Below are 114347 nucleotides of genomic sequence, written 5' to 3'. Positions count from 1 at the left end.
TCGCCGTCCTGGCCCTGGTCGTCCTCGCCTACGGCATCGCGGTGGTCTCGCACGGGTCCGGGTTCCTGGCGGTGTACCTGTCCGCCCTGGTGCTGGGCAACGTCCGGCTGCCGCACCGGGCCGCCGTCCGGGGGTTTGCCGAGGGTTTGGGCTGGGTCTCGCAGATCGGGCTCTTCGTTCTGCTCGGGCTGCTCGCCTCGCCGTCCCGGCTGCCGTTGGCCATCCTGCCCGGGATCGGCGTCGGGCTGGCGCTGTTGCTGATCGCCCGGCCGCTGTCCGTGCTGGCGAGCGTGACCTGGTTCAAGGTGCCGCTCCGCGAGCAGGTGTTCCTGTCCTGGGCAGGGCTGCGCGGGGCGGTGCCGGTCGTGCTGGCCACCGTGCCCTGGAGTCGAGGACTGCCCGGCAGCATCGAGATGTTCGACACGGTGTTCGTGCTGGTCGTGGTGTTCACGCTGGTCCAGGGGCCGGCCCTGCCGTGGGTGGCCCGCCGGCTCGGGCTGGCCGCCGAGCTCGAGGCCACCGATCTGGACGTCGAGTCCAGCCCGCTGGGCACCCTCGACGCCGACGTGATCCAGGTGCATGTCGGTCCGACCTCCCGGCTGCACGGCGTGGAGCTGTTCGAGCTGCGGTTGCCGCCGCGTGCCAACGTGACCCTGGTGGTGCGAGGCGACCAGCCGTTCGTGCCGGGCCCGACCACCTCGTTGCGCCACGGGGACGACCTGATCGTGGTCTCGGCCGCCGAGGTGCGTGCGGCGGCGGTGCAACGACTGGTGGACGTCAGTCGGGACGGCAAGCTCGCCGGATGGCTCCGCAGCGCCCCACGAGTCCGGAGGCGCGGATCCGGCGGCCGGGTGGCACCGGATCGTTAGGGCATACTGTTGGCACTCGAGGCGTTAGAGTGCCAATTAGAGTGCCAACAGGTCAGAGCGAGTACCCCGTGCCCCCAGGAGGACCCTCGTGCCGACGTACGCCTACGCGTGCACCGCGTGCGATCACCGTTTCGAGGCTCAGCAGGCGTTCACCGATGACGCCTTGAGCGAGTGCCCCGAGTGCCAGGGACGGCTGCGCAAGCTGTTCAACGCCGTCGGCATCGTGTTCAAGGGCTCCGGGTTCTACCGCACCGACTCCCGGGGGTCCTCGACAGCCAGCTCGCCCGGGTCGGGCAGCACGAACGGCACGAACGGCAAGGCGTCCGAGTCCTCCGGTGGCAACGGGTCGTCCGGCTCGTCGTCGTCGGGCTCATCGGAGTCGTCGGGGTCGTCGAGTTCCTCCGGCTCGTCGGGGTCAGGTTCGAGCGGCGGCAACGGCTCGTCGGGATCGTCCGGGGCGTCGTCCTCGTCGTCGGGCAGTGGTTCGTCGGGCGGGTCCTCCACCAGCGCTGCCTGAGGGACCCGCCGTCCCGCGCGCACGGCACTCACCGATCACGCAGTCCTCGGTCACGTGATCCACTCGAGTGCGGTCACTTCGGACCAGATGACAGCGTTGTCGAGTGATGGAAGTGACCGCAGCTCGGTCAGAAGTGACCGCACACGTCCCGAAGCGACCGCACACGTCTCGAAGTGACCGCACCCGTCTCGAACCGACCGCACCCGTCCGAGACCTCGTGACGACGCCGTCCTTGCGTGCACAGTGCGGGCTGGTCGTCCCACTGTCCACAGGCTGCTGCCGCGCCCTGACCGCCGCAGGCCGGGCCGAGTAGCGTCGCCCGGGTGACTGATGCCTCGACCGACTCCTCGATCACCCCCGCCCCGCGCGCCGAGATCGGCGTGATCGGTGGCTCCGGCTTCTACTCCTGGCTGGACGACGCCACCCCGGTGGCGGTCGACACCCCGTTCGGCGAGCCCAGCGAGACCCCCGTCGTGGGGCAGGTCGGCGGTCGCACCGTGGCGTTCATTCCCCGCCACGGCCGCGACCATCGCTTCGCGCCTCACCGGGTGAACTACCGCGCCAACCTGTGGGCCCTGCGCCACCTGGGGGTGCGACAGGTGATCGGCCCGTGCGCGGTCGGCTCGCTGCGCGCCGACCTTGGGCCGGGCACCCTGGTGGTGCCCGACCAGGTCATCGACCGCACCTGGGGGCGAGCCCACACCATCTACGACGCCGACGGCACCCTCGAGCCCGACGGCTCGCGGGGCTGGGGTTCATCGCTGGCCCATGTCGCCTTCGCCGATCCCTACTGCGCCCGGGGACGGCGGGTCATCCTGTCGGCCGCGGCCGAGACGGACTGGGCACCCGTGGACGGCGGCACCCTGGTCGTGGTCAACGGACCCCGGTTCTCCAGCCGGGCCGAGTCGCGCTGGCACGCGGCGGCCGGCGGGGACCTGGTCGGCATGACCGGGATGCCCGAGGCATCGATCGCCCGCGAACTGGCGCTGTGCTACACCTCCATGGCGGTGGTCACCGACCTGGACGCCGGCGTCGAGCACGGCGACGGCGTCACGCACGCCGAGGTGATGGCGACCTTCGCGCGCTCGGTGACCCGACTGCAGGCGGTGCTGTCCCACGCCGTCGCCGCCCTGGACGACGACCGCACCTGCCCCTGCCGACGTGCCCTGGACGGCTTGCCCGTCCCCTTCACGGTCGACTGATCATGCGGTCCGGGCGGATCACCCAGGGGGCCGAGCGCAACTCATGGTCACCACAGCGGCAGCGGCTGTCGCGGCGGTTGCGGCAGTGGCGGTTGCGGCTGGCCCGACATCACCGACTGATCGCCGCCGCCTCGGTGGCCGCGTCGGTGGCCTTCGGGCTGCAGTCGCTGGCCCCCTCACCGGCCCCGACCGCCGCCGTGATGACCGCGCGGCACGACCTGGCAGCGGGTCTCACCGTCACCCAGAGCGACGTCATCCTGGTCCGCTGGCCGAGCGACCGGGTGCCCACGGGCACGGTGGCCGACCCGGTCGGGCGAGTGCTCGCCTCCCCGGCACGGCGTGGTGAGCCGATCACCGATGCCCGCCTCCGCGGCCCCGGGTTGTTGCTCAACCAGCCCGGCACGCTGCGGGCGGCGATCATCCGGCTCGGCTCGCCCACCGGTGGGCTGGTGCGCACCGGTGATCGGGTCGACGTCCTGGCCGCCTCCGGGACCGGTTCGGTGGCAACGACTTCGACATCAGCCAGTGTCATCGCTGACGATGTCCTGGTGCTCGCCGGACCGCCCAGCAGCGGCGTGGATCCGGCGGGCGAAGCCTCCGGGCTCGACCTCACGGGGGCGATGTCGGCCAGCACCGGCGACACCGGCTCGATGACACAGTCCCTGATCGTCGCGGTCGATGGCTCGACGGCGCTGCGACTGGCCGCCGCCGCAAGCTCGGCATCACTCAGCGTGGTTCTGCGCGGTTCGGACTGATTTGCGCGGACAGTTTGCCACTCGGCGTGACGAGCGAGTCGATCACCGACTAGGGTGCCTGCCCGTGGCCGCGCGAGTCACACCCCAGACGAACCGCCCCCGGAGGCGAAAGAAATGATCAAGGGTTTCAAAGAGTTCCTGATGCGAGGCAACGTTGTCGACCTCGCTGTCGCCGTGGTCATCGGCGGCGCGTTCGGCAAGGTGGTGGAGGGCCTGCTCAACGGGTTGATCAACCCGTTGATCGCCGCCGTGTTCGGCTCGCCCAACCTCGACTCGGTCGGCACGTTCAAGATCAACGGAGCCGCGTTCTCGATCGGTGTCCTCCTGACGGCTCTGGTCAACTTCGTGATCATCGCCGGCGCGATCTACTTCTTCGTGGTGACCCCGATGCAGAAGATCATGGAGCGGGCCAACCGCAACAAGGAGGCCGCCGTCGCCGAGACCCCGGCCGACGTCGCCCTGTTGACCGAGATCCGCGACCTGCTGCGCACCAACCGCTGACCAGCCTCGGTCAGGGCGTTTCCTGAGGCGCACGACCCAGCACCATCGAACGGCCGTCTCACTCCCAGTGAGGCGGCCGTTCGTTCTGCAACCAGTCCTCGCGGTCGGCCTCACGCTCTCGCTCGCGCCAGTCACCACCGGACTCGTCGCGGTCGTCGCCGGTCTGATCGGGCAGCACCGGGTCCTCGGGTGTCTCCGGTGCACGTCCCGGTTCGCGCCCGTGGTCAGAAGCCGCCGACATGGCCGCCCCCGTCGAGCACCCGCCGAGCTGCGCCTCCGACGGCGGCCTCGACGTGCATGCCTCGCCGCGGCAGGTGCAGCGCCTCGCGTACCAGGGCAGCCAGCTCCTCGGCACTGCGCTGCACGCCGTCCGAGAGCACCCAGTAGGCAACCGACTCGAGCTCGGCCGCCGTGTACAGCGCCACCGGACGCCCCGGCGCCACCTGAGGGAACGCCTCCCGCACCCGCGGCCGGCCCACGATGATCAAGGTCTCCTTGGTGGCCTGGGCGGCACCCACCAGATCGCGCCATTGCCCGCGGATCCGCTCCACCTCGGTGCCGGGATCGCAGAACAGGTCCATCGCCGCCACCCGCAGATAGGTCCACCCGGCTCGCTCCAACGCCTCCCGGCGCAGCCGATCCCGGGTGTTGACACTGGCACACGCGGCGTATCCCGGCCCGTCGACCTCGATGGCGAGCAGCCGTCGTCCGGGCTGGTCGGGGTCGGCCAGGGCCAGATCCACCGGCCAGTCGGCACACGTCGGACCGTCCACCACGGGCAGCCCCACCGACTCGAGCCGTTCGCGCAGATCGCGCACCAATGCGTCCAACGGCGGCGCGGCGTCCGAACCGGTCGGCAGCGGTGGGTGATCGCCCCGGCGGTCCGGGTCGGCGGCGATCGCCAGGACGTCGCGCAGCATCCGGGCGCCCTCGCTGCGCAACCGCTCGGGGTCGAGATCCTCGGCGGTGAAGCAGCACACCACAGTGGTCCGGCGCCGGGCGCGCGAGAGCGCCGTGGTCAGACAGGCTCGCCCGAATCGTCCGTCCAGCACGCCGAACCGGTGCAGCACCCGACCGTGCGGGGTGCGGGCCAGACCGATGGAGACGATCACCGCGTCCCGCTCGGCGCCGGGGATGCGGTGGATCGGGCGCACCATGAACGGCTCGGAGATGTCGCCGCCCCAGTGCACGTCCAGCCAGCGCGCCAGTTCGGGCCGGTCGGCGACCTCGAGCCGCAACGCCTCTTCGATCCGCTCGGCATGACGGGCACCCAAGGTCACCACGAGCAGGGATTCACCAGGCCGCCGTACGGCGTGCTCGCTCACCAGATCCACGACGCGGGCCACCTCGGCGGCAGCGCTGACCGCCATGTGCTCACCGGGCGCCGGAACCCCGGTGCCCTCGCGGACGTGCTCGAGGTGCAGCGGGGAGGTCGGCGCGGCCCCGGCCGTCAGCCCCCACGGCTGCGGATACCCCGAACGCAACGGCACCAGCAGCCGTCCGTCACGGGTGCGGTGGTCGCGATCGAGCCGGTGCAACGAGAGCAGCGGGTGCGCCCGCACCGTGCGCAGCACGGACGACAACGTCGAGGACGGCGCGAGCTCGGCCAACGCCTCGATCACCGACGGGCCACCGGTCGCCGGCGGCAAGCGACGGCGATCGCCCGCAACCACCACCTGCTGGGCGCGCGCCAGGGCGGCAGCACACTCGGGCATGCCCACCTGGCTGGCGTCGTCCACCGCGACCAGGTCGAGCATCGGTACCCCGGGACGGGCCGGCGGCAGGTTGCGCGCCACGGCGTCCGGGCTCATCACCCAGATCGGACGCAACGCACCGACCAGTTCACCGGCCCGCGACAGGCTGTCCATCGGCCAGCTCGAACGATGCCCACGGTGCACCTCGGCCTGCAACCAACGCACTTGATCGGGGCGGGCTCGAACGACATCGACCACACGCAGCGCGACCCCGGCCACCACCTGGGCCGCCCGGGCCGAGAGCAGCCGGACGTAGCCGTCGCGCAGAGTGTCGACGTGCCGGCGCAACTCGACCGGGTCGTGCCGAGCCAGGCGCGGATCGGAGCGGATGATGGTCTCGAGTACCGAGGTCCACCAGGCCAGGTCCAGTTCGCCGTCGACATCCTCGGGTTCGGGACGCCGCTCGGACAGGTCGGCCAGCAAAGGGGTCAGACCCGCGTCGTGCAGCCGCTTCATGCGCACCCGCCGCTGGGGCTGGGCCAGCAGGCCATCGGCATCGGCACACAGGTCGGCGAGCCGCTGCCGCAGCCGGTCCGGCTCCAGCGAACTCAGCTCGGGGGTGCCGGTGCCGTCGAGCACCCGGGCCAGCACCTCCAGGGCCAGTTCGAGGCGGTGGACTGCTCCGTCGGCGGCATCCAGCCCGGTCGGCACCCGCGGCCACCCGCCGCCGGGCGACAGCTCGAGCCACTGCCGTCGTTGCTCGGCCGCCAGCTGCAGCCGGTCGTGCAGATCGGGCAGATGGGTTCCCGGACGCACCAGCGCCGCCGCCCGGCGTCGCATCGCCCGCCGTGCCAGCCACCCCGACTGCTCCGGCTGGTCGGCGGCCTCCGGCGACAGGGCCGCGACCAGATCGGCGATCGGCTGCTCGAACACGGCCGGGGTCAACACGTCGAGGGTCTCGCGGACGGCGATGAGCAGCTCGAGCTGTGGCCGCCATCCGGCCACGGTGTGGGCCGGCTCGAGACCCGCGGCCAGGGCCAGCTCGGTCATCGCCTCGATCGCCTGCGGCAACACCTCGCGAGCGGCCCGGGCAGCGGCCAGGGCCTGGGTGGCCTCGTCGTCGGTGGCGACCTTGGCATCCAGCCAGCGGGTGTCGACCCGGGTCTGATGGAAGGCGCCCAGCTCGGCGACCTGGCGTAGGTCGACTCGCAGGCTGTCGCGGCGCGCGGTGTCCAATTGCCGGCAGGTGTCCATCGGCAACCGGACCCGGGTGCGCGGCGGGTTCTCCGAGGCCATGAGCTCGGCCAGCGCCACCATGGCGTCATACGCCGAGACCCCCCACGGGTCGCGACGGGTGTGCAGCGCCTGAGCGGCACCGGCCAGGGACTCCGCGGCCTGACGCACCTGCGCGGCGGCCACAGCCTCGGCTCGCGCGGCACGTCGACCCGCCGCAGCAGCAGTACCCGAGGCCTCGTCCGGCGCCGCCGGAGGTGCCGCGGCATCGGCCACCGCCGCCTGCAGCCCCGCTCCCAGCGCGGCCAGGATCTTGGGCCGGTCGCCCACCCCGTCGTGCAGATCGAGCACCAGCTCGCCCAATCCGGCCTCGGTGAACCGGCGGATCAGGGCGTCCGCGGTGCCGCGGTGCGGCGTCACCACCACCGCACGGCGTCCCCGGCTGACCAGGGTGGCCACCGTGGCCGCGAGGGTGTGGGTCAGCCCGGTACCGGGCGGCCCCTCGATCACCACGTGCGAGCCGCCGAGCGCGGCGTCCACCGCGCCCCGCTGGGCGCAGTCGAGGTCGAAGGCGACGTCATCGCTCTCGGGTTCGGGGTCCAGGACGACGAACGGCGTCGCCGCGCGCAAGCGCTCGGCCTCCTCGGGCGAGGGATCGGACCCCGGACTCAGCGTGGCCAGGTTCATCGAGGGCGTGGCATTGGCCAGCCGACCGAGCAGCGGGTGGATCTCGAGCGCCAGGCGCGCGGCGTCCAGATCGGCGACCAGCGCATCGGAGCCGGCGGTGAAGCTGCCCACCACCAGCCGCCGGTCGATGGCGAAGCCCGCGACCGTGTCACACAGGTCTTCGAGCAGGGCGTACACCGGTCGAGGGTCGAAGCCGTCGACGCCGAAGGACAACCCGCCCAGAGCCGAGGCGTCCAGCTCGACACCGTGTCGGCTCGCGAGCCGGCGCACCACCTCGGGGTTGACGATCGCGGTGTCGTCCAGATCGAGTTCGTAATCGTCCTGACCGGCGCCACGTGGGTGCAACGTGCAACTGCGCAGCAGGACGGGCGCACCGCTGGGGCCGCCCCGCCACGAGACCAGACCCGCTGCGAGGTAGCACGACCGGACGCCGCGCTCGGCGGCCAGGGCCTCGGCACTGGCCGCGATCAGCCGCGCCCGCCGACGGGCCACCGCGTGGGCCGCGGGTTCGCGCACCAGGCTCGACAGCCGAGTCGAGCGCCCGGCCATCAGCGTGGCCAGGCCCGACGGATGGGCGTGCGTGAGGTCGAGGACCTCGTTCTCGACGTCACCGATCAGGGTGTCGGGCAGCCGAGCCGAGGCGAGCGTGGCACGCCAGCGATCAACGGCGGCCAGCGGCGGCTCGGGCTCGCCCTCGTCGTCAGCACTCGGCGCGTCCGGCTGAACGTCCTGGGCCACAACGACTACGGTCGGCTCGTCGCCGACGATATGGGACACGGTGGACACAGCGGACACAGTGGACTCGGGATCAGACGAGTCGGTGGGCTCGATGGGCTGGTTGGGCTCGGTCGAGGTCGCGGGCCCTGCGTGGTGGCGCGCCCGTGGGTGTCGCGTCGCGACACGGTCGGGCAGCGCTTCATGAACCACGAATCCACGCTAACCGCCCGTTGCCGCCCGCCGGGTGAGCCAGGACGGCGCGTCGCCGCCCACCTGAAGCGCCCGTCCGGTTCAGGCGGCCAACAACATCGCCAGCACTGCGGTGTCGGGATCACACAACGGATCGACCCCCACCTGGCTGACCAGCCGGGTGACGGTGCCGTCGACCTCGGCCTCGACCCAGGCCGCTCGGTGTTCCAGGCCCAGGTGTGGCAGACCGGGCAGCAACACACAGCCGGACGCCGACCCCGCCGCCTCGGGGGTCGAGGGCCGCGATTCAGCGGGTGGGTGCAACAGGATCAGCGCCGGCGGCGCCTGCCGGCTGAACTGGCCCGGGCGGGGCGCGCCCTCCCCCAGCACAGGTCCGGCCAAGGTGACCAGCCCGACAGTGCCCGGTTGCGGATCGTCGGGGACGTCGTCCACCGCGCGGTAGACGGTGGTGGTCGGGACCAGACCGGGGACGGCGGCCAACCGGACGGCGAGCGCCAGGAACTGCGCCCATTCCCGGGTCGAGGCCGGCCAGCGGCCGGACACCACGAAACCGGACAGCTGCCGGTCGTCGCCGGCGAACGGGGATACTTCGACGGGCGGCATGGCGTCCTCCCGATGGGTCGGAGCGCTGCGGCGCAACGCCTCCCTTGTGGGTGCAGGGTGCGGGCTGATGGCCTTGGCACACAAGGGGTACCGAGTGCCAATCTGCCGTCCCGGCCCCGCGCCGGCCCGTTCTGACCCCGTTCCGGCCCGTTCTGCACACGCAGACACAGCGGGTGAGGCCGCTCGATGTGAACAGCCTCACCCGGTCGGCCCAGGGCCGACATCGGATGGCACGTCGTCATTGACGTGTCACCACGTGCTGCGGTGGCCTCTCGGCTGCCGCCGGAGCGGATCAGCCGAGCCACTCACCCGGCAGGAAGGCCTCGCGCTGACGACCGTGGGCGGTCACCTCCGCCGAGGCTGCCTGCTCGGCCGCCTGACGGGCGTGCTGAGCCCGCCGGTGGACGTGGATCTCCTCCATGCGCGTGCGACAGCGAATCAAGGCATGCGAGGCCGCCATGCGCCAGCTCTGACCGGTGTGCGGTCGGTGCAACGCACCGCTGAGCAGCTCCTCCATCGAGGCGTAGCGCGCCAGGAGGTGGTCGAGCACATTGCCGGTCGGACCGCTGAAGGCCGAGCCGATGGTCGGTGAGGGTCCGACCTCGGACTCCACCAGGGCGCTGGTGAGAACCTGGGCCAGTTCCAGGTCCTCGGTGAGCCAGCGCTGCCACGGCACCTGACCGCCATGGTCGCGAACCGAGGCACCCAGGGCGAGCAACATGGCGTCGACCTGCAGGTCGAGGGCCAGCCGGATGAGGTGGAGCTCGGCGTGCTCGGGATGCGAGGTGTCACGGCGAGCGAAGTCGGGCTCGAGCCCGCTCACCGAGAGCGCATGCATTTGCGAGTGGTCGATCGCCGTCATGTGAAAACACGTCCTTTCGGCGCCCTACTGCCCCGGGGAGCTGGGCGATGCATGTCGGAAAGAACAGGGATCCGTGTCATGCCTGGCGCAGCGGGGAGGCACCGGTGGACGGGCCAGAGAGTCTACAGTGACCCTTGGTCACCGTTTTGTTACTTCTTGTCGCACACCGGACATCTATCCGCCATGTGCTGTGTCACCCATAGTGCCCGTGTGACGGAGGTGACACCCGGGTCCAAGGTCATGGCCTCGCGATCTTGTCGCCGGTGCCTCACCTGAGTATGAACGGTCCTCCAGAGCACGCATGCGGAGCTGGACCCGGTTGGCAATTGCCGGGCGAATGCCGTTGTATCGCAAGCGCTTGCAGCGTCCAGTCCGCCCGTGACGACGATTCCGGACGCCCGTCACTCGCCGTCGCCTCGGGCACCGAGCCGCGAGACCGGCAGATGCCACCCGAGGTCGCGGCTGCCGGGCTGTGACAGACCCGACATGAACACCCTGCGTGACATCTGGTCCGGTCCGATCGTCCGACCGGGTCACCTCGTGCCGCTGGGTCAGGTGGTCACACCCGAGGACGCCGTCCCTGATCCAGCACCCGAACCAGCACCCGAGCCACCGTGGTCGTCACTGTCGTGATCGCCGGATCCGGGACGATCGCCGTCACCGTGACCACCCCGAGGAGGCATTCCCACCGCGATCTGCGCGGCCGTGTAGCTGCCGTCGGCGGCCCGCGTGCCCTGGACGAACACCAGGTCACCGACCTTCAGCGCCGCCACGGTCGTGGCAGTCGAGCCCCGCACCACCGTCTGGGCCGTGGTGACGACCGTGACGGAGGCGTTGTCGCGGGTGCGCACCACGAGCCGTCCGTCCGTCACCGAGGTGATCACACCCGCGGTCATCCGGGCGTCGTCGAACCCGTGGCCTCGCTGCCCACCAGTGCCCGGACCATCGGGTGCGCCACCCGGCACGCCCAGGCCCTGTCCCGGCTGATTCGGATCCATCCCGCCGGGCCATTCGCCCGGCGCGTCACCACGCGACCCGGACGCCGCACGGACGGCCTGCCCGTCTCCGCGCCCGTCGGCGAGCGCGGTGCCGGCCAGAAACCCGCCGAGGCCGAGTGCCGCCACGACAGCGACACCGCCGGCGATCCACCGCGACCGAGGGATCCGTGACGGCGGGACCGGCTCGGGATCGAGGGACGCCTCGACGGTGCCCTCGGGAGAGGGCGTCGCCCCCACCGGCACCGAGGGGAGGGTGCCAGGCGAGGACGACGCGCTCTCGGAGCCGACCGGCCCCTCGTCCTTCCCCGCCGTACTCGGGGAGGGAACTGCCCAGGAAGGGATGTCGGGGTTCTGGTCGCTCATGCCGTCAGCATCGTCGGCCAGCTCGAGGCGGGCCTGCGACACACCTGAGAGCCGGCTGTGAACCCGGTCTACCCAGCAGCCGCCAGGCCGATCACCACGTTCACGGTCGTGGCCAGCACCACCGTGCCGAACACGTAGGACAGCAGGCAGTGCACCAGTGCCGTGCGCCGGATCTCGCCCGAGGAGAGATTGGTGTCCGAGACCTGGTAGGTCATGCCCAGGGTGAAGGCCACGTAGGCGAAGTCGCTGTAGCGGGCCGGCTCGGTGCCGGCGAAGTCGATCCCGCCGTCCGGGCCGGAGTAGTACAGCCGCGCATAGCGCACCGTGTAGACGGTGTGCACCACCACCCACGACAGCACCACCACCAGCACCCCGAGCAGGCCACGGACCAACCGATCGCCCGACCCGCCGCCGAGCAGCAGGTGACCGACCGCGACCAGGCTGGCAACGCAGGCGAGCAGGACGGCGAACTCGGTCCCGAGCATGCCGCTGGCCTCTTCGTGGGCGGCGTGGGCGGCGGTGCGCGTCGCGTCCATGGCGCCGATCACCGACCAGGTGCGGGCCAGGTAGGCCATCGCACCCACCGACCACCCCACCGCCAGCGCGTAGTCGCCGTGCCCGGCCACGGCGTACCAGGCGGCGCCGGCGACCCCGCCCACCAGGGCCGCGGCCAGCAGCCGCAGCCCGGAACGACGCTGCGCCATGGTCTCCCGCAGCTGCATGATCAACCTCTCCCGCACACGGATCCGCCCGTATCGTCGCGCACACCTTCGGGCGTTGTATCGCGCTGCATCCCTCCGCATCCCTCTGCATCCCTCTGCCAGGATCGTCCGATGGCCGACGACTCGCACCGCTGGATCACCATCGACCGCCTCGACGAGGGCGTCTACCTGGCGCGCAATCGCCGAGGCCTCGAACTGCGATTCGGCAGCAAGGACCCCGACGGGTTCACGCCGGTCGAGCTGCTGCTGGCGGCGATCGCGGGCTGCTCGGCGGTCGACGTCGACGTGGTGACCGGGCGACGCAGCCCCGCCACCACGTTCAGCGCCCGCGTGGACGCCCAGGCCGTGCGCGACGAGGGAGGCAACGTGCTGCGCGACATCGAACTCACCTTTCGGGTGCGCTTTCCCGAGGGGCCGGACGGCGACGCGGCGCGGGCCGCGTTGCCGCGCGCCGTCCAGACCTCGCACGACCGCACCTGCACGGTCTCGCGCACCATCGAGGCCGGGGTACCGGTCGGCGTTCGGATCGACTGAGCCGGTCCGGCGCCGGCGGTGGCTCGCTAGCGTGGGGGCGTGCCGCACACCGTCTCGTACCGGGTGTACTACGAGGACACCGACAGTCTCGGCGTCGTCTACTACGCCAACTACTTCAAGTTCATCGAGCGGGGGCGCACCGAATACCTCGCCGCCCACGGCCAGGACGTCGCCACCCTCAACGCCAGCGGCGTGCTGGTGGTCGTCCACTCGGTGACCGCCAACTTCCGCCGCAGCGCGCGCCTGGGCGAGATGCTCGACGTGGTGACCAGCTTCGCGGTGAAGTCGCCGTTCCGCGGTCGCTTCGCCCAGCGGATCGAGCGGGACGGCGAGCTCGTGGTCGAGGCCACGGTCGACGTCGCCTGCCTCAACCCCGAGCAACGGCTGATCGAGTTGCCACCGGCGCTGAGAGCCCTCGCCGACTCCTGACCGTGATCATGCAATCCGTGCACATCGATATATCGATGTGCACGGATTGCATGATCACGGGGAGACGAGGGGCGGGCAACATCACCTGATCGCGCGACGATGCACGAACAACGGCCCACCTTCCGCGCCGGACGTCGTCCTAGACTGAGGCGAGCTAAGGGTAGGCATACCTCAGAAACGGGTCGTCATGATCACCTCGGGAACGCTCGCCGAGCTGCGCAGCGGGCAATGCGGTCACATCGCGCGGATCGACCCGGCGATCCCCGAACTGCTGCGGCTGCGGCTGCGTCATCTGGGGTTTCGCCCCGGCACGCAGGTCGAGGTGATCCGCCGAGCCCCCTTCGGCGGACCGTCCGTGTACCGGCTGTGTGACTACGACCTCTGTCTGCGGCGCGAGCACGCCCGCCACGTGCTGCTCGGGGAGGCGACCGGATGAGCCCCACCACGAGCCCCACTCGGGTTGCCCTGCTCGGCAGCCCGAACGCCGGCAAGACCACGATCTTCAATCACCTCACCGGGCTGCGCGCCCGCACCGCCAACTACCCGGGCGTCACCGTCACCCGCACCGAGGGGCTGACCCAGACCCCACTCGGGCCGGTCGCGATCGAGGATGTGCCCGGCACCTACAGCCTGAGCGCGATGAGCCCGGACGAGCAGGTGGTGGTCGATCTGCTCGACGGCACCCTCGAAGGGTGCCCGGCGCCGGACGCGCTGGTGGTCGTGCTCGACGCCACCACGCTGCGCCGCAGCCTGACCCTGGCAGCGCAGGCGCTGGCGATCGATCGGCCGGTCATCGTCGCCCTGACCATGCTGGACGAACTCACGTCACGTGGCGGTGAACTGGACGTCGCGGCGCTCGGCCGCGCGCTCGGCGTCCGGGTGGTGGGTCTGACCGCGCACAAGGGCGTCGGGATCAGCGACCTGGCCGCCGAGCTGGGCCGGCACCAGACCTGGCCCGCGCCCCCGGTGCTGCCCCCACTGGACGACGACGAGCTGTCGGCCTGGTCTGCCTCGGTCCTGGCGGCGTCCGGGTATCGGGCGCCCGCAGCCGACCGGCGCACCGCGACCATCGATCGGGTGCTGCTGCACCCGATCTGGGGCGGGCTGGTGTTCCTGGCCGTGATGTTCGTGTTCTTCCAGCTCATCTTCACGGTGGCCGCCCCGCTCCAGGACGGCCTGGAGTGGCTGCTCGGGGTGTTCGCCGGCTGGACCGCCTCGACCCTGGGGCACAACGTGCTCGGAGCATTCCTGTCCGAGGCCGTGATCGGCGGCGTCGGGTCGGTGCTGGTCTTCGTGCCGCAGATCGCGCTGCTGTTCCTGATCATCGCGGCGTTGGAGAGCGTCGGGTACATGGCCCGAGCGGCCTACCTGATGGACCGGATCATGGCCGCGACGGGCCTGGACGGACGGGCCTTCGTGGCGATGCTGTCGTCCTTCGCCTGCGCCGTACCGGGGATCATGGCCACCCGCACGATCCCGTCGTCCAAGACCCGGATCGCCACGATCTTGAGCGCCCCGCTGGTGCCCTGTTCGGCTCGACTGCCGGTGTACGTGCTGCTGGTCGGGCTGTTGGTACCGGCCGGCAACCGCTGGGGGCCGGTGCAGCAGCAAGGCATGGCGATGTTCGCGCTGTACCTGGTCGGCGGCTTGTCGGCCATGATCTCGGCCCGGCTGCTGCGGTCGACCGTGTTGCGCGGCGAGCTGGTGCCGTTCTACCTGGAGATGCCGCCCTATCGCCTGCCCGGGCTGCGCTCGGTGCTGGTCACCATGTGGGGCTCGGTGTCGATGTTCCTGCGCAAGGCCGGCACGATCATCTTCGGCACCGCGATCGTGCTCTGGCTGCTGCTGGCCTTCCCCACCCGCGATGCCGAGACCCTCGACATGCCGCCGGCCCAGGCGAGCGCCTACGTCCTGGAACACTCCTACGCCGCCGGGATCGGGTCGGTCATCGAACCGGTCTTCGAGCCCCTCGGGTTCGACTGGAGAATCGATCTGGGCCTGGTCGGGGCGATGTCCGCCCGCGAGGTGTTCGTGGCGACCCTGGGCCAGGTCGCCGCCGCGGCCGATCCGGAGCACCCGGCCACGTCGTTACGCGCGGCGACCTACCTCGACGGCCCGCACCGGGGCGAGCCGCTGTTCTCGGCGCCGACCGTGGTGGCGCTGTTGGCCTGGTTCGTCTATGCCCTGCAGTGCATGTCGACGGTGGCGGTGATGCGCCGCGAGACGGGATCGTGGCGATGGCCGGCGCTCGCGTTCGGCTACCTGTTGGTGCTCGCCTACGGCATGGCCTTCGTGGCCCACGAGGTGACGGTATGGATCACGTGACGTGGTGGCTCGGATGAGCCTGCCGATGCACCCGGTCGCCACCGAGAACCCCGAGGTGGTGCGGTGGGTGGTGCCCGGTTACCCGCTGGCCGCCCTCGCCGATCGGCTCACCCGGGGCGCCGCGCTGCGCGCCCTGCTGGACGACGGCACGCTCGACGCCGTCGAGGTGCGTCCTGCCGGCATCGAGGTGCACCTGACGTCGCGACTCAGTTGGCGCCACGAGGGTGCGGCCGTCCGCACCGCACTGGCCGCCGCCCTGGTCGAGGCCCTGCCGGCGTCCGACTGTCGGACCGGCTCCGGGTGTGCACCCGCCGGCTGCACCGCGTGCCCGGTCACGTCGCTGCCTCGACGCTGATCGACCGAGGTCAGGCCAGCGCACCCGCCACGAACGCTCGAACCCGGGTGCGGACCCGGGCTGCCGACTCGCCCCGCCGCACCTGGCCGGCCGCCGCGACCATCACCCCCATCACCAACCCGGCCACCCCGACGGCGTCCCGCGTCCCGGCGGCACGTAACGCCTCGACCAGGGGACGGACCAGTTCGACGTGCAGTTCGGTCACCCGCGCCCGGCACTGTTCGGGCAACTCCGGGCCGCTGTAGTGCGAGGCCGGCAGGTGACCGGCCAGCGCAGCGTCGAGTGCGGCGTCCACGAAGGCCTCGATCTGCTCGGCCGGCGTCGCCGCCTGCGCGACAGCCGCGGACACCGCGGTGGTGCTGCGCGCGAACAGTTCCTCGACGGCCACGGCGAGCAGGGCGCCGGTCGAGGCGAAGTACTGGTAGACGCTGCTGCGGGCCAATCCCGCGGACGACGCCACCGCCGCCGGGGTCACCGCCGTCGGACCCTCGCCCCCCAACAACCCCGCGGCGGCGTCGATGATCGCCGTCCGGCGCAGGACGTGGTGCTCGGCGACGGTGGCAGCCTCGATTCTCGGCACCGGCCCATTGTGACGCGCGCGCGCCGAGTGGTCCTGCGCTGACACCGCCCGGTGCGCCTCCTAGGATACCGACATGAGTGTCGACAAGAGCCCCACCGGCACGGACTCCCCCCGCTCCCCGGCGCTCGACCGCGCCGGCTGGGCCACGCTGCTCTCGCTGGGCTTCGGGGTCTCGCTGGTCATCATGGACGCCACGATCGTCAACGTGTCGCTGCCCGTGGTGATGGCCGACCTCGGGCTGGACGGCGCAGATGCCCAGTGGCTGAACGCCTCCTACGCCCTGATGTTCGCCGCCCTGCTGCTCACGGTGGGCCGCTTCGGTGACCTGCACGGACGGCGCAAGGTCTTCGCCACCGGCATGGTGGTGTTCATGGCCTCCTCGGTGGTGGCCGGTTCGAGCACCAACGGCACCATGCTGATCACCGCGCGACTGGTGCAGGGCATCGGCGCCGCCATGATCGTGCCGAGCACCCTGTCGACGCTCAACGCCACCTTCACCGGACGCGCCCGCACCATCGCGTTCGCGGTCTGGGGTTCGGCGATCGGTGGCATGGCGGCGATCGGGCCGCTGATCGGCGGCTGGCTGGCCACGGACGTGTCGTGGCGCTGGGCGTTCTGGCTCAACATCCCGGTCGGACTGCTGGTCATGGTCGGCATCGTGCGCGCCGTCCCCGAGACCCGCGACGCCGGCGCCACGCCCGGTTCGGACCCGCTCGGCGTGCTGCTCTCGGCGGTGGGCATGGGCGCGCTGGTGTTCGCCCTGATCGAATCGTCGTGGTTCGGCTGGTGGCGTGGTGAGGACGGCGGGCTGTCACCGGTACCGTTCGCCCTCGTCGCCGGGCTGGTGCTGATGCTGCTGTTCGTGATGCTCGAACGGGTCCGCGCCCGGCGCGGCGTCAACGCACTGGTCGACCTGAATCTGTTCCGGCTGAGGGGATTTCGCTGGGGCGTGATCGCCGCGTTGGTGGTGGCCTTCGGCGAGTTCGGCCTGCTGTTCACCCTGCCGCTGCTGATGCAGGGCACCCTGGGGTACTCGGCGCTGGGTACGGGAGGGGTGATCCTGGTGCTGGCCCTGGGCACCTTCTTCGCCTCGGGCGTCCTGCCGCAGCTGTCCGGCAAGATCAGCCAGCGCGCCATCGTGCAGGTCGGGCTGCTCCTCGAGGCCGTGGCCGTCGGCGGATTGGCGCTGACCTTGTCCATGACGGTGGCGACGGCGACACTGTGCGGCTGGCTGTTCCTCTACGGCGCGGGGGTCGGCATGGCGACAGCACAACTCACCTCGCTGCTCCTGGCCGACGTGCCGATCCAGCAGAGCGGCCAGGCCTCGGGCCTGCAGAGTTCGGTGCGCCAGGTCGGCTCCGCACTCGGAGTGGCGCTGCTCGGCGGCCTGCTGGTCGCCCGACTCGCAGCCACCACCCGGGACAACCTGAGCGCGCTCGGGCTCCCGACGCAGACCGTGGACGGCGTGACGAGCGCCGTCAAGGACAGCGCCGGGATCGCGATCGCCGGGCTGCAGGCTCGCGCCGGGAGCGAGGCCGTCGCCTCGGCCGCCGCCGAGGCGATGATCACCGCCAGCCGGACGACGACCGGCATCGCCGCGCTGGTGTTGCTGCTCGGCCTGCTGGCGACCCTGAACCTGCCGCGTCAGGGCCGAACGGCGCCGGCCACCTCGGGATCCTCGGACTCCTCGGGCTTCTCGGACTCCTCGACCTCCTCGACCTCTGCTGCCGAGGTCGAGTCCGTCTGACGATCGGCACCGAAGGTCAGTGAGGTGATCGTCACCACGGCCAGGATCGCCACGATCACACCCAGCGAGAGCAGGGTCGGCACCTCCGGAACCCACGCCCAGACACCGTGCGCCCAGTGCATCACCAGCTTGGTGCCGATGAACGCCAGGATCAGCGCCAGGCCATAGCCCAGGTGGGTCAGCTTGCTCAGCGCGCCCTCGAGCACGAAGTAGAGCGCCCGTAGGCCGAGCAGGGCGAAGGCGTTGGTGGCGAAGACCAGATAGGCGTCCCCGGTGATGCCGTACACCGCGGGCACCGAGTCGATCGCGAACACCACGTCGGTGGCCAGGATCGCCACCGTCGCCAGCGCCAGCGGGGTGAGCGCGCGGCGTCCATCGCTCTGCGGGATCGTCATCCGGGTGCCGGAATAGCCATCGGCCACCGGCCAGAACCGACGCAGCAGCCGGACGCTGCGCAGCTCGGACACCTCGATGACGGCGTCCTCGTGACTCATCGCGTCGCGCAGCACCTTGACCGCCGTGACCAGCAGGATCGCCCCGAAGAGCAGGAACGCCCAGGCGAAGGTCGAGATCAGTTGCGCCCCGAGGGCGATGAAGATGCCGCGCAGCACCAGTGCCCCGGCGACGCCGATCAGCAGCACGCGTTGTTGCAGCTCGCGTGGCACGGCAAAGGCACCCAGCAGCAGGATGAAGACGAACAGGTTGTCGACCGACAGCGACTTCTCGACCAGATAGCCGGTGTAGTACTCCAGGCCGCGCTGCCCGCCGTAGGACGACCAGATCCACCCACCGAAGGCCAGCGGGATCGCGATGTAGAACGCCGACCACCCGAGTGCCTCGCGCATCGACACCTCGTGCGGACGGCGCGTGATCAGGAAGTCGACGATCAACAGCAGGATGACGGCACCGATGGTCAGTGCCCACAACAGTGGGGTGCCCACGGGGGCATCGGTCACGAGGAACTCCTCAGCACGCAGTGGCTGAGGTCTCCTTCGCCGGACGCACCCGGTGGCTACCCACCAGAAACTGTCCGGCCCCGCACCGGGAGCATCGCGGGATGCTCGTGATGACCGGCCACGGAGTTGAGAAGTACTCCCCTCGGGGTCGAGGCTAGCCAGCGCCGCGCATTTACGCAACACCGAGATGCTCTAATTGGTCCATGTGGCTCACCACGTGCGCGGGCGATGCGCGATGACCCGCGGCGAACTGCTCACCGCAGCCGGGTTCCTGGTGGTCGTGGCGCTCTACGCCGGACTGTCCACGGTGTGGACCAGCTCGGACCCCGGCTGGTACGACGCACTGGCCAAGCCGGCCTGGCAACCGCCGCCGGTGGTCTTCGGCGTGATGTGGCCGTTGAACTTCCTGGCGCTGACGGTGGCCGGGATCGCGGTCTCGATCGGGTCGCCGCCCAGTCGGGCCTGGACGGCGCTGGGCGTGTTCGCGATCTCGGTGGTCTTCGCCCTCGGCTGGGCCTACCTCTTCTACGTGCCGCATGCCCTGGGGCCGGCCGCCGTGGCGCTGGCCTCGGCGGCGGTGATCACGTGGGTCCTGGTGATCGTGACCTGGCGGGCGCTGCCGTGGGCAGGCGCCGTCCTGATCCCGTACGCCCTCTGGATGAGCGTCGCCACCAGCCTGTCGGTGGGTTACTGGCAGTTGGCCCGCGCCCACTGAACCCTCGGTGATCATGCAATCCGTGCACACTCATCGGCGCGAACCCGCCGAACGCGCCTGAGGCCATAACCTCGTCGACCTCGCGAAGCGATCATGACACCATCGCCTGCTGACGAGGAAGGGCGGTGATCGGCCATGACCCATACCGAACACGGCGACCGCGAGGCGGCCCGCGGCGGCGAGATCCTGCGCACCGTCGTGGGTTCCGGCGTCCACGGCATCGCCATCGAGGGCACCGACGACCACGACGAGATGGGCATCTACGTCGAGCCGGCCACCTCGGCCCTGGGCTTCACCCGGCCGAGTGAGCACTACATCTGGCGCACCCAGCCCGAGGGAGCGCGGTCGGGACCGGGCGACACCGACCTGGTGATGTACTCGCTGCGCAAGTACCTGCGGCTGGCGGTCAAGGGCAATCCCACCGCGCTGTTGCCGTTGTACGCACCGGCCGGCGACGTCATCGTGACCAGTGAACTGGGCGAGGAACTGCGCGCCCTGGCGCCGAAGATCCTGTCGCGGCGCGCCGTCCGGCGGTTTCTGGGCTACATGGAATCCCAGCGGGCGCGGCTGCGCGGTGACGGGCCGCGCCACGGCGTCCCGAATCGTCCCGAGTTGGTCGCTCGGTACGGCTATGACGTCAAATACGCCTCGCACGCACTGCGTTTGGTCTCCAGGCCCCGGGCCCCGCCCCCCCCCGCCGCCGCCCTCCCCCCCCCCCCCCCCCCCGCCCCCCCCCGCCCCCGCCCGCCCCACCCCCGCCCGCCCCCCCCCCCCCCCCCCCCCCCCCCCCCCCCCCCCCCCCCGCCGGCCCCGGCCGGGCCCCCCCCCCCCGGCGGAACCCCCCCCCCGGCCCGAGGACGCCGCTCGCCGCGGTCACGGCCTGGTCGGTGCAGGCCCACCGGCGGCACTGGGGGTGGGCATGATCCTGACGCTGAGCACCACGCATCAGCCGGCCACCGACCTGGGGTACCTGCTGCACAAACACCCTGCCAAGGTGCAGACCTTCGAGGTGGCCGCGGGCAGCGCCCATGTCTTCTACCCCCGGGCGGACGACGCGCAGTGCACCGCGGCCCTGCTGCTCGAGGTCGACCCGATCGCGCTGGTCCGGGGCCGATCCGGAGGCCGCACCGACGGTGGCCGGGGCCGGCGCGATGCCCCGCCGGAGTCGTTCTCACTCGGCCAGTACGTCAACGATCGGCCGTATGCGGCGTCCAGCCTGCTGGCGGTGGCGCTCGGGTCGGTGTTCCGGACGGCGCTGTCCGGGCGGTGTGCAGCCAAGCCCGACCTGGCGGCGTCCGAGCTGCCGTTGCAGGTTCACGTTCCCGTGCTGCCCTGCCGCGGCGGAGCCGAGCTCGCGCGAAACCTGTTCGAGCCCTTGGGGTGGCAGGTCGAGGCGCGCGCCATCGCGCTGGACGAGACCATGCCGACATGGGGTGAGTCGCGCTTCGTCGACCTGCGACTGACCGGCCGGATGCGGCTGGCCGATGCCCTGAACCACCTCTACGTCCTGCTGCCGGTGCTGGACGACGCCAAGCACTACTGGGTCAGCCCCGAGGAGGTCGACAAGCTCATTCGGGCGGGGGGTGACTGGTTGGCCGGGCATCCACTGCGCGAGCTGATCACCCGACGTTACCTGGCGCATCGCCGCGCCTTGACCCGTACCGCGCTCGATCGACTGGCCGAGACGGACGACGTCGTGGAGGACGCCGACGCCCCGAGTGACCAGGCCGACGGCGGGATCGACGAGGAGCCGAGCGATCGTCCAGCGCCGCTGGCCGAGCAGCGGCGGGGCGCCGTCCTGGCGGTGTTGCACGCCGAGGACGTGCGCCGCGTCGGCGACCTGGGCTGCGGCTCGGGTGCGCTCACCCAGGTCTTGCTGGCCGATCGGCGCTTCACCACGGTGGTGGCGGCGGACGTCTCCTCGCGCGCGCTCACGCTGGCCGAGCGACGATTGCGCCTGGACCGGATGCCCGACCACCAGCGCGAGCGACTGCAGCTGCTGCAGACCTCGCTGACCTACCGCGACACCCGGCTGAGCGGGTTGGACGCGATCGTGCTGATGGAGGTGATCGAGCACCTCGACCCACCCCGGCTGCCCGCTCTCGAGCGAGCGGTGTTCGCGGACGCCGCCCCGCGCGTGGTCGTGGTGACCACCCCGAACATCGAGCACAACGTGCGCTACGAGGGCCTGGCTCCCGGGGCGTTTCGGCACCGGGATCACCGGTTCGAGTGGACCCGGGCCGAGTTCGCGGCGTGGGCGCAGGCAGTGGCCACACGCCGCGGGTACGCCGTCCGATATCTCCCGGTCGGGGACGACGACCCCGAGGTGGGGCCACCCACGCAGCTGGCGGTGTTCACCCGATGAACGAGCTGAACAAGCAGGTCGAGCAGACCGATTCTGCCTCGCGGGTGATCGAGCTGCCACAGCTGAGTCTGGTGGTGCTGGTCGGGGTCAGCGGGTCGGGCAAGTCGACCTTCGCTCGGCGGCACTTCCTGCCCACCGAGGTGATCTCGAGTGATGCCTGCCGTGGCCTGGTGGCCGATGACGAGAACGATCAGGCGGCCAGCGCCGACGCCTTCGACGTGCTGCACTACATCGCCGGTAAGCGCTTGGCCGCAGGGCGTTTGACCGTCATCGACGCCACCAATGTGCAGCCGAACGCGCGGGCCGCGCTGGTGAGGCTGGCCCGCGAGCACGACGTGCTGCCGGTGGCGATCGTGCTCGACGTGCCCGAACGGGTGTGTGTCGAGCGCAACGAGTCCCGTGCCGAGCGGACCTTCGGCGCGCAGGTGATCCGGCGGCAGCGTGACCAGATGCGCCGCGGTCTGAAGAGCTTGCAGCGCGAGGGGTTTCGCGGCGTCCACGTCGTGCGCGGCGAGACCGAGGTGAGCGCCGCACGGATCGTGCGCACGCCTCTGTTCAACGATCTGCGGCACGAGCACGGGCCGTTCGATGTCATCGGTGACGTCCATGGGTGCCGCGAGGAGCTCGAGAGTCTGCTCGGCAACCTCGGGTACGTCATCACCCGGGACGACGCCGGCCGAGCGGTCGGCGCCTCGCATCCGGAGCGGCGACGGGTGGCGTTCGTCGGCGACCTGGTCGACCGGGGGCCGGACACCCCGGGCGTGCTGCGCCTGGCCATGGGCATGGTCGAGACCGGAGACGCGTTGTGCGTCAGCGGGAATCACGAGAACAAGCTGTTGCGGGCGCTGCGCGGCCGGCAGGTGCAACTGACGCACGGGCTGGCCGAGTCACTCGCTCAGCTGGCCGCCGAGCCGGAAGATTTCCGCACCCGAGTACAGACCTTCCTCGACGGACTGATCTCGCACTACGTGCTGGACGGCGGCGCCCTGGTGGTCGCGCACGCCGGGATTCTCGAGCGGTATCAGGGCCGGGCGTCCGGGCGGGTGCGGGAGTTCTGCCTCTACGGGCAGACCACCGGCGAGACCGACGCGTACGGGCTGCCGGTGCGTTACGCCTGGGCGCAGGACTATCGCGGCCGAGCCATGGTGCTCTACGGCCACACCCCGGTGCCGGGCGTGGAGTGGGTCAACAACACGCTCTGTCTCGACACCGGGTGCGTGTTCGGCGGCCAGTTGACCGCGCTGCGCTACCCCGAGCGCGAGCTGGTGTCGGTGCCGGCGGTGCGCACCCACTACGCGCCGTCCAAACCGTTCCCGGTCAACGAGAACCTGGCCGATGGCTCCGACAGCTCCGGTGAGGCGACGGCCGGACGCCGTGAGAGCGACGTCCTCGATCTGACCGACGTGATCGGGCGGCGCGTGGTGCAGACCACCCACCACGGCCGGATCTCGGTGCGGGAGGAGAACGCCGCAGCGGCCCTCGAGGTGATGAGCCGGTTCGCGGTCGACCCCCGGCTGTTGGTGTACCTGCCGCCGACGATGAGCCCCGTGGCCACGGCGACGTCCGGGGAGATGCTGGAGCACCCCGAGCAGGCGTTCTCGGCGTTTCGCGCCGACGGCGTGAGCGAGGTGATCTGCCAGGCCAAGCACATGGGTTCGCGCGCCGTGGTGTTGCTGCTGCGCGACCCACAGGTCGCGGCGTCCCGGTTCGGATTCGAGGGCTGGGACCTGCCCGGGGCGGTGTGGACCCGCACCGGGCGCGCGTTCCTCCGCCCCGAGCTGACCGGCGCGTTGTTGGACCGACTTCGGGTGGCGGCGGAGGCGGCCGGACTGTTCGACGAGCTGACTTCGCCCTGGCTGCTGCTGGACGCCGAACTCCTGCCGTGGAGCCTGAAGGCCGAGGAGCTGTTGCGCCACCAGTACGCCGCCGTCGGGGCGGCGGCCGGTGCCGCCCTGCCGGTCGCCGCCGACCTGTTGCAGCAGGCGGCCGGGGCCGGTCTGGACGTCGCGGACCTGTTGGCGCGCACCCGGTCTCGGCAAGCCAACGCCGACGCCTTCACCGCGGCATATCGCCGCTACTGCTGGCCGACCACCGGTTTGGACGGCGTCCGGCTGGCGCCGTTCCAGCTGCTCGCCGCCGAGGGCTCGGCGTTCCAGGATCGGCCGCACACCTGGCACCTGGGCCTGATCGATCGGCTGGTGACGGCCGACCCGGAGTTGGTCATCACCACCGAGCGGTTGCTGGTCGACACCACCGACCTGTCCTCCGTCGACGCGGGTATCGACTGGTGGACTGCGCTGACCGAGGCCGGCGGCGAGGGCATGGTGGTCAAACCCGCGGCCAACCTGACCCGCGGCGCCACGGGCCTGGTGCAGCCGGGGGTGAAGGTACGCGGTCGCGAGTACCTGCGCATCATCTACGGCCCCGACTACACCGAACCCGCTCACCTCGACCGGTTGCGCCGACGGTCGCTGGGACACAAGCGTTCCCTGGCCCTGCGCGAGTACGCGCTCGGCCTGGAGGCCCTCGACCGGCTGGTACGCGGCGAGCCCCTGTGGCGAGTCCACGAGTGCGTCTTCGCCGTCCTCGCCCTGGAGTCCGAGCCGGTCGACCCGCGGCTCTAGGACGTCCCCGAGTGGGGACGAACGCACCGGTCTCGTCGATCAAACGGTGCGTTTGCCCCCACTCGACCGCGCACCGCGCCGCCAACCCGTGGCCGCGACAGTGGCGACCACGAGGGCCGATCCCAGCGCCCACCAGGGCGCGGACCGACGGCGGCGGGCATCGCCGTCCGCGGCCGTGTCGGCACCCGCGGCCGCCGACGGCACCTGGGCCACCGGCGTCACGCCCCGAGCGATCAGGTGCGTGACCGAACAGATCGAATCCTGGAACGGCGAGGCGTCATTGCTGGGGTGGAACTCGTAGCGGGCACCCGGCTCGTACGTCCGGTCGACGGACGAGGCGGCATTGTCGTCCGTCGTCATGGTGCCCCGCACCTCGACCGTGGCGCCCGCGTCAGTGCGCACCGTGGCGATGCGGTCGAGGGATCGCGTCGCGATCACCACGCCGGTGAACCGGTGCGGTGAGGGTGCGGGCGACGCGGCGCAACTGGCATCGGCCGGGGCGATGGGCACCAGGATCGCCATGAGCAGCGTCACCAGCCCGCCGAGCAGCCAACCACCACGCCGAGCCAGATCGATCATCAACCCCACAGTAGCCCTCGGCACCTCGCGGCAGCGGCGGCCGCCCGGCCTCGTCGTCCCGCACGTGCTCGGTGTCAGGGCTTCTTCAGGACGTCGTCCGAGTTCACCTCGAGGGTCTTGCCCTTCTTGGTCGTGACCTTCACCCACCCCTTGACGAAGAAGGACTCCTTCTTGACCTCGACGACCAGCCCCTCCTCGCCGAATGAGGCGCCTTCCAGGTCCTTCTTGAAATGGACCATGTCGCCTGGCTTCAGTTCTTTCCCCATGACTCCCCCTGACCCGTGCCCCCCGAGCGTCGTGATCTCCACTGTGAGGTCCACGAGGGCGCAGGTCCAGAGATCAACGGGCCGAGCAACCTGTTCGTCCTGCCCCGTTTGTCTCGCCCGGGGTCGGGTACTCACCGGGCTCGGCACCCAGGAAACCGCGAGCCGAGGAGGAGTCGTGCCCAAGTCCACCGAGGGCGGCCAGCCGAAGCAGGAGGAACTGCCCAGCACGCTGCAGCGCTCGGATGCGAAGGCCCAGCGCACGTTTGCCAAGACCCACGATTCAGCGGCCGAACAGTACGGCGACGGTCGCCGCGCCCACCAGACCGCCTTCGCGGCGCTGAAGCACGGCTACGAGAAGGTCGGGGATCACTGGGAACCCAAGGAACACCCCGGCCCCTCGGACTCCCGCGCCGCGGAGGGCAGAGGCAGTTCGGCGCCACCCGCGGGCGGCGTCGATGCGAACGCGTCGAAGAAGCACCTCGTGGACCTGGCCCGCCGGCTCCACATCCGACGTCGCTCCCGGATGACCAAGGCCGAACTGGTCGAGGCGCTCCAGAAGGCGAACGATCGCGAGACCCGTTCAACCTGAAGATCACCGTGTGGAATCCCGATTCGGGACAAATAGCCGAGAAACTGGAGTCCAAACGGTGATCATGTGTGCCCGGACAGGTGCCGACGGGCGCCACACGAGATCACGTCAGAAGATGCCGCGCCGCACCCCGGCGTCCGCGAACAGGGTCGACCCGTTCAAGACGGACGCCGCGGGGTCGAGCAGCAGGGCGATCACCTGGGCCACGTCGTCCGGCGAGGGGAGCCGGCCACTAGGGTACTCGGCGGCCATCTCGGCCCGAACCTGTTCCAGTGGAACGCCTCTGCCACTCGCCTTGGCCGCCGCGAGAGCCTCGACCCGGGGGCTCTCGAACGGTCCCGGCGCCACCAGGTGCACGCTCGCGCCGCGGCGTCCGAGCGGTCCGGTGAGCTGGCGCACCAGGTTCGCCAGCGCGGCGTTGGCCACCCCCGCCAGCGGGGCGTGTTCGGTCGGCTCGATGCCGAGGTGTCCGCCCACGGCGACCAGTCGGCTACCGGTGACGAGCCGGTCCTCGACGGCGTGCAGCAGGCGCAACAGCCCGCCGGCCTTGAGGTCGACCGCCCGGGCGAGCATCGTCGGCTCGACGGCCAGGACCCCGGGAGCCGAGGGCAGACCGACCGCGTGCACGGCGATGGCCAGGTCACCCGCGGGCAAGGCATCACGGATGGCGGCCACGGCGTCGTCCGACCCGAGGTCTGCCGCCAGGCAGGCACTCTCGCCCGCACCCACCGCATCACCCGATCGACTCACCGCCAGCACGGCGAGTCCGGCAGCAGCGAACCGGGCCACCAGCGCCGACCCGAGCGTGCCGGTCGCCCCCGTGACCACGGCCAGCGCGGGTCGATGCGGGGGGAATGGGTCAGTGGACGCGTCGGGCTGGTCGGGCATGGGGCCGAGGGTAGCCAGTTGGCGTTCGACACCGTCGACCGGGCATCTACGCTGCCCAGGACTCTCCGGCCGACACCGCCCGTCAGCCATGGCCGGCCGAGACCCGTGAGCCAACCAGCGTGAGGAGCCGGACATGCCCGTGGTGACCTTCCATCTCGTCGCCGGACGCCACGACCCGGACGCGGTAGCCGAATTGCTGCGTCGCGCGTGCGCGCTGTTCGCCGAGGTGCTGGAGAGTCCGATCGATCGAGTCCGGGCGTTCGCCACCCTGCACGAGCCCGAGCTGGCCTGCGTCGGCGGCCGCATGGTCGCGGACGGCGCGCCCGAGGCACCGTTCTTCCAGTTCGCCCTGCTGGCGGGCCGACCGCTCGATCACCGCCACCGGCTGCTGGCCGGCTTCACCGACCTCCTGGTCGAGGTCCTGGGCACCGATCGAGCCCTCGTGCGCGGTGGCATCTGGCTGGTCGACCCCGAGGACTGGGCCATCGGGGGCGTCTCCGCCGCCGTCCTGCGTCGCGCCGAGGTCGAGGCCCGCCGCGGCTCATGATCGTGACGAGTTCACCCGCGGATCACGGACGCCGGTCGTCACGATCAGGTGGTGCGCGCGAGGCCGAGCACGGCTGAGCCGGTACAGACCTCCACCACCGGCCCGTCCACGATGACCGTCGTGGTCGAGCCGCCGGCAGGCAGCGTGAACACCGATACCTCGCCGTCCGCCGCAGCCGCAGCCAGAACCGCCGGATGCGGCTCGAGCCGCAACTCGCCATCGGTGATCGCGAGCCGGTAGGGCACGCTCAGCACGCCGGACCACCCCGCCGCCTCGTCGGCGACCTCTCGGATCCAGAACATCAGGCACGGTCGGCCCTCGGCATCGGTGAACGCCGTGGGCGCGTAGTGGCCCGAACCCTGGGTGAGCTCGTGCCAGGTCTCGACAGCGAACCGCCCGCCGACCCGATCACCCACCGCCGCGATCACCTGCAGGGTCCGGTCGTCCCCCCAGGTCGAGACGATCAGCACGTCCCGGCCGTCGACCTCGATCAGGTTCGGGCACTCCCATGCGGACAGCCGAAACCCCTCGGTGCGCTCCCCCTCCAGCAGGGCGCCGTCGAAGCGCCAGCTCGCCAGATCGTCCGAGACATAGGTCAGGACGGCGGGTCGTCCGTCCTCGTACCCGGCGCCGACCAGCATCCGCCAGGCCTCGCCGTCCCGGAGCACGAACGGGTCGCGAAAGACGTGCACGCCCTCGGGTGGCTGGGCGATGACCACCTCTCCCTTGTGCCACGTATGCCACCGCTCGTCCTGGGCGTGAGCGACGCGAATCGCGGCGTGCTGCAGGTTCGGCGGGTTGACCGAGCTGTAGAACATCGTCGCCGGGGCGCTCGCCGTGGCCGTCACGACGCTGCCCGACCAACACCCGTGGTCACCGTCGCCGGGCGACAACGCGGTCGGGTGCGCGGTCCAGGTGACCAGATCCGTGCTGGTGCAGTGTCCCCAACTGCACCACGGCTGCCACCCGAGCGAGTCCGGAACCGCTTGGTAGAACAGGTGATAGCGCCCGTCGCGACACGTGATGCCGAGCGGGTCGTTGAGCCAGCCCGTGGGGGCGGTCACGTGCACCGCCGGGCGGCCGCCACGGTGGCGGGTCGTCATGCCGGCCAGCCTGCCACGCCGGCCGCGCCGGCCGTGCGGCACGGAGACGGGGTCACGACTCGGCCCCGGCCTCGACTGCGGCGGCCACCAGCAGCCGCACCTGCACGCTCACCTCCTCCTGGCCGGGGATCACCAGGTGAGCAGCCCGGCGCAGCACGGGGTCCCGCCGATCGAACATGTCGGCCAACAATGCCTCGGGATGCTCGTCGAGCAGCGGGCGGCGAGGGTCGCGCCGCACCCGATCGGCCAGTGTCGCCGCGTCGCACCGCAGGTAGACGAGCAGGCCACTCGCCCGCAATACCGCGAGGTCGTCTGGCCGGTCCGCCGAACTCGCGGCGATCCCGGCCACAACGACCTCGGCCCGCCCGGCCAGGTGCCGGACATAGCGCGACTCCCACGCGTGCAGCACCTCGCGGGACCGGTCGGCGAGGTCGACGGTCGACCACCCGGCCAGTTCGGCGACGGTGGCGTCGTTGTCCACGAACGGGACGGCGAAGTGCACGGCGGCCGCCGCCCCCACCGTCGACTTGCCGCTGCCCATCAGCCCGCACAGCCAGATGCTCTTCGTGAGTACCTCCCGGCGACTGCTACCCGACACCGCGGATCTCCTGCTCTCGCGATCTCGACGACTGTCAGAGCATGCCACCTGATCGAGATCCATCAGCCGGATCGCTCGCCTCGAGCCCACGGAACGGCGACCATGGATGGTCAGGTCACCGAGCACGTCGCTCGCCGAGGAGGCACCATGCGGATCGCGGTGATGGCCACCTGCCTGGGGGATGCGATGTTCCCCCGAGCGGTCCAGGCGACAGTGATCCTGCTGGAACGACTCGGCCACGAGGTCGTCTTCCCGCCGGACCAGACCTGTTGCGGGCAGATGCACATCAACACCGGCTACCAGCGCGAGGTGGTGCCCGTCGTCCGGCATCACGTCGAGGTGTTCGAACGCTCGCTGCAGCCGCGCGGCCGCGGTGGTGACGGGGTGGACGCCGTCGTCGCGCCGTCCGGTTCGTGCGTCGGTTCGGTCCGCCATCAGCACGCGATGATCGCCCGCACCGCCGGGGACGAGTCGCTGGCCGGGCGAGCCGAGGACGTCGCCGCACACACCTACGAATTGAGCGAGCTGCTGATCGACGTGCTCGGCATCGAGGACGTCGGCGCACACTTTCCGCACCGGGTCACCTACCACCCGACCTGTCACTCGCTGCGCATGCTGCGGGTGGCCGACAAGCCGCTGCGCCTGCTGCGCGCCGTCCGGGGTATCGATCTGGTGGAACTGCCTGCCGCCGAACAGTGTTGCGGCTTCGGTGGCACCTTCGCGGTGAAGAACGGCGAGACCTCGACCGCGATGCTGGCGGACAAGATGCGCCACGTCACCTCGACCGGCGCCGACGTGCTGACCGCCGGCGACTCCTCGTGCCTGATGCACATCGGCGGCGGACTGTCGCGGCTGAGGGTCGGCACCCGCACGGTGCACCTGGCCGAGATCCTGGCCGGCGAGGGATGGGAGGCGGCACTGTGACCCACCACTACGCCGGGGCGCACGGCTTCTTGCGCAGCGAGCAGACCTTCCCCCAGGGGGCGCACGACGGGCTGCGTAACGCCCAGCTGCGCCGCAATCTCGGCCACGCCACCGCCACGATCCGCGCCAAGCGCGCCGCGGTCGTCGATGAGGTGCCCGACTGGGAGGCGTTGCGCAGCGCCGGCTCGGCGATCAAGACCGAGGTGATGGCGCGGCTGCCCGCGTTGTTGGTCCAGCTCGAAGAACAGGTCACCGCCCGCGGCGGGGTGGTGCACTGGGCGCGGGACGCCGAGGAGGCCAACCGCATCGTGCTCGGCCTGATCCGCGAGAAGAGCGCGCAGGAGGTGGCAGCCGGGCGCGCCCCGGTCGATCAGGTGGTCAAGGTGAAATCCATGGCCACGCAAGAGATCGCGCTCAACGAGGCGCTCGCCGAGGCGGGCATCGCCGCGCTCGAGACCGACCTGGCCGAACTCATCGTGCAACTCGCCGACGACAAGCCGTCGCACATCCTGGTGCCCGCGATCCACCGCAACCGGGCCGAGATCCGGCAGATCTTCCTCGATCACATGCCGGACGTCGACCCCGACCTCACCGACGAACCTCGGGTGCTGGCCATGGCCGCCCGAGCCCACCTGCGGCGCACCTTCCTCGCTGCCCGGGTGGCGATCAGCGGGGCCAACTTCGCCGTCGCCGAGACCGGCACGCTGGCGGTGGTCGAGTCCGAGGGCAACGGCCGGATGTGCCTGACGTTGCCCGAGACCCTGATCACGGTGATGGGCATCGAGAAGCTGGTGCCCACCTGGCGCGACCTCGAGGTGTTCCTGCAGCTCTTGCCGCGCTCGTCGACCGGCGAGCGGATGAACCCCTACACCTCGATGTGGACCGGCGTCACCGAGGGCGATGGCCCGCAGTCCGTACACCTGGTGCTGCTCGACAACGGCCGCACCGAGGCGTTGGCCGACGAGGTGGGACGCGCTGCGCTGCACTGTATTCGCTGCTCGGCGTGTCTCAACGTGTGCCCGGTCTACGAGCGGGCGGGCGGGCACGCCTATGGCTCGGTGTACCCCGGCCCGATCGGCGCCGTGCTCACCCCTCAGCTGGCGGGCATGCACGGCTCGGGTCATGCCGACTCGCTGCCGTATGCCTCCAGCCTGTGCGGCGCGTGCTACGACGCCTGTCCGGTGAAGATCGACATCCCGTCGATCCTGGTGCACCTGCGGGCGCGTCACGTCGAGACGGCGCGGGCGGCGCACCGGCTGCCCACCGCCGAGCAGGCGGCGATGGCCGCCGCGGCCTGGGTGATGTCGGACGGCCGGAGGTTCGCCGCCTCAGAGAAGGGTCTGGGTGCCGGTCGTCTGCTCGGGCGGCTCCAGGGCGACGCCTCGCGGATCCGCGCCCTGCCACCACCGTTCAACGCCTGGTCGGCGGCGCGGGACACCCCCGCTCCCCCACCGGAGACGTTCCGCCAGTGGTGGTCTCGCACCCGAGGGAGCCGGCGATGACCGCGCGCGACGAGATCCTCGACCGCATCCGGACGGCCATCGGCTCGACGCCGTCGGTCGCGCCCACCGCGAGCGAGATACCTCGCGACTACCGCCAGGCCGGCGACCACCAACCCGGGGACGCCGAGCTGCTGGAGCTGCTGACCGACCGGCTCGTCGACTACAAGGCCACCGTGCAGCGCTGCGCCGCCACCGAGGTGACCAACACGATCGTCGCGATGCTCGACGCCCGATCGGTGGGCCGGCTCGTCGTCCCGGCGAACGCCGTCGTCGACCTGACCGGCTGGGCCGGTGAGGCAGTGATCGACCGGCCCGAGATGCCCCTCGACGTGGCCACGCTCGATGCCGCGGACGGCGTGCTGACCGGTTGCGCGGTCGCCATCGCCGAAACCGGCACCATCGTGCTCGACGCCTCCCCCGATCAGGGCCGACGCGCGATCACCCTGGTGCCCGACTACCACCTGGTCGTGGTGCGGGCCGATCAGGTCGTGCAGACCGTGCCGGAGGCCCTCACCCGGCTCGACCCGCGTCGTCCGCTCACGTGGATCAGTGGACCGTCGGCGACCAGCGACATCGAGCTCAGCCGCGTCGAAGGGGTGCACGGCCCGCGCACCCTCGATGTCGTCCTGGTGAGGGAGGGTGTGGGATAGGGGCATGACGCCGTCCGAGATGCTCGTGGCCCGGCTGTACGGCCGACAGGATCTGCGCCTGGTCACCGAGCCGGTGCCGGACCCGGCACCCGGTGAGTGCCTGGTGCGGGTCACGGCCGTCGGCATCTGCGGATCAGACCTGCACTGGTACGCCGACGGCGGCATCGGCGATGCCCGGATCGCTCGGCCGCTGGTGATCGGACACGAGGCGGCGGGCGTCGTCGTCAGTGGGCCGCGCGCGGGGCAGCGGGTGGCCATCGATCCTGCGGTGCCGTGCGAGCGCTGCACACCCTGTCTGGCAGGCCACCGAAACCTGTGCCCGACAGTCGGTTTCCTCGGTCACGGCGCGACGGACGGCGCGTTGCGGCAGTACCTCGCCTGGCCCGAGCACCTGCTGCACCCGATGAGTGAGGCCTTGTCCGACGCGGACATCGCGATGCTCGAGCCGCTCGGGGTGGCCATCCATGCCCACGACCTGGGCCATCCGCACGTCGGTACCTCGGTGGCCATCGTGGGCTGCGGCCCGATCGGGTTGTGCCTGTTGCAGGTGGCCCGCGCCGCCGGGGCGTCCCGGATCTATGCCGTCGACCCCTTGGCCCACCGGGCCGGGGCCGCGCTGGCCCTCGGCGCCGACGTCACCCTGCCCGTCGAGCCGGCCGACTTCGCCGCGGCGATCGGCGAGCTCACCGGCGGTGAGGGCGTCGACGTGGTCTACGAGGCCAGCGGTTCGGACGCCGCGATCGCCCTGGCGCTGGAGGCCGCCGCCCCGGGAGCGCGTGTGGTTCTCGCCGGCATCCCGGACGACGACCGGACGACGTTCAGCGCCTCGACCGCCCGGCGCAAGGGGCTGAGCCTGCTGCTGGTGCGACGGATGAAGGAGGTCTATCCCCGAGCCGCCGCCCTGGTCGAGCGGGGGGCGGTGGACGTGCGCAGCCTGGTCACCCACCAGTTCGACCTGGACGAGGTGAAGGCGGCCCTGACGACGGCCCACACACGCGCCGGACTCAAGGTGATCGTCGCGCCGTCCGGCTCGCCCTCGTGAGCACCGCTGAGCCGGTGGTGCTGGCGGTGGACTGTTCCACGACCGCCGCCAAGGTCGTGGCCCTCGACCTCGACGGTTCGGAGCAGGCCTCGGCCTCACGGCCCCTGGCGCTGAGCCGGCCCCGCCCGGGGTTCCACGAACAAGATGCCGTGCAGTGGTGGCGCGCCACCCTGGCCGCACTCGCCGAGACGATCGCCGCACTGCCGGATCCCGCTGCCGTACAGGGGATCTGCCTGACCCACCAACGAGAGTCGTTCGTCTGCATCGACGAGCGGGGCGCACCGCTGCGTCCGGCGGTGCTGTGGCTGGACTCGAGGGCCGGGGCCGAGATCGCCGAACTGGGAACCGATCGGGTGCACCAGGTCTCGGGCAAGCCGCCCGACACCACCCCAGCGATCTACAAGCTGGCCTGGCTGTCGCGCCACGAACCGCAGACCCTGGCGCAGGCCGCGCGGGTGGCCGACGTCCATGCCGTGCTCGCCCACCGACTGACCGGACGCTGGGCGAGCAGTGTCGCCTCGGCCGACTCACTCGGCCTGCTCGATCTGGCGGCCGGGATCTGGGCGCCGGAGCTGCTGCACCTCGCCGGGGTGCGAGCCGACCAACTACCCGACCTGGTGCCCCCCGGTGCGGTGATCGCCTCGCTCACGGCCGACGTCACGCGAGAGGTGGGATTGCCCGCGCCGGTACCCCTGATCGCCGGTCTCGGTGACGGTCAGGCCGCCGGACTCGGGGCCGGGGCCGTCGAGCCGGGGATGGCTTACCTGAACCTGGGCACGTCCATGGTGCTCGGCACCCCCTCGCCCACCTACCTGACGAGTCGGGCGTTTCGCACCCTGGCCGGCGCGCCCCAGGGCAGCTTCGTCTTCGAGACGGTGCTCAACGCGGCGGCCTACCTCGCCGACTGGTTCCGCCGCGAACTCGGCGATCCGGCGCTCGGCGGGGCCGTCGACCCGGCATTGGACCAGGCCGCGGACGACGTGCCGCCGGGCGCCGAGGGCCTGCTCGCGGTCCCGTACTGGAACGCCGCGCAGACCCCGTACTGGGACGCCGACGCCCGGGGGGCGCTCGTCGGGCTGCACGGTGCTCATACCCGGGCACACGTGTACCGGGCGCTGCTCGAGGGCGTCGCGTTCGAGTTGCGCCTGCACCTGGAGGGCCTGGAAGCGGCCACCGGGCAACGGATCTCGGCGATCCGGGCGATGGGTGGCGGCAGCCGCAGCCGGTTGTGGACCCAGATCGTCGCCGACGTCACCGATCGCCCGATCCAGGTGTGTCTCGACGAACAACTGTCGGCCCGCGGCGCCGCGGTCCTGGCCTGGCGGACGCTGGCATCGCCGTCCGAGGCAGTCCGGTGTCACGCCGACCTGGGCGAGACCTTCACGCCTCGAACCGAGTTCGCCGCCCACTACGCCCGCCTGGCCCCGATCCACCGCCAGATCTACCCCGGCCTGCGCGCCCTGTTCGCCGACCTCGCGGCCACCCCAACCCCGACGGTCAGCCACCCCACCCCCCGGTGATCATGTAATCCGTGCACGCTCGTGAAAGTTTTCACGAGCGTGCACGGATTACATGATCACCGGGGGTTGAGGGTTGGGTTGGGGTTCAGGGGCGGGGCGGGCAGTCACCCTTGGGTGAGATCGCACCCAGCACGCGTCGTCCGATGTCGGCGAGCTGACGCACCTGGGCCTGGGTGATCGAATCGAAGACCAGGGTGCGTACCCAGGCCACGTGCCCAGGCGCCGTGGCGACCACCAGGTCCCAGCCGGCGTCGGTCAGGTGGGCCAGGGTGTAGCGGCCGTCGGTCGGATCGGTCGAGCGGGTCACCCAACCCCGCTTCTCCAGCCGGCCGACCACTTGCGACAACCGCGGCAGTTGCCCTTCGGCGAAGTCGGCCAGCACGCTCATCCGCAGCGTCCGATCGGGTGACATCGACAGGCCGGCCAGCACCTGATACTCGAAGTGGCTGATCCCGGCGTCCCGCTGCAACTGACGATCCAACGCGCCCGGCAAGCGGGTGATCATCCCTGCCAGCGCGAACCACGCCTCCTGCTCCTGCTCGGTGAGCCAGCGAGGCTCGGTGGCGGGCTGCTGCCCACCCTCGCGGTCGGACGCCATGCCCTCACCATAACTTCACGCCTGAACCGAACTCCACCGTAGGGAGCGCGTGCCACAGGTTTGGAATTACTTGCATCGTGAACTATCGCTCCCCTATGGTCACTTCACCCGTGAAGTCATCAGAAGGAGTGAGCCACCGTGAACGTGTTCCTGTGGATCCTGGCGGGCCTGCTCGCCGTAGCGTTCCTGGGCGCCGGGGCCATGAAGCTGTCGCAACCCAAGGCGAAGCTCTCCGCCTCCGGCATGCCCTGGGTCGACGACTTCAGCGCCGGCCAGGTCAAGACCATCGGCGCGCTCGAGGTACTCGCCGCCATCGGCCTGATCGGGCCGCCGTTGACGGGCATCGCACCGGTGCTCGCCCCCCTGGCCGCACTCGGCCTGGTGCTGACCATGATCGGTGCGGCCGTCGTCCACGCGCGGCGCGGTGAGACCCAGGGCATCGTGGTCAACGCAGTGCTGCTGATCCTGGCTGCGGTGGTGGCCTGGGGCCGGTTCGGTCCGTACAGCTTCTGAGGCGCCGGTTCTCGAGAAAGAGCGACAGCATGGGTGTGAAGGAACTGGGACATCTCGTCCTCTACGTGCGTGACCTGACGCGATCCGCCACGTTCTACCGCGACGTCCTGGGTTGGGCGCCGATCCCGATGGGTCCCGAGGGTGCGCCGCTGCGCTTCCCGGCGGCGGCGTTCAACTCCCCCGGCGGCCGAACGCATCACGAGCTGCTGCTGATCGAGGTCGGGCCGGACGCGGCGCCGTTGCCACCCGGACGCCGCACCGGCCTCTATCACTTCGGCGTCAAGGTGGGTGACAGCGACGACGAGCTGCGGGCGATGCGGCAACGGCTGGTCGAGGCGGGCACGCCGATCCTGGGCGCCACCGACCACGGCTTCACCCACAGCCTCTACATCGCCGACCCCGACGGCAACGAGATCGAGGTCTACATCGACGTGCCCGGCGTCGACTGGAACGACCCCGAGCTCTGGGAGCGTCCGGTCCTGCGCCGGCTCGAGCTCTGATTGGGTAGCGGGGTGAGTGACATGTGGATGGCGCCCGAAGACGACCCCCGCAGCTACGGCAACCCGGACGGCGAGCTCGCGACCTACCGCGAGTACCTGGGCAACTATCGCCTGACGATCGCCTTGAAGTGCCAGAACCTGGACGCCGAGCAGCTCGCCCAGCGCTCGGTGCCCCCGAGCGAACTCAGCCTGCTCGGGTTGATTCGTCACCTCGCCCAGGTGGAGAACCACTGGTTCCAGCGGGTTCTGCAGGGCCGCGTCGATGCGCCGCGGCTCTACAAGACCGAGGACTCCCCCGACGAGGACTTCACCGGCGCCGAGCCGGACGACGACGTGGTCGCCGATGCCCTGGCCACGTGGCGGATCGAGATGGCCCGGGCCGATGCCTGGCTGGACACGCTGAAGGACGACGATCTGGGAACGCCCATGACGCGCGACGAGCACACCTTCTATCCCCGCGACATCCTGGTCCACCTCATCGAGGAGTACGCCCGGCACGCCGGTCACGCCGACCTGTTGCGCGAGTGCATCGACGGCCGCACCGGTCAGTGAGCCCAGCACACGTCAGGGGGCGTGCGCCGGACCCGATCACCGCGCCATGTACCCGCCGTCCACGTACAACTCCGACCCGGTGACGAACGAGGCGTCATCGCTGGCCAGGTAGGCGACAGCAGCAGCGATCTCATCCGGGCGGCCGAGGCGGCCCAGCGGCGTGGTCGCGATGATGGCATCCCCCATCGGCGTACCCATGGCCGGCTCCAGGATGGGGGTGTCGATGAACCCGGGGTGCACCGAGTTGACCCGGATTCCGGCATCGGCCCAGTGCAGGGCGGTGTTCTTGGTGAGCAGTCGGACGGCTCCCTTGGCGGCGTGATACGCCGGGGAGGTGCCGAAACCTCCACTGGCACCGAAGATCGAGCTGATGTTGATCACGCTGGCGTGGGAGGAGGCCTTGAGTAGTTCGGCCGCTGCCCTGGTGCCGAGAAAGACACTGGTCTGGGTGATCGCAATGGTTCGCTCGTACTGTTCGAGTGAGGTGTTCTCGATGACGTCGATGTCGCCGACGCCGGCGTTGTTGACCAGGATGTCCAGACCGCCGAAGGCGTCCCGAACCGCGGAGATCGCCGCCGTCCAGTCGTCTTCGCGGGTGACGTCCAACCGGCGATAGATCGCCTGGCCCCCGCCGTCCCGGATCGCCGCAGCGACGGCCTCGCCCGCGGTGTCCTGAATGTCGCTGACCAACACTGCGGCGCCCTCGCCGGCCAGCCGGTGCGCCGTGGCCTTGCCGATACCACTCGCCGCACCGGTGACCAGCGCAACCCGATCCTGCAGACGTGTCATCATGCGGGCAACGTATGACGAGCCGAACGACCTCGCCAGGCCCGATCATCCCCTGACCCATCGAGGGGGCAGCATGCGTACGGTTCAGGCCGCCACCTTGGTGGCGCCACGCACCTACGAGATCCGGGACTACCCGTTCCCGACCGAGCTCGAACCGGGCGCCGTCCTGCTGCGGATGACGGCCTCGGGCATCTGCGGCACCGACAAGCACACCTACCGCGGCGAGACCGTGCAGTACGCCGGGACGGAGCTCGAGCGCACCACCCCGTTCCCGATCATCCAAGGGCACGAGAATCTCGGGGTGGTGGAGGCGGTCGGTCCCGGCGGGGCCGCGGCCCACGACGGCCGCCCACTGCTGCCCGGTGACCGGGTCGTGCCGGCGCCCAACCGAGCCTGCGGTACCTGCCCCACCTGCCGGCGCCAGGACCCCTACTACCTGTGCCGTCGGCTCGAGAACTACGGCAACTCACTGACCAGCGCGCAGCCGCCGCACCTGTTCGGCGGCTGGTCGGAGTACCTCTACCTCGGGCCCGGGACGCCGATCTTCCGGGTTCCACCCCACCTGCCGGACGACGTCGCGGTGCTCACCGAGATCTTCGCCGTCACCCATTCGCTCGAACGCATCGCGGCGGTCCGCCGCCCCGGTGGCTTCCTGCCGGGCGACGCCGTGGCGGTCGTCGGGGTCGGCTCGCTGGGCATGGCGCACCTGGTCAAGGCGGCGTTGATGGGCGCCGGCACCCTCATCGCCGTCGACAAATCGGCCAGGCGGCTGGCCCTGGCCGAGCGGCTGGTGAACGCCCAGACCGTGCCTGTCGGCCCGGCAGTCACCGGCGAGGATGCCGCCGTCCGGGCTCGTGTGCTGGACCTGACCGAGGGCGAGGGGGCGGATCTGGTCGTGAATGCGACCGGCTTCCCGGGCTCGTTCGCCCTGGGGACCTCACTGGTCCGCGACGGGGGTTCGATTCTCGAGGTGGGCGCCTTCGTCGACATGGGGCCCGAGGCGTTCAATCCGGCGCAGATCTGCGGCCGCAGCCTGACCATCATGGGCACCGGGGGTGAGGACGCCCAAGCCTACGCAGGCACGCTGGCCCTGCTCGCCCGTCACCACGCCTCGATCCCGTTGGCCGAGATGGTCTCCCACGTGTTCCCGATCGCCGACACGGCGCGCGCGGTCACCACAGCACTCGATGCCGACGCCACCACCAAGGTCCTGATCTCCAACGTTCTGCCGAGTACCGGGGTCGACGTGCGTTGATCCGCCACCTCCAGCGCCCCACCCGGATAGGTTGCGCCTGAGCGTCACGCAACAGATGCCCAGCGCGACGAGGAGAAGCGATGCTCGACGGCGACCCGGTGGACCACATCGTCGTGTTCGGCATCCGTGGCGTCGCGCGGCGCGTGGTCCGGCAGCTGTCGACCACCGGCCGACGGGTCATCGTGGTGGATCCCGGTGCCACGCAAGAGGAACGAGACGAACTCGAGCGCTGGGACGTGGAGTATCTGGCCGGTTCCGGGCAGAGTCTGGACATCCTGCGCGGAGCCAGGATCACCAAGGCGTTGGCGGTGGTGTGCGCCACCAACGTGGAACTGACCAACATCGAGATCGCTCTGCTGGTTCGGGAAATGTCCTCGACGGTGCGGGTCGTCGTCCAGATGGGCAATACGTCGGTGGCCCAGGCCCTCGGTCCGATCGCCCGACCCGGTGGCGTGTTCGATGTCGCTGAACTCGCCACCGACTCGTTCGTCGAGGCGGTCCTCGGCCGCACCACGCACGAGCTGAGCCTGGGCGGCAGTGACTTCCTGGTGACCTCGTTCCTCAGCCCGCGAACCGGAACGTTTCGATCGATCTGGGGCGATATGACGCCGATCGCCCTCACCCCGGCGGACGGCGGGCCGACCCAGTCGTGCCCGAGCCGCGATTCGCCGGTGAAGGTCAGGGACCTGGTCACTCTCCTGGGCACCGAGCGAGAGTTCGCCGACATCGGGATCGAACCCGCCCGGATTCGGGCCACCGCGGTCGGCCGGCCGTGGCGTCGTCGAGTCCGCGAGACCGTGGCGGCACTGAACGACAGCTTGGACAAGCCGTTTCGTATCGCCTTCGCCGTGCTGGTCGCTCTGGCCGCGATCTCGATCACCGTGCTCCGGCACTTCTACCGCGAACCCGACGGAACCGCGATGTCGTGGCTCGACGCGGTCTACTTCACGGCCGAGACCATCGCCACCGTGGGTTTCGGTGATTTCTACTTCCGCGATCAGTCACCCTGGCTGCGCGTCTGGGCGATCGTCATCACCCTGATGGGCGCCACGCTGATCGCCGTGGCCACAGCCCTGCTCACCAATGCGATGGTCACCCGAAGCCTCACCCATTCCCTCGGCCGGCAGCGCCTGACCGGGATGCGCCGTCACATCGTGCTGGTCGGCCTGGGCCGGGTCGGCAGCCGGGTGGCCATGCGGCTCCGCGAATCCGGCTTCGAGGTGGCCGTGATCGACAATGGTGGCGGCGAACGGTTCATGCCCCAGATGGCGGCCGCCGGCGTCCCGGTGCTGATCGGCGATCCGACCATGCGTGAGACCCAGCTCGCCGCCGGCCTGCCCCGGGCAGCCAGCCTCGCCGTGTTGACCAACGACGACCTGGCGAACATCGAGATCGGACTCTCGGTGCGAGGCCTCATCGGCGAACGCGACTTCCCGATCGCGTTACGACTCTTCGGGCGCAACCTCGCTCGCGTCGTGGGCACGATGTCGGAGGCGTGGAAGCCGCGCTCCATCGCCGAGCTGGCCGCACCCTGGTTCATCGGAGCCGCGCTCGGCATGGAGGTCGTGGGCACCTTCTACGTCGGGTCGGCGCCCTACATGGCCGCGCGGCTGCGCATTCGCCAGGGCAGCGGATTCGAGGGGATCAGGGTCGACGACTTCCGCGTGCGGACGCGCGTCGCGGCCATTCAGCGATGCGCGACCGGAGCGCTGGAGTTTCCCCCGGGCCGAGACGCCCGATTGGACGTCGGCGACGTCGCCTATGTGGTGGGCCACTACGAGGACCTGTTCGAGGTCCTCGAACGAGGCTGACCCAACCCCCGTGATCATGTAATCCGTGCACGTTTCGTGCATCGATTGCATGATCACGGGGGGTTTGTGCACGGATTGCATGATCACGGGGTTGGGCGGGTGGGTCGTCCTCCGACGCGGGTGGCCAGGAGCGAACCCAGCACCAGCAGACCCGCACACTGCAGCATCGCCGACCGGTACCCGGCGGCGAAGTCGACGGCCGAGCGATAGTCGGCCCCGCCGAGTCCGGCCACCGCGGGGATCACCGCGACCGCCAACAGGCTCGCCGAGCGCGCCACGGCGTTGTTGACCCCGGAGGCCACCCCGCGTGCGCCACGGGGGCCGCCGCGAGCACCGCGGAGGTGAGCGGGGCGACCAGGGTGGTCAGTCCCAGCGCGAACAGCGTGACCGCGGGCACCACGTCGACCCAGTAGGACGACGTCTCGTCGATGCGCACCGTGGCCAGCAGCCCGCCGGCGGCGAGCAGCGGACCGATCACGAGTTGGACGCGGGGACCGATGCGATCGGCCAGGGCACCGGAGGCCGACGAGAACCCGAGCATCAGCACCGTCACCGGCAACAACGACGCCCCGGCCACGAGCGGACTGAACCCGGCCACCACCTGCAGCTTCAACACCAGCAGGAAGAACATCACCCCCAACGCGGCATAGACGCAGAAGGTGACCAGATTGGCGGCGGTGAACGGCCGAGAGGCGAACAGGGACGGCGGCACCAGTGGATCGACCGCCCGACGCAGGTGGACGACGAACAAGACCACGGCGGTGCCGCCGGCCACCGCGCACCCGGTCGCGAGCGGCGTCCAGCCCTGACCGCCGGCGGCGATCGAGGCGTAGGTCAGCCCGCCCAGGGCGAGGGCTCCGAGCACCGTGCCACGCACGTCCAGGCGGCCCGAGGCCCCCGGGTCACGACTCTCGGGCACGTGGCGGCGGGAGACAGCGATCACCACGGCGGCCACCGGGAGGTTGATCAGGAACACCAGCCGCCACGACCAGAGGTCGATCAACCAACCGCCCAGGAACGGGCCGACGGCAGCGGCGACCCCGCCCAGGCCCGACCAGGCGCCGATCGCCCGTGAACGTTCCTCGGGCGCGAAGGAGGCGGCCAGGATCGCCAGGCTGCCGGGTGTGAGCAGCGCTCCCCCGATGCCCTGCAGCGCCCTGGCCGCCACCAGCACCTCGATGGTCGGCGCGATGGCGCACAGCGCCGAGGCGAGCGCGAACCATGCCGTGCCGATCACGAAGATCCGACGCCGGCCGAGCCGGTCCGACAGCGAACCGCCGAGCAGGATGAGCGCCGCGAGAGTGAGGGTGTACCCGTTGAGCGTCCACTGCAGCCCAGCGAGGTCGGCGTCCAGCTCCTCACCGATCCGACCCAACGCCACGTTGACCACGGTGGCGTCCAGCAGCGCCAGGCCCGACCCGAGCACGGTCGCCGTCAGCACCCAGCGCCCGGCCGGCTCGCTCAGCCGCAGGTCAGCGTGGGGTTGGTCGCCGGAAGGCACCCCGCATGCTCGCACGGCCGTCTGCGCTCGGCACGCCGCCCGGCCGCGCCTACCCTGACCGGCTGGGGACGCGGGAGGGCACACCGTCTGCCTGGTCGCGGATTCGATCGTCGAGGTGCACGAGGGCGTCTGACCAGCACGAACGTGGGATGACGTGACATGCGTCTCGCGCGCAACTCAGCCTGGTCCCGCCACCAGTCGCGGCGGGTTGGGTCACACTCGAGCTATCTGCGACGAAGGAGCGCACCTGGTGACCGACCTGACCCGCCGCCGGCTGATCCACGGTGCCGGCGGAGCCCTGACCCTGGCTGCGCTGGGTGCCTGCTCCCGCCCCTCGGGCCCGACGGAGTTGACCGCAGACAACGGGTTCGTCGAGTCGACAGACCCGCGGGTGACCGATCTCGAGGCCACGCGGCGCCGTCCCGGTCAGCGCACGGTCACCGCGCAGTTGAACGCTCGCCAGGTCACCCTCGATCTGGGCGGGGTGACGGTGCCGACCTGGGCCTACGGGGACGACATCCCCGGGCCGATCATCCGGGCGAGCGCCGGTGACCTGGTCACGGTGCAGGTCAACAACAATCTGCCGACGGGCACCAGCGTGCACTGGCACGGGATCCAGTTGCGCAACGACATGGACGGCGTGCCCGGCCTGACCCAGTCGCCGATCGGGGTCGGGGCGTCCTTCACGTACTCCTTCACCGCCCCGGACCCGGGAACCTACTGGTATCACCCGCACTCCGGGGTGCAGGTGGACCGGGCATTGCACGGCGCGTTGATCATCGACGACCCGGCCGAGCCCGGTGACTACGACGTGGAGTGGATCGTCCTGATGGACGACTGGGTCGACGGCACCGGCCGGACCCCCGACGAGATCCTGGCCACGCTGCGGGCCAGTGGCGGGTATGTCGGCATGGACGCAGGCCAGGGCGGAATGAAGGGCATGGGCGGCATGAACGGCGGCGCTGGGACGACGAACTCGCCCAGCCCCAGTCCGAGTCCCAGCCCCAGTCCGAGTCCCAGCTCCAGTCCCGAGTCCAGCTCCAGCTCCATGGGCGGGATGGGGATGGGCGGCGGCAGCATCATGTATCCCTACTACCTGGTGAACGGCCGCCTCCCGTCGGCGCCGGTCACCTTCACGGGCAAACCCGGCCAGCGAGCGCGGATCCGGTTCATCAACGTCGGCGCCGACACGGCGTTCCGGGTGGCACCTGGGGGCATCGGATGACCGTGACCCACACCGACGGCTTCGCCGTGACGCCCACCGCCGCCGATGCGTTGGTGCTGGGTATGGGCGAGCGGTACGACGTCCTGGTCACGTTGAAGGACGGCGTGTTTCCGCTCGCCGTGGTACCCGAAGGCAAACCGGGCCGGGCGCGCGCCCTGGTCCGCACCAGCGCCGGGCAGGCACCCGCCGAATCGATCCGCCCGGCCGAGTTGGACGGGCACATCCTGCTCGGCCCCGCGATCGCCCCGGCCGAATCGTCCAGGCTGCCTCGGCGCGGGCCCAACCGGCTGCTCAAGATGGTGCTCGAGGGCAGCATGAACCCGTATCGCTGGACGATCAACGGTCAACGGCACCCGGACGTCGAGCCGTTCCCGGTCGAGTCGGGTGAGCGGGTTCGATTCAAGATCATGAACAGGTCACCCATGTTCCACCCGTGGCACATTCACGGGCACACCTTCGCGCTCGCCGCGAGTGGGCTGCGCAAGGACACCGTCATCCTGCGCCCGATGCAGGTGATGTACCTGGAGCTACAGGCCGACAACCCGGGATTGTGGATGAACCACTGCCACAACCTGTATCACGCTGAGTCCGGCATGATGAGCACGCTCGCCTACAAGCGCTGAGGCGTGGAAAGCGCTGCGTCGACTCAGCGCGCGAGGGCGGACACGATCACGTCGGTCAGCACGATCGGGACCATTCCCAGTGCCCATTGCGCACCGGCAGTACCCGTGGGCCACAGCAGGCCACCGATCATCCGCGGCAGGCCGATGAACAGGAAGGCGAAGAGCTGGACTGCCGCACGGAACAGCAGGCTGAACACTTTCCAGAACGCCATGCTGATGAAGATCACGGGATCTCGATTCCTCGGTCCAGATCAACCGGTGCTGAACCACTCTGCCCCAGCAGGACGCGGCCCGTCATCGAGTTGGCGATCTCGGATCGATGCCAATTCGATGACGGCCGTCAGCGTCTCGACCGTCGCCGGGCCGATCCCCGAGGCTCAGTCCCCGAGGCCGGCGCGATCGACCTTGCGGTGGAACCGCATTCCGGCCAGTCCCCCGGCGACGGCTCCGACCAGACTCGTCACCGCGACACCGGCTGCCGCGAGAATGCCGGCGTTGGAGAGCTCGCCTTCACCGATCGGGATGCGCGGGAAGCTGTTCAGGGTGGCGAGCAGGTTGAACTCGCTGCCGGCCGAGACCCCGACGACGGCGACGACAGCGGCGATGACCAACGCCCAGACCCACACGGCCAGACCCTGTCTGGCCCCGTTGAACCGGGCCATGCGCCCGGCCACGTAGCCACCGCAGTAGTAGGCGACGAACAGGACGACGAGCAGAGCGATACCCCCGGCCAGGGTGACCGTGCCGACATCCGCGCTCACTCGACCCGCGGCGGCGCCGTCGGCACCCAGGGCCAGGCCGACATCACCGCCGGCCGCGACGACCAGGGCGGTCAGCAGCAGAGCCGTACCCGTCGCGGTGAGCCAGCCGAAGAAGGCTGATCCGATCTTGATGCCGCCGAACTGCTGCTGCTCTGCCTGCACGACGGCGCGGCGTCCCAGAACCGCCCGCTCGAGCGCCGGGTCTCGAGGGTCACGATCGAGGGCTCTGGTCGGCTCGTCACGTCGGGGGTCGGGGCCGGCGTCCGGGGTGGCGTCATGGCTGGTGCTCATGGCTGCGTCCTTCCTGAACCGTTCGGGCTGCCGGCCGGGCGCGCCGACGCTGCGGGGTCGCGCAGGGGGCTACCCCGAGCACCTCCCGCGAAACGGTGCCCGCGGAACGGGCGTGGATCAGGGGTGGGTGCCGGCCCCGCCGCCGCCTCGCAGGATGGCCGACATCTTCTTGCCCTTCGCCAGCTCATCGACCAGCTTGTCCAGGTAGCGGATCTTCTGCATCAGCGGATCGTCGATCTCCTCCACGCGATGGCCACAGATCACGCCGGTGATCAGGGAGGCGTTCGGGTTCATCGCCGGCGCCTCGGCGAAGAAGGTCTCCATGCTGGCCTCGGCGGCGAGCACCCGATCCAGACCGGCGGCGTCGTAGCCGGTGAGCCAGCAGATCACCTGGTCCACGTCGTCCTTCGTGCGGTTCTTCCGTTCGGCCTTCGCCACGTAGTGCGGGTAGATGCTGGCGAAGCTGACGCCGAAGATCCGGTGCCCTGCCATGTCGGCCTCCTCGGTCTCGTCATTCGCGCAGACGCTACTTCACCTCCGAGCGGAGCAGATTGACCACGGCGGCCAGCAGCGGCAGGACGAGCCACACCACCGTGGTGACGCCGAGTTGTGCCCACTGCTCGCCGCCCAGGTCACCCTGCAGCAGGGCGTCCTGGGTGTACTTCGGATCGACCCAGGGGCGCACATCATGGAACCAGGCTTGGCGGAAGGCGAGGAAGGCGAGCAACCCCGGGGCCACGAAGGCGTAGATCATGTACGCCACGATGGCGGCGGGACTGCTGCGGAGCAGGGCGCCCAGGGTCAAGCCGATCATCAGCAGGAGCACGTTGCCCAACGCCACGAAGCCGACGTCGGCGAGGCTCTGATCCCAGACGGTCGAGACGCCCGCGATCCCGGTGCCGACCACGTTGCCGAGCGCGCCGACAACGAAGGCGACCAGCGTGGCGGTGGCGGCGATGAGGACGGCGGCCACGGCCTTGGCCAGCATGACTCGGCCGCGCCGGGGAACCAGGGTGAACGTCGTCAGACCGCTGCGCTGACTCCATTCGGAGGTCACCGACAAGATGGCGATGATCGGCAGGATGACCGACATCGGCATGCCGATGGCGAGGGTGAACTGAGCGTAGGTGAACTCCTCGGCGGGCGCCCAGGCGATGACGGCGGCGGTGGTGAGCACCGCGGCGAGGCCGATGCCGGCCAGCAGCCATGCCCCGGAACGGGTATCGAGCGACTTACGCAGCTCGACACTGACGAGGCGAGTGAGGGGAATGCGCGCGGGCAGCGCGACCGGTGCCGGTCGGGGCGTGGCGGCCCTGGCGTGGGAGCGGTGCGCCGGTGCCTGAGTGGTGGTCATGCGACTGCTCCTTGCTGGTGGGTGTGCCGGTACCCGTCGCGCTGGGTGTCGGCGGTGAGCTCGAGGAACATCTCCTCGAGCCCTGCGCCCTCGGCATCGCGGAGCTCGACGAGGGGGACGCCGGCCTGATGTGCGACCCGGCCGACGAGTTCGGCGTCGGCCTCGACGCGCAGAACCCGCGGTGAGGCCGAGCCGTTGGGCTGGCTCGAGGCGCCGGCCTCGACGTAGGTGAGACCGGCGCCCGTGAGGGCGTCGATGAGCCGGCCCGGTTCACGGGTACGCACGTGCGTGCCCGCGGTGGCGAGCAGGTCGGACTTGGTGCCTGCGGCGACGATGCGACCGCGTCCGATGACCACGAGATCGTCGGCGACGACCTCGATCTCGTGCAACAGGTGCGACGAGAGCAGGACCGTGGCCCCGCGGTCGGCATACCCGCGGAGCAGATCCCGCATCCAGCGGATGCCGGCCGGGTCGAGCCCGTTCGCCGGCTCGTCGAGGATGAGGACCTCGGGGTCACCGAGCAGGGCGTGCGCCAGCCCGAGTCGCTGCCTCATGCCCAGCGAGTAGTCACGCAGGCGGCGGGCGGCCTCGTCATCGGACAGGCTGACCAGATCGAGCACCTCGTCGACCCGCCGGCCGGACAGTCCCATCGTCCGCTGCCCCAGGGCGAGGATCTCCCGGCCGGTGCGCCCCGCGTGCTGGGCCGAGGCGTCCAGCAGGACGCCGACCTCCAGACCGGGATTGGGCAGCTCACCGAATCGGCGTCCGAGGACGTACGCCGCGCCGGCGGTGGGTGGGGTGAGGCCGACGACGATGCGCAGCGTGGTGGACTTGCCGGCGCCGTTGGGGCCGAGGAAGCCGGTGACCCGGCCGGGTTCGGCGGTGAAGCTGACGTCGTCCACGGCGGCGAAGGCGCCGTACCGCTGGGTGACGTGCTCGACGGTGATCATCGTGCGTCCACCAGGTGGGCGGTGACCGGGGAGGGCTTGAAGCCCTTCACGATGAGGTAGACGCCGAAGCCCAACTCCCAGAAGAACTCCGGGATCGTGGCGAGCCCGACCCACAGGGATCCCGATTCGATGATGCCCAGGATCACCAGGCCGCCGGACAGGCAGAGCAGGGGGCCGCCGACGAGCCCCAGCACGGCCAGACCCCGCGGCACGAGACCGGACCGGTACATCATGTAGCCCAGGATGAGCCCGTTGCCGACGCCGACGACGACGCCGGGACCCAGCGCAAACGTCCACTCCTGCAAGGCGACGAGCGTGTGACCGACGGTTGCGGCGGCGGCGCCCTCTGCGCCACCGACTCCGGCGAAGTCCTGCCGCACACTCACGATCGTGACGACGCTGAGGACGCCCACGGCGATGAACACGGACTCCATGACCCGAGCCGTCACGTAGCCGAGGGCCAGGCCCCTGAACCGCCGCCGGAGCACCGGGTACAGCGCGACCGCCGTGCCGATGTTCGCGATGATGAGGATCATCTCGTTGACGGCGCCCCACAGGACGCGGGTGTCGGCACCCTCGCCGACGACATAGCCGGCGCTGTCGAACAGGGGTGGGTAGAAGACGAACTTCGCCGCGATCGACGTGATGTAGGTGATGACGAAGAGCACCCCGACGACGAGGGCGGCCCTGCGCAGGGAGTCCATCGGAGGCCGGGTGGTCGGGGTGGTCGGGGTGGTTCGTGCGGTGGTGGTCATGGCGGTGTCCTTTCGTGAGTGGGTCAGCGAGGTTCGATCGGGGTGACCGAGATCAAGGGAAGGCCGATGTCGCGCAGCCGCGACAGCAGCCCGTGCAGTGCTGCCTGGTCCACGACCGCGCCCCTGATCACGGTGGTGCCGTCGGGGTGAGCCGTGATGTCCAGGCCGTCGAGCCAGGCGGACCACCGCGCGTCGAGCCGCCCTCGAAGGCGGATCTCGTACCAGCCCGATTCGGGTGGGCGGCCGGTGTCGCTGGTGCTCATGCCGGCACGCTAGGAACCGACGTGATGAGCACGCGTCATCACCTGTGATGAGCAGGGTGACGATTCCTCGCCCCGCATCGGGTGGTGCCGGTCGACGTCGTCCGGGCGATCACGGCACCGAGGGCGGGGCCTTGTGGTGACGCGCCGTCAGACGGGGACGATCTCGATGAGGTCCTCGAGACCCCGCAGGTCTGCGGCGTTGCGCGTGTACAGGCTCGCCGAGTGGGCATGAGCGGTGGCCGCGATGAGCAGTTCCATGACGCGCCGCCGCGGTTGACGGCCCTGGCTCACGGTCTTGGCCGCAAGGCGGCCGTAGCTGTCGACAACGGCGTCATCGACCGGCAACGGATCGAAGCGCTTCTGCAGACCGCTGAGGCGAGCCAACCGCACCGCCCGGGCATCGCCGTTCTGGGCGACCAGCACGCCGTAGTGCAACTCGGCGAGACTGATCACGCTGATCGCCAACTCGCCGGGAAGCGGTTGGAGATCGGTGGCGATCAGGACGCTGGTGTCCAGGCGCCACGCCCTCGGAGCGACCGGCCCCAGAATGGCTGCCGGGCGACCGGCAGCGGTGATCGTCACCCGCTCGCCGGCCTCCGCACGGCGCACCAGATCACTGGCGTTCTGCCGCATCTCACGCAGCCCAACCTCATCCATCGACTCAAGTAGCACAAGTGCTATTTGTCGTGGACCCGTTCCCCGAGCCGCCCGGGGTCGCGCCCCGCCTCCTCGGACCCTGAGGTGCCGAGCCAGAGGCTGTCTCGTGCGCGCGTGATGGCGACATACTGCCGACGACGCTCGTGACGAGCCCGCTCGGCATAGGCGTCCGCAGATTCGTGCGGCGTGCGAGGCCCCGGTGTGCGGTCGTGGTCCGGGACGAGAACGTGGGCGAAATCGAGGCCCTTGCCCCGCTCGAACGTACCGACCTTGACGGCATCGACGCGGCGGCCGTCGTAAGCGATCAGTGCGATCGTCGGGACATCGGCCTGCTCGAGGATCCGCTGCCACTGGCGTGCGGCTGCGTTCGAGGCAACCAGCAGGGCGATGTCGCCGTACCGGGCGCCGTGGCTCAGCAGATCGCGCAGGTGAGCCGCCAGGGCCTGCTGCTGAGCGCCGGGATCAGTGGCCTGCGCTCGCACGACGCGACCGCCCACACGGGTGGGTACCACGGACCCGCCCAGGTCGTCGGAATCGGGGTCGATGTTGTCGGCGGTGTCGTCACCAAGCACTTCGAGGGCCTGGCGCAGGATGTCCGAACCGTTGCGGTAGTTGCGATTCAGGACGACGCTGCGCCCGGCGACCGAGATTCCGGCCTCTGCCAGCGTGAATCCCCCGGGATAGACGGCCTGCTGGCCGTCCCCCACCATCAACAGTCCGTCCGGGCGATCCCCGACCAGGGCGTGCAGCAGGCGCAAGGCCCTGCAGGTGAGGTCCTGAACCTCATCGACGATGACGGCGTCCCACCTCGGTTCGATCAGGCCACGGTGGACGGCGTCCAGCGCTCGAGCCAGGACGTCGGCCCAGTCGTCGAGTCCTCGCTCGGTACGGCGCCGTTCGTACTCCTCGTACAGGCGCCACACCGCCTGGCGATGCACGGGTTGCAACGGGGTGCGGCGACCGACCCGCTGCAGCGTCGCGTACGTGGCGGGGTCCGTGACACCACGCCCTTTGATCACGGAGTCGATCTCCTCACGCCAGTATCGAGGTGGGTGGGCCAGGGCATCCAGAAGGCCGTCGCGGTGGCAGGTGGCCCAGGCTCGATGCCAGCAGTCGTCAAGGCCCTTCCGGTCGATGGTGACCCTGAGCCCTGCCTCGTACAGCAGCCGGATCGCGATCTGATGCACCGAGACGAAGTCGACGCGGCCGGTCAACTCTGGGGCCAGCCGTGAGAACAATCCGGCGAACACGGGACCGAGAGTGCGTACGTAGGAGCAGAACACGACGCGTCGTCCCTGCTCGGCGAGGTGTCGAGCCCGGTGGAGGGCCACCACGGTCTTGCCGGTGCCCGCGGCCCCCCGGATCCGGGCCGGCCCACTCCAGGACCGCGTGACCAACCGGGACTGGGAGGGGTGTAGCCAGGTCATCCACGCCTCGATGGGCTCGGCCGCTGCGGCCTCGACCAAGCCTGCCCACACCTGCTCCAGCGTCGGCGTGGAACCAGAGGTCAGCGCGTCATCGGCCGCACGGCGAGGTCGTGGAACCACCTCGGGAGCAGCGACCGTGGTAGCGGCCGGCGGACAGGCGGCGTCCAGGGCTGCGACGACGAGCTCGACCTGGTGCGAGGTCAGCCGGACGCCTCGCCGCAACAGGTCCATGCACAGGTCGGACTCGCTCACGACCTGCAGCGTGCCCAGACGCGCCCGCGTCGTCCGGCGGCCCGTCAGCACCAACAGCGGCACGATCTCCGCGGGCGCCAGGCCCACCTCCACCAGAACATCGCGGACCGCGTCGGCTTGATCCAGCACCTTCGCCACGGCGTCGTCCGCGGGCTGCTGGTCGCGCCACAGCCGACCATGCTCGATCCGAGGTCGGCGCCAGTTCTTGACGTCGATCACGAACACCCCGCCCGGACCCACCAGAAGGATGTCGATGTTCGCCTTGCGGGTGCCCGGCCAGCGGCGATCGGGCAACACCGTCCAGCCGGTATCGACCATGTCGACCAGAACGCGGACGACGCGCTGCTCACCGACGGCGCCGGCTTCGAAACTGCCCTGGCGCGAACGCAATGCACGCAGCAATTCGGTCAAGCTCGACAGCTGGCGCTGCACACCTTGGATGTCGAGTCCGAGCTGCACGGCCTCGGCCAGCGCGGATTGCCCAGCCTGCTCCGTCAGTGACTCGGCAGGGTCGGCCGGCGGTCGTGATCGCTCGCTGGTCACTCTGTTGATCTCGGTCGATTACCGCGGGCACTGAATCATGGACCGTGGTGATCATCCACCGATGAATCGCTGGGCTGCCTGTCCGTCGAGGTGAGGGACGACAACGGCGGAGAGGGCGGCGATGGCGGCGGGGTCGACGTCCGTGCTGGTGTCGGCTCGGATCAGGGCGCCGATGCCCAGCGGCCCCTCGGCCTCCAGACGCGTGAACTGATGGACGAGGTCCTCGGTGGTGTGACGTCGGTCGTCGTGCCCGGGGTGGCGTTGCCTCATCTGAAACCGTTGGACGGCAAGGGCTACCGGGCAGACGCAGTGCACCTCGACGAGGCTGGTATCGCGCAGGGCATGCGGCCAGTCGGTTGGGGTACCGAGGTTGCGGAGAGTCGCTCACGACGCCAGAAGGACGACAGCACCGCCGCCGGGGTGTTCACCGCGATGGCCTGCAGGGCGGCATCACTGGCACGGCTCAGCCGGTGACGACTGCCCGGGTCGCCCGGGCCGAGGCTCTCCAGTAGGGCATCGAGGATGTCGTCCTTGTCGAGCATCGCCAGGCCGAGTTCAGCGGCGATGCCTCGTCCCAGCGTCGTTCTTGCCACTTCCGGGCAACCCGACATGACGACGAAGGCGTGCTCCACCCGAGCCATTGTGCCGTGGGCTGCCGGAGCGGTGGAGCGCTCAGGACGGCATGGCGTAGTAGTCCTCGGTGGCCACCCGAGCGAACCCCAGCGAGGTGTACAGCCCGAGCGCCCGGTCGTTGTCGACGGCGACCTCGAGGGTGCACCCGGTCGCGCCGGCCGCCAGAGCCTGGCGAGACACCCGCCGCAGGACGTCGCGCCCGATCCCGCGGCCCTGGTGATCGGGGTGGACGACGAAGCCGTAGATTCCGGCGGTGTCCCGGTCGCGGGACAGCCGCAGCGTGCCGACGATCGCGTCGTCCAGGGTCACGACCAGGGTGTCGGCGTGGTCGCGTCGCACGACCTCGGAGGCGGCCTCGTCCACCGGCTGCGTCGGGTGCCAGCCGAACCCTGCCTCGAGCAGGTCGTGGACGGTGGCGGTGTCACGAGAGGTCATGGGCCGCACGGCTATGCGTGGATCGGACGGCCCGTCGGCTGGTGCACCGTGCAGCTGCAACGCATGCTCGGAATGCTCCAGCACGGCGCCACGGGCCAGCGCCAGCTCACCAGCCGCCACCGGGGTTCTCGGGGTCACCAGTAGCGTCGGGGTGTATCCGCGTTCCCGGCACAGTGGGAGCGCGGCGTCCAACAATGCGGTGGCGATGCCCCGCCGGCGGGTACCGGGGTCGACCATGCCCGTCAGTTCGACGGTCGGAGCGCCGAAGGCGTAGATGCCCAAGAAGCCGAACAGCTCCTCCCCGTCCCACCAGAGCAGGTCCTCGACCTGCTCGCCGGAACGGCTGCGCAGCGCACCCCACTCCAGCTTCAGACGACCACCGTCTGCGGCAATGACCCTCCGCTCCAACTCGGCGATGGCGTCCAGGGCGGCGGGGGTGAGACCTCGGGCGAGTTCGAGCACGGTGGCAGTCAATCACTGCGGTCAACCGGTTTCCGTTCCACCGCACCGACCTACTGGATTCGATGCATGCTCCCGTCGCGCGAGCTGACGTACTCGTACGACTCACGCAGGATGCGTTCGAGGGTCGCCAGGTCGATGTCGCTGAGCCGCTTGAGGTAGACGCAGACTCGACTCGTGGTGTGTTTGCCCAGCTGGGCGAGCAGCTCGGCGTGGCGTGCCGTTCCGTCCATCAGGTAGATGGTCGTCTTGCCCTTTCTCGGATAGAAGCCGATGGTCTGGCAGTCACCCTCGCGCCCGCTGTCGTACCTGAAGTGGTAGGAGCCGAAGCCGATGGTGCCGACGTTCCACATCCGCGGTGTGTGGCCACTCACCCGGGCCATGAGGTCGACCAGCACCCGGCAGTCGTTCACGGTCTGCTCATCGTCGATCGAGGCGATGAAATCCTCTACCGCAGAGCCGCTTTCCTCCGGTGTCTCGGGCATACCCCACCGTACCTCCCGCAGGGGAGCCCGAGCAGGACGCCGTGTCCTTCGGGGTCGTCGGCGAGAAGTCTGACGGCATGATCAACAGCGCCTGGTTCCCAGATGATCGTGAATGTCACCGATCGAAGCCAAGGCGACGCCTGACCTCCTCATGGGGAACCCAGACGGTCTCGCCGGCGGACTCACGCAACCGTGACTGGGCAACAGCGAGTGCGTCCTCGAGATCTTCGAGTTCGGCGGCCGAGATGACGACGGCAGACGGCTCGTCCTGGTCGAAGATCGTGATCCGACCGCGCTGTCGGGCCGCGCGACGAACCAGGGACTGGAACGGGGCGCCCACGGCGGCCAGGGGCATCGACTCAGCCATGACGTCACGTGTGCCTCACACCGCTGACACCCAGACGGTTATCCACAGGCTGCCTCTGTGCGCGACTCGCGGTATCCGGCGGGTCAGGCCAGGACGACCGGCCGCGGATAGGAAGCACCAGGATCCTCTCCTCGTGACGAGGTGACCGCTTCGCTGGCGTTCGTGGGAGTGGCTGCTGCCGTCATGGGGTCTGCCGCGATTCGCTCGGCGTTCTGCGCTCATACCCCGTGCGCGACGCCGGTGGCTGGCTATCCGTCGGCGACCTCGAGGCCCATGGCTCGCGCGGCCTTGGCAACGCGTTCGTCGAAGGAGGCGAGTCGCGCCTGTTGGGCGCGTGCGCTGAGCAGGACACAGCAGTCCGGCATCTTCAGCAGGGTCTCGGCGCGCAGTTGCGCCAGCACCACGGCCGAGTCGGGTGGGAACTGCAGCGTCTCGACCCCGAGGTCGTCGAGGATGCCCAGCACCATGTCGGCTCGTCCGGCTCGGGTCGGCGCGACGAGGATCTCGGCCAGGGTCAGGAGGTTCACGGCGAAGTCGTCGTCGATCTCGCGAGTGAGCAGCGCCACGGCCCGTGCGTGGTGCGCGTCGGCGGCGTCGAGGTAGCCGATCAGGACGCTGGCGTCGAGGACGATCACTCGGGCCAGTCCGCCCGGAGCGCTTCGAGGTGCCCCTGCGGGTAGACATCGGTCAGTGCGCCGCTGTGTCGCCTGAGCGCCTCGAGTCGGGCGCTGCGGTGCCGACACTGCCGGACGACGACTGCTTGGTGCCCCTCCAGTGCCAGTCGCGTGATCAGTTGGCCGCGGCTCAGCCCGGGCCAGCGCACCGCGGCCTCGTCCAACGCGGCAGCGAGCTCGTCGGTCTCTGTGACCTGGTGGCGAGGTCTCGTCGTGGGCATGACCGGAGTGTACCACCCAGGCTTCCTAGTGGTACACCGGCCGTTGAGCCAGCTTCGGATCTCCTGCTCTGGAGCATCCGCTCACTGGGCAACTCATGCCGCGTTCCATGACCGTGGCGGTTCGCACGCTACGACGCGCGACTCGCCGTTGAGGACGATGCCCACCGCGCCGACGCAGTGACCCACAAAGTGACCCATGGACGGCGTCGCTGTTGCGTCAGCCGAGGAGCTTCCGACATACATGCAGCTCAGAGACGGTTTGACAGGGTGCCCCTGATGGGAGCGCTGTCGAACGGGCGAATCGGGGTAATAATGGCCGACCCGGCCTGCCCGGGCAGTGGATCGAGCGCAGCGCGTGGTCCTAGCCTGCTCTGCCGATGTGGTTGTGGCGAGCACGTGACCGCTGGCCGGAAGTTCGTCGGACAGAGTCACTACAACGACTGGCTGAGGGAGCAGCGGTACGTCGGAAGGAACGCTCCACCCAAGTGATAATGCTCGACGCCGTACCGATGCCCGACGGAAGTTGCGGGCTCGCTCGACACAACTTGTGCGCTCCGGTCATGTTGAGCCGGAAGCGGACGAGCTACGCAGCCGACGAATCATAGTCCTTCTTGCAGTCTTGAAGTTCCTTCCAGTGCCCCTCCAGTCCGGGGAGACTCGGACCAACCCCGAGCGAGGCGAGTGGCTGCGAGTGGCCGTCAATATAGCGACAAGCTTCCTCGAAAATCCTTGTGACGATAGCCACGGAGGTAGGCAATGCCCCGATCTTGATATTCGGGAGCGATGTCATGCGTACATTCGGCTGGTACCGCTGAGTTACGCCCTGAAGCAGTTCTGTCTCGGTAAATACCTCACACCATGATCGTATCCAGTCATATCCCGTTCGGACGAGGGCAGCGCGTGCTTCGCCATCAACTAGCTTCGCCGATTGGATTGTCTCATTGATGTTCTTCCTGAGGCTTGCAAGCGTATCCCAACGCGGGCCGGTAGCCCGGGTCACCTTCCCCTTGCCCTCATCGTCCGTCACCTGGAAGTATGTGCAGCGCTTGGATTTCTCAAACAACGAAAGTAGGGTAGTCGCGAAGAATATATCATGAGTGAAGACGATCACTTGATTGTTTTCCGCCAACAAGGCCACTCGTCTAGCGACCTCATTGATTCGGCGGTGGTCGAGGCTCGAAACTGGATCATCAAAGATCACAGGCGCCGTAATTCCGGCAAGTCTCGCCTCGGCCAGGAAATCAGCCATCGCGAGTACTTTCTGCTCTCCTTCAGAGAGAACCTTGGACGGCTTGTGTCGACCGCTCAATACTTTGCGGCGCTGCGCTCGGCCTTCCCTGCCGACGAACTGAAGCTTCAAGCTAGGAGCTCTCAACGCGGTGCATTCCTCAACAAAGAGCTTGTCGAAAGATTGGTTAATCATCTGGTCGCTAGCCGTCTTAGAAAGATCTGTTACGTTTCGACTCAGCGTAGGCAATGCGCGAGCGAGAATCTTTAGCCGGTCGGCTTCCTTGGCATTCTTGACTTGCGTCTCGATCGTCGCCCAGGACTTGGAAAGTTCACTGCTGGCGACCAGCTCGGTGAGTTCCTTCTTCCTGGTCGACAGCGCCTGAGTACGATTAGATGCCTGGTCGCGCAAAGAGCCCAGCTCGGTGGATACGGTTGCGAGAGCCCCGGAAATCTCCGTGATGAGCGGGGACACGTCCTCGTCAAGCGTAACGCTCAGATCGGTCCCGGTTGATAGCGATTCGATGACCCCGTCGAACGTGGTCGTGAGTTTGACTAGCGGTTCATAGTAGAGCGGCTGATCCTCGCGGCCTTCAAATTCCTTGACGAATGTCGAGACTTCCGTGACATCTGAGGGCCTGACAGTGGTGACAATCTCGTTGATCTGGGTGGTCGCCGACGAGATGTCAGAGCTGATCTTATCCGCCAGGTACTCACCATATTTGCCGATGAGCCCCATTGCCTCTTCAGAGAGCGTCTGCCTGCAGTAGAGACATCTATCGGCGTCATGCTTTCCGAGTTCACTCAGATGATTTCGGTAGCCCTCTCCGCTTGATACGAATGCCTCCCACGTAGCATCAGGTTCGGCAGGCAGATCGGCAGCCCTAAATAGCTCAACACGGAAGGTCTCATAGTCCTTTCGGAGGTCCGCCCTCCGTCTGAGTAGACCGCCATACTTGGCGGATTCAAGGAGTGACAAAGTCGTAGCGGCGGCTTGGGCCTGCTTCAAGACACGTTCTGAACGCTGATACAGGCTGATCTGGTTTTCCAGCGTGTTTGCCTCAAGCGCTGCCACGGCCATCCGCAGCGCCTCGATACGCTCGTCCACCTTAGGGTCGGCATCGATCTTTGCCCGTAGCGCCTCAAGGTCAGTTGATGCGCCCAGCGTCTCTACTAGAGTGTAGACGCTCGAATCCCGCGGGAATCGCGAGAGCAGTGTGGATGTGCCGCTCTTGAGTTCTGCAACCGATGCATCAATGCTCGATTGGACCAGTTTGATCCCGGCGATTGCATGGTTAAACAGCGCCAGTGCAGCCGGAACATACACGTAGTCTAGATCGTCGTCGACGTGAAAGGTCACTGAAGGACTATCAAAGATCGACATCCGCGTAAAGGGCGCCTTGCCATGCTCACCCTTCCACTCGAATACATGCTTCTCGCTTCCGAGTGTGTACTCGATATGAGCAGACTGCGGTGACTCAGTCTGGGTCGTGACATCCCCCAAGATCACATCAGCGGTCCGACTGTTCGCAAGCGCTTTAAAGATCCGGGAATAGCCCGTCTTTCCCGTTCCGTTCTCGCCGAAGAGGATTGTTAGCCCAGCGTGTGGTTCAACTGTCATACCCGGCACAAGCGCGTTGACGCCGGCTACACCCCAGAGTTTCGTGATCGCCAGGGGCAGCTCCGCTTCTTCTCGACTCAACACATTCTCTAGATGCGGCTCGGGAGGCAGGGCTCGCGCATCGAGCAACTTCTCCTGCCGAAACAGCCGGTAGGCGTAGTCCGCGTCCTCAGGCGCCAGCGGCCTACCCAAAGTCAGCACCTGCTTTACGATGAAGCGTACCCATTCGTCGTTGCGGTTCGCCCAATCCGCAAGAACGGCGCGGGGATCGACCACTGTCGCATCGATGGAACCTTCTCCTGCACTCACGAGTGAGCACCTCCAAGCCAAATTGTCGCACCGACCCGTGCCAGCTCCGTCCGGCGCTCCACGTAGTCCGGCTGCGCACGCCCGAGCAGGTTCCAGAAGGTGGGGCCGTGGTGCGGCTCCTTGAGGTGAGCGAGCTCGTGGGCCAGGACGTACTCCACGAGTCCCGGCCGGAGTTGCATGGTCGCCCAGTTGATGCGGACACGGCCGGTGGGCTCGGCGGCCCCCCAGCGGTAGCCGAGTTCGGCAACCTCGAATGCAGTCACGCTCACGCGTAGACGTCCAGCCCATTCTGCGACGCGCGGCTTGAGCCAGGCCTTGCCACGAGAGCGATACCAGCGGATAAGAGCAGCATGGCCGTCCCCCACGAGTGCTGATGGGAGCACGAGCCGCCCGCGTTGGAGGCTGACGTGCCGGTCTTCGGTCTTGGCGATGAGCAGGCGATGACTGCGGCCCAGATAGAGGTAGCCCTCGCCGTCCACCAGCTCCTTGGTCACGGGTTCGTAGTGGAGAGCTTCCTTCTCCGCGAGCTTCTTGTAGATCCAGGTGCGCTTGGCGACGAGGAATGACTCCAGCTCGGCGCGATCGATGTCCTCGGCTGCGCGCAGCGTCAGGCTGCCGTCACGCTCGATGGTGAGACGAGCCTTGCGACTCGGTCCGGCCGTTTCCAGGGGGACAGCCATCCCGTCGAGGTGCAGCACGGCGCTCGTCACGACTGCCTCGAGCGATGAGCGCCTGATTGGCCTTTCGAGAGTTCCATGAGGCGATCGGCAACTGAGGCCTGCTCGGCGAACTCAAACAGATTGCGATCATCAAGGACGAGGATGATCTTCTTACGCAGTTCCTCCTGCGCGTGCGGGTTCTGCCAGAACCGTACCCGGTGGGTGTACTCGGCCACCTCGACCACGATGTCCTCGGCCAGGTGGATGAGATCCACACGCGCCTCGTCGGGGAGGGTGACGTCGGTTGCGAACTCCGACTCCAGCACGCCATAGAAGCGGCTGATCAGGGGTCGGCATGGGGCTGGTCCTGGCCCCCATCTGCGGTCGCGTCCTTCATGAGGTCCTCAAGCGCCAGGGCGAGCTGGTCCCACTGGCCAGTCAGTGACTTGAGGATCTGGTCGAGACGCTCGGAGAGCTTGGTGAAGCGCGCCGGGTCCTCATCGAAGTTCTTGCGGATGTGGAACCGCAGCGCGTGTTCCATCTCCGAAGCCTTGGCCTTGTCGGAGGTCAGCCCCTTGAGCTTGGCGATGAAGTCAGGCGCGGTGATGGACACCGGCGGGATCTTGGTGGCGATGTCGAGCGCGGCGACGTGCTCGTCGATGAGCTTGCGGACCTTCTCGCCGTAGAGGGACGGGTCGAAGTCGCCGAGCCCGGCATCGCGGTAGCGCCGGCGAGCGACCAGCTGGATGCGGCCGAAACGCTTGGCGTCCTTGACGTATGGCAGCCCCTCGGGCCGCGGCAGCACGACATCGAGGGTCGTGAGGAACTGCTTGAGCACCACGCCGAAGCGCGCCCGCAGGGCTTCGTCAGCCAAGACCTGGACGCAGGCCTCAACGTCCTCATCGGTGTCGAAGGTTTCGATACCGGCCTGGGCGAAGACCGCCACGACGCGGGCGTGCCGGTCGCGGAGCTTGGGCAGCTCGTCCTTGATGCTGGCCAGCGCTCCAACGGCATCCTCGGCGTCTTCGGGCGCGTAAGACTGCAAGGCCTTCTGGAGGTGCGCGCCGACGCCGTAGTAGTCAACGAGGTGGCCGCCCTCCTTGTGGTCGGCGGTGCGGTTGACGCGGGCTATGCCCTGGAGTAGCTCGGCGTCCTGGATGAGGCGGTCGAGGTACATGACCTGCTCGACGGGCGCATCGAAGCCGGTGAGCAGCATCGACTTGACGATGAGGAACGCCACCGGGCTCGTTTTGTCCCCGGCTGTTCCGAGAGCCTTCTGGAACTCGGCGACGATCCGCTCTTGCCTCGTCTTGTCGGTCCACTGCACCCAGGTAGCCGGGTCGTTGTTGCCGCTGGAGATCACGGGCACGAACTCGAGGGCGGCTATGAGGGCGAGGTGCTCATGAGCGCGTACAAGCATCTGCTGCCGACGTTCGAGCCGGTCGATATCGACGGTACCGTCAGCCACGCCTTCCAAGAGGTTGGCGGGCAGCGCCTCGATCTCGGCGACGAGGCCGGCCCGGGCCTTCTGTAGGGCTTCCCGATACCGCACGGTGGCTCGGCGGCTACTGGCCGAGAGCTGCGCCTTGAACCCCTGGCATCACGGTCGAGACGTAGTGCAGGAGCATGCTGCGGGCTTTGGCCTCGATGAGCGAGGGCGCTTCGAGGACGGCCCCGGACGTGGCATAGCGCTGCTTGAGCTTCTCGATCTCCTCGTCGGTGTGCTCGGCGAACATGTCTTCGAACAGCTCATCGAGGTCGCTCGCGCCCTGAACTGCCCCCTTGGCTGTGCGGCCCTCGTAGAGGATCGGGACGGTGGCTCCGTCGGCCTCGGCCTGACGGATCGTGTACTTGTCGATGTAGGGGCCGAAGATCCGTTCGGTGCGCTTCTTGCCCTCGCGCATGATGGGCGTGCCCGTGAACCCGATCTTGGCGGCATTCGGCAGCGCAGCCATGAGATTCGCGTGCAGGGCCGAGGTCTGAGAACGGTGAGCCTCGTCCACCAAGATGACGATGGCCTCGTCCTCGTTGAGGATGCCGAGCGCTTCGGTCGCGGTATCGCCCGCCAGCTTGGTCTCCTGCGCTGCCTTGCCGTCCGTGCCGCGGTACTTCTGAATCATGGCGAAGACGAGCGCGGGGCCGTGCTCGGCCAACAGCTTGCGGAGCTTCTTGGCGTTGCGCGCCCGCTCGATGATCTCGCCGGAGAGCTTGACAGTCCCGGCCAGCTGCTTCTCCAGGTCGGTGCGGTCTGTCACGATGGCGACCTTGAAGGCGCGCAGCACGGGGTCCGAGCGCATGGCGCGAACCAAGAAGACCATCGTGAGGCTCTTGCCGGAGCCCTGGGTGGCCAGACGAGGCCACCGCGGCGGTCCGACTCGCCGTCGACCAACCGCGTCTTGCCAGTGCGAAGCCGGTTGATTGACTTCAAGGCAGCGCGGTACTGCTGGTAGCGGGCCACGATCTTGATGCGCCGGCCACCGACCTCGGTGAACAGCGTGAAGTGGCGCACCAGGTCGAGCAGCGTGGCGGGAGTGAGCATGCCGGCAACCATCAGCTCCTGGCCGGTCAGCTCGTCGACGGTCTTGCCGAGCTTCTCAGCCAACGCGTCCTTGGTAGTGGGCGCGCAGTCCTTCCACTCCAGGAAGTGCTCAGAGCCAGCAGTGAAGGTAGCTACGCGAGCCTTATCGCCGTAGGTAGAGATGACGAACTGGTTGGTCCAGAACAGCTGCTCACTGCCCTCGGGCGCGCCCAGGTCACGCTGGTTGGCGTAGCGGCGGAGCTGGTCGATGCCCTCGGCCATTGGGTCGGTGATGTAGGGGCTCTTGCACTCGATGACCACGAGCGGGATGCCGTTGACGAACAGCACGACGTCCGGGATGACGAACTTCTTGGCCTGGCCGCCCGGTTCATCTACGCGGAACTGATTGATCGCCAGGAACTCGTTGGCTCCAGGGCTATCCCAGTCAATGAACTTGATGCGCTGGCTGCGGCCCTGGTCCCAGCCCGGCAACCCAGCCACCGATACGCCCTCGAGGAGCCGCTCGGTCATGCGCTCGTTGACCTCGATGAGGTTCCCGGGTTCAGCACGGGTCAGCGAGGAGATGGCTTCGGACAGCCGAGAATCGTCCAGCCAGGGCTGGCCGTCGGGTCCGAGGTTCAGTCCGAGCAACTTGGCGCGTAAGCGCTCCTCCAGAAGAACCTGGCGGAACGTATCGCGGTTGCTGACCGTCGGGTCGTAGGTGTCGCCCTTGAGGTGCAGCCAACCGAGGCCCAGCAACTGGGCGATCAGCGGCTGTTCGACTTCGTTGTACTCAGGGCCTGAGCTCATAGGGCGGCTCCAGACGGCACGCGGACGCGGCCTGCAAGCAGGTCTGATACGAGACCTGGCTTCAGCGCGCGCAGCTTGGCCAATCTCGCCGACTCAAGAGCGACTTGCTGCGAGAGTGCCTCTACCACATGCACGATCTCCAGCTGTCGGGTCATAGACCGTAGAGGCACGGGAAATGCCTTGATCTGAGTCGAGTTTATGGTCGCCAAGTTTGTCGTCTGTTTCGAGGCCGCAAGGAAGTAGCGCTTCCCACGGGGTGAGCCGCTCACCAGCGCCAGGTACCACGGATTGAGTCGGGATGGTATGCATCGAACCTTAAACACGTGGTTCGGTGGAGGCAGCCATCTATCTGGCCCTCCCATACCGTTCCCCGTCCGAGCTTGTCGGCGTCCCCGCCTTCGTTCATGAGCACATCGCCGGTCCGGAGCTCGAAGCGCGCCAAGTCGGACTGGCGTACTCGAACAGACTTAACATCACTTAGGTTGAGATGTCCATCTTGGACGTTGGCGACCCGTAGATATGGCCGGACTACCGTACCGGGGCCACCGGGTTCTGAACCGAGCGTGACACCGGAACTGACTTCTGCCAGGCCTCCGAGAGGTTCAACTCGAGCGACGTCATTGCCATCAAGCATGCCTTCAATTACCGCTGACCGGATTTTCGAATACTTGTGCAGGGGCCAGGTCGGAAGATGCAATCTGGTTGTCCAGAGTATCTAGGATCTCTGACACGCATCGCTGCTCGATCACGCTTGGGATAGGGATCTGCATGTGTCCGAGAGCCGTCGCTGACAGTTCGACCTGGTTCGTCGAGCCCGAGTAGCATCTGGTTTCGAGGTACTGCTGCCCCTGTGCGCTGCGAATGAAATCGCTGATCCAGCGACCGACCACAACGTTAGGTCTCGGGCGTACCACTGTCACGTGACCATCAACGATGAATTCATGAGAGTCGCCGTAGAACACGACCGACCGGCCAATGGTCCCCGTTCCCGTTGAGTTGACTAACACGTCGCCCGGTTCAGGACGTATGACCCCCGTCATGTTGCGCGAGGAATGGGGCCGAGCCAGACCGGGATCGAACGCTTCATGCGTAATGCAGCGTTGACCAATCGCCCGAACTTCGGAGTGATCTACGTATACCGGCGCTGTTCCTCTCCGGAGCATTGAAGTAGCTTCGCTCATCGGCATGGTCTTCCAGTCCTCTGGTATGCCCAAATCACTCATAGCCCAGCTCTTTCAGGAAGCCCGCCAGCTTGGCTGCTGCAGCCATACGCTCGGATTCGATCTCGGAGATGGGCGTGCGGTAGTTGTCCCACCACGTCTCGAAAGCAGCGACCACGATGCGGCGATGACGCATGACGCGGTCTGCAGCCTCTGCGACGAGTTCGCGCCGAAGGGCGTCGAGAACTAGTTCGCGGGCGGCTAGGTCGGAGAGAGCGTCGCTGGCGACACTCAGATGTTGGGCGAAGCTGGTCTTCTGAGTCTTGAGCTGCTTCTTAACAGCGGCGAGCTTCGCCTTGAACTGCTTGAGCTCGGATGGCGACAGGGTATCCTCAGCACTGCCGTCCTCGTCGTCTGCGGCGGCAGTTTGATGGTGGCGTCGAGCCCGGTGGCTTCGGCTTCGAGAACGGCAAGACCGTCGAGGTACTCGGGCAGCAGAGCGCGGGCCGCCTTGTGGTCTAGAGGGTCGATCTTCGCCTTTTCCTCTTCGAGGGCGTCGAGGATAGTGGCGACCCAGGCAGCCACGAGGCCCTTGTAGCCGAGAGTGGCAAGAGACTTAAGGTCTGGGAGGCTCGCACCCCACCAGGAGGCGATAATGCCACGAACGGTGAATCGGTCAAGCAACCCATCCGGCCGGAGTGCTGTCTCGAAGGTACCGAGTAATTGTCTGCGCAGGTTGACCAGGTCGGCGACCGACTTGAGAGCGTCGAAGTTCGGGGATTCAGCTTTCCACCACTGGTCAATGGCGGCCGTGACGGCCCCCTCGGCGGTCTTCACACCGTGATCCGCCTCGATTAGCACGGTCAGACCGCTCTTGACTGAGATGGTCTCCCTGAAATCCAGGTACGCGGCGTCCTTGGGTACGAAGAGCAGGGCGGGGTCGAGGCCATGAGAACGGAAGAGATCGGCCTTGGCGTCGACCTCACGGCATGGGATACCGCCGTGCAAGTGGGCGCGGACGTCTTGAGGTTCCGGTTCGGGTGTGGTGTCCACGTAGCGGCGGATGTTGAGGTTGTCGTCGTTGTCGGCCAACTCAGCGCGAGTCACAACGCGGGCGAACTTCTCGGAACCCTCGAAGGCATAGAAAGCGGAGACGATCTTCTCGACGTGCTCGGCTTCCAGGTAGTTCTGGGCCCGACCCTCGCGGTAGTCACGGTCGGCGTTGACGAAGAGCACCTTGCCCTGGCGGTCGGCCGGCTTGGCCCCCTTGGGCCGAAGCACCAGAATGCAGGCAGGGATACCGGTGCCATAGAAGAGCTGCGGTCCGAGACCGATGACTGCCTCGATCATGTCGTCGTTGAGGAGTGCGGTGCGGATCTTGCCCTCGTCGCCGCCCCGGAAGAGCACCCCGTGCGGCATGACGGTCGTGACGAGGCCGCCGGGCCGGGTGACCGCCAGCATGTGCTGGACGAACATGAGGTCGGCCTTCTTGCCCTTCTCTGGCGTCCAGCCGCGGCTGAACCGCTCGGGGAACGGCATGCCCGCGCGGGCGTAGTTCATGGAGAACGGCGGATTGGTGATCACCCGGTCGAAGCGCATCAGTTCGCCGCCCTGCACATGGGCGGGGTCTTCGAGCGTGCCGTCGTTGGTGTTGCGCACGTCGGCGTCGGGGATGCCGTGCAGGAGCAGGTTCATCTTGCAGATGGCCCAGACGCTCCCATCCTTCTCCTGGCCGGCGAGGGCCAGGTTACGACTGTCGGCACCGGTCTCCTCGACGTACTCCTTGGACAGGATGAGCATGCCGCCCGAGCCCGAGCAGGGGTCGTAGACGCTCATGCCCTCGCGTGGGTCGGCGATGCGGACCATCAGCCGGACGACGGACCGGGGTGTGTAGAACTCGCCGCCCTTCTTGCCCGCCGAGTCGGCGAAGTCGCGGATGAGGTACTCGTAGGCAGCGCCAAGCAGGTCGGGGAACTCGAAGTCGTCTTGGCGCAGTCGGACCTTGTTGAAGTGGACGATCAGCTCGCGGAGCTTCTTGTCCGACATGGTCGACTGGCCGACCTTGCGGTTGAAGTCGATGTGCTGCAGCACGCCGTCCAGCGCGCGGTTCTCGTTCTCAAGATCCTGAAGCGCCTTGTTGAGCCCGTCGCCGACCGACTTGTGCAGGTGCCCGTGGATCTGCTCCCAGCGGGCGCGGTGCGGCACGTAGAAGGTGCTGTAGAACGCCGGCGCCTCGGCCCGCTGCTCGGCCTCCTGCTGGCTGCGCCCCTTGGCGAGCTGGTCGGCGATCACCCGCTCTCGCTCGGCGTCGAACTGGTCGGAGGCGTACTTCAGGAAGAGCATCCCGAAGATGAACTCCTTGTAGGCCGAGGCCTCCATGGAGCCACGCAGGATGTCGGCCGCCGAGAAGAGGTGGCGCTCAAGCTGGGGAAGGGTGAGTCGTGGCATAGCTCCTACCATTTAAGGCCTGTTAGACGAAATGATCAAGCTTTCGCTTGGGCATCGGGGCTCAGATGACCTCCTTCCGCTTCACAAGCCCGGACCTCAGACGCTACCGGGCCACACCGACAACAGGCGGGCAGACAAGCTGCCCACGGACACCTGATCACAGTTGTCGCGTTGCGCCTTCTCGCTGGGTCGAGCGGGCGTAGCCTGACGGCCACTTCGGCCCAACATGGATTACGCCCCACATCGGAAGGGCGCACCGTGGTCCATGGCTGCACCTGCAGGCGCTTCATTGGGGTGTAGGAAGGGCCCAATACATCACGTTGACTTGGAGGCGGCCACAACTGAGCAAGTTCGACGACGAAGCCATCGAGGCCTTCATTCTGGCAGGTCTAGACCGCCTCTACCCTGGGGCCTGCAATCCATTTGCACCAGGGTTTGCAACTCACGTTAAGGCTCACGATGTTGAGTTCCTGGCGATCCACGCATCGCCTGAGTTTCATCTGGGAGCTGGAGTCGCCAGCGGCATGACATTCTCGGTGGAGCTGGTTCGCGCGGTTGCTGAATTGAACAAAGAGTGCCCGATTGGAGCCTACTTCATTAAGGAGAGGCAGCCTAATCACTGGATGGTGGGCTACAGCCTGAAGTTGCTACTGTCCTGGGTTGATCCGAGTTCCAGCGGGTCGGCTCAGATGATCCTTGATGCCGCTGGAAATCTACCCGACATGGTCAACACTGGAGTTGACTCGATCAACCCAGAGAGTCATGGAGGCTACCGCTGGGATAACGGCGGCGGGTTCATGACCATCTTGGGGCTGATGAGTCGGTTGTAGGTATTGGCGATAGCATGTTGAAGATTCTACTCTAACCGGTTCCTAGTTTGCCGCCAGCCGATAGAGTGTAACTACTATGAAAGCCCCTGCCAAGGCTATGATCAGTATCTGTTCCTGACGCATTTCTTTCTCATCGCACTTTATGCCAAAGTTCCGTTCTTGGAATCTTGCCGCACCTCGCACGAACTGACCTCGATAGATTACTAGCAGAACTGCAATCAGAATGAATACTGCGTCAAGGAGCATGCCTTCGCCTCAAGTTACTTATACATTTCTCATAGGACCGCCGGGGCGTACCGTTGCGCCGCGTTCAATTAGCTCAATGCAATCTTTATGAGCGAACCAAGGCCTCCTACGAAGAAGATGGCCCCGGTGATCATGACAAGGACGTGCGCTATGACTTCCGATGCTCTCCTACTCGGCCAATCGAAGATGCGTCGAATGTACTCCTGACGTACAGCGACGGCTCTGCCAATTTCGACATGATAGAAGAGCGCAACTCCTCCGGACGCCTGCGTATATCCACTAGATTGGCCTCGGTATTTACTTTACTAAGCCCATTCTAAGACGACTGTGATTGGACATGCAATAGCGATAGTGCGGCAGCGGACATTGAGGCGCAGGACTGGCGCGGGCTAGTCTTCGGACTGTGACTTGAAACGCGGTATGGCCTTCAGCTTCGGTGGGCGGCCGCCCGCTTGTATGGCCCTGACGGTACCCACGCTCCTGACGAATCTCCGGTGAGCCGGTCGTGCATGCGCCTGATCCAGGCGTAGTTGTCGTGCCAATCCTCGGTGCCTTGCACTCCTATTCTGGCTAGTTCCTCGCGCTCACTTTCGGCCTGTTCTATTCCCTCGTTCAGATCCACTTCGGTCTCGAGTAGTGCGTCCAGGGAATGCCCTGAGAAGGGGCCGCCGCTACCACTGTCGGTCTGATCAGACATTTGGGGCTCCACTTTCATTGAGAGCGGGTTCCGGCAAGACTCGTTCGTTTCCTGAGAGTGCCGAACCCAAGGATACGTCTTTCTATCTTGATCCGCAGGAATCGGGGGTTGCGATGCAACTCTAGGAGTCAATGGTCTACGGTGAAGTCGCAAAGACGACTCGATGACAATCCGAGGGCGTGATTCGGACTCGCACTACAACTCGTCCCTAAAACAGAATGTCAGGGCGATTGAGCGTTCTTCTCGCGTGTTGGCTGAAAGCCAGCAGCTCTGGCCGCGCTGGCTGGCATCTTGCGTGCCGTTAGGGACCTTGAGCCAGACTTGAAGCTGACCTGTGTCGGGAGAGAACTCGCCAAGATACTCCTTGCCGTCGAGGGTCCATTGCATCGAGACTTGGAGCGCCGGTGATTCTGGACGAATGGCCAGCCCCATATTTAGGAACCAGATCTCGAGTTCTCCACCGGCGCGCGCCAGCAGGAGTTCGCGATTGAGCGACTTAGGTAGTTCTCGTTCGGCCTGGCCAACAGCCCGGGACTCTTTGCGTGTCGCCGCCTGAGACTCTCGGCGCTGTGCCTCATCGCGACGCCGCTTTTCGTCAGCGCGAGCCTGTCGCTCTTTGGCGAGGTTGGCACTTTCCGCCTTGCGATCTTCTGCCGCCCGCCGCCGTTCCTGCCTCTCAATCTCTCTCTGCTCTCGATCTACTCGGCGCTGCTCTCTCTGTTCTTCTTGATAGTCCATTTCCTGCATTATCTGACCGCGGTCATTGCCAAGTCGCAGGATCAGTGCGTACAGCCCGCGCACATCCTCGCCCTGTGGACCTTCAATGATTCGCATTTGAGTGTGCTGCGCGCTGGCACGTTCGATCGCTTTATCGGTGCTCCTGAGCTCCTCTTTCAGGCGAAATGGTGGATATGACGCATACCGCTCACCGCTACCGCTATCCCACGTCATCGTCTTCTCCAATCACACGACCTTGGCTCAACACCGAGGCCCGCTCGGTGGTCGGGGTGCGGAAGCCTAGAATTCGGTCCTTGATCAGTGGGTCGGCGGCAAAGCGTGGGTTGCGGTACCACTCCTGGATGCGGGTGAACTCTTCCTCAACGGTGTCGCCGAAGATGTCGCAGTTGGCCAGGACAATCTGGACCTCGCACCGGTCGGCATGCTCAAGCGTGCCGTCTTGGCGGGGACACGTGCAGCGGCGCAGCCATGTCTCGGCTGTCGCCAGTGGGTCGGGGTCGAGGTGGACACGGGCGAGCGTCTCGGCGAACAGGTCGTGGTCGGGATCGGCGAGGCTGCCGTAGAGGCGGCGCAACCGGGCCATGTACTCGTCGGGGAACGGATCGTGGTACTCGATCCGCTCGACCGCGTCATTGAGCTTGGCACAGCCCTCGTCGGTAGGGGCGAACCACAAAGGGCCGTGGGTGCGCCAGAAGCGGTGCCGGAGGTAGCTGAACTCGATGTTCCAGTAGACGGCGGTCGCGAGGTACTTACGCCAGTCAGGCAGGTCGTCCCGGAGCTGGCTGAGGGCAGTCTCCAGATCGAACTGGAGGGCGTAAGCCGAGGTCTCCATGCGGAAGTAGTGGTCACGGAAGAGGTAGAGCCAGTACATGGCGACGGTCTGGGGCACGTCGGCCCCGACTTCCATGGCCCGGCCCCATGCGGTTAGATCATGCTCCCGGTCGAGATCGAGCAGGCTCTGGGCGACGAGCCGTAGAAGCCGGGCCTCATGGCGTGCGCGGAACTGGCGGTCGCCGACACCGGACAGCTCTTGGGTGTGTACCCGGGCCTCGGCGACGCCGAGCTTGCGGGTCCTGTAGTGCATGCGGAAGAGCATCTGAGCCTGGGCGGGATTGCTGGGCTGGTTCGGTGGCCCGAGTCGGTCGGCTTCGTCGGCGAGACGCTCGATGGCCTCGTTGACAGTGGCACAGATGGCGGTGGCTTGCCCGAGAGTGGTGTCGGCCCGGGTGCGCTGGGTCACTACTCCAAGGCTTGAGAGGTGGGGCAGCCCGGGCAGCGCCGTCTCCACGTCGAGTGGTTCAAGTCCGGCTTCGCGCACTCGGGCCAGCTCGAGCACCAGGTCGTCAAGACCCAGGGCTGCGGCTTCATCGGTCACGACCTCAGAGTGCCAGGTGACTGCCACCCGAGACCCTCCTGCGGGCGAATCAGCGTTGAGACGGTCTCTGCAACCCGCTCCGAATCTAGGGGCGGCTGCCGAAGGAGCTCACGATGAGTGGTTCGAGAAGGCCGGTGGAGGGGCTGAGCCGCCGCACTTGGACGGAGGTCGCCGATGCGGGGCTGGTCTGTCGCAAGTGCGGCGGGGCGAGTCAGTACTGGGACGTGCCGGTGCTGTGCCGGGACTGCCGGCCACGCCGCAAACGGCACGCTCACGACGGCGCCGATCTATGAGCCGGGATATTCAGTCCTACCAGCGTGGGACGGGAGGGCCCGGGCTGTCGCGGTACGACCCCCATGGCCAGGAACTCGACTGGCGAACACGTCAGCAGCTCGCCCGGATCGAGGCGGATCGGTCGGTGACTCGGGCGGTGGTGGATGCGGCCGAGCGGGAGGAAGCCCACGTCGTCGAGCAGGTCATCTCCAATGGGGAGCGGCTGACTCACCATGCGCTGGGGAGTCTGCAACGGCTGAACCGACGGATCGAGGATGCGGCCCGGCACAACCCCAACCTGGAATACGGATGCCGCGAGATCGAGACGGTGTTCGCGATGGCGGCGGCGCAGCACATCGCCCGCTACATGACACGGGAGCGCTGAATGCTGGCCACCGTGATGCATGTTGCGCTGTGGGTGCTCGCCGGGATTGGAGCACTGACAGTGGCTTTGATGGCGGCGATTCCCTGGATCGACTCGGGCGAGCCTAAGGCGACTGCTCGCAAGAGCCTGGCGGAGATGGACCGCGACGAGCTGGAACGCGCAGAGTTTGAAGGGATGCTCCGGCAGCTGCGTGAGCTGGAAGCTGAGGCAGAACAACGACTCCGGAGCCTGCGGGGCGGCCGATGAGAGGCCTGGACGCGTTAGGGAAGCTCCTCCTGATGGTGGTGGTGGCGTGGATCGCCCTGCCAACGCTGTGGCAGTGGCTCGGCCTGGCCATGCCCATCATCGGCGGACTCCTGGTGTTCGTCATCGTCATCCGCGTGCTGTTCGGCAAGGGCGTGAAGCTGTGAACAAGCGGCGCTACCGGACGATCCTGGCGGACCCGCCGTGGGGCACGAAGAACCTCGTCGGCACAGCTGGTCGGCACTACCCGACAATGAGCACGGATGCGATCTGCCGGCTGCCGGTGGGCGACTTGGCCGAAGACGATGCGCACCTGTGGCTGTGGGTAACGAACGCCGACATCTTCGAACAGATCCAGGTGATGGCGGCGTGGGGGTTCGCATACCGCTCGTGTTTGACGTGGATCAAGCCCCGATTCGGGCTCGGCAACTACCTGCGCAATCAGACCGAGCACCTGCTACTCGGGGTGCGTGGCAAGGCTCGGGTGCAGTTCAAGGGCCAGGGCACCTGGAGCTACGGGCCGCTACAGGATCACAGCCACAAGCCGGAGGAGCGGTACGCGATCATTGAGCGCTGTTCGCCCGGGCCGTACCTCGAGCTCTTCGCCAGGCGCAAGCAGCCCGGCTGGGATGTGTGGGGCAACGAGGTCGAGTGCGACGTCGAGCTGTCTTCGCTCCGACGGGCGGCGAGGTAGCCGTGGCCCGCGATCCGAGGGCTTGCCAGCACGCGAACGTTGAGGAAACGGGTGGCCCGGACGGCTCCGAACGCTGCCTGGACTGCGGTGTCTGGAGCACCGACCTTCCCGATCTCTGGGATGACGAGTGAGGCGGCGACGCTGGCCGCTCGTGGTCATCGGCGGGTCGGCGGGGACGGCGACCTGGTCGGGCTGGGTGGGCCTGGGATCGCTGACGGGGTTCGGGATCGTCCATCCATTGCCGGGCATCTGGGACGGCCTGACACTGAACACGGCCATCACGCTGCCGATCGGGGTGGAGGCCTACGCGGTCTACGCCCTGGCGGTGGCCACGCAGGCTCGTCCCCTACCGCTTCGCTCTCGGCGGTACGCCTGGGCATCGGCGGCAGCCGCCCTGGTCATCGGGATGGCAGGGCAGATCGCCTACCACCTGCTAGCGGCGGCCGGGGTGACACGGGCACCGTGGTGGGTGGTGACGGCGGTGTCATGCCTGCCAGTGGCGGTGCTCGGGGCAGCGTCCCTCTTGTGGCACCTGGCCGGGCAACCGTCGACCACGCTGGATCTGACGGATACGGGGGTGCGACCGGCCGGGCTGGCTGAGCCAGAAGTGCGGGCTTTCCTGGACGCGCCGCCCGGAGTGTTCGAGCGGCGACCTGCAGCAGGCAGTCAACGCTCGGCACCGCCCAAGCGGCGACGGGCGACCGACGCGGATCTTGCGGCCATCGTGGAGCAGGCCAGGGCTGAGCGACCCGGTGCCGGGGAGCCCGCGATTCGGAGGCTGCTGGCGGAGGCCGAACTGGCCGCCTCGGGAGCACGGGTGCGCGCGGCCATGACGAGCACGCGCCGCGAGAGCCGCTCCGGGACCTGACACCTGGTCATTCATCCAGGTAATTGTTAGCGGGCCGGCAGGCGCGCCTGCATTTCGCCTGATGATTTGTTGCATAGCTGCAACGTATAACTAATGGCACGTGGAGGCTTGGCGTTCCTCGAAATCACGAGCGACAAGCGGATCAGCGTTGCCGGGTTTCCACGTTTCTTGAACTTTTGAGGAGGGGTGTATGGCGAGACAAATACGAGTGCGTGGCGTGCGCAAGAGGAACCCGGATATACAACTGTTCGTGTTGGCGCTGATCGAGCTGGCGCGGGAATTGGAGGCCAAGGAACAGGCGGCGAAGGCGGAAGAGCCCAGCGGCGGCGGACCGGGGAAGGGGGTGGATCTATGAACGACTGGTTGACCTTGAGTCTGCTAGGCGCAGTGGCGCTCGTATGCGTGGTTCTGGTGATGCGCGCCGGTAGCCGCAGCGCGTGGAGCGACGAAGTGGTGGCCTACGCCGTGACATTTCCACGTGGTGTGACCCCGGCGCAGGTAAGTGCCTTCCTGACTGGAGCCGCGGGCATCGTGGCCAGGCGCTGGCAGCGCCCATTCGTGATCCGGGCGGTCGGATGGGAGGTGACCGCCACTGCCGACGGGATCATCCATCACCTGCTGATGCGCAAGATTCACGCTGCCACAGTGTTATCGGCGCTGCGGGCGGCGATTCCGGGGGCGCGGGTGGCTCTGGACGAGCGATACCGGCCGCCCGAGGTCCAGCAGGCCGCTCAACTCGGACAGTCCGGTGCCCGGCGGGTGCTGGCGGACGGGTCAGCCGAGCGTGTCCGCGGCGCTGTTGTCGAGCCTCCAACCGCTCGCGGCTGGTGAGCGCGTCCACTTGCAGTGGGTGCTGCAGCCCATTGGACCCTCCGGGAGCGTGCCTGTACCAACGCCCGCCCGGAGCCGGGCAGGCCGTCCCCTGCTCGCGCAGCTATTCGAACGGACCATGGCGGCTCCAGCGATGGATGCGGCAGCGGTGGCGGACTGGCGGCGCAAGCATGCAGCGCCGGTGTTCATGGCGACGGGCCGGGTCGGGGTGTCGGCAGGGAGCACGGACGAGCCCGGGTCCTGCGGGCGCAGGGTGTTGGCGGCCTTCCACACGGCCAATGCACCCGGTGCTCACTTGTACCGGGCGTGGTGGCTGAGCCGATGGGTCGTCGCGGCCATGCGTCAGCATCTGACGCCCCTCGTCGCAACGCCTGCGCTGCTCAATGCCGACGAGCTCGCCGGACTGCTTGGTGTGCCCATGAGCGACGTGGCGCTACCGGGGTTGTCCGTCGGCGGGACACCGGCGCTCGCCCCCATCTCGGAGATCCCCAGTCACGGGCGGGTCGTCGCCCAGTCGACGTTCCCCGGCCACGAACGGCCGCTGGCCTTGTCGCTGCCGGATAGCCTGCGCCACCTGCACGTCATTGGGCCGACGGGCGCTGGTAAGTCGACGCTCTTGTTGGGACTCATCTGCCAGGACATGGTGGCCGGGCGCGGGGTCGTCGTCGTCGATCCCAAGGGCGATCTCGTCCGGGACGTGCTCGACCGGGTGCCGCCGGAGCGAACCGGCGACGTGGTTGTACTGGACCCGGCCGACGAGGAGCGACCCGTCGGACTCAACCTGCTCGCTCGTCCCGACGACTCACTGGAATTGGTCGTCGACCAGATCGTCAGCATCTTCCACGACTTGTACAAGGACTCCTGGGGCCCGCGAACGGACGACATCCTCCGGGCGGCGCTCCTGACGCTCGTCGGTGTGCCGGGATGACGCTGGCCGAGGTGCCGCTGTTACTGACGGACCCGAGCTTCCGCTGGCCGCTCGTTGGGCGGATCAATGATCCGGTGGCGTTGGGACCATTCTGGGCCTGGTTCGACGCGCTGAGTGACGCGGAACGGACGAACGCGATTGGTCCCGTCATGAACAAGCTGCGCACCTTCCTGCTGCGCAAGCGGCTGCGCAACATCATCGGACAGGCCGAGCCGGTATTCGACTTCGACCGTGCGCTCGCAGAGCGGGCCATCGTGCTGGTGCCGCTGTCGAAGGGGTTGCTGGGCGAGGAGGCGGCGGCCCTACTCGGGTCCCTCGTCGTGACGCGGCTGTGGCAGGCGGTACAGAAGCGGGCGGTGCTGCCGGCCTCAGAGCGGCCGACGACGTTCGCCTACATAGACGAGTTTCAGGACTACCTGCACCTGCCCTCAGGCGTCGAGACGATTCTGGCTCAGGCCCGCGGGCTGGGACTCGGACTGACACTGGCGCACCAGCACCTCGGCCAGCTCCCCACGAGTGTGCGTGAGGCCGTGCTGGCGAACGCCCGGAGCCGGGTCATCTTCCAGGTGGCCGCGCACGACGCTGGGGTGCTGGCCCGGGAGTTGGCTCCGCAGGTGAAGGCAACGGACCTTCAGGCACTCGGTCGGTACGAGGTGGTGACGACGCTGGCCACGGGAGCTCGGGTGGCACCGCCCGCTACGGCTGTGACGCTGCCACCGCCTCCGGAGACCGGTCAAGCCAAAACGACGCGGTTGCGATCGCGCAGTTACTACGGAGCGGACCGGAGCCAGGTCGAGGCGGCGATCAACGCCCGGCACCGCAACAGCCCTGCTGCCATCGCCAAATCGAAGCCGCTTGGGCGCGAAGGAGGCCGATCATGAGCCAGTCCATCGCTAGTCCGCTCGCTGTTCCACTCGCGTCACGAACGAGGAGACGAAACCCCAGGCCAGAGGCGGATTCGCCAGCAGATCTGCAAATGACTTCATACCGTTCTCCGGAGGTGACGTCATGAGTTCATCCACTTACGTCACCGCCGCCTACGTGCACAAGCTACGACTCAGCCTGACGGAGCGGGACTGGGACGTGATCCGCACACTGCGGAGTGTCCGTCTGGGGAGCAGTCAGCAGCTGCAGACACTGCACTACGCGGGAGTTTCAACCCGTCGGGCTCGGGCATCGCTGACCGCATTGGCTGGCAAGCGTGTCCTGGCGACGATTCCCGGTAGCGTCGGCGGGGCCCAGGCGGGGTCGAAGGGCCGCGTGTACGGCCTGGACGTGGCGGGGGCCCGGTTGGCCGGGATCGACGCCGGAGCGCGTGGGGTGCGGCCGTGGGGTCGGGGGAAGGCGTTTCTGGCGCACACGTTGGCCGTGACCGATCTGTACGTCGCGCTCACGACGGCGACCCGACAGACCGATCTTGAGTTGATGAGCTTCACCGGGGAGCCCCTCTGCTGGCGGCCGATCCCGGGACCATTGCAGCCGAACGTGATCAAGCCCGACGCCCATCTCATCGTGCGGACCCACGGCTACACCGATCACTGGTTCGTCGAGATCGACATGGGTACCGAGGCGCCGGTGGTGGTGGCCCGCAAGTGCCAGGTCTACCGCCGGTACTGGCTGAGCGGCAGTGAGCAGGTGCGCACGGGCCTGTTCCCACTCGTGCTGTGGCTGGCACCCGACGAGGCGCGGGTGGCCCAACTGCGGTCGGCTATCTCGAAGCTGCCTGTGGAGGCGCGTCAGCTCTTCGTCGTGGCGCTCCAGTCCGAGGCGACCGCGCGGCTCAAGCAGGGGGCCGCCTAGATGAAGCACTTGGCCCGCAACCAGATCCTCACCGGCGACGCCCTCACCCGGCTCGCCGAACTGCCGGATTCATCGGTCGACTGTGTCGTGACCTCCCCGCCCTACTTCGCCCTGCGCGACTACGGCACGGCTGGGCAGCTTGGCCTGGAGGCGACGGTTGAGGCGTGGGCGGCCGCCCTGACGGTCGCGCTACGAGCGGCCGCCCGGGTACTCAAACCAACTGGGGCGCTGTGGCTCAACCTCGGCGACAGTTTCCCCGGGATCGTTAGCGGTAGGCCCCGGCCAGGGGAGGGTCCGCTGCCGCACCCGAACGGCTGCTCGTGCAGTTGGCCGTGGTCGGCTGGCTCGTTCGTAACAAGGCTCATCGGGCGAAGACGAACGCCATGCCGACCTCGGTACGCGACCGGTTGGCCTTGACGTGGAGGCGATGCCTGTCGCGCCGCTCCCCAGCTACCACTTCGACCTGGAACGCCGCGAGCGCGCGCATCGCAGCGCTTCGCGGGAAAGGGCGGCGAAGCGCAACGGCACCGACAAACAGGCAGCTGGCGGCTGGTCCGGGCCGCTGGCCGCCAGCCGGGGCGGCCTGGCGACCATGAAAGCCGAGGGACGCGCCGGACACCCATTGGGCAAGAACCCGGGCGATGTGTGGAGCCTGGCGACGAGCGGATACCCGGGCGCGCACTTCGCAACCTTCCCGCCCGCGCTCGTGCGCCGTCCCATCCTGGCCACCTGCCCACGCTGGGTGTGCAGCCACTGTGGCCTGCCCTGTGGCCCCGATCGATCGCTCCAGTTGGCCACAGCCGGTCCGCATTGTGAGCTGGCCGTTGATCCCCGGCCCGGCGTGGTGCTCGATCCGTTCTTCGGTTCCGGCACAGTCGGTCTCGTCGCTCAGGAGCTGGGCCGGGACTGGGTCGGCATCGAGCTGAATCCGGTCTACGTGCAGCTGGCCGCGCAGCGGCTGGGCCTGGGCAGGGACGACGGTCCACCCGTCGCGGCGGCGGCATGATGCTCCGTGCTTCATCGACGGTCTGCAGCCGAACGCGTCACCCATCCGGGTGGCCGGCTGCAATCCCACCGAGGAGGTCCGATGTCCGAACCAAGCGGACGCGGCTACAAGACCATCGCCGTCCGGTTGCCCGACGAGGAGCACGCGCAACTGGTGCTCATCGCCGCGCTGGAGGAACTGTCGCTCAATGACACCCTCCGCCAGGCGGTCCTGGCACTCATCGAGGTCAAGCGGGCCGGAGGCGACCTGGCAGCCCAGGCCACCAAAGCCCTGGCCGAGATGGAGCAGGAGGCCGCGATGAAGCGAGCGGCACTGCAGGCTCCTGATGCGGGCCCGGCAACGGCGAGCGATGCCGCAGGCACAGAGCCGCGCGGGCGAAGCCGCCGCACCAGCACGACCTGATATCGGGCCGCGCGCCGAGTGCGGGAGGGAGAGCGACACCGCTTCCCCTCCCGCACTCACCCAACAATCAAAGTCAATATCAGATGCTCCAATTTAACCAGATAAGGACAGCCTGTCCTTTAGGAAGAATGGTGTGGAACCAGGGCAACAATTCCTTATAGAATCGATGAAGAATGGACCGGAGGAATTATCAAGGTGGTCAATAATGTCTAGAAAGAACCTACAACCCGTGAATGACGAGGTCGTCAGACTCGGTGCCTACGTGCAACAACTTCGGTCTGCGCGCAACCTGTCCATGCGTGGATTGGCGGCCAAGGCGGGCGTGGATTTCTCGTACATCTCGCGCATCGAGAAGGGACTTGTCGGAGCACCAACCGCCCGACAGCTGTACAAGATCGCGCGGGCGCTCGATATCGAGGTGGCCGACCTCTACTCCGAAGCTGGCTTCGTCGATCCCCACGGACTGCCGGGCTTCGTGCCGTACCTGCGCACGAAGTACAACCTGCCCGACGAGGCGATCCAGCAGCTCCAGGCGCACTTCGATCTGATCAACGACAAGTACCACCCCGCCAAGACCGATGGGGATGCGGAGAACGCGGATGCGTAGCGCACTCGCAGCCATCCGGGACTTGGTGCCGCTGCGCCGCCTGTCGAAGGCCGAGGCGCTCGATGCGGCCGAAGCTCAGGCTGAGGCGTTGCTGCGATGGCTGGAAGTGAGCGGGCCGCCGGTACCTGAGGACCTGATCGCCAGCCTGCCCCACCTGCAGGTCGAACGATTCCAACCGGACGCGGCAGCCTCCCGCTGCAACGCATCGGCCGCCACGCAATGGAGCCGGGGACGTTGGCTGATCATCATCAACGGCGCAACCCGGATCGGGAGACAGCGCTGGAGCCTGGCACACGAGCTGAAACACATCCTTGATCACCCGCTGGAGACGATCGTCTACGCCAAGGACGCCGCGGAGCTGCGCGAACAGGCAGCCGACTACTTCGCGGGCTGCCTGCTAGTACCTCGCCGCTGGCTGCGCGCCGCCTGGCGCTCGGGCATCCACGACGCCTCGGTGCTGGCCCGCCGGTTCGGTGTGACCAGACGAGCCATCCGCATCCGCCTGCTTCAGACAGGACTGGTGGACGCGAAATCCCACTACATCGTGAAGGAGCGTGACATGAATGAAGCCTTGATCGACACCGCCCCGGCGGTGGCCAACAGCCCCACCCCAACCAAGCGAGCCGTCATCTACCTGCGGGTATCCACGGCCAAGCAGGCCGACAAGGACGAGGACGCTGAGGGGTACTCGCTGCCTGCGCAACGCGAGGCCTGCCTGCGTCGGGCAGAGGCGCTCGGCGCCGAGGTCGTTTGAGGAGTACCTGGATCGCGGCGAGTCAGCCAAGACAACTGACCGGCCGAAGTTCCAGCTGATGATGCACCGCATCCGCTCGATGCGAGATGTTGACTACGTCATCCTGGACAAGATCGACCGGCTGGCCCGCAACCGCCGCGACGACGCCAACACGATGTTCGAGCTGCAAGCCTGCGGGGCCCAACTGGTGTCGGTGAAGGAGAACATCGACGAGAGCCCGGCCGGTCAGTTGCTGCACGCGATCATGGCCGGCATCGCCGAGTTCTACAGCCGCAACCTCGGCACCGAGGCGCTCAAGGGCATGACCCAGAAGGCCAAGACCGGCGGAACACCCGGGAAGGCCCCGATTGGGTACATCAACACCCGGCAGCGCATCGAGGGCCGCGAGATCCGGGTGGTGGTCGTCGACCCCGACAAGGCCCCGCACATCCAGTGGGCCTACGAGACATATGCCACCGGCGAGTGGACAGTGCGCATGATCGCTGAGGAACTGGCCGAGCGAGGGGTGCGGTCCGAGCGCGGCGCTCGTCGGGGCAATTCACTGGCCCTGTCCTACGTCGCCAGACTGCTACAGAACCGCTACTACGTCGGCTTCGTAACGTTCAACGGCATTGAGTACGCCGGGCGACACCTGCCACTCGTCACCATGGACACGTTCGAGCGGGTCCAAGAAGTGCTCAAAGCGCACGACGCGTCCGGGGAGAAGCAGCGGGTCCACCAGCACTACCTCAAGGGCAGTCTGTTCTGCGGGCAATGCGGCCGCCGGCTGTCGTTCACGCTCGCCAAGGGCAAGTACCCCTACTTCATGTGCCTGGGGCGGCACCAACGCCAGAGTGGCTGCCTGCAGCCATACCTCGATGTCGAAGCCGCCGAGGTCGCCGTAGAGAGGTACTGGCGGAACCTGCGACTGGACGACGGCCTGACGGAGATTGTCCAACAGGGACTGAGGGTCGAGTTGGACCGACAGAACGAGCGGGCCATGCCAGAGATCCGACGGGCACGCGACCGCGTGAACCAGCTCACGGAGGAGCGCCGCCGGTTGGCGCGCGGGGTCATCACCGGCTCCATCCCTGAAGACCTGGCGCGGGAAGAGCAGGAGCGCATCGCCAAGGACCTACGCCAAGCCGAGCGGATCCTGGAGACCTCGGTCATCGTGTACAAGCACATCGAGAAGGATCTGGTGCGCACCCTCGGACTGCTCGCGCACATCGACGACGCCTATCGGCTGGCCGGACCGCTCGTCCGTCGCCGAGCCAACCAGTTCATGTTCGCCAAGATCTACATCGATGGCACCGAGGATGGCCCCCTCGTCACTGGCGCAGACCTGCTGGAGCCATGCGCCACGCTGCTCAACCCGGACTTCCACGCCCGGATGACCATGAACACAACGAACCCCGACCATGATCTTTTGGGTCGGGGTTCGATTATGAGAACTTTGGTGCCCCCGAGAGGATTCGAACCTCCGACACACGGTTTAGGAAACCGATGCTCTATCCCCTGAGCTACGAGGGCCAGCCTGCAGAGATCCTAGCGCCCCGCCCGCCGCGTGCTCCGAACGTGCAACTCGCAGCCCGCCCGAAGGCAGCCCGGTCGTCACGACCGGGCGACATCCCGACTTCACCGATGCCCAGGAGGACCACGCACCCATGGACCTCGTTGCAGCCCTCCGGACACCCGCCGCATGATCCCTCCCTGATCGAGATACCGCTGACGTATATGAGGTGTGCAGGATCCGAGGGCAACACCCGCACTCCGCCGCCGCGGGAGTTATCCCGCCCAGGACTCGGCGTTGATCGGCGCGAGCTCGGGCTTATCCCCAGGCACTTGTCAAACCTCGGCCGACGTTCGGGTCGGGACTTTCTGCGAACGTATCTATAGTGATACGATCACAGCATGTCGAGAGGGTCAGCGGTGGCAGCGCTGTCTACGGTCACTGCTGGACAGTGGGGCATGATCACTGCCGCTCAAGCCCGAGCACTGGGGGTGACGCGGGTAGAGATCAGCCGGCTCGTCGCTGACGGTGCGCTCGAGCCCGTCCCCGCCGCGGCCCGGGTCTACCGGCTGGCAGGTGCCCCGGTCGACCCTGACCGTGACCCGGTCCGCGCGCTGTGGCTACAGCTGGGCGCCGCCCGTCCCACCGAGGATCGTCGCCGCTCTCCCGACGCGGTCGTCGCGGCCCGGTCAGCGGCACTGGTCCTGGGCCTGGGCGACCTGGCCGCCGACGTCCACGACGTCTACGTCACCCGGCGGCGGCAACTACGCCGCCGCGACATCCGGCTCCGGGTCCGTGCACTGCCCCGCGCGGACTGGCAAGTCACCGACGGCCTGCCGGTCTGTACCGTGCCCCGGATCGTGTCCGACCTGATGTCCACCCACGAAGAGGGTGAAGCCCTCGCCACGATCTGCCGGGACGCACTCACCCTGGGACTGAGCGACCACACCCGCCTGGCCGACGTCATCGCCGTCCACGCCGCCGCCTACGGCGCCGCGCCTCCCCAGGTCCTCGTCGCGTCCCTGCTCGGTCCGGCCCAGGGAGACCTGAGTGCCCACTGACGAGTCCCCTACCCGCATCAGCGTTCGGGTGGCGCTACGTGATCGACTCGCGGCCCTGACCACGCAGGCATGCGGGGCTCTTGCAGGCGCAGTTCCGCCTCACGAACGGGCACGTCATCACCGTTCCGTTCACCCTGCAGGCAACCTGACCCGCCGTGGAGCCCGACCACTAGCCCGCGGCGACGTCCGGCGGCGGATCCGAGGTCGATCCACGGATCGTGGCTAAACATCATATTCCTGTCGCCGACTAGTATGTTTAGGTGATGCGTTAGGAGGTTTCAGTGCTGTCCTTCACTGTGCTCGAACGATCCATCGGCGTTGTTCCATCCCACGTCGTGACCACCCTGAGTCGCATCGACACAGGGCGCGGCCGTGAGGATCTCTTTCGGAACCAACTCCCCACCCTGCTGACCGACCTGTCCCATCGGGCGCGGGTCGAGTCGATCACCGCTTCGTCAGCGCTCGAGGGTGTCGTCGTCGCTGACCGAGTCCGGGCAGCGCAGATCATCGCCGGGAGAGCGCCGGCTCTGCGGAACCGCAGCGAGCAGGAGTTCGCCGGATATCGGGCCGCTCTGGACTACCTGTTCACGGAGAACTGGCGCCCATTGAACGTCGGGCTGCTGCTCCACCTGCACATGCTGCTGTTCTCCCACACGCCCGGCGGTGGTGGAGGCTTCAAGAGCAGCGACAACCTCGTCGTGGATCGCTCACCCGACGGGACCATCGAGGTCCGTTTCGTACCGGTACCCGCGAATCGGACGCCGTACTACACCGCCGAACTCGTCGAACGCTTCAACGCCGCTCGACGGGCACAGGAACACCATCCCCTGCTCCTGATCGGCCTGTTCGCCCTCGACCTGCTCACCATCCACCCGTTCAGCGACGGGAACGGCCGGGTGGTGCGCGCCCTGACCAATGCCTTGCTCGAGGATGCCGGATACGGTGTCGGCAGGTACGTCTCCATCGAGCAACTCATAGCCCAGACCGCAGCGGCGTACTACCAATCGCTCCTGGACTCCACCCACGGCTGGCACCAGGAACAGAACGACCCGTGGCCGTGGTTGCGCTACTTCGTGGGCGTGACAGCACAGGCCTACGACGCCTTCGAGCAACGTGCCACATCCGACCGATCGACAGGCACCAAACAGCAACGCGTGCGCGACTATGTCCTCGAGCACGCGCCTGCGGTATTCCGCATCTCCGACATCCGGATCGCCCTACCGGGAGTGTCCGACCAGACCATTCGCCTGGCGTTGGAGCGGATGAAGAACGACCAACTCATCGCCGTCGACGGCACTGGCCGCTCAGCCTCCTGGCACAGACACTCGAACCCTTCAATGCCGTGACCCTCATCCGCGACCGACGGGCGACTCACGACGACTCCTCACTCGGCCGCCCCGCCATCCGGGTTGGCTGCTTCCCCTGGGGAGAGCCGAACGGGCCGCGTGATACACCCCGCGACCACCTGTCCACCGGGCCGGTCCGCCGACGCGCCGTCCTCAACGTTTGAGGGCGTCCCGCAGATTGACGGCGAGCAACACTGCCGCGGCCCCGGCGAAGGTCCAGGCGAGCACGATGCGCCAGTCCACGACCAGGTAGTACAGCCCCACCAGCAGCGCCGCGGCCAGGAACAGCCGCCCGATCACCGACAGGAACCGGCCCCGCACCAGCCCCTCGACCGAGAGCAACAGCACCACCCAGACCAGCGCCGTGATGCTCGCGCTCACCGCGATGGTGGGCATGATGATCGCGCTGATCCCGTACAGCAGCACCGGGGTACTGATGACCGCCCACCCGGCGAGCAACCGGCTGCGCAGCCCCCTGACCGATTCCAGCGGCGTGCGTCGATGCCGCAGGTGTGCCTGCGGATCGGCCACCGGCGACGCCTGCCCGAGCGAGGCCTGCATGCGCGCCCGCTCGTCCCGCAGCAGCGTGATCTCCATGTTCATCCCCAGGATCCGCTTCTCCTCGGGGACGAGGCTGCGCACCTCGGGTGAGGCAGGCGCCAGTCCTGCCGCCGAACGCTCCAGGGCGACTCGAGCCGGCGCCACCTCGGACTCCAACTGGGACAACCGATCCCCCAGTTCGGCCAGCCGTGCCCCGATCAGCGCCGCCTCGACGTCCGCGTTCGGCGCCACCTTGGCCAGCCCGGCCCAGCCGACCGGATCGGCCCACGACTGGCGCACCGTGCCGTCGCGCTCGTAGCGCGGCCCCGCCGGACCCCGCTCGCCGCCGAGCCGGTCGCGGGTGTCGTGCCCCCACAGCCCGCGGTAGTCGCGCACCCACCCGGTCGACTCGTTGATCACCACCGGGTGCCACGCGTCCCCGCCTGCCCCGATGACGCGACCGTCACCCCGGGCGTAGTCGACGTAGGGAATCCCGAGCCCGCCGTCCACCTCGCTGCCCGGCCACGGCGCCACCAGCCGCCCGAGCCGCCGCATCACCCGCACCAACCCACCCAGGGTCGGCGTCGCGACCGTGATCAGGTAGTCGCCGGCGAGATACGCCCCCGAATGCGACCCCGCCCCCGCGAACACCACCGGATGGCGTCCGTCGACCAGGCTCAGATCCGGGTCGTCCCAGCGGCGCCGCAGGTCATCGCCGGTCTCGTCGTGCGCCGAGAACACCACCCAGCGCGGTTCGGGCAGGCCATCGGCGCCGGGCTCGCCCGCGCCGTCCAGGTAGATCGTGACCTGTTCCCAGTCCGCCTCGTGCTCGTTGACCCCACCGAACGCCGAGCGCCAGTTGTTGAACGCGTAGAAGAACCAGTACTGGCAAACGATCCAGTGCCCGTCGCGCACCACGCGGCCGTAGTAGGTGGGCTCATCCGGCGCCAATTGGCGCTGCTGCAGCAGGAACGAGCGCGCCGCACTGCCGCCCGGCACACTGCCCCGGAACACCAGCGACACCCGGCTGAGCGCATCGACCATCCGCGCCAACATGCCCACGGCGGCCAGTCGGCTGCCACCCTCGAGCCGCGGCGGCCGGTCCTTGATCGGGATCGTCAGCCGGTCGGGCTTCACCCCCGTCGCGATCCCCGACAGTGCCTCGCCCAGCCCCTGGGTGACCGCACTGCTGGCGACGAGCCCGGGCAGGTCGAGTGTGCCGGGCCGGGCCACCATCTGCGACCCACCCTCCTGCGGAGTGCTCCACAACGCAGCCTGCGCCACGTAACGCTCGACCGAGACCGGATAGAAGTACTCCCCGCGGGTGAACCGGATCACCGGCTCGTACGCACGCAACAGCACCTCGTCGTCCAGCTCACCGTCGGGCATGCCCGGGACCCTAGATCAGCGGCGCTGCCACAGTCACCCTCCCGCCGAGAAGCGCGAGGGCCGGTAGCGTCGTGGCGTCATGAGTGCCACCCTGCTCGCCCGCGGCCTGGCCGCCGCGCACGGCGACCGCCCCCTGTTCTCCGGCCTCGACCTGGTGCTCACCCCCGGCGACGTGGTCGGACTCGTCGGCGCGAACGGCGCCGGAAAGTCGACCCTGCTGCGCCTGCTCGCCGGCCTGGCCCACCCCGAGGACGGCGAGATCACCCGCTCACCGGCCTCGGCCGTGATCGGCTACCTACCCCAGGAACCCGATCGCCGCCCCGGCGAGACGGTGCTGGCCTTCCTCGGACGGCGCACCGGGGTCGCCGAGGCCCATGCCGCCCTGGACGCCGCCACCGCGGCACTCGCGGACGGCGCGGCGTCCGCGGGGGCCGCCCTGAGTTCTGCTCCGTCGGCCGAGGACGCCTACAGCGAGGCCCTCGACCGCTGGCTGCACCTGGGCGGCGCCGATCTGGACGAACGCGCAGAGGCGGTCGCCACCGACCTCGGCCTCGGCGTGCGGCTGGACGCCGAGATGACCTCGCTGTCCGGTGGTCAAGCGGCGCGCGCGGGCCTGGCCTCGCTGATGCTGTCGCGCTACGACATCTTCCTGCTCGACGAGCCCACCAACGACCTCGACCTCGACGGCCTGGACCGGCTGGAACAGTTCGTCACGCAGCTGCGGGCCGGCGTCATGGTGGTCAGTCACGACCGGGAGTTCCTGGCCCGCACCGTCAACCGCGTCGTCGAGATCGACCTGGCGCAGCAGCAGATCGGCGTCTACGGCGGCAGCTACACCGCCTATCTGGACGAGCGTGAGCGCGCCCGCCGGCACGCCCGCGAGAACTATGACGAGCACGCCCGCAAGGTCGGCGACCTCACGGAACGGGCTCGTACCCAACGGGCCTGGATGGAGAAGGGCGTCAAGAACGCCCGCCGCAAGGCCAAGGACAACGACAAGGTCGGCCGCAAGTTCCGCACCGAGCAAACCGAGAAGCAGGCTGCCAAGGCCCGCCAGACCGAGCGGCTGATCGAACGGCTGGAACCGGTCGAGGAACCGCGCAAGGAATGGCAGCTGCGGATGGAGATCGCGGTGGCTCCTCGCGCGGGCGCCGTCGTGGCGACCGCCCGCGGCGTCGTCGTCCGGCGGGGCTCGTTCACCCTCGGCCCGGTCGACCTGCAGGTCGACTGGGCCGATCGCATCGCCATCACCGGCGCCAACGGCTCGGGCAAGTCGACACTGCTCGCCGTCCTGCTCGGTCGCCTGACCCCCGACGAGGGGGCGGCGAGTCTCGGACCGTCGGTCGTGGTCGGCGAGATCGACCAGGCCCGGTCACGGTTCGACGGCGATCAACCCCTGCTGCGGGCGTTCGCCGACCAGGTGCCGACCTGGCCCGAGGCCGAGGTCCGCACGCTGTTGGCCAAGTACGCGCTCACCGCCGCGCACGTGCACCGGCCGGCGTCCTCGCTCTCACCCGGCGAGCGCACCCGAGCCGCGCTGGCCCTGTTACAGGCCCGCGGCGTCAACCTGCTGGTGCTCGACGAGCCGACCAATCACCTCGACCTGCCCTCGATCGAGCAGCTCGAGCAGGCCCTCGACAGCTACCCGGGCACCCTGCTGCTGGTCAGCCACGACCGGCGCCTGCTGGACGCCGTCCGGGTCACTCGGCGGCTGATCATCGAGGGCGGCGGCGTCACCGAGGCCGACGCCTGAACCGACCGGGTCGAGAGCCGGCACCGACCACCCGGTCAGCGGGCGGCGTCCGCCAGCTCACGCAGATAGGTGCGCAGCTCACTCTGGCTGGGGACCCCTCGCGGGGTCGGCACCGAGGTGGCCAGGCCACCCACCGCACCCTCACCCCGCGGATCACGCGCGTACCGCGTCAGGTGGGCGCCCACGGGCGGCAACAATGCCGCTGAGTGCGACCGCACGTCAGCCGTTCCCGGCCGGCCAGATCTCATGAGGCACACTCTGGACCCGAACTCTTCGTTACGACATACTCACCCGCAGCTATCAGCCATACTCCCGAGCCCCTGATCGGCCGCTCAGGAGGACCCACACCGGCGGTCCGGACGACCTGAACAGGCAGGTCAGGGGGCCGACTGGGTTCATCCGTGCAGCTCTGGCACCCCGAAGTCCCCGCCATGCGCGACAATGAACCAGTACCGCTCCACGGGGGCCGCTGACGCGCGCCATCCGCCGCACTGATTCCCGTCTCCCAGCTCGTCCAGGGGATCCGGGAAGGAGGACCATGGCATCCGCCGGGCAGTTTGTTCGGGAACGCATTCCGATTCCTGCCAGCGTGCCCGAAGCCGGGCGGCTGGTGTTGGAGCTGGTCGCCAGCTCACGCGATTCCCAGGCCGAGGCGGCCGGGCCGATGACCTTTCGGCTGGTGCGCAAGTACCGGCCCACCTGGGCCTCGGTGACCGGCTTCCTGATCGCCCCCCTGTTCGTGCGTAACACCGAGGTCTGCCGTGTGGCCGTTATCGAGGCCCGCGTCGGCGCCGAGCTGCTGCTCGAGGGGGCCATCGACCCCGAGCTGCACGACCGGCTGGTCCAGCTAGGTCGCGTCCCCGAGGCGGCCCGCGTCGCCACGCTCGGCCCGCGCCCGGTACCGCAGGCGTTCTCGCCGCATCCCGCGCCGCCGCCGCCAGCACCCCAGCAGGGCTACCAGCCGGCTCCGGACGTCGTCGACCTGCGTGACTCCGCCCGGCCGATCGACCCCGCTGCCGCCCGCTCCCGGCGGGACGAGTTCGCCGATCTGATTCCGCCGCCGCTGCTGCCTCCGGGTGCCCCCCAGCCTCCGTCGGGTCCGGCACCCTCCTTCATGCCGCACGAGCCCGCGCCCTACGACGGCGGCAACGGGTCGAACAATGGCTCCAACGGTGGTGGCCGCCTGCCGAGCGCCTTCCGCTCCCCCCAGGAGGACGCGCAGCCGGCCAACCTGGCCCACCCCCCGTCGGCGCCCCCGGCCCCGATCGCCCCGCCCCGCGCCGCGCCGCCCGGGTGGCCGCCGGTGCCGGCGGCCCCACACCTGCCGCCGAACGACTTGTTCCAGCCGCCGCCGACCCGCGTGGGTCCGAGCATGGGCATGCCTCCATCGCAGCCGGGAGCCCCTGGCCTGCAACGCATCACGGTCACGGTGGACACGGGTGAGGTATCGGCGATCGAGCGCGTTCTGATCGTGGGCCGCGCCCCCAGCCGCCAGCAGCACGACCCCGATGCGGGGCTGCTGACGGTCAATGACCCCAGCCTCTCGGTCTCCAAGACGCACCTGCTCATCGAGTCCGACGGGGCCGGGCTGTGGGTGGTCGACCGCAACTCGACCAACGGCACCTGGATCGACGAGGGCCGAGGCGCGCTCCGTCCGGTACCGGCCAATCAGCGGACGCCGGTGCCCCCGGGTGCGCGGGTGCTGATCGGCGAACGCGTGTTGACCTTCACCCGTCAGGGCTGACCCGGCCTCGACACCGAGCCCAGCTCGTGATCAGGCGCGGTAGTAGCACACCAGGTCGGCCACGGTCAGTTGCGACCCCGGCTGCAGGGGGTAGGGCATCCAGGAGTTCATCGTCTCCTGCTCGCCACCCGGCGCGGTGAGCGTCGAGCCGTTGCGAGAACCCAGGTCGATGGCGAACGGCCCCGTGGTGCCGACGTCGATGCGTAGGTGATTGCGTGATACGCCACGTCCCTCACCGCGCACCGTCACCAGCCGAGCCGGGCGGTCACGGTCGGTTTGGGACGGCGCCCGCCCGATGATCACCGGACCGTCCACGACGACCTCGGTCCCGTCGCTGAACACCAGGACGCCGATCAGAGCCGACGACGCACCGCCCACGGCCGGGGTGGAGGTCACCTCGGGTTGGGCCGGCTCGACGTGCTCCACCGGCGGGGCCGGGGGCGCCTGCGGCGGGGCGACGGGTGCAGCGGGTGCGACCTGCGCCGTCGGCTCGGCCGCCACCGGCGCAGGCTGTTCCGAGGGCGCCCAGAACTGCTCCGGCTCCACGGGCTCGGCCGGCTGAGGCTCGGCCTGCCAGGGCTGTTCCGCAGTCCACCCGGTCTCCGCCGGCTGCGCCGGGGACATCCACGAGAAGTCGCCGGCATCGCTCGGCTCGGCACTGACCGGGTCGGCGAAGGGATCGACGAACGGCTGAGCCGGCGCGGGCCGGGAGCGGACCTGTTCGGCGTCCTCGCGCGAGGGTTCCCTCACCACCGGTGCGGCGACCTGCGCCTCGACCACGTCGGGTGCGATCACCGCGGGCGCGACCAGGCCGGCGATGACGTCCTCGGGCGCCACCACGTCGGGCACGACGTCCTCGGGAACGACGTCCTCGGGCACGAACTCGGGCTCGAGCTCGGGCGCCAGGACCTCGGGCTCGAGGACCTCGGGCGCCAGGACCTCGGGCGCGATCGTCTCGGGCGCGATCGTCTCGGGCGCGACCAGGCCCGACCACTCGACCTCACGCTGGTCGACCGGCGGCGGCACCGGAACGGGGATGGCCGCCGTCGGAGCAGCCGCGGGCACGGGTGCCGACTCGACGGACGACAGCGGTTCGGCCGGCTGGACGGGCGGGGGCGCCAGTTCGGCCGGCACGGAGGTGTGCCGGGCCGCGCGGCGTCCCCGGGGCGCCGTGGAGAGGCGCTCGGCCACAGGGTCGAGCGGCAGGCCGGCTCGGATCTCGGGCACCGCGGTGTCGATGCCGATCCCGTGGGTCGGCACCTCCTCGGGAACATCGTGCGGCGTCAGCGACCAGTCGGCGGGCCCATACCGGCGCCGCGGGTGAGAACCCAGGCCGGGCGAACGGCGGGTGCGCTGGTCACCGTTGCGATCGCCGGGCCGACCGGCGACCGAGGCGGGGGCGGCGAACAGGTGCCCCTGAGCGGGGGCATCGAGGACGGTGCGGGCATCGAGTCGCGTCGAGGCCGCCGACCGGGGCGTCCCGACGCCGGCAGCGGCATAGCGACCGGCCACCAGGCCCATCCGGCCCGGCGCCGGGGCAGGCTCGGCGCTCTGCCACGACAGCATGTCGGCGAGCACGGCCCCTACCGCGATGGGCAGGGCCACACCATCCGAGCGGCCTCCGGGCCGCGTGAACCACAACACGTCGTCCAGCGCGGCACGTTCCTCGCGCCGTCCACCGTCACCCCGCACCACCCGCTCGCTGCCCGAGGGCTGCTGAACGGTCAGCTCCAGGCCGCCACCGATCACCAAACGGACCGATTCGGCCTCACGCACGGCCAGGGCAAAGTCGAAGGACTGCGGGGCCGTGTGCTCCACGAGCAGGTCGAGGGCGGCGTCCAGACCCTGGCCGGCGTCCACCGCACGCCACAGGGTGTCCAGAACAGGGCTGGGCACCTCCGGGTCGATCAGCACCGCCGCGGTCCGTGACACCAAGGCGATCCACTCGCCCGGCGAATACGTCGCCCCGGGAGTCATTCCGCCCCCTCTCCGCCCCATATTGCACCGGCTTCGTGACTTTGCGTAAGCGACACCAGATCTTCCTGGCCACCGCGCCTGCCGCGCCTACGCCGCGTCCCGCGAAACGGTACCCGTCTGGCGGACCGGACGACATCTCCGCAGCCCAGCGTGACCCGTCGGGCGGCAACCATTCGGGCCACACGTCGAGCACACCGTCATGGCAGGGCACTGTGAGTAAACCCAAGTCCGAGATCTCTCGACGAACCGTTAGGTTGATGGCGTGCGCTTGGCCGTTCTCGACATCGGATCCAACACCGGTCACCTGCTCGTCGTGGACGCCCACCGCGGCGCAGCGCCGCTGGCTGCGTACTCGATCAAGCGGCCGTTGCACTTGTCCGAGCACATCGATGCCGCCGGACGCGTCGATGATGTCGGCGTCGCCTCACTCCTCGACTTCGTCGCCGCGGCCAAGCAGGCCGCGGCCGACAAGGGCTGCGAGTCGGTCCTCGCCTTCGCCACCTCCGCCATCCGCGACGCGGCCAACGGCGAGAAGACGCTGGCCGCCGTCCGCGAGAAGACCGAACTCGACCTGAAGGTGCTCTCAGGCGCCGACGAGGCCCGGCTGACCTTTCTCGCCGTACGACGCTGGCTGGGCTGGCACGCCGGCAAGCTGCAGGTCTTCGACATCGGCGGCGGCTCGCTCGAGATCGCCGCCGGGCCGGACGAGGAGCCGGACGTGGCGCAGAGCCTCGCCCTGGGTGCCGCCCGGCTCACCCGCGACTGGCTGCGCGCCTCGCCCCCCAAGGCCTCGGCCGTCGCCGAGTTGCGCAGCTACATCCGCACCGAGATCGCCCGCGAGGCGGGGGCGATCCTGCGACTGGGCGCCATCGACACCAGCGTGGCCACCAGCAAGACCTTCCGCTCGCTCGCCCGGATCTGTGGCGCCGCGCCGTCCAGCGAGGGCACGCAGACCCGCCGGGTCCTCGACCGGGCGGCGCTCACGGCCAAACTGCCCGGCCTGGTGACCATGTCGGCCACCGAATTCGCCAAACTGCCCGGCGTCTCGGCGAACCGGGCGCACCAGATGATCGCCGGCGCCCTGGTAGCCGACGCGGTGATGGACCTGTTCGAGATCGACGAGCTCGAGATCTGCCCCTGGGCGTTGCGTGAGGGCCTGATCCTGTCCACCCTCGACACGCTCTGACACCCAAACCCTCGGTGATCATGCAATCCGTGCACGCTCGTGAATCCGTTCACGAGCGTGCACGGATTGCATGATCACCGAGGGTTTGTGCGCGGATTACATGATCACCGGGGGGTGCGCAGGGTGATGGCGTCTCGGTAGGCCGCCTCGCACCGCTCCAGCACGGCGTCCCAGGTGGTGGGTGGGGGTTCGGCGCGGGCCGCCTCGGCCAGGCGATGGCGCCGGGCCGGGTCGCGCGCCAGAGCCAGGACGGCGGCCGCCAGCTGGGCGTCGTCCGGCACCAGCAGGCCGTGCACGTCGTGCCGGACGAACTCGCCCACCCCGGTGGAATCCCTTGCCACCACAGGGATTCCGGCCGCACGAGCCTCGAGGGCGGCGATGCCGAACGACTCCAGCTCGGCCGCCGAGACGAACATGTCAGCCCGCCGGTACAGCTCGCGGATCGCCGCCGCGTCCCACCGGCCGGGCAGCTCGACCCAGTCGCGCATGGCCACCGCGGCACCGGGTCCGTCGAGGTAGCGCTCGAGTCGGCGCCGGTCGGGCCCCTCCCCCACGATCAGCGCGCGCAGCCGCACCTCACCCGCCAGGTTCTGCCGAACCGTGTGCAACGCCCGCAGCAGCGCGATCCCGCGCTTGCGCGGTGCCAGCCGCATCACGGAGGCCACGACCAGCTCGGAGTCGTTGCGCGGCAACGGATCCAGCCGCCAGAGGTTCACATCGATGCCATTGGGGATCACCCTCACCTGTGCCCCCGCCCGCCGCAGGGGTTCCGCGGCGACCCAGCTCACGGCGCTGATCACGATCGGCCGGCGTGACCACCCGACCAGCCGATCCAGCGGCCGCAACATCACCGCGGCCGGACCCCACATCGAGTGCACCGTCACCACCACGGGCATCGCCGCCGCCAGCAGGGCCGGTATCGCGGCGTAGGCGAACTGCGAGATCACCCCCGTGTGGACGTGCGCGACGTCGTAGGGGCGAGCCGCCCGACGGGCCTGGTTCAGCGACCGCGTCACCTGCGCCCCGGCACGCGGGTGCACCGGCAGCTCGAAGGGCAGGTCGACGACAGCCCGGTGAACGCCCACCCCGTCGATCACCTCGAACGCCGTCCGGTCGTGACGCGCTCTCGGCGTGGCGGTGAGCACCTCGACCGCGTGCCCGGCCGCCTGCTGACGCTGAGCGAGATGGTGCACCTGGGTCTCGATGCCGCCGAGGCGCGGCAGGTAGCAGTCCGAGACGTGCAGCACCCTCATGACCGCCGACCCTACGGGTGGGGCGCTAGCGTGCCCGGCATGTCGGTGACCGTCGTCTCGTTCCACGCCCACCCGGACGACGAGGCGCTGCTCACCGCGGGCACGCTGGCCGGCCTGGCCGCCGCGGGGCACCGCGTCGTCCTGGTCACGGCGACCGACGGTGGCGCGGGCCTGGCGGCCGACGCCTTCGGGCACGGGGTCGACCTCGGCAGGCGCCGGCTGGCCGAGCTGCAGGCTTCCGCCCGGGCGATCGGCGCCGCCCGCGTGGAGTGGCTCGGCTACGCCGACTCGGGCCTGCACGGCAACGAACCCGACCGCATCGAACCCGATCCCGCCGATGCAACCAATGATGCAACCAACGATCCGCCCGGCGATTCACCCGCTGCGGGCACCTGGAGGCGTCCCACCTTCGTGCACGCCTCGATCGAGGACGCCGCCGCGCGCCTCGCCGCGATCCTGCGCGAGGAGTCCGCCGCCGTCCTGACCAGCTACGAGGTCAGCGGCGGCTACGGCCATCCCGACCACGTCCGCGCCCATCACGTGGGACGACGCGCCGCCGAGCTGGCCGGCACCCCGGTGTTGCTCGAGGCGACCGTCGACCGTGACCTGTTCGCCCGCGGGGTGCGCCTGGCAGCCCGGCTGCGGCTGCTGCCCAGCGGACTCGCGGCATCCCTGGCCACGGCCTACACACCGCGTCACGAGTTGACCCATCGCATCGACGTCCGCCGACAGGTGCCGGCCAAGCAGGCGGCGTTGCTCGCCCACGCCAGCCAGACCACGGGCGAGGAGCCTGCCGGCGGGCGGCGCACCGTCGCGGTCCTGGGCCGCCTGCCCGGCCCCCTCGCCCGCCTGATCCTCGGCCGCGAGTGGTTCGTCGAGGTCGGCCGAGCCCCGGCATCCCCGCTGCTGGACGACGTGATGGCCTCCCTGAGGCCGCACCCATGAGCCGGGTGGAGCTTCCGCCGGAGTGGCTCGACCGGATGGCCCGGTTGCCGGCCGACGGCGGACCGGACGGCGCCACCTGGGCCGCGGGGCCGACCGGCTGATCGAGCAACAACTCATCACCTGGCAGCTCGAGCCGACCGGCGCGCCGGTGCGCACCGGTCGGACCGCCGTCGTCGTCCCGGTCAGCCGCACAGCCGGCACCCCCGGCGCCCCCAGCACCCTCGACACAGCCGACACAGCGATGCTGAAACTGGGGTGGCCCCATCGGGAGTCCCGCGGCGAGCACCTCGCCTTGCGTCGCTGGGCCGGCGTGGGCGCCGTCCGGCTGATCGCTGCCGACCCTGGGCGCGGCGCGCTGCTGCTCGAGCCGTTGGACGCCGACCGCGACCTGACGACGCTGCCCGTCGAGCACGCCTGCGCGGTGATCGGTGGACTGCTGCGCCGACTCCACGTCCCGGCGCTGCCCCAGCTGGTGCGGCTGACCGACTACGTGGCCACCGGACTGGCCGGGCTCGTCGAGCATCCCGAGGCCCTGCCACGCCGGTTCGTCGATCAATCGCATGCGCTGGCGCGGGAGTTGTCGACCGATCCCGCGAGCACGGCGACGCTGATCCACACCGATCTGCACTTCGAGAACGTGCTCGCCGGGCTGCGCGAACCCTGGCTGGCCATCGACCCCAAGCCGATGGCGGGCCACCCCGGCTTCGAGGTGCAGCCCGTCCTGCGCAACCGATCCGAGGACTACACCGCGGCCCCGTCGGTGCGCCGCGGCGTCCGGCATCGATTCGAGATCCTCTGCGACGCAGCGGAGCTGGACCGTGATCGGGCGCGGGCCTGGACGATCGTGCACGCCACCCTGAATGCCTCCTGGGCCGCCCGGGACGGCGACGCGCAGACCGTCGGGTTGTCGATCGCGATCCTCAAGGCTCTCGACACCTGAAACCGCGGTGATCATGTAATCCGTGCGCGCTTGTGAAGTCATTCACAAGCGTGCACGGATTACATGATCACGGGGGGTCGGGCGGCTCAGGGGTCGAGCAGTTCGGTGGGATCAGCGGGTGCACCCGGTTCGGCCGGCTCGCTCAGCTCGATCCCGACCGCCTCCCAGCGCGACCTGACCGCCGCGGCGCCCGCCTCGGTACTCGAGTGCAGCAGCACCCCGAAGTCCATGCCGGGCCGGTCCCACCACTCGCCCTTCTCGACCGGCTCCGACCAGACCTGGGCGGCCCGCTGCAGCACGCCGCCGAACACCGCCAGATCCTCCGGCTCGGCCTCGTCCAGAACGTGTTCGGCGCCGTCGATGACCAGCAGGTAGGCCGGTGCCGACAGCCACTCCAGGTTGGCCAGGCAATCCTCCAGGGCAGACCAGTTGTGCCCGAAGTAGCCGGGAAAGTCGAGCCGCCGGGCGAACTCGGCGAACAGCTCCGGTGTGGTGAGCATCCGGGAACCGTCCAGCCGTCGGACCGCCCCGGCCACCTCGAACACCGCATCGATCTGCGTTGCCAGCGTCTCGGGCGAGGCTGTCAGGCCCAATCCCCTCATCGCAACCGCTCCCAGGTGACGTAGTGGTCGGCCGTCAGATAGGCCGAGCCGTCGCTGCCCACGACCAGTCGCTGGGGGCCCCGATTCACCCCGGAGCGTCGTGGATTGACGTCGTACTCGTGATAGGTCACCGCGCGCCCGCCCCGGTCCCGGCGCGGCAAGGCGGTGGTGCCGCCGCGCTCGTCGTTCATGAACTGCCGCCCACCCACGTACCCGGACGGCGCCTCGCCGGTGGCGTCGACCACCGCCAGGACGTAGCGGGCCTTGGTCCGCACCGAGGCCGACGACGGCGGCGGTGTCCGGGTCGACAGCGAGGGCAGGGCCGAGCTCGACACAGTGGGCGCTGCAGACCGGACGACGGCGGGAGCGGAGGTCGCGGCGGCGTCCGGCCGGTTCAGCAACCAGATCGCCGCGACGACCAGCACGAAGAAGGTCAGCAGGACGCCCAGACCACGGGGTGAGAGCGCCGTGGAGCGCCCGGACGACGACCCCGCTGCCGACACCACACGCCTCCTGAGCCGCACCCGCTGAAAGCGTGTGCGGCTCAGCAGGCTAGCCGATCATCCGGCATCGGCACCGGGCAGGTCGCCACATCTCGGACGACGTCACTCACCCGCCCGGCCGCAGCCCCTCGAGCAGGGCCTGCGCCCGCACCTGCATCCGTTCGGCCACCGACTCGGCGACCATCGGGCCCAGCACCCCCCCGCTGAGCCAGGCGCAGGTGTCGACGGCACGGCTGAGGTCGGACTCCTCGCGCAGAATCGCGTCGGCCAGGGTGCGGGAGATCTGCAGCACCCGTTCCAGAACCGGCGCATCAGGCATGGCCGCACGATGGTGCCGTTCGACCAGGGTGCAGATCTGGGTGGGCACGTGCCAGCCGGCGAGCACCTCGGCGCCGATCTCGTCGTGTCCCACGCCGAAAGCCTGCCGCTCGGCGGTCAGTAGGGCGTCGCCGTCGTGCCGCATCGGCAGACACACGGTGACCGGTTCGTCGTCCGGATCGCGGGCCTGGTGCAACATCGCCGATCCGATCAGGTGCAGCAGGCCGACGCTGAAGGCGTCCCCGGGATCGCCCCCGAGCATCGGGGCGACGATCTCACCGCCGGTCGCGCACAACGCGGCCGCCTCCCAGAACCCGTCGGGAGCACCGTGGGGATCGTCGATGCCGGCCGCCGCCATCACGGCGAGGGACCGCACACCCTGGAAGCCCAGCACCGAGACGGCGAAGGCCAAGGTGGACACCCGCCCACTCAGGCCGTAGTAGGTCGAGTTGGCGGTACGCAGCACCCGGGCCGCGAGCAACGGGTCGGTGCCGATCGCCCGGGCCAGGTCCGCGGCGGCAGCGTTCGGATCGTCGGCCATCCGGAGCACCCGCACCGCGGCGCCTGCGCGCCCTGCCAGCTCCTGCTGTCCCCGCAACCGCTCCAGGGCCGTCGTCATCGGGTCACCTCGCCCTCGGCCGAAACGGCGCCAGGCCCCTGAACGAGCCCCTGGTCGGGCACCTGGTCGGGCACATGGTCGAGCTCATGGTCGGGCGGGGGATCCGAGACCAGCCGGGCCACCACGAATCGGTGACCCCCGGCGCTCTTGGCCTGGTACATCAGGGCGTCGGCTGCCTTGAGCAGGGTCTCGGGGGTGTCCTCACCCGAGGGCAGCACGACCCCGATACTCGCCGACAGCCTGACCTCGCTCGATCCGATCCGGATCGGTGCCTCCAGGGCCTCGAGCTGGCGTCGCGCGGCCGCCTCGGCGTCCATCGGACCGGGAACGTTGCGCAGCACCAGGACGAACTCGTCCCCCGAGATGCGGCCCACGATGTCGTAGTCACGCGCCACGCCCCGCATCCGCCGGGCCACCTCGACCAGCACCCGGTCGCCGGCCTCGTGGCCGTGGGAATCGTTGATCTGCTTGAAGCCGTCCAGGTCGAGGAACACCACGGCGAAGTGACGGTCGAACGAGCGGCGGCTCTCGAGGGTCTCGTGCAACAGCTCGATCAGGCGGCGGCGGTTGACCAATCCGGTCAGCGGATCGTGGCGCGCCTGGTAGGTGATCTTCTCCTCCCAGGCGCGGCGATCGGTGACGTCCTCGGCGGTCCCGATGAAGCCGGCAGCCCGGGCCGAGGTGGTGGTCGGCGCCAGGCTCAGGTGGACCCAGCGCGGGGTGTCGCCGGCACCGGCCACACGCAGATTGAGCTCTTGCGGCGTGCCGGTGAGCACCTGCTCGACGGCGGCGTACACCACGGGCAGATCCTCGGCGACCACGGCGTCCAGCCACTCGGTACCCAGCAGCTGATGGCGAGCCCGGGCCGTCAGGTCACAGAACCACTCGTTGACATAGCCCAGCCGCAGTCCCGCTTCGGAGACGAGGATCCCCACCGGAGCGGACTCGGCGAGCGCCCGGAAGCGGTGGTCTGCCTCGCGGAGCGCGGCCGCCTGATCGGCCTGGGCGTCGGTCAACGGGTGAATCGCGATCAGCCAGCCGTCCAGGCTCCCCGGGGTCTCGGACAGGTTGCTGGCATCGAGCTGAACGCGGACGTCGGAGCCGTCCGGACGCTGCACCCCGGCCTCTCGCTGGCCACCCCGGCCGGTGATCAGCTCGGCGGCCACGACGTTCCAGGCAGATTCCGACATCGGGTCGGCGCCCACGCCGGCAAGCTGATCCAGAGCGCGGCCCACCAGTAACGACGAGGTGCTGCCCAACAGGTCGACCAGCGCGCGATTGACCCACAGCACCGTCGGGCCGCACTCGGCACAGCTCAGCGTCATGGCCGGTGGTCCGGCTTCGGCGGCCGCCCGCCAGGCGCGTGCGAGCAGCGACGAACTCCCCTCGCCGCCCGGTGCGCGGCAGCCCTGTGCCGGCGGTGGGGATGACTCGTCCCCGGGCGAGCCGTGCCGTGGCGAGGGCAGGCCGCGGGGGTGTTCGGTCAGGTTCGAGGCCACACGGCTGCTATCGGGCGATGCCTCACCCAGCTGAAGCCGACGGAGCCACGCGCGCGACGAGCGAGGCCGGGGGGACGAAGCGCTCGCCGTACCGGGCGGCCAGAGCGTGAGCCCTGGCGACGAAGCCGGCGACACCGCCGGGATACCCCTCGATGTACTGCAGCACACCACCGGTCCACGACGGGAAGCCGATGCCCAGCAGTGATCCGATGTTGCCTTCGGCCACCGAACGCAGCACTCCTTCGTCCAGGCAGTTCACCGAATCGATCGCCTCGGCGAACAGCATGCGCTCCTGCAGGTCGACGAACGGGATGTCGTCGGCGCCCTCGCGACCGGCCAACACGGCGGGGCGCGGCGGGAAGTGCTCGACCAGTCCCGGCCACAGTCCCCGACGGGCGCCGTCCTCGCCGTAGTCGTAGAACCCGGCCCGCCCGGCCCGGCCGGGCCGCGCGAACTCCTCGACCAATCGGTCGATCACCGCATGCGAGGCCCGTGCGGGGAACGACGTGCCCTCGGCGGCGGCCGCCGCGGCGAAGGCGGCCCGGATGTGCCGGGTCAGGGTCAGGCTCACCTCATCGGTGAGCGCCAGCGGACCGGTCGGGTACCCGGCCTGCAGCGCCGCCTGTTCGATGGTCTGCGGGTGTACCCCCTCGGCGAGCATGCCCACGGCCTCGTCCAGGAACGCCCCGATCACCCGGCTGGTGAAGAACCCGCGGGAGTCGTTCACCACGATGGGCGTCTTACGGATCAGCTGGACGACGTCGAACGCCCTGGCCAGGGCGGCATCCCCGGTGCGTTCACCGACCACGATCTCGACCAGGGGCATCTTGTCGACCGGCGAGAAGAAGTGCAGGCCGATGAAGTCCTCGGGGCGGTCGACGCCGTGAGCCAGGTCCGTGATCGGCAGCGTCGAGGTGTTCGAGGCCAGCAGCGCATCGGGTGCCAGCAGGCCCACCACCTCGCCGAACACCTGCCGTTTGAGCCCGGGGTCCTCGAACACCGCCTCGACCACCAGGTCGCACCCGGCCAGGTCGGCCACCTCGGCGGTGGGGGTGATCCGGGCCAGCAGCGCCTGCGCGGCCGCGGCGTCCATCCGGCCACGGTCGACGGCCTTGGCCACCAGCTTCTCGCTGTACCCCTTGCCTCGCGCGGCGCTCTCGCCGGTGACGTCCTTGAGCACGACGTCCACCCCGACCGCGGCGAAGGCGTAGGCGATCCCGGCACCCATCATCCCGGCGCCGAGCACCGCCACCCGCTGCGGCCGCCACCGCTCGAACCCCGCCGGGCGCGCGGCGCCCTTGGTGATCGTCTGCAGGTCGACGAAGAAGGCCTTCATCATGTTGGTCGAGGTCTGCCCGATCGCCAGCGAGACGAAATAGCGGGTCTCGATGGCCAGCGCGGTGTCGACGTCCACCTGGGCACCCTCGACGGCCGCCGCCATGATCGCCTTCGGGGCGGGAAGTGGCGCCCCGGCGAGACGCTTGCGCAGATTGGCCGGGTAGGCGGGCAGGTTCGCGGCCAGAGCCGGGGTGGACGGCGTGCCACCGGGGATCCGGTAGCCCTTCGAGTCCCAGGGCTGAGCCGCGTTCGGGTTCGCCGCGATCCAGGCCCGAGCGGCAGCCATCATCGCCTCGGGCGTCGTGACGACGTCGTCCACCAGACCGAGCTCGGCGGCCCGGCGCACCGGGAACCGGCGACCCTCGAGCAGCACCGTCATCAGCGCATCGGTGATGCCGAGCATGCGCACGGTGCGGGTGACCCCGCCGGCACCGGGCAGCAGTCCCAGGGTCACCTCGGGCAGGCCGATCCGGGTCGCCGGATGCTCCAGGACGATGCGGTGGTGGCAGGCCAGGGCGATCTCGAACCCGCCACCCAGGGCCGTGCCGTTGATCGCCGCGACCACCGGGCGACCGCAGGTCTCGAGCCGGCGCAACTGCGACTTCAACCGGCCCAGCTGTGCGGTCAACTGCACGGCGTGTTCGGGCCCGGCGGCCATCATCGCCGGGATGTCGCCCCCGGCGAAGAAGGTCTTCTTCGCACTGGTGACGATGACCCCGGCCACCTCGCCCGCGGCGATGTCAGCCGTCAACCGATCCAGGGCTGCGGCCATGCCGGCCTCGTAGGCCTGGTTCATGGTGTTCGCCGAGGCGGCGGGGTCGTCCAGGGTGAGCGTGACGATGCCGTCGTCGTCCCGCTCGTAGCGCACCGCGCCGATCTGGCCGGTCAGGTTCATCACACACGCTCCACGATGGTCGCCACGCCCATGCCGCCACCGATACACAGGGTCACCAGCGCGCGGCGGGCATCCCGGCGCTCGAGTTCGTCGACGGCCGTGCCCAGGAGCATCGCTCCGGTGGCCCCCAACGGATGGCCCATGGCGATGGCCCCGCCGTTGACGTTCAGGATGTCCATCGGGATGGACAGGTCCTTGGCGAACTTCAGGACGACGGCCGAGAAGGCCTCGTTCAACTCGAACAGGTCGATGTCGCTCACCTGTAAACCGGCTAGTGCCAAGACCTTTCGCGCCGCAGGCGTCGGCCCGGTCAGCATGATGGTCGGCTCTGTGGCGGTGACCGCGGCGGCCACGATCCGCGCCCGCGGCGTCAGACCGAGCTCGACCCCGATCTGCTCGCTGCCCACCAGCACCAACGCCGCGCCGTCGACGATGCCGGAAGAGTTGCCCGGGGTGTGCACGTGATCGATGCGTTCGAGCCAGTGGTATTTCTGCAGCGCCACGGCATCGAAGCCACCGGCCTGCCCCAGGCCCGCGAAGGCCGGCTTCAACGCGGCCAACGAGTCCATGGTCGTCTCGGGCCTCAGGTGCTCGTCGCGATCGAGCACGACCACCCCGTTACGATCGCGCACCGGCACCACCGACCGGGCGAAATACCCTCCGGCCCAGGCCTTCGCGGCACGCTCCTGGGATTGCAGGGCGTAGCCGTCACACTCCGCGCGGGTAAAGCCCTCGGTGGTCGCAATGAGGTCGGCGCTGATGCCCTGTGGCACGAAGTAGGTGTCGTAGTTGGTCTCCGGGTCGAGCACCCAGGCACCGCCGTCCGACCCCATCGGCACCCGGGACATGCTCTCGACCCCGCCCGCGACGATCAGCTGTTCCCATCCCGAGCGCACCTTCTGGGCAGCCACGTTGACCGCCTCCAAACCGCTGGCGCAGAACCGGTCCAGCTGCAACCCGGCCACGCTGTCGGGCAGACCGGCCGCCACGGCCGCGGCCCGTGGGATCACCCCGCCCTGGTCACCGACCGGCGAGACCACCCCGAGGATGACGTCCTCGATCCGGGCGGGGTCCAGCCCCGGGTTGCGGCGCTGCAGCTCGTGCAGCAGGTCGACCAGCAACGTGATCGGCTTGACGCCGTACAACGCGCCGCCGGCCCGGCCGCGACCACGCGGCGTCCGCAGGGTGTCGTAGATGTAGGCCTCAGAGCGCACGAGCCACCAACTCCTTCATGATCTCGTTGGTGCCGGCATAGATCTTCTGCACCCGCGCGTCGGCGTAGAGCCGGGCGATCGGGTACTCGGTGGTGTAGCCGTAGCCGCCGAAGATCTGCAGGCAGGCGTCGATCACCCGGCACTGGGCATCGGTGAGCCAGAATTTGGCCATCGCGGCGGTCGCCACGTCGAGTTCACCGGCCACGTGCCTGGCGATGCAGTCGTCGAGCATGGTCCGCGCCGCCCGCGCGGTGGCGGCACACTCGGCCAGGACGAATCGGGTGTTCTGTTGCTCCATGAGCGTCTTGCCGAAGGCGGTGCGCTCCTTGGCGTAGGCGACCGTCAGATCGAGCGCGATCTCCATCGCCGCCACGGCCGCCACCGAGACCACCAGCCGTTCCTGCGGCAGCTGCTGCATCATCTGCGCGAAGCCGAGGCCCTCGGAGGGACCGAGCAGGTTGGCGGCCGGCACCCGCAGGTCGTCGAAGAACAGCTCGGCGGTGTCATTGCTGTGTAGGCCGATCTTGTCCAGCACCCGGCCCCGGCGGAACCCGGCCACCTCGTGCCCGTTCTGGCCGACCTCGCAGACCAGCAGTGAGATGCCCGAGGCCCGCTGGCTCGTGTCGGTCTTGACCGCGAGCACCACCAGGCCCGCCAGGAACCCGTTGGTGATGAAGGTCTTCGATCCGTTCACCAGGTAGTCGCCGGTACCGTCCTCGGCCCGCACGGCGTGGGTGCGGATCGACTGCAGATCCGAGCCACCGCCGGGTTCGGTCATCGCGATCGACCCGACCAGTTCGCCGCTGCACAGCCGGGGCAGCCAGCGCTGTTTCTGCTCCTCGGTGCCGTAGTCGGCCACGTAGCCCATCACGATGCCGGTGTGAACGCCCAGACCGAGTGAGCCGTCCAGGCAGCGGGTCTGTTGTTCGAACAACACCGCTTCGTGGGCGAAGGTGCCACCCCCACCACCGTAGGCCTCGGGCACTGCCAGCCCGAGCAGGCCCAGCTCACCGGCTCGCCGATACAGCTGCGGGTCGGGATGGCCCTGCTTCTCGGCCACGGGGTGAGTGGGTACGACCTCCTTGGTGAAGAAGGTACGGACCAGATCGGCGAGGTCGTCGTGCTCTCGGGTGCGCCAGGGCGAGCGGTACGCGAGGGGGGCAGCCATGCCACCATGGTGACCGTTGTTGGCGACGTGTCAATAGGACGCGGCCCTCCTCCTGCCCTCGCCGCCTGACTTTGTTGACGCGACGCCAACAGCAGTGGCACCGTCGGCCCATGACCGACGAGCGGCACGACTTCGACTACGACGTCGTGGTCATCGGCTCGGGGTTCGGCGGCAGCGTCGCAGCGCTGCGACTGACCGAGAAGGGCTACCGGGTCGGGGTCCTCGAGGCCGGACGGCGCTTCGCCGATCACGAGCACGCCCGCACGTCGTGGCGACTGCGCGACTACCTCTGGGCGCCCGCCCTGGGCTGCCACGGCGTCTTGCGCATGACGTTGCTCAGCGACATCTTCGTGCTCAGTGGCGCCGGTGTCGGGGGTGGGTCGCTGAACTACGCCAACACCCTCTACCGCCCACCCGAGGCCTTCTACCGCGATCGGCAATGGGCTCACCTCACCGACTGGCGGGCCGAGCTCGCACCGCACTACGACCAGGCCTCGCGCATGCTGGGGGTGGCCGAGAACCCCGTGACCACGCCGGCCGACCGGGTGATGCAGCAGGTCGCTGCCGAGCTCGGGGCGGCCGACACCTACCGGCGCACCCCGGTCGGCGTGCTGTTCGCCGACCTGCCGGACGACGGTGACGATCTCGCCGCGCACGAGGCCGCCGGGGGGCGCGAGGTCGCCGACCCGTACTTCGGCGGGGCCGGACCGGCACGGCGCACCTGCCGACACTGCGGGGAGTGCATGACCGGCTGTCGGCACGGGGCCAAGAACACCACCGTGAAGAACTACCTGTACCTGGCCGAGGCCGCGGGCGCACGCGTGCACCCGATGACGACGGTGCGCGGCGTCCGGCCCCGCGACCCCGACGACCCGACCGCCGGCTACGAGGTGACCACCGTGGCCTCCGACGCCTCACGGCGAGAACGCCTCTCGGGCCTGGTCGGCCGGACCGGCGAGCGCCGGGAACGCGTCATCACCGCCCAGCAGGTCATCTTCGCCGCGTCAGCGCTGGGCACGCAGCGCCTGCTGCACCACCTGCGCGACGAGGGGCACCTGCCCCGGCTCTCACCGCGACTCGGCGAGCTCACCCGCAGCAACTCGGAGGCACTCACCGGGGCACGCGCCGTCCATGCCTCACGCCGTGACCGCGAGCACGACTATTCGCGCGGAGTGGCGATCACCTCCTCGATCCACCCGGACGAGGTGACCCACATCGAGCCGGTGCGTCACGGCCACGGCAGCAATCTGCTCGCCCTGCTGACCAGCGCGTTGGTTGACCCCGCTGACGGCCGACGGGTGCGCCGCCGCGAGATCGCCGCGGTGCTGCGCCACCCCCGGAACCTGGCGCGGATCGTCCTGCCCCGGCGATGGTCGGAACAGATCGTGGTGCTGCTGACCATGCAAACCCTCGACAACTCGCTCACGACGTACACCCGCCGACGCCGTCTCGCGGCGGTGTGGGGGCGCCTGCTGCCCGGCACGTCGACCCGTCGCCTGGTCACGAAGCAGGGCGTGGGGGAACCGAATCCGACCTGGATTCCCGTGGCGCACCAGGCCACCCGAGCTGCTGCGCGCGTCCTGGACGGCGTGCCCGGCGGCTCGATCACCACGCTGATCAACCGACCGATGACGGCCCATTTCATCGGTGGCTGCCCGATCGGAGCCGGCCCCGCGGACGGTGTGGTCGACGGCTACCAGCGGTTGTTCGGCCACCCCGGGCTGCACGTGGCCGACGGCTCCGCGATCTCGGCGAACCTGGGGGTCAACCCGGCGCTGACCATCACTGCCCAGGCCGAGCGCGCCATGTCGCTGTGGCCCAATCGCGGCGACCCGGACCCGAGACCGGCACTCGGTGAGCCCTATCGCCGGCTCGACCCGGTGGCACCGCACCGTCCCACGGTGCCGGCACACGCTCCCGCAGCGCTGCAGGTGCCGCGGCTCGAGCGCCGGCAGCGGCCATGAACTCGACGGCGGAGCGGCGTCGAGAACGATGGGAACCGGACGCGCGACGACGTCAGATCCTCGGCTGCGCCGTCCGGCTGTTCGGTGAGCGTGGCTACGACGACGTCTCGACGGCCGACATCGCCGCTGCGGCCGGAGTGGCCCGCGGCCTGGTCAACCACTACTTCGGCACCAAGAAGGACCTCTACCTCGAGGTCGTTCGGGTGATGGTCACCCTGCCCGACGCTGCCATCCCGGCGTCCGACGAGGCCGATCTGGCCACCCGGGTGGACAGCGCCGTCACCTGGTTCCTGGACGCCGTCGCGCGGCACAGCCGGGCCTGGCTGGCCGCGATCGGTGCCGGCGGTCCCGGGCGCACACCGGACGTCGCCGCGGTGATCGCCGAGGGCGACGAGGCCACCGTCGAGGTCATCCTGCGGCTCGCGGGCACGACCCCTGACACCCCGGCGGGTTCCGGGGCAGCCACCGACCTGCAACGGCGCGCCGTCCTGCGGGCGTACGTCGCCTTCGGCCGCAGCAGCGGCGTGGAGTGGCTCGTCCGCGGGTCACTGACCCGCGAGCAGACGCACACCCTGCTGAGCCGCACGCTGGTCACGCTGCTCGCCGAGACCCTGCCGGCCCTCGGCGCGCAGCCGACGTCGCGGAGGGTCAGCTCTCGAGCAACGACTTGAGCTTGGCCAGGCTGGTACGCAGGCTGTCGCCCACCTCACGCTGCAGCTGACCGGCCACGGCGAACACGGCCGCGCCCTTGAACTCATACGTCATGGACACCGCGGTGCCGGCGTCGCTGGCGTTCAGCTGCTGCGTGGCGGTGAGGTTGATCCCCATGGGGCCCACGCCCTGCAGCACCAGCCGGCGTGGCTCCTCCAGGCCGTCGACCGTCCAGCGCAACTCGGCCGGCATGCCCATGACCCGCATCCGCTGGCCGAAGGCCATTCCGGGCGCCAGCGCGGTCGGGGGCTCACCGATGAATCCCTGGTGATTGTCGATCCAGGCACTGAACTGCGCCGGGTCCATCATCACCGCCCAGACCTTCTCGGGGGCCGCCGCGATCTCGATCTCTGCACTCACACTCGCCATGGGGATAAGGTTACTCGTCGGTAGATGAACACGAGAAGTCCTCCTGCTTATCTAGGCGATAACGCCGCACGTGAGCGGCTTTGGTCCTCTTCATCCGGGCAGGCAAAGGCCTCACGGTGATGACAAAACCACATGGCGGCCTCCGGTTTCGCACCGTTCGCCTCCCTGCCTCGAAAGGAAGGCCTTCATGACTCGTTCGGTGATCGCCGTCGGCGTCGACGACAGCGAGAGCAGTCAGCAGGCGTTGACCTGGGCTGCCCAGGAGGCCGTCCGTCGCGGCTCGACGCTCGAATTGATCACTACGTGGGGCCTGGAACACTCCACGCTGGGTCCGTCCCACTCCGGCCCCCAGGAGGGTCAGAGCCTCGAACAGCACGCTCGTGCGATGCAGGAGCAGGCACTCGAGAAGGCCTTCGCCGGCCTCGACAGCCGCCCTGACGTGGCGCACGTCGTGGTGCAGGCCAGCGCGGCCGACGCCCTGGTGGCAGCCTCCAAGGACGCCGATCTCGTCGTGGTCGGCACGCATGGCCGCGGACCGGTGCGCACCTTCCTGTTCGGGTCGGTGGCCCAGACCCTGCTCAAGCAGAGCCACTGCCCGGTCGTCGTGATCCCGGCGACCGTGATCGACGACTAGACCACCCCAACCTGCTCATGCTCCGCAGCGGTTGACACATCGGGTCGACATGACCGATATGTCGCAGCGCTGCGGAGCATGAGCAGTTCTGGGCGGAGCATGAGCGGGTTGGTGGGGGTTGCTCGCGGTCAGGCGACCTCTTGCAGGAACTCGTCCCAGGCGGGGTCGCGGTGGTCGACGGCCCGCACCAGCCAGGCCGCGCCTCGAGGGGCGTAGGCGCGCACCCTCAGTGCCCAGCCCTTCTCTTCCGGCGTGCGGTTGCCCTTGGCGTTGTTGCAGGCCACACAGCAGGCCACCAGGTTCTCCCAGGTGTCCTTGCCGCCCCGGCTGCGCGGTTGCACGTGGTCGACGGTGGTCGCGTGCCCGCCGCAATAGGCACACCGGTGAGCATCCCGGCGCAGCACGCCACGACGGCTCACCGGCACGGAACGGCCGTGCGGGGACCGTACGTACCGGGCCAGCAGGATCACCGAGGGACGGGGCAGGGTGACGGTGCCCCCGACGACCGGGTGAGCGCCCTGCGCGAGAACCGTTGCCTTACCGGCCAGCACCAGCACGATGGCCCGGCGGAACGACACCACAGCGAGTGGCTCGTACCCCGCATTGAGCACCAGGGTCCGCATGCCGCCCACCCCCTCTACCTCGGGACACCGACCTGGCTGGTGGCGTCACGTCGACGACCCGTTCGCACGGGCCCGGCGCCCGCAGACATCCCTGCGTGCGTGAGGACTCGCCAACCACTGCCCCGGACGACGAAAGGCGCCGTCCCCCCTGGGGACGACGCCTCGACGTGATGCACGCGCGTACTCGGTGGCACCGCACTGGAGAGTGCGGCGGCCACACTGCGTACCGCGTCGTGCACCGAGACCTCCCTGGGCAGCGCCTGCGCGCCATCGAGGGACAGCGTAGGGAAGGATCCTCGATCGGCCCAGACCTTTTGTTGCCGGGCGGACGCGGGCCGGCGATCAACGGCAACCAGGCGCTGCGGCGTCCTGCACACAGCGAAGTGCTCGGCGACTCACGGTCGCCGAGCACTCGGACGGGTCAGCCCGTGACGCGGCGGTAGACCTTGGTTCCGGCGAAGATCGCCCGCTGCGAGATCGACTTGCCGGTGCGCGGCGAGTCGATCATCTTGCCGCCGGAGGTCACGATGCCCACGTGGTAGGCGTACCCCCCGCTCACGAAGAACACCAGGTCGCCGGCCTGGGCCTGCGATGGCGCGATCGGCGTGGTGGCGTTCATCTGGGCCTGCGCGGTGCGCGGCAGGCTGATGCCCGCCTGCTTGTACACGTACTGCACCAGGCCGGAACAGTCGAAGCCGGACGGCGTGGTGCCACCCATCCGGTACATCACGCCGATGTAGCGCGAGGCCAGGGACACGACGGCCGAACCCCGGGCGCCCTGAACCACCGTGACGGCCTTCGTGGCCGGCTTGGTGGCGGGTTTGGTGGCCGGCTTGGCCGCGGGCTTGGTGGCCGGCTTGGCAGCGGGCTTCGCCGTGGCGGGCTCCGAGGCTGCGGGCCGAACGCCAGCCGGGCTCTCGGAATCGGGTGCCGGGGTGGGGCGCGGCGCGGCGACGGCGGCACCGTCCCTGGCGACCTTCTGGGTCAGCGCAGCGCGGCGCGCCTTGACCTCGGCGCGACTCGACGCCGGCGCCGTACCGGTGAGCTCACCCTCGTCGAAGACGACCGTGCCAGTGGCAGGGGCGGTGAGGGGCAGCGTCTGCAGACGCCCACCGACACCGACGGCGGCCGTGTTGCCCGCCAGGTTCGCCGAGAGCGTGGCGGACTCGAGCGCACCGCTGAGGTTGGCGGCCAACGCTGCCAACCCTCCGGCACGGGGGGCATCGAGTACCTGCGCCTGGATGGCGTGGGCCGGAAGGGCCATCGTGGCCACCAGACCCGAGGAGACGGCGATCGCCGCCCCGCCTCGAGTGAGGTTCTCGGCGCGATCACCCACGATCTGAGTGATGCCGGTGCTGAGCGTGGTCCAGGGCGTTGTCGCCCTCGAAGACGCGCGATGGCGCGCCGTGGCACGGTCGGTCACGGGATACCTCTCCGGACGCCTACGAAGTGAGCTGTCGGGTTCGGGTGGGAGAAGTCACCCGGCCGCGGATCGCTGCGCCACACCACCTTTGACGGCGTGCGGTCAGCTGCCCGCGGCTTCACCCCGAGGAGTCTCGGCGTGCGATCTCACCTCACGGCTCGATCCCGAGACCCCGGAAGTGGGTCCCCCGCCTCTGCCAGCGGTTGTCGACCACTCCGGTCGGTGGCAGAGCTCGGCGTCCGCCCGGAGGCCTGTCCCCTGGAGGGGAAGGCGAGTCGCACGCTACCCGAGGGGCCAGGGCAATGTCACATATCGATAACCACGACACGGCGTGTCGTAGATGACACGGCGCAATGTCGTCACAGGGTGTAAGGAGGATTCAGCCGGTCGTCTCGACGAACACGTACTGTGCAACGGTGAGGGTCAGATCGAGCTCACCACTGGCGGTTCGAACACGGATCGATGATCCGGAGCGCTCCGCGGCGACACGCCGACCGGGTCGGCACCCGACCTCGAAGAGCGCCGCCAGCAGGTCGTGATCGCCCTGCAACGGCTCGCCCAACCGGCGCACCAGCAGCGGAAACGCCGCGGTACCACCGCTCGCCGCCGGGGCATCCGCGATCGCCTCCGAGAGCGGTCGCACCGGCGCCGTCACCGCCGAGACCTCACCGCCCAACTCGTCCAGACCGGGAATGGGGTTGCCGTAGGGCGACTCGTAGGGCCCGGCGAGCAACCCGAGCAGCTTGCGCTCGACCTGCTCGCTCATCACGTGCTCCCAGCGGCAGGCCTCGTCGTGCACGAGTTCCCAGTCGAGGCCGATCACATCGAGCAGCAGGCGCTCGGCCAGCCGATGCTTGCGCATCACCCGCGTCGCCTTGAGGCGTCCGTCATCGGTGAGTTCCAGATGCCGGTCACCCGATACGTGCAGCAGGCCATCGCGTTCCATGCGGGCCACCGTCTGCGACACCGTGGGACCGGAATGCCCGATGCGCTCGGCGATCCGCGCGCGCAGGGGTACGACACCCTCTTCCTCCAACTCGAAGATGGTGCGCAGGTACATCTCCGTGGTGTCGATCAGATCGCTCACCCGAGGGATTCTCCCGGATCTGAGCCCGTGCCGACACCGCACGCCCCCAGGGTTGTCCGGGCGGGGCTCGCGCGCCGTCCCGGGGGTGGTCCGAGGAGGCCATGGTTAGGCTCACCCGGTGAGGACTCCTCGGTGACCACCACGGTGATGTGGCTGCGCCGCGACCTGCGGCTGAGCGACCATCCGGCGCTCCTGGCCGCGGCCGGTCCGGACGACGACCGCGCACGCGTCGTCCTGCTGTTCGTGGTCGACCCCGCGCTGTGGGATCCCGCGGGAGCGACTCGGAGGGCCTGGCTGGTGCGCTCGCTGCGTGCGCTGTCGGTGGCCACCGGCGGGGCGCTGCTGATCCGCCACGGCGATCCGGTCGAGGTCGTGCCGGCCGTCGCCCGCGAGGCCGGCGCCACCAGCGTGCACATCACCGCGGACGCCGGCCCCTACGGACGCCGTCGGGACACCGCGGTGGCCCGGGCCCTGCACGCGGACGACGTCCGGCTGGTGGCGACCGGGACGCCGTATGCGATCGGCCCGGGCACCCTGCTCACCGGCGGCGGGACCCCGTTCCAGGTGTTCACCCCGTTCCGGACCGCCTGGCTGAACCACGGCTGGCCCGGCCCCGCCCCCCGGCCCGCGCAGGTGTCCTGGCATCGGCTCGACGGCGAGGACCTACCGCCCGAACCCGACCTGGGCGGCGCCGTCCTGCCCGAGGTCGGCGAGCAGGTCGCCCGGCGACTGTGGGAGTCGTTTCTCGAGAACGGGTTACGTGACTACGCCGATCGACGTGATCTGCCGGGGGTGGCCGGGACCTCCGCACTGTCGGGCCATCTGAAGTACGGCGAGATCCATCCCCGCACGCTCCTGGCCGACCTGGCCGGGCACCCGTCCGCCGGTGCAGAGATGTTCCGCAGCGAGCTCTGCTGGCGCGAGTTCTACGCCGATGTGCTCTGGCACCACCCGGACTCGGCCCGCAGCTACCTACGACCCGCCTATGCCCGCATGCAGTACGACGACCCCGACGACCCGGCCGCCGGCGAGACGGCCCAGCGACTCCAGGCGTGGTCCACGGGCCGCACCGGGTTCCCGTTCGTGGACGCCGGGATGCGCCAACTGCTCGCCGAGGGCTGGATGCACAATCGGGTGCGGATGGTGGTGGCCAGCTTCCTGGTCAAGCACCTGCACATCGAATGGCAGCACGGCGCACGGCATTTCATGCGTCACCTGCGCGACGGCGACCTGGCCAGCAACAGCCACGGGTGGCAGTGGACCGCGGGATCGGGCACCGACGCCGCGCCCTACTTCCGCATCTTCAACCCGGTCACCCAGGGCCTGCGGTTCGACCCGGACGGCACGTACGTCCGCCGGTACGTGCCCGAGCTGGCCCACCTGGACGGCGCCCGGGCGCACGAGCCGTGGCGGTACCCCGAAGGCCACACCCAGGGCTATCCCCCGCGACTGATAGACCTGGCCGACGAACGCGCCGAGGCGCTGGCCCGGCTGGCTGCCCTGAAGGAGTCCCGATGACGGCCACGCTCGTGGTGCCCTACCGGTTTCGCGGACCGGCCAACTCCGGCAACGGCGGCTGGACCTGTGGTGCGCTGGCCGCCGTCCTGGGTACCGGCTCCCCCGCGGTGCGGGTGAGGCTCTCGGCACCACCGCCGCTGGACGTACCGATGACCCTGACCCGGTTCTCCCCACCGGCGCCGGGGGCCGGCGTGCGCCTGCACCACGGTGACCAGCTGGTCGCCGAGGCGATCCGGACCGCCGACGCCGAGGACGCCCTGGCGGCCGTGCCACCGGCCGACCCCGACCCCGAGGTCGCGTTCGCGATGGCGTTGGACGCCGCGGCGCGCTATCCGGGCCGCGTCGACCATCCGTTCCCCACCTGTCTGGCCTGCGGCACCGGGCGTGAGGACGGCGACGGGCTGCGGCTGGCGCCCGGGCCGGGTGAGCCACCGGACGGCGCGGTGAGCGCGGCCTGGGTGCCGCATCCTGCGCTGGACGACGGCACCGGGCACGTCGATCTGCCGATCACCTGGGCCGGACTGGACTGCCCCGGCGGATGGTCGGCCGACATGCTCGGCCGACCGATGGTGTTGGGCACCATGACCGCCCGAGTGGAGCGGCGGCCGGCGATCGGCGAGCGGTGCGTCGTCCGGGGCCTGGCCGGGCAGGGTTCGGGACGCACCGTGCCGACCCGCACCACGTTGTACGGATCGCGCGGCGAGATCCTCGCTGTCGCGGCTCAGGTCTGGGTCGTCGTCGACCCGGGTGCCTTCAACGGCTGAGCGCCCGAGAACCCTCACCCGACAACCCCATTGCGCACGGCGCGACGGCGTCGTAGGTTCCCCGGTACACGGGAAAGGAGGTGGTCCGGAGTTGGATATTCACTGGACGCGTGAGGTGGCTGTCCGCTAGCCGCAGCACTACCGGACGGACTGCCCCAGTCCCGGGTATCCCGGCAGGGGCCGCCGTCGGCCAGTGGCCGGCGACGACCAGGCAGTCACCGCAGCCCGTGGGAGTCGCGCATCGTCCAGCGCGACGCGCTCGGTGCCCAGGCATCGAGTAGCCCACGGGCTGTCACCTGCCCGGACCAACCTGCCTGCGATCACCGGGTGGCGCGGCGCCGTCGTGGACGACCGGTACCGAAGCCCACCCCGAAGACCCGCAACACCGCCCAGAGGATCACCCACAGCACGCTGCCCACGACCAGGAACTGCATCGTGTGCTGGAGCCCGATGAGTGCCGGCTGGTCCAGACCGGGCACCATGGGGCGGGGCGTCGGCCGGCCGACGCGGTCGGCGACGAACCACAGCCCCAGGCCCAGAACCGTCGAGGCCACCAGGACGAGCGCCGCCCGGCCGAGCGCGCGCATCATCGCCCCCGCCGGATCAGGGCGCGGGTCTGCGCGAGCACCCAGTCCAGGTGCGAGAGCACGTGCACGGCGAGCACTACCAGCAACAACATCGAGGACAACGAGTGCACCCGCATCCACAGGGTCGTCTGCTGGACGTCGATCCCCAGGGCCGGCAGCGCCGCCTCGCTGATCACCAGCCCCGAGAGCATTACGGAGGTGGCCAGCGTCCACATCGCCAGATCCACCAATCGGCTGAGCTGATTCTGGGTGCGGACCCGCAACCGGCTCAGGTGGCGCACCACCCAGGTCCAGTGCATGACCACGTGGGTGAGCAGCACGGCGATGATGCCCACCGCGATCCACTCGTGCAGCGGCACCCCGGTCGCCCCGGGGACGGCTGCCACCATCCACGCGGCGAAGAGGGCGAGATCGACCCAGTACTTGCGGCGGGCCTCTCGGCCCGACCGCGGCGTCTCGCCCGATTCGGCCTCGCGGTCCTCGACGTCACTCACCCTCATGCCCTCCACTGTGGCTCAGAACGAGGCCTCGATCATGGCGTTCCGGATGGTTTGGATCCGGAAGATCACCGGGAACTGTGATGCTCCACCGGGCACCGGTCACGGCAGGCGCAACTCGGTGAGTGTGGCCTGTCGCAGGTGAGCCCAGTCATCGGTCAGCTGCAATGTCGCCAGGGTGGCCGGCGGGAACTGTGTTTCCAATACGGCAAGAGCCTGCGGATCGGACGTCTCCGGGTCGGCCAGTTCGTACACGAGCCCCGGCAACCCGGGGGCGTGAGCGACCACGATCACGCCGCGGACGTCGTCCGGCACCTCGCGCAACGCCGCCAGGATCCGGTCGCCGCCGGCGTTGTAGAGCTCGCCGGTGATCTCGGTGGGGCAGTCCACTCCCAGCGCGGCCAGGGTCTGCTGCGCCCGGGTCGCCGAGGAACACAGCGCCAGCCCGACGCCGGTGCCGGTGCTGCGCAGGTGGTCACCCACCGCGGCAGCCTCGGCCAGACCGGCAGCGGTCAGCCGGCGGGCGTGATCGGTCGAGCCGGGGCGGGTGGCCTCGGTCTGAGCGTGACGCAGCACCAGCAGGGTTCGCACCCGGGCATTCTGCACCCCCGGCTCACGATCGCCGTCAGGGTTGGCGCCGGAGGACGCGCCAGGCGGCGGCGTCGTCCAGGGCCGGCAACGCACTCGGGGTGACGGGCAGGTAGGCCAACCGGTCGTGCAACCGGGATGGTCGCCCCTGCCAGAACTCGATCTCGGTCGGCCGGATCAGGTAGCCACCCCAGTGCTCCGGCATCGGCACGTCGTCCGGGGTGCCGTGATCGGGCCACCGAGCCGAGTGCTCGGCCCACCGCGCCTCGAGCTCGTGCCGCCCCGACGTCTCCGCCGACTGCCGGCTCGCCCAGGCCCCGATGCGCGAGGACCAGGGCCGGCTGACGAAGTAGGCGCGCGACTCCTCGACGGCCACCCGTTCGGCCATACCGATCACGTTCACCTGCCGGCCCATCGGGTGCCACGGGAAGGTGATCGCCCCCCGGCCGGTGGCCTCCAGATCGGCGGCCTTGCGCGAGCCGTAGTTGGTGTAGAACACGAAGCCGCGCGGGTCGGCCTGCTTGAGCAACACGGTGCGTGTCACCGGCCCCGCCTCGCCGAGCCCCGCCGTCGCCAGCACCATGGCATTGGGTTCGACCACACCGAACGTCTGGGCCTGGGCGAACCACGCCTCGAACTGGTCGAGCGGCGTGGGCAGGAGATCTGTCTCGAGCAGCTGCGGTTCTCGATAGTCGACCCGCTGCGCGGCGTAGTCGATCGTTCCGTCCGGTTCGCCGGGAGTCATCGGAGAGCTCACACCTTCGCCACCTTCATCGACCTTGGCCACCCGCCCAGTGTGGTCCCACACAGTGTGGCCTCAGGGGGAAACCCACTCCCCACCCCCGTGATCATGCAATCCGTGCACAAAGATATATCGATGTGCACGGATTGCCTGATCACCGCGGTCAGAGGTCGTTGCCGGCGTAGGACTGGTTGAAGCTCTTGTTGGCCAACGGGAAGTCGGGAACGATCGTGTCGGCCAGGGCGACCGGGAGGGCGGGCCAGTTCAGGAACGAGGGGTCCACGATCCGCACCCGGCTCAACCGACCGTCGGGCCGCAGCTCGACCCGGTGACAGATCGTGCCGCGCCAACCCTCGACCAGTCCCACCCCCGAGCGGGGTGGACCGAGGCGCTCGGCCACGGCGGGAACGGCCTGCGGCCCGCCCGCCGACGCACCCGACCCGGACGACGCGAGCTCACCCAGCAGATCGGTGATCACTGCGGCGCTCACCGCGGCCTCGCGTCGCCGCACCCGGTAGCGCGCCAGCACATCACCACCGTGCTCGGTGACCACCTCGAACCGTGGCCCGAGGTCGGCGATCGGGTGGTCGCGCCGGGCATCGGCGTCCAGCCCACTGGCCCGGGCCACACAGCCCAGGGTGCCCAACTGTTCGGCCTGCTCACGGGTCAGCACCGCCGTGGCGGTGAACCGGTCGAGCACCACCGTCTGCCCCAGGGTGACGTCGGCCAGCTGTTCGATCTCGCTTGCGACGGAGGCGATCTCGGCGACCGACGGCAGGGCGAGCAGCCGCGCACCACCCAGGAACAGCCCACCACGCAGCAGCCGGTGCCCGGTGATCGTGCGGTTGAGCCGCAGCAACCGCTCCCGCAGCCGCTGGGCATGCACCCCGGCGATGCCGAACCCGACGTCGGTGGCCAGCGCCCCCAGGTCGGCGACGTGGTTGTACATCCGCTCGAGTTCGAG

The 114347-nt window shown here is 69.2% G+C and carries 107 protein-coding genes, 1 tRNA gene and 8 pseudogenes (2 of these 116 cut by a window edge); 55 read left to right on the top strand and 61 right to left on the bottom strand.

All coding sequences use genetic code 11. The annotated features are described in order from the left end of the window. The 5 genes from IPK24_06025 to mscL all read left to right on the top strand — a co-directional run. Nucleotides 1-869: the 3' portion of a potassium/proton antiporter gene (locus IPK24_06025; GenBank protein ID MBK8075122.1), read on the top strand. It extends 793 nt beyond the left edge of the window; the window shows 869 of its 1662 coding nt (coding positions 794-1662); the start codon falls outside the window, past its left edge; it ends in the stop codon at nucleotides 867-869. 88 nt (nucleotides 870-957) lie between these two features. Continuing rightward, on the top strand, nucleotides 958-1386 hold the full coding sequence (locus tag IPK24_06020) for an FmdB family transcriptional regulator (GenBank protein MBK8075121.1): 429 nt from the start codon (nucleotides 958-960) through the stop codon (nucleotides 1384-1386). 323 nt (nucleotides 1387-1709) lie between these two features. Next, nucleotides 1710-2588: an S-methyl-5'-thioadenosine phosphorylase gene (locus tag IPK24_06015; GenBank protein ID MBK8075120.1), complete on the top strand. Its 879-nt coding sequence runs from the start codon at nucleotides 1710-1712 to the stop codon at nucleotides 2586-2588. A 2-nt stretch (nucleotides 2589-2590) separates the two neighbouring features. Further along, nucleotides 2591-3343: a Flp pilus assembly protein CpaB gene (locus IPK24_06010; GenBank protein MBK8075119.1), complete on the top strand. Its 753-nt coding sequence runs from the start codon at nucleotides 2591-2593 to the stop codon at nucleotides 3341-3343. A 114-nt stretch (nucleotides 3344-3457) separates the two neighbouring features. Continuing rightward, on the top strand, nucleotides 3458-3844 hold the full coding sequence (gene mscL / locus IPK24_06005) for a large conductance mechanosensitive channel protein MscL (protein ID MBK8075118.1): 387 nt from the start codon (nucleotides 3458-3460) through the stop codon (nucleotides 3842-3844). Between the two features lie 58 nt (nucleotides 3845-3902). On the opposite strand, the gene IPK24_06000 is transcribed toward mscL, so the two are convergent. The 6 genes from IPK24_06000 to IPK24_05975 all read right to left on the bottom strand — a co-directional run bounded on the left by IPK24_06000 (nucleotide 3903) and on the right by IPK24_05975 (nucleotide 11933). Beyond that, a complete protein-coding gene (locus IPK24_06000) occupies nucleotides 3903-4085 on the bottom strand; it encodes a hypothetical protein (GenBank protein ID MBK8075117.1) in 183 nt (60 codons plus the stop codon). Beyond that, nucleotides 4069-8196: a hypothetical protein gene (locus IPK24_05995; protein ID MBK8075116.1), complete on the bottom strand. Its 4128-nt coding sequence runs from the start codon at nucleotides 8194-8196 to the stop codon at nucleotides 4069-4071. Before IPK24_05995 ends, IPK24_06000 begins: the two co-directional genes overlap by 17 nt. Before the next feature lie 270 nt (nucleotides 8197-8466). Then, entirely contained in the window at nucleotides 8467-8988 is a 522-nt protein-coding gene (locus IPK24_05990; GenBank protein MBK8075115.1) for a peptidase, read from the bottom strand. Between the two features lie 292 nt (nucleotides 8989-9280). Further along, nucleotides 9281-9850, bottom strand: coding sequence for a hypothetical protein (locus IPK24_05985; protein MBK8075114.1), 570 nt, complete (start codon nucleotides 9848-9850; stop codon nucleotides 9281-9283). A 551-nt stretch (nucleotides 9851-10401) separates the two neighbouring features. Further along, nucleotides 10402-11211 carry a hypothetical protein gene (locus IPK24_05980; GenBank protein MBK8075113.1) on the bottom strand — a complete coding sequence of 270 codons (810 nt, stop codon included), beginning with the start codon at nucleotides 11209-11211 and terminating at the stop codon, nucleotides 10402-10404. 68 nt (nucleotides 11212-11279) lie between these two features. After that, nucleotides 11280-11933, bottom strand: a complete 654-nt coding sequence (locus IPK24_05975) for a DUF1345 domain-containing protein (protein ID MBK8075112.1) — start codon at nucleotides 11931-11933, stop codon at nucleotides 11280-11282. A 111-nt stretch (nucleotides 11934-12044) separates the two neighbouring features. Between IPK24_05975 and IPK24_05970 the strand changes: the two genes are divergently transcribed. From IPK24_05970 to IPK24_05950, 5 genes are all read left to right on the top strand, one after another. Further along, nucleotides 12045-12467 (top strand): OsmC family protein, encoded by a 423-nt coding sequence (locus IPK24_05970; GenBank protein ID MBK8075111.1) that lies wholly within the window; start codon nucleotides 12045-12047, stop codon nucleotides 12465-12467. Between the two features lie 39 nt (nucleotides 12468-12506). Next, a complete protein-coding gene (locus IPK24_05965; GenBank protein ID MBK8075110.1) occupies nucleotides 12507-12896 on the top strand; it encodes a YbgC/FadM family acyl-CoA thioesterase in 390 nt (129 codons plus the stop codon). 187 nt (nucleotides 12897-13083) lie between these two features. Beyond that, the gene (locus tag IPK24_05960; protein MBK8075109.1) at nucleotides 13084-13332 is read left to right on the top strand and encodes a ferrous iron transport protein A; all 249 of its coding nucleotides are present in this window, start codon (nucleotides 13084-13086) and stop codon (nucleotides 13330-13332) included. After that, on the top strand, nucleotides 13329-15221 hold the full coding sequence (locus tag IPK24_05955; protein MBK8075108.1) for a ferrous iron transporter B: 1893 nt from the start codon (nucleotides 13329-13331) through the stop codon (nucleotides 15219-15221). The genes IPK24_05960 and IPK24_05955 overlap by 4 nt, the downstream gene beginning before the upstream one ends. A gap of 13 nt (nucleotides 15222-15234) precedes the next feature. Beyond that, nucleotides 15235-15576, top strand: a complete 342-nt coding sequence (locus IPK24_05950) for a hypothetical protein (protein ID MBK8075107.1) — start codon at nucleotides 15235-15237, stop codon at nucleotides 15574-15576. Nucleotides 15577-15586: 10 nt separating this feature from the next. Here IPK24_05950 and IPK24_05945 read toward each other — a convergent pair whose 3' ends face one another. Next, nucleotides 15587-16156, bottom strand: coding sequence for a TetR/AcrR family transcriptional regulator (locus IPK24_05945; GenBank protein ID MBK8075106.1), 570 nt, complete (start codon nucleotides 16154-16156; stop codon nucleotides 15587-15589). 73 nt (nucleotides 16157-16229) lie between these two features. Between IPK24_05945 and IPK24_05940 the strand changes: the two genes are divergently transcribed. Beyond that, the gene (locus tag IPK24_05940; protein ID MBK8075105.1) at nucleotides 16230-17903 is read left to right on the top strand and encodes an MFS transporter; all 1674 of its coding nucleotides are present in this window, start codon (nucleotides 16230-16232) and stop codon (nucleotides 17901-17903) included. On the opposite strand, the gene IPK24_05935 is transcribed toward IPK24_05940, so the two are convergent. Continuing rightward, nucleotides 17801-18832 (bottom strand): TerC/Alx family metal homeostasis membrane protein, encoded by a 1032-nt coding sequence (locus IPK24_05935; protein MBK8075104.1) that lies wholly within the window; start codon nucleotides 18830-18832, stop codon nucleotides 17801-17803. The genes IPK24_05940 and IPK24_05935 overlap by 103 nt on opposite strands. Nucleotides 18833-19094: 262 nt before the next feature. Here IPK24_05935 and IPK24_05930 point away from each other — a divergent pair, with 262 nt between their 5' ends. From IPK24_05930 to IPK24_05915, 4 genes and pseudogenes are all read left to right on the top strand, one after another. Then, nucleotides 19095-19574, top strand: a complete 480-nt coding sequence (locus tag IPK24_05930; protein ID MBK8075103.1) for a tryptophan-rich sensory protein — start codon at nucleotides 19095-19097, stop codon at nucleotides 19572-19574. A 135-nt stretch (nucleotides 19575-19709) separates the two neighbouring features. Then, nucleotides 19710-20240: pseudogene (locus tag IPK24_05925) on the top strand (nucleotidyltransferase domain-containing protein). Between the two features lie 253 nt (nucleotides 20241-20493). Next, nucleotides 20494-21939 carry a 3' terminal RNA ribose 2'-O-methyltransferase Hen1 gene (locus IPK24_05920; protein MBK8075102.1) on the top strand — a complete coding sequence of 482 codons (1446 nt, stop codon included), beginning with the start codon at nucleotides 20494-20496 and terminating at the stop codon, nucleotides 21937-21939. Further along, complete coding sequence (locus IPK24_05915; protein ID MBK8075101.1) at nucleotides 21936-24563, top strand: polynucleotide kinase-phosphatase; 2628 nt, start codon at nucleotides 21936-21938, stop codon at nucleotides 24561-24563. The genes IPK24_05920 and IPK24_05915 overlap by 4 nt, the downstream gene beginning before the upstream one ends. 39 nt (nucleotides 24564-24602) lie before the next feature. Here IPK24_05915 and IPK24_05910 read toward each other — a convergent pair whose 3' ends face one another. Both IPK24_05910 and IPK24_05905 read right to left on the bottom strand, forming a co-directional pair. Continuing rightward, nucleotides 24603-25142, bottom strand: a complete 540-nt coding sequence (locus IPK24_05910; GenBank protein MBK8075100.1) for a hypothetical protein — start codon at nucleotides 25140-25142, stop codon at nucleotides 24603-24605. A gap of 74 nt (nucleotides 25143-25216) precedes the next feature. Next, nucleotides 25217-25408 (bottom strand): hypothetical protein, encoded by a 192-nt coding sequence (locus IPK24_05905; protein ID MBK8075099.1) that lies wholly within the window; start codon nucleotides 25406-25408, stop codon nucleotides 25217-25219. A gap of 175 nt (nucleotides 25409-25583) precedes the next feature. Between IPK24_05905 and IPK24_05900 the strand changes: the two genes are divergently transcribed. After that, nucleotides 25584-25997, top strand: coding sequence for a ChaB family protein (locus tag IPK24_05900; GenBank protein ID MBK8075098.1), 414 nt, complete (start codon nucleotides 25584-25586; stop codon nucleotides 25995-25997). Nucleotides 25998-26105: 108 nt separating this feature from the next. Here the strand turns inward: IPK24_05900 and IPK24_05895 are convergent, their stop codons facing one another. Beyond that, complete coding sequence (locus IPK24_05895; protein MBK8075097.1) at nucleotides 26106-26885, bottom strand: SDR family oxidoreductase; 780 nt, start codon at nucleotides 26883-26885, stop codon at nucleotides 26106-26108. A 133-nt stretch (nucleotides 26886-27018) separates the two neighbouring features. Between IPK24_05895 and IPK24_05890 the strand changes: the two genes are divergently transcribed. Continuing rightward, nucleotides 27019-27432, top strand: coding sequence for a tautomerase family protein (locus IPK24_05890; protein MBK8075096.1), 414 nt, complete (start codon nucleotides 27019-27021; stop codon nucleotides 27430-27432). Between the two features lie 44 nt (nucleotides 27433-27476). Here IPK24_05890 and IPK24_05885 read toward each other — a convergent pair whose 3' ends face one another. Together IPK24_05885 and IPK24_05880 are read right to left on the bottom strand one after the other, a co-directional pair. Then, the gene (locus IPK24_05885) at nucleotides 27477-28535 is read right to left on the bottom strand and encodes a glycoside hydrolase family 32 protein (protein MBK8075095.1); all 1059 of its coding nucleotides are present in this window, start codon (nucleotides 28533-28535) and stop codon (nucleotides 27477-27479) included. A gap of 52 nt (nucleotides 28536-28587) precedes the next feature. Continuing rightward, nucleotides 28588-29133, bottom strand: a complete 546-nt coding sequence (locus tag IPK24_05880) for an AAA family ATPase (protein ID MBK8075094.1) — start codon at nucleotides 29131-29133, stop codon at nucleotides 28588-28590. A gap of 147 nt (nucleotides 29134-29280) precedes the next feature. Here IPK24_05880 and IPK24_05875 point away from each other — a divergent pair, with 147 nt between their 5' ends. The 5 genes from IPK24_05875 to IPK24_05855 are packed head-to-tail and all read left to right on the top strand — an operon-like array spanning nucleotide 29281 to nucleotide 34771. Continuing rightward, nucleotides 29281-30057 (top strand): (Fe-S)-binding protein, encoded by a 777-nt coding sequence (locus IPK24_05875; GenBank protein ID MBK8075093.1) that lies wholly within the window; start codon nucleotides 29281-29283, stop codon nucleotides 30055-30057. Next, nucleotides 30039-31559, top strand: coding sequence for a lactate utilization protein (locus IPK24_05870; protein ID MBK8075092.1), 1521 nt, complete (start codon nucleotides 30039-30041; stop codon nucleotides 31557-31559). Before IPK24_05875 ends, IPK24_05870 begins: the two co-directional genes overlap by 19 nt. Further along, nucleotides 31556-32209, top strand: a complete 654-nt coding sequence (locus tag IPK24_05865; protein ID MBK8075091.1) for a lactate utilization protein C — start codon at nucleotides 31556-31558, stop codon at nucleotides 32207-32209. Before IPK24_05870 ends, IPK24_05865 begins: the two co-directional genes overlap by 4 nt. A gap of 19 nt (nucleotides 32210-32228) precedes the next feature. Continuing rightward, on the top strand, nucleotides 32229-33251 hold the full coding sequence (locus IPK24_05860; GenBank protein MBK8075090.1) for an alcohol dehydrogenase catalytic domain-containing protein: 1023 nt from the start codon (nucleotides 32229-32231) through the stop codon (nucleotides 33249-33251). Next, nucleotides 33248-34771 carry a xylulose kinase gene (locus tag IPK24_05855; protein MBK8075089.1) on the top strand — a complete coding sequence of 508 codons (1524 nt, stop codon included), beginning with the start codon at nucleotides 33248-33250 and terminating at the stop codon, nucleotides 34769-34771. Before IPK24_05860 ends, IPK24_05855 begins: the two co-directional genes overlap by 4 nt. An 85-nt stretch (nucleotides 34772-34856) precedes the next feature. Here IPK24_05855 and IPK24_05850 read toward each other — a convergent pair whose 3' ends face one another. Further along, a complete protein-coding gene (locus IPK24_05850; protein MBK8075088.1) occupies nucleotides 34857-35369 on the bottom strand; it encodes a winged helix-turn-helix transcriptional regulator in 513 nt (170 codons plus the stop codon). A 138-nt stretch (nucleotides 35370-35507) separates the two neighbouring features. Here IPK24_05850 and IPK24_05845 point away from each other — a divergent pair, with 138 nt between their 5' ends. From IPK24_05845 to IPK24_05835, 3 genes are read left to right on the top strand one after another with little or no spacing between them, the layout of a single operon-like run. Next, nucleotides 35508-35882 carry a DoxX family protein gene (locus IPK24_05845; GenBank protein MBK8075087.1) on the top strand — a complete coding sequence of 125 codons (375 nt, stop codon included), beginning with the start codon at nucleotides 35508-35510 and terminating at the stop codon, nucleotides 35880-35882. Nucleotides 35883-35911: 29 nt separating this feature from the next. Continuing rightward, nucleotides 35912-36382 (top strand): VOC family protein, encoded by a 471-nt coding sequence (locus IPK24_05840; GenBank protein ID MBK8075086.1) that lies wholly within the window; start codon nucleotides 35912-35914, stop codon nucleotides 36380-36382. Nucleotides 36383-36403: 21 nt separating this feature from the next. After that, entirely contained in the window at nucleotides 36404-36934 is a 531-nt protein-coding gene (locus tag IPK24_05835) for a DinB family protein (protein MBK8075085.1), read from the top strand. Between the two features lie 36 nt (nucleotides 36935-36970). Here the strand turns inward: IPK24_05835 and IPK24_05830 are convergent, their stop codons facing one another. Beyond that, nucleotides 36971-37723, bottom strand: a complete 753-nt coding sequence (locus tag IPK24_05830; GenBank protein ID MBK8075084.1) for a glucose 1-dehydrogenase — start codon at nucleotides 37721-37723, stop codon at nucleotides 36971-36973. Nucleotides 37724-37796: 73 nt separating this feature from the next. Between IPK24_05830 and IPK24_05825 the strand changes: the two genes are divergently transcribed. Then, the gene (locus IPK24_05825; GenBank protein MBK8075083.1) at nucleotides 37797-38978 is read left to right on the top strand and encodes an alcohol dehydrogenase catalytic domain-containing protein; all 1182 of its coding nucleotides are present in this window, start codon (nucleotides 37797-37799) and stop codon (nucleotides 38976-38978) included. 80 nt (nucleotides 38979-39058) lie between these two features. After that, nucleotides 39059-40789, top strand: coding sequence for an NAD-binding protein (locus tag IPK24_05820; protein MBK8075082.1), 1731 nt, complete (start codon nucleotides 39059-39061; stop codon nucleotides 40787-40789). Nucleotides 40790-40872: 83 nt separating this feature from the next. Here the strand turns inward: IPK24_05820 and IPK24_05815 are convergent. Beyond that, nucleotides 40873-42290, bottom strand: a pseudogene (locus IPK24_05815) (MFS transporter). A gap of 247 nt (nucleotides 42291-42537) precedes the next feature. Between IPK24_05815 and IPK24_05810 the strand changes: the two are divergent. Then, nucleotides 42538-44138: pseudogene (locus tag IPK24_05810) on the top strand (multicopper oxidase family protein). 23 nt (nucleotides 44139-44161) lie between these two features. Here IPK24_05810 and IPK24_05805 read toward each other — a convergent pair. The 21 genes and pseudogenes from IPK24_05805 to IPK24_05705 all read right to left on the bottom strand — a co-directional run bounded on the left by IPK24_05805 (nucleotide 44162) and on the right by IPK24_05705 (nucleotide 65417). Further along, nucleotides 44162-44365, bottom strand: coding sequence for a hypothetical protein (locus IPK24_05805; GenBank protein MBK8075081.1), 204 nt, complete (start codon nucleotides 44363-44365; stop codon nucleotides 44162-44164). 150 nt (nucleotides 44366-44515) lie between these two features. Then, nucleotides 44516-45190 carry a hypothetical protein gene (locus tag IPK24_05800; protein MBK8075080.1) on the bottom strand — a complete coding sequence of 225 codons (675 nt, stop codon included), beginning with the start codon at nucleotides 45188-45190 and terminating at the stop codon, nucleotides 44516-44518. A gap of 117 nt (nucleotides 45191-45307) precedes the next feature. Next, entirely contained in the window at nucleotides 45308-45682 is a 375-nt protein-coding gene (locus tag IPK24_05795; protein ID MBK8075079.1) for a DUF2200 domain-containing protein, read from the bottom strand. A gap of 34 nt (nucleotides 45683-45716) precedes the next feature. Beyond that, on the bottom strand, nucleotides 45717-46472 hold the full coding sequence (locus IPK24_05790) for an ABC transporter permease (protein ID MBK8075078.1): 756 nt from the start codon (nucleotides 46470-46472) through the stop codon (nucleotides 45717-45719). A 68-nt stretch (nucleotides 46473-46540) separates the two neighbouring features. Further along, nucleotides 46541-47494 (bottom strand): ATP-binding cassette domain-containing protein, encoded by a 954-nt coding sequence (locus IPK24_05785; GenBank protein MBK8075077.1) that lies wholly within the window; start codon nucleotides 47492-47494, stop codon nucleotides 46541-46543. Next, complete coding sequence (locus IPK24_05780; protein ID MBK8075076.1) at nucleotides 47491-48198, bottom strand: DUF4386 domain-containing protein; 708 nt, start codon at nucleotides 48196-48198, stop codon at nucleotides 47491-47493. Before IPK24_05780 ends, IPK24_05785 begins: the two co-directional genes overlap by 4 nt. 74 nt (nucleotides 48199-48272) lie before the next feature. Next, nucleotides 48273-48512: a hypothetical protein gene (locus IPK24_05775; GenBank protein MBK8075075.1), complete on the bottom strand. Its 240-nt coding sequence runs from the start codon at nucleotides 48510-48512 to the stop codon at nucleotides 48273-48275. A 147-nt stretch (nucleotides 48513-48659) separates the two neighbouring features. Continuing rightward, on the bottom strand, nucleotides 48660-49145 hold the full coding sequence (locus IPK24_05770; GenBank protein MBK8075074.1) for a type II toxin-antitoxin system prevent-host-death family antitoxin: 486 nt from the start codon (nucleotides 49143-49145) through the stop codon (nucleotides 48660-48662). Nucleotides 49146-49189: 44 nt separating this feature from the next. Beyond that, complete coding sequence (locus IPK24_05765) at nucleotides 49190-51391, bottom strand: NERD domain-containing protein (GenBank protein ID MBK8075073.1); 2202 nt, start codon at nucleotides 51389-51391, stop codon at nucleotides 49190-49192. A gap of 51 nt (nucleotides 51392-51442) precedes the next feature. Continuing rightward, nucleotides 51443-51661 carry a hypothetical protein gene (locus IPK24_05760; protein MBK8075072.1) on the bottom strand — a complete coding sequence of 73 codons (219 nt, stop codon included), beginning with the start codon at nucleotides 51659-51661 and terminating at the stop codon, nucleotides 51443-51445. Nucleotides 51662-51684: 23 nt separating this feature from the next. Then, complete coding sequence (locus IPK24_05755) at nucleotides 51685-52023, bottom strand: hypothetical protein (protein MBK8075071.1); 339 nt, start codon at nucleotides 52021-52023, stop codon at nucleotides 51685-51687. Nucleotides 52024-52063: 40 nt separating this feature from the next. Beyond that, nucleotides 52064-52921, bottom strand: coding sequence for a GNAT family N-acetyltransferase (locus IPK24_05750; protein MBK8075070.1), 858 nt, complete (start codon nucleotides 52919-52921; stop codon nucleotides 52064-52066). A 50-nt stretch (nucleotides 52922-52971) separates the two neighbouring features. Then, nucleotides 52972-53403 (bottom strand): DUF1801 domain-containing protein, encoded by a 432-nt coding sequence (locus IPK24_05745; GenBank protein ID MBK8075069.1) that lies wholly within the window; start codon nucleotides 53401-53403, stop codon nucleotides 52972-52974. Between the two features lie 115 nt (nucleotides 53404-53518). Then, complete coding sequence (locus IPK24_05740) at nucleotides 53519-53770, bottom strand: type II toxin-antitoxin system prevent-host-death family antitoxin (GenBank protein MBK8075068.1); 252 nt, start codon at nucleotides 53768-53770, stop codon at nucleotides 53519-53521. Nucleotides 53771-54018: 248 nt separating this feature from the next. Beyond that, on the bottom strand, nucleotides 54019-54405 hold the full coding sequence (locus tag IPK24_05735) for a type II toxin-antitoxin system VapC family toxin (GenBank protein ID MBK8075067.1): 387 nt from the start codon (nucleotides 54403-54405) through the stop codon (nucleotides 54019-54021). Continuing rightward, the gene (locus IPK24_05730; GenBank protein MBK8075066.1) at nucleotides 54402-54665 is read right to left on the bottom strand and encodes a hypothetical protein; all 264 of its coding nucleotides are present in this window, start codon (nucleotides 54663-54665) and stop codon (nucleotides 54402-54404) included. The genes IPK24_05735 and IPK24_05730 overlap by 4 nt, the downstream gene beginning before the upstream one ends. A 583-nt stretch (nucleotides 54666-55248) precedes the next feature. Next, nucleotides 55249-57822, bottom strand: a complete 2574-nt coding sequence (locus IPK24_05725) for an AAA family ATPase (GenBank protein MBK8075065.1) — start codon at nucleotides 57820-57822, stop codon at nucleotides 55249-55251. Beyond that, nucleotides 57819-58502 carry a M48 family metallopeptidase gene (locus tag IPK24_05720; GenBank protein ID MBK8075064.1) on the bottom strand — a complete coding sequence of 228 codons (684 nt, stop codon included), beginning with the start codon at nucleotides 58500-58502 and terminating at the stop codon, nucleotides 57819-57821. The genes IPK24_05725 and IPK24_05720 overlap by 4 nt, the downstream gene beginning before the upstream one ends. 26 nt (nucleotides 58503-58528) lie before the next feature. Further along, nucleotides 58529-61809: pseudogene (locus tag IPK24_05715) on the bottom strand (type I restriction endonuclease subunit R). Between the two features lie 638 nt (nucleotides 61810-62447). Continuing rightward, nucleotides 62448-63032: a restriction endonuclease subunit S gene (locus IPK24_05710; GenBank protein ID MBK8075063.1), complete on the bottom strand. Its 585-nt coding sequence runs from the start codon at nucleotides 63030-63032 to the stop codon at nucleotides 62448-62450. Continuing rightward, nucleotides 63025-65417, bottom strand: a pseudogene (locus tag IPK24_05705) (SAM-dependent DNA methyltransferase). The gene IPK24_05710 and the pseudogene IPK24_05705 overlap by 8 nt, the downstream one beginning before the upstream one ends. Before the next feature lie 320 nt (nucleotides 65418-65737). Between IPK24_05705 and IPK24_05700 the strand changes: the two are divergent. Continuing rightward, nucleotides 65738-66247 (top strand): hypothetical protein, encoded by a 510-nt coding sequence (locus IPK24_05700; GenBank protein ID MBK8075062.1) that lies wholly within the window; start codon nucleotides 65738-65740, stop codon nucleotides 66245-66247. A gap of 1138 nt (nucleotides 66248-67385) precedes the next feature. Here IPK24_05700 and IPK24_05695 read toward each other — a convergent pair. Next, nucleotides 67386-68153: a hypothetical protein gene (locus IPK24_05695; GenBank protein MBK8075061.1), complete on the bottom strand. Its 768-nt coding sequence runs from the start codon at nucleotides 68151-68153 to the stop codon at nucleotides 67386-67388. Further along, nucleotides 68128-69303: a hypothetical protein gene (locus IPK24_05690; GenBank protein ID MBK8075060.1), complete on the bottom strand. Its 1176-nt coding sequence runs from the start codon at nucleotides 69301-69303 to the stop codon at nucleotides 68128-68130. The genes IPK24_05695 and IPK24_05690 overlap by 26 nt, the downstream gene beginning before the upstream one ends. A 235-nt stretch (nucleotides 69304-69538) precedes the next feature. Between IPK24_05690 and IPK24_05685 the strand changes: the two genes are divergently transcribed. The 14 genes and pseudogenes from IPK24_05685 to IPK24_05620 all read left to right on the top strand — a co-directional run bounded on the left by IPK24_05685 (nucleotide 69539) and on the right by IPK24_05620 (nucleotide 78986). Then, nucleotides 69539-69961 (top strand): hypothetical protein, encoded by a 423-nt coding sequence (locus tag IPK24_05685; protein MBK8075059.1) that lies wholly within the window; start codon nucleotides 69539-69541, stop codon nucleotides 69959-69961. Then, entirely contained in the window at nucleotides 69962-70207 is a 246-nt protein-coding gene (locus tag IPK24_05680; protein MBK8075058.1) for a hypothetical protein, read from the top strand. A 160-nt stretch (nucleotides 70208-70367) separates the two neighbouring features. After that, nucleotides 70368-70898, top strand: coding sequence for a methyltransferase (locus tag IPK24_05675; GenBank protein ID MBK8075057.1), 531 nt, complete (start codon nucleotides 70368-70370; stop codon nucleotides 70896-70898). 127 nt (nucleotides 70899-71025) lie between these two features. Beyond that, the gene (locus IPK24_05670) at nucleotides 71026-71766 is read left to right on the top strand and encodes a hypothetical protein (GenBank protein MBK8075056.1); all 741 of its coding nucleotides are present in this window, start codon (nucleotides 71026-71028) and stop codon (nucleotides 71764-71766) included. Between the two features lie 351 nt (nucleotides 71767-72117). Next, complete coding sequence (locus IPK24_05665; GenBank protein MBK8075055.1) at nucleotides 72118-72597, top strand: hypothetical protein; 480 nt, start codon at nucleotides 72118-72120, stop codon at nucleotides 72595-72597. Nucleotides 72598-72730: 133 nt separating this feature from the next. Further along, on the top strand, nucleotides 72731-73525 hold the full coding sequence (locus IPK24_05660; protein ID MBK8075054.1) for a DUF87 domain-containing protein: 795 nt from the start codon (nucleotides 72731-72733) through the stop codon (nucleotides 73523-73525). Next, nucleotides 73522-74406: a hypothetical protein gene (locus IPK24_05655; GenBank protein MBK8075053.1), complete on the top strand. Its 885-nt coding sequence runs from the start codon at nucleotides 73522-73524 to the stop codon at nucleotides 74404-74406. Before IPK24_05660 ends, IPK24_05655 begins: the two co-directional genes overlap by 4 nt. Before the next feature lie 127 nt (nucleotides 74407-74533). Next, entirely contained in the window at nucleotides 74534-75325 is a 792-nt protein-coding gene (locus IPK24_05650) for a replication-relaxation family protein (GenBank protein ID MBK8075052.1), read from the top strand. Further along, nucleotides 75326-76331 (top strand): annotated as a pseudogene (locus tag IPK24_05645) (site-specific DNA-methyltransferase). 81 nt (nucleotides 76332-76412) lie between these two features. Then, a complete protein-coding gene (locus IPK24_05640) occupies nucleotides 76413-76733 on the top strand; it encodes a hypothetical protein (protein ID MBK8075051.1) in 321 nt (106 codons plus the stop codon). Nucleotides 76734-76962: 229 nt separating this feature from the next. Further along, entirely contained in the window at nucleotides 76963-77340 is a 378-nt protein-coding gene (locus tag IPK24_05635; protein ID MBK8075050.1) for a helix-turn-helix transcriptional regulator, read from the top strand. Further along, the gene (locus IPK24_05630; protein MBK8075049.1) at nucleotides 77333-78094 is read left to right on the top strand and encodes an ImmA/IrrE family metallo-endopeptidase; all 762 of its coding nucleotides are present in this window, start codon (nucleotides 77333-77335) and stop codon (nucleotides 78092-78094) included. Before IPK24_05635 ends, IPK24_05630 begins: the two co-directional genes overlap by 8 nt. Further along, a pseudogene (locus IPK24_05625) lies at nucleotides 78018-78422 on the top strand (recombinase family protein). The gene IPK24_05630 and the pseudogene IPK24_05625 overlap by 77 nt, the downstream one beginning before the upstream one ends. Before the next feature lie 318 nt (nucleotides 78423-78740). Then, a pseudogene (locus IPK24_05620) lies at nucleotides 78741-78986 on the top strand (recombinase zinc beta ribbon domain-containing protein). A gap of 222 nt (nucleotides 78987-79208) precedes the next feature. Here IPK24_05620 and IPK24_05615 read toward each other — a convergent pair. Then, nucleotides 79209-79460, bottom strand: a complete 252-nt coding sequence (locus IPK24_05615; protein ID MBK8075048.1) for a hypothetical protein — start codon at nucleotides 79458-79460, stop codon at nucleotides 79209-79211. Between the two features lie 70 nt (nucleotides 79461-79530). Then, nucleotides 79531-79606, bottom strand: a tRNA-Arg gene (locus tag IPK24_05610). Between the two features lie 438 nt (nucleotides 79607-80044). On the opposite strand from IPK24_05610, the gene IPK24_05605 reads away from it, so the two are divergent. Beyond that, nucleotides 80045-80647 (top strand): type IV toxin-antitoxin system AbiEi family antitoxin domain-containing protein, encoded by a 603-nt coding sequence (locus IPK24_05605; GenBank protein MBK8075047.1) that lies wholly within the window; start codon nucleotides 80045-80047, stop codon nucleotides 80645-80647. Nucleotides 80648-80928: 281 nt separating this feature from the next. Beyond that, complete coding sequence (locus IPK24_05600; protein MBK8075046.1) at nucleotides 80929-81993, top strand: Fic family protein; 1065 nt, start codon at nucleotides 80929-80931, stop codon at nucleotides 81991-81993. Nucleotides 81994-82146: 153 nt separating this feature from the next. Here IPK24_05600 and IPK24_05595 read toward each other — a convergent pair whose 3' ends face one another. After that, a complete protein-coding gene (locus IPK24_05595; GenBank protein ID MBK8075045.1) occupies nucleotides 82147-83922 on the bottom strand; it encodes a hypothetical protein in 1776 nt (591 codons plus the stop codon). A gap of 79 nt (nucleotides 83923-84001) precedes the next feature. Here IPK24_05595 and IPK24_05590 point away from each other — a divergent pair, with 79 nt between their 5' ends. Further along, the gene (locus tag IPK24_05590) at nucleotides 84002-85675 is read left to right on the top strand and encodes an ABC-F family ATP-binding cassette domain-containing protein (protein MBK8075044.1); all 1674 of its coding nucleotides are present in this window, start codon (nucleotides 84002-84004) and stop codon (nucleotides 85673-85675) included. Nucleotides 85676-85710: 35 nt separating this feature from the next. Here the strand turns inward: IPK24_05590 and IPK24_05585 are convergent, their stop codons facing one another. Next, nucleotides 85711-85860 (bottom strand): hypothetical protein, encoded by a 150-nt coding sequence (locus IPK24_05585; protein MBK8075043.1) that lies wholly within the window; start codon nucleotides 85858-85860, stop codon nucleotides 85711-85713. 353 nt (nucleotides 85861-86213) lie between these two features. Between IPK24_05585 and IPK24_05580 the strand changes: the two genes are divergently transcribed. Next, on the top strand, nucleotides 86214-87419 hold the full coding sequence (locus IPK24_05580) for an FHA domain-containing protein (protein ID MBK8075042.1): 1206 nt from the start codon (nucleotides 86214-86216) through the stop codon (nucleotides 87417-87419). A gap of 30 nt (nucleotides 87420-87449) precedes the next feature. On the opposite strand, the gene IPK24_05575 is transcribed toward IPK24_05580, so the two are convergent. Next, on the bottom strand, nucleotides 87450-89396 hold the full coding sequence (locus tag IPK24_05575) for an FHA domain-containing protein (GenBank protein ID MBK8075041.1): 1947 nt from the start codon (nucleotides 89394-89396) through the stop codon (nucleotides 87450-87452). A 262-nt stretch (nucleotides 89397-89658) separates the two neighbouring features. On the opposite strand from IPK24_05575, the gene IPK24_05570 reads away from it, so the two are divergent. Then, complete coding sequence (locus tag IPK24_05570) at nucleotides 89659-90582, top strand: Ppx/GppA family phosphatase (GenBank protein MBK8075040.1); 924 nt, start codon at nucleotides 89659-89661, stop codon at nucleotides 90580-90582. A 104-nt stretch (nucleotides 90583-90686) separates the two neighbouring features. Here the strand turns inward: IPK24_05570 and IPK24_05565 are convergent, their stop codons facing one another. Further along, nucleotides 90687-91835 carry a glycosyltransferase family 4 protein gene (locus tag IPK24_05565; GenBank protein ID MBK8075039.1) on the bottom strand — a complete coding sequence of 383 codons (1149 nt, stop codon included), beginning with the start codon at nucleotides 91833-91835 and terminating at the stop codon, nucleotides 90687-90689. A gap of 39 nt (nucleotides 91836-91874) precedes the next feature. Here IPK24_05565 and IPK24_05560 point away from each other — a divergent pair, with 39 nt between their 5' ends. Further along, complete coding sequence (locus tag IPK24_05560; GenBank protein MBK8075038.1) at nucleotides 91875-92780, top strand: PIG-L family deacetylase; 906 nt, start codon at nucleotides 91875-91877, stop codon at nucleotides 92778-92780. Nucleotides 92781-92802: 22 nt separating this feature from the next. Then, the gene (locus IPK24_05555) at nucleotides 92803-93720 is read left to right on the top strand and encodes a hypothetical protein (protein MBK8075037.1); all 918 of its coding nucleotides are present in this window, start codon (nucleotides 92803-92805) and stop codon (nucleotides 93718-93720) included. 86 nt (nucleotides 93721-93806) lie between these two features. On the opposite strand, the gene IPK24_05550 is transcribed toward IPK24_05555, so the two are convergent. The 7 genes from IPK24_05550 to IPK24_05520 form a co-directional block, all read right to left on the bottom strand. Further along, entirely contained in the window at nucleotides 93807-94322 is a 516-nt protein-coding gene (locus tag IPK24_05550; GenBank protein MBK8075036.1) for a barstar family protein, read from the bottom strand. Further along, nucleotides 94319-94825 carry a hypothetical protein gene (locus IPK24_05545; protein ID MBK8075035.1) on the bottom strand — a complete coding sequence of 169 codons (507 nt, stop codon included), beginning with the start codon at nucleotides 94823-94825 and terminating at the stop codon, nucleotides 94319-94321. Before IPK24_05545 ends, IPK24_05550 begins: the two co-directional genes overlap by 4 nt. Before the next feature lie 106 nt (nucleotides 94826-94931). Further along, nucleotides 94932-95762 carry an HDOD domain-containing protein gene (locus tag IPK24_05540; protein ID MBK8075034.1) on the bottom strand — a complete coding sequence of 277 codons (831 nt, stop codon included), beginning with the start codon at nucleotides 95760-95762 and terminating at the stop codon, nucleotides 94932-94934. Beyond that, the gene (locus tag IPK24_05535) at nucleotides 95759-97261 is read right to left on the bottom strand and encodes a diguanylate cyclase (protein ID MBK8075033.1); all 1503 of its coding nucleotides are present in this window, start codon (nucleotides 97259-97261) and stop codon (nucleotides 95759-95761) included. The genes IPK24_05540 and IPK24_05535 overlap by 4 nt, the downstream gene beginning before the upstream one ends. A 22-nt stretch (nucleotides 97262-97283) precedes the next feature. Further along, a complete protein-coding gene (locus tag IPK24_05530) occupies nucleotides 97284-99494 on the bottom strand; it encodes an enoyl-CoA hydratase/isomerase family protein (protein ID MBK8075032.1) in 2211 nt (736 codons plus the stop codon). After that, nucleotides 99494-100708 carry an acetyl-CoA C-acetyltransferase gene (locus IPK24_05525; protein MBK8075031.1) on the bottom strand — a complete coding sequence of 405 codons (1215 nt, stop codon included), beginning with the start codon at nucleotides 100706-100708 and terminating at the stop codon, nucleotides 99494-99496. Before IPK24_05525 ends, IPK24_05530 begins: the two co-directional genes overlap by 1 nt. Further along, entirely contained in the window at nucleotides 100698-101876 is a 1179-nt protein-coding gene (locus tag IPK24_05520; GenBank protein MBK8075030.1) for an acyl-CoA dehydrogenase family protein, read from the bottom strand. Before IPK24_05520 ends, IPK24_05525 begins: the two co-directional genes overlap by 11 nt. Nucleotides 101877-101986: 110 nt before the next feature. Here IPK24_05520 and IPK24_05515 point away from each other — a divergent pair, with 110 nt between their 5' ends. Then, nucleotides 101987-103840 carry a GMC family oxidoreductase gene (locus IPK24_05515; GenBank protein ID MBK8075029.1) on the top strand — a complete coding sequence of 618 codons (1854 nt, stop codon included), beginning with the start codon at nucleotides 101987-101989 and terminating at the stop codon, nucleotides 103838-103840. Continuing rightward, entirely contained in the window at nucleotides 103837-104511 is a 675-nt protein-coding gene (locus IPK24_05510) for a TetR/AcrR family transcriptional regulator (protein ID MBK8075028.1), read from the top strand. Before IPK24_05515 ends, IPK24_05510 begins: the two co-directional genes overlap by 4 nt. On the opposite strand, the gene IPK24_05505 is transcribed toward IPK24_05510, so the two are convergent. Continuing rightward, the gene (locus tag IPK24_05505; GenBank protein MBK8075027.1) at nucleotides 104489-104920 is read right to left on the bottom strand and encodes an SRPBCC family protein; all 432 of its coding nucleotides are present in this window, start codon (nucleotides 104918-104920) and stop codon (nucleotides 104489-104491) included. The two genes, IPK24_05510 and IPK24_05505, sit on opposite strands and share 23 nt — an antisense overlap. Before the next feature lie 187 nt (nucleotides 104921-105107). Between IPK24_05505 and IPK24_05500 the strand changes: the two genes are divergently transcribed. After that, nucleotides 105108-105554, top strand: coding sequence for a universal stress protein (locus IPK24_05500; protein ID MBK8075026.1), 447 nt, complete (start codon nucleotides 105108-105110; stop codon nucleotides 105552-105554). Nucleotides 105555-105682: 128 nt separating this feature from the next. Here IPK24_05500 and IPK24_05495 read toward each other — a convergent pair whose 3' ends face one another. From IPK24_05495 to IPK24_05485, 3 genes are all read right to left on the bottom strand, one after another. Further along, nucleotides 105683-106177, bottom strand: coding sequence for an HNH endonuclease (locus IPK24_05495; protein MBK8075025.1), 495 nt, complete (start codon nucleotides 106175-106177; stop codon nucleotides 105683-105685). A 421-nt stretch (nucleotides 106178-106598) separates the two neighbouring features. Beyond that, complete coding sequence (locus IPK24_05490; protein MBK8075024.1) at nucleotides 106599-107600, bottom strand: C40 family peptidase; 1002 nt, start codon at nucleotides 107598-107600, stop codon at nucleotides 106599-106601. A 379-nt stretch (nucleotides 107601-107979) separates the two neighbouring features. After that, on the bottom strand, nucleotides 107980-108687 hold the full coding sequence (locus IPK24_05485) for a metal-dependent transcriptional regulator (protein MBK8075023.1): 708 nt from the start codon (nucleotides 108685-108687) through the stop codon (nucleotides 107980-107982). 132 nt (nucleotides 108688-108819) lie between these two features. On the opposite strand from IPK24_05485, the gene IPK24_05480 reads away from it, so the two are divergent. Together IPK24_05480 and IPK24_05475 are read left to right on the top strand one after the other, a co-directional pair. Continuing rightward, entirely contained in the window at nucleotides 108820-110205 is a 1386-nt protein-coding gene (locus IPK24_05480) for a deoxyribodipyrimidine photo-lyase (GenBank protein MBK8075022.1), read from the top strand. Beyond that, nucleotides 110202-110969, top strand: coding sequence for a hypothetical protein (locus tag IPK24_05475; GenBank protein MBK8075021.1), 768 nt, complete (start codon nucleotides 110202-110204; stop codon nucleotides 110967-110969). The genes IPK24_05480 and IPK24_05475 overlap by 4 nt, the downstream gene beginning before the upstream one ends. A 320-nt stretch (nucleotides 110970-111289) precedes the next feature. Here the strand turns inward: IPK24_05475 and IPK24_05470 are convergent, their stop codons facing one another. The 5 genes from IPK24_05470 to IPK24_05450 form a co-directional block, all read right to left on the bottom strand. Then, nucleotides 111290-111559, bottom strand: a complete 270-nt coding sequence (locus IPK24_05470) for a hypothetical protein (protein ID MBK8075020.1) — start codon at nucleotides 111557-111559, stop codon at nucleotides 111290-111292. Next, nucleotides 111556-112056, bottom strand: a complete 501-nt coding sequence (locus IPK24_05465; protein ID MBK8075019.1) for a DUF4405 domain-containing protein — start codon at nucleotides 112054-112056, stop codon at nucleotides 111556-111558. Before IPK24_05465 ends, IPK24_05470 begins: the two co-directional genes overlap by 4 nt. A 99-nt stretch (nucleotides 112057-112155) precedes the next feature. Beyond that, a complete protein-coding gene (locus IPK24_05460) occupies nucleotides 112156-112644 on the bottom strand; it encodes a histidine phosphatase family protein (protein MBK8075018.1) in 489 nt (162 codons plus the stop codon). A 34-nt stretch (nucleotides 112645-112678) separates the two neighbouring features. Continuing rightward, a complete protein-coding gene (gene pdxH / locus IPK24_05455; protein MBK8075017.1) occupies nucleotides 112679-113386 on the bottom strand; it encodes a pyridoxamine 5'-phosphate oxidase in 708 nt (235 codons plus the stop codon). 160 nt (nucleotides 113387-113546) lie between these two features. Beyond that, on the bottom strand, nucleotides 113547-114347 hold the 3' portion of the coding sequence (locus IPK24_05450; GenBank protein ID MBK8075016.1) for an NADH-quinone oxidoreductase subunit C. 705 nt of this gene lie beyond the right edge of the window; 801 of the gene's 1506 nt are visible here — the last part of the coding sequence; its start codon lies off the right edge, out of view; it ends in the stop codon at nucleotides 113547-113549.

This window comes from Kineosporiaceae bacterium, assembly GCA_016713225.1.
Taxonomy (GTDB): domain Bacteria; phylum Actinomycetota; class Actinomycetes; order Actinomycetales; family Kineosporiaceae; genus JADJPO01.
Note: the sequence above shows the minus strand (reverse complement) of the source record. Positions and strands in the feature narration are given on the sequence as shown.

What these genes read in the sequence shown, in the direction of transcription:
- IPK24_06010 (MBK8075119.1), top strand. Translation starts at nt 2,591, where the DNA reads ATGCGGTCCGGGCGGATCACCCAGGGGGCCGAGCGCAACTCATGGTCA.
- mscL (MBK8075118.1), top strand. Translation starts at nt 3,458, where the DNA reads ATGATCAAGGGTTTCAAAGAGTTCCTGATGCGAGGCAACGTTGTCGAC.
- IPK24_06000 (MBK8075117.1), bottom strand. Translation starts at nt 4,085, where the DNA reads ATGTCGGCGGCTTCTGACCACGGGCGCGAACCGGGACGTGCACCGGAG.
- IPK24_05990 (MBK8075115.1), bottom strand. Translation starts at nt 8,988, where the DNA reads ATGCCGCCCGTCGAAGTATCCCCGTTCGCCGGCGACGACCGGCAGCTG.
- IPK24_05985 (MBK8075114.1), bottom strand. Translation starts at nt 9,850, where the DNA reads ATGACGGCGATCGACCACTCGCAAATGCATGCGCTCTCGGTGAGCGGG.
- IPK24_05980 (MBK8075113.1), bottom strand. Translation starts at nt 11,211, where the DNA reads ATGAGCGACCAGAACCCCGACATCCCTTCCTGGGCAGTTCCCTCCCCG.
- IPK24_05975 (MBK8075112.1), bottom strand. Translation starts at nt 11,933, where the DNA reads ATGCAGCTGCGGGAGACCATGGCGCAGCGTCGTTCCGGGCTGCGGCTG.
- IPK24_05970 (MBK8075111.1), top strand. Translation starts at nt 12,045, where the DNA reads ATGGCCGACGACTCGCACCGCTGGATCACCATCGACCGCCTCGACGAG.
- IPK24_05960 (MBK8075109.1), top strand. Translation starts at nt 13,084, where the DNA reads ATGATCACCTCGGGAACGCTCGCCGAGCTGCGCAGCGGGCAATGCGGT.
- IPK24_05955 (MBK8075108.1), top strand. Translation starts at nt 13,329, where the DNA reads ATGAGCCCCACCACGAGCCCCACTCGGGTTGCCCTGCTCGGCAGCCCG.
- IPK24_05950 (MBK8075107.1), top strand. Translation starts at nt 15,235, where the DNA reads ATGAGCCTGCCGATGCACCCGGTCGCCACCGAGAACCCCGAGGTGGTG.
- IPK24_05940 (MBK8075105.1), top strand. Translation starts at nt 16,230, where the DNA reads ATGAGTGTCGACAAGAGCCCCACCGGCACGGACTCCCCCCGCTCCCCG.
- IPK24_05930 (MBK8075103.1), top strand. Translation starts at nt 19,095, where the DNA reads ATGACCCGCGGCGAACTGCTCACCGCAGCCGGGTTCCTGGTGGTCGTG.
- IPK24_05920 (MBK8075102.1), top strand. Translation starts at nt 20,494, where the DNA reads ATGATCCTGACGCTGAGCACCACGCATCAGCCGGCCACCGACCTGGGG.
- IPK24_05915 (MBK8075101.1), top strand. Translation starts at nt 21,936, where the DNA reads ATGAACGAGCTGAACAAGCAGGTCGAGCAGACCGATTCTGCCTCGCGG.
- IPK24_05910 (MBK8075100.1), bottom strand. Translation starts at nt 25,142, where the DNA reads ATGATCGATCTGGCTCGGCGTGGTGGTTGGCTGCTCGGCGGGCTGGTG.
- IPK24_05905 (MBK8075099.1), bottom strand. Translation starts at nt 25,408, where the DNA reads ATGGGGAAAGAACTGAAGCCAGGCGACATGGTCCATTTCAAGAAGGAC.
- IPK24_05895 (MBK8075097.1), bottom strand. Translation starts at nt 26,885, where the DNA reads ATGCCCGACCAGCCCGACGCGTCCACTGACCCATTCCCCCCGCATCGA.
- IPK24_05890 (MBK8075096.1), top strand. Translation starts at nt 27,019, where the DNA reads ATGCCCGTGGTGACCTTCCATCTCGTCGCCGGACGCCACGACCCGGAC.
- IPK24_05885 (MBK8075095.1), bottom strand. Translation starts at nt 28,535, where the DNA reads ATGACGACCCGCCACCGTGGCGGCCGCCCGGCGGTGCACGTGACCGCC.
- IPK24_05875 (MBK8075093.1), top strand. Translation starts at nt 29,281, where the DNA reads ATGCGGATCGCGGTGATGGCCACCTGCCTGGGGGATGCGATGTTCCCC.
- IPK24_05870 (MBK8075092.1), top strand. Translation starts at nt 30,039, where the DNA reads ATGGGAGGCGGCACTGTGACCCACCACTACGCCGGGGCGCACGGCTTC.
- IPK24_05865 (MBK8075091.1), top strand. Translation starts at nt 31,556, where the DNA reads ATGACCGCGCGCGACGAGATCCTCGACCGCATCCGGACGGCCATCGGC.
- IPK24_05860 (MBK8075090.1), top strand. Translation starts at nt 32,229, where the DNA reads ATGCTCGTGGCCCGGCTGTACGGCCGACAGGATCTGCGCCTGGTCACC.
- IPK24_05850 (MBK8075088.1), bottom strand. Translation starts at nt 35,369, where the DNA reads ATGGCGTCCGACCGCGAGGGTGGGCAGCAGCCCGCCACCGAGCCTCGC.
- IPK24_05840 (MBK8075086.1), top strand. Translation starts at nt 35,912, where the DNA reads ATGGGTGTGAAGGAACTGGGACATCTCGTCCTCTACGTGCGTGACCTG.
- IPK24_05835 (MBK8075085.1), top strand. Translation starts at nt 36,404, where the DNA reads ATGTGGATGGCGCCCGAAGACGACCCCCGCAGCTACGGCAACCCGGAC.
- IPK24_05830 (MBK8075084.1), bottom strand. Translation starts at nt 37,723, where the DNA reads ATGACACGTCTGCAGGATCGGGTTGCGCTGGTCACCGGTGCGGCGAGT.
- IPK24_05825 (MBK8075083.1), top strand. Translation starts at nt 37,797, where the DNA reads ATGCGTACGGTTCAGGCCGCCACCTTGGTGGCGCCACGCACCTACGAG.
- IPK24_05820 (MBK8075082.1), top strand. Translation starts at nt 39,059, where the DNA reads ATGCTCGACGGCGACCCGGTGGACCACATCGTCGTGTTCGGCATCCGT.
- IPK24_05800 (MBK8075080.1), bottom strand. Translation starts at nt 45,190, where the DNA reads ATGAGCACCAGCCATGACGCCACCCCGGACGCCGGCCCCGACCCCCGA.
- IPK24_05795 (MBK8075079.1), bottom strand. Translation starts at nt 45,682, where the DNA reads ATGGCAGGGCACCGGATCTTCGGCGTCAGCTTCGCCAGCATCTACCCG.
- IPK24_05785 (MBK8075077.1), bottom strand. Translation starts at nt 47,494, where the DNA reads ATGATCACCGTCGAGCACGTCACCCAGCGGTACGGCGCCTTCGCCGCC.
- IPK24_05780 (MBK8075076.1), bottom strand. Translation starts at nt 48,198, where the DNA reads ATGGACTCCCTGCGCAGGGCCGCCCTCGTCGTCGGGGTGCTCTTCGTC.
- IPK24_05775 (MBK8075075.1), bottom strand. Translation starts at nt 48,512, where the DNA reads ATGAGCACCAGCGACACCGGCCGCCCACCCGAATCGGGCTGGTACGAG.
- IPK24_05770 (MBK8075074.1), bottom strand. Translation starts at nt 49,145, where the DNA reads ATGCGGCAGAACGCCAGTGATCTGGTGCGCCGTGCGGAGGCCGGCGAG.
- IPK24_05760 (MBK8075072.1), bottom strand. Translation starts at nt 51,661, where the DNA reads ATGAGGCAACGCCACCCCGGGCACGACGACCGACGTCACACCACCGAG.
- IPK24_05745 (MBK8075069.1), bottom strand. Translation starts at nt 53,403, where the DNA reads ATGCCCGAGACACCGGAGGAAAGCGGCTCTGCGGTAGAGGATTTCATC.
- IPK24_05740 (MBK8075068.1), bottom strand. Translation starts at nt 53,770, where the DNA reads ATGGCTGAGTCGATGCCCCTGGCCGCCGTGGGCGCCCCGTTCCAGTCC.
- IPK24_05730 (MBK8075066.1), bottom strand. Translation starts at nt 54,665, where the DNA reads ATGCCCACGACGAGACCTCGCCACCAGGTCACAGAGACCGACGAGCTC.
- IPK24_05720 (MBK8075064.1), bottom strand. Translation starts at nt 58,502, where the DNA reads ATGGCTGTCCCCCTGGAAACGGCCGGACCGAGTCGCAAGGCTCGTCTC.
- IPK24_05710 (MBK8075063.1), bottom strand. Translation starts at nt 63,032, where the DNA reads ATGAGTGATTTGGGCATACCAGAGGACTGGAAGACCATGCCGATGAGC.
- IPK24_05680 (MBK8075058.1), top strand. Translation starts at nt 69,962, where the DNA reads ATGCTGGCCACCGTGATGCATGTTGCGCTGTGGGTGCTCGCCGGGATT.
- IPK24_05665 (MBK8075055.1), top strand. Translation starts at nt 72,118, where the DNA reads ATGAACGACTGGTTGACCTTGAGTCTGCTAGGCGCAGTGGCGCTCGTA.
- IPK24_05660 (MBK8075054.1), top strand. Translation starts at nt 72,731, where the DNA reads ATGGATGCGGCAGCGGTGGCGGACTGGCGGCGCAAGCATGCAGCGCCG.
- IPK24_05655 (MBK8075053.1), top strand. Translation starts at nt 73,522, where the DNA reads ATGACGCTGGCCGAGGTGCCGCTGTTACTGACGGACCCGAGCTTCCGC.
- IPK24_05650 (MBK8075052.1), top strand. Translation starts at nt 74,534, where the DNA reads ATGAGTTCATCCACTTACGTCACCGCCGCCTACGTGCACAAGCTACGA.
- IPK24_05640 (MBK8075051.1), top strand. Translation starts at nt 76,413, where the DNA reads ATGTCCGAACCAAGCGGACGCGGCTACAAGACCATCGCCGTCCGGTTG.
- IPK24_05630 (MBK8075049.1), top strand. Translation starts at nt 77,333, where the DNA reads ATGCGTAGCGCACTCGCAGCCATCCGGGACTTGGTGCCGCTGCGCCGC.
- IPK24_05605 (MBK8075047.1), top strand. Translation starts at nt 80,045, where the DNA reads ATGATCACTGCCGCTCAAGCCCGAGCACTGGGGGTGACGCGGGTAGAG.
- IPK24_05595 (MBK8075045.1), bottom strand. Translation starts at nt 83,922, where the DNA reads ATGCCCGACGGTGAGCTGGACGACGAGGTGCTGTTGCGTGCGTACGAG.
- IPK24_05590 (MBK8075044.1), top strand. Translation starts at nt 84,002, where the DNA reads ATGAGTGCCACCCTGCTCGCCCGCGGCCTGGCCGCCGCGCACGGCGAC.
- IPK24_05580 (MBK8075042.1), top strand. Translation starts at nt 86,214, where the DNA reads ATGGCATCCGCCGGGCAGTTTGTTCGGGAACGCATTCCGATTCCTGCC.
- IPK24_05575 (MBK8075041.1), bottom strand. Translation starts at nt 89,396, where the DNA reads ATGACTCCCGGGGCGACGTATTCGCCGGGCGAGTGGATCGCCTTGGTG.
- IPK24_05565 (MBK8075039.1), bottom strand. Translation starts at nt 91,835, where the DNA reads ATGAGGGTGCTGCACGTCTCGGACTGCTACCTGCCGCGCCTCGGCGGC.
- IPK24_05560 (MBK8075038.1), top strand. Translation starts at nt 91,875, where the DNA reads ATGTCGGTGACCGTCGTCTCGTTCCACGCCCACCCGGACGACGAGGCG.
- IPK24_05550 (MBK8075036.1), bottom strand. Translation starts at nt 94,322, where the DNA reads ATGAGGGGATTGGGCCTGACAGCCTCGCCCGAGACGCTGGCAACGCAG.
- IPK24_05540 (MBK8075034.1), bottom strand. Translation starts at nt 95,762, where the DNA reads ATGACGACGGCCCTGGAGCGGTTGCGGGGACAGCAGGAGCTGGCAGGG.
- IPK24_05530 (MBK8075032.1), bottom strand. Translation starts at nt 99,494, where the DNA reads ATGAACCTGACCGGCCAGATCGGCGCGGTGCGCTACGAGCGGGACGAC.
- IPK24_05520 (MBK8075030.1), bottom strand. Translation starts at nt 101,876, where the DNA reads ATGGCTGCCCCCCTCGCGTACCGCTCGCCCTGGCGCACCCGAGAGCAC.
- IPK24_05515 (MBK8075029.1), top strand. Translation starts at nt 101,987, where the DNA reads ATGACCGACGAGCGGCACGACTTCGACTACGACGTCGTGGTCATCGGC.
- IPK24_05510 (MBK8075028.1), top strand. Translation starts at nt 103,837, where the DNA reads ATGAACTCGACGGCGGAGCGGCGTCGAGAACGATGGGAACCGGACGCG.
- IPK24_05505 (MBK8075027.1), bottom strand. Translation starts at nt 104,920, where the DNA reads ATGGCGAGTGTGAGTGCAGAGATCGAGATCGCGGCGGCCCCCGAGAAG.
- IPK24_05500 (MBK8075026.1), top strand. Translation starts at nt 105,108, where the DNA reads ATGACTCGTTCGGTGATCGCCGTCGGCGTCGACGACAGCGAGAGCAGT.
- IPK24_05495 (MBK8075025.1), bottom strand. Translation starts at nt 106,177, where the DNA reads ATGCGGACCCTGGTGCTCAATGCGGGGTACGAGCCACTCGCTGTGGTG.
- IPK24_05475 (MBK8075021.1), top strand. Translation starts at nt 110,202, where the DNA reads ATGACGGCCACGCTCGTGGTGCCCTACCGGTTTCGCGGACCGGCCAAC.
- IPK24_05470 (MBK8075020.1), bottom strand. Translation starts at nt 111,559, where the DNA reads ATGATGCGCGCGCTCGGCCGGGCGGCGCTCGTCCTGGTGGCCTCGACG.
- IPK24_05465 (MBK8075019.1), bottom strand. Translation starts at nt 112,056, where the DNA reads ATGAGGGTGAGTGACGTCGAGGACCGCGAGGCCGAATCGGGCGAGACG.
- pdxH (MBK8075017.1), bottom strand. Translation starts at nt 113,386, where the DNA reads ATGACTCCCGGCGAACCGGACGGAACGATCGACTACGCCGCGCAGCGG.